Source organism: Streptomyces sp. NPDC038200 (assembly GCF_055600785.1).
In genome coordinates this window covers 112,041-223,825 of record NZ_JBVJYH010000013.1, presented here as the reverse complement: position 1 = coordinate 223,825, position 111,785 = coordinate 112,041, and the positions used below count along the sequence as shown (strand labels likewise).

Below are 111,785 nucleotides of genomic sequence, written 5' to 3'. Positions count from 1 at the left end.
TACAAGGACTACGTCAAGGAAGACGTCGCCATCCGTCGGATGATGACGTCCGGCATGGAGCGCGCCGGCATCTCGAAGGTGGAGATCGAGCGCACCCGTGACCGCGTGCGTGTGGACATCCACACCGCTCGTCCGGGCATCGTCATCGGCCGCCGTGGCGCCGAGGCCGACCGCATCCGCGGTGACCTCGAGAAGCTCACGGGCAAGCAGGTCCAGCTGAACATCCTCGAGGTCAAGAACCCCGAGACCGACGCTCAGCTGGTTGCTCAGGCCGTTGCCGAGCAGCTCTCCTCCCGCGTCTCCTTCCGCCGCGCCATGCGTAAGAGCATGCAGTCGGCGATGAAGGCCGGCGCCAAGGGCATCAAGATCCAGTGCGGTGGCCGCCTCGGCGGCGCCGAGATGTCCCGCTCGGAGTTCTACCGCGAGGGCCGTGTGCCCCTGCACACGCTCCGTGCGAACGTGGACTACGGCTTCTTCGAGGCCAAGACGACCTTCGGCCGCATCGGTGTGAAGGTCTGGATCTACAAGGGCGACGTCAAGAACATCGCCGAGGTCCGCGCCGAGAACGCTGCCGCCCGTGCGGGTAACCGCCCGGCCCGCGGTGGCGCCGACCGCCCGGCCCGTGGTGGCCGTGGTGGCGAGCGGCGCGGTCGCAAGCCGCAGCAGGCTGCTGGCGCCGAGGCCCCCAAGGCCGAGGCTCCCGCGTCCGCTCCGGCTGAGAGCACCGGAACGGAGGCCTGACCGAAATGCTGATCCCCCGTAGGGTCAAGCACCGCAAGCAGCACCACCCGAAGCGCAACGGTATGTCCAAGGGTGGGACGCAGGTTGCGTTCGGCGAGTACGGCATCCAGGCGCTGACCCCGGCCTACGTCACGAACCGCCAGATCGAGGCGGCCCGTATCGCGATGACCCGTCACATCAAGCGTGGCGGCAAGGTCTGGATCAACATCTACCCGGACCGTCCCCTCACCAAGAAGCCTGCCGAGACCCGCATGGGTTCCGGTAAGGGTTCTCCGGAGTGGTGGATCGCGAACGTCAAGCCCGGACGTGTGATGTTCGAGCTGTCGTACCCCAACGAGAAGATCGCCCGTGAGGCGCTGACTCGTGCGGCCCACAAGCTGCCGATGAAGTGCCGGATCGTCAAGCGCGAGGCAGGTGAAGCGTGATGTCGGCCGGTACCAAGGCGTCCGAGCTGCGCGAGCTGGGCAACGAGGAGCTTCTGGCGAAGCTCCGCGAGGCCAAGGAAGAGCTGTTCAACCTCCGCTTCCAGGCGGCCACGGGTCAGCTCGAAAACCACGGCCGTCTGAAGGCGGTCCGCAAGGACATCGCGCGGATCTACACCCTGATGCGCGAGCGTGAGCTGGGCATCGAAACGGTGGAGAACGCCTGATGAGCGAGAAGAACGTGACTGAGAACGCAGAGGCCCGCGGCTTCCGCAAGACCCGTGAGGGTCTCGTCGTCAGCGACAAGATGGACAAGACCGTCGTCGTCGCCGTCGAGGACCGCGTCAAGCACGCGCTGTACGGCAAGGTCATCCGCCGTACGAGCAAGCTCAAGGCGCACGACGAGCAGAACGCCGCGGGTGTCGGCGACCGCGTCCTCCTCATGGAGACCCGGCCGCTGTCCGCGACGAAGCGCTGGCGCGTCGTCGAGATCCTCGAGAAGGCCAAGTAAATCTCCTGCGGGGCACCCCTCGCAGGACAGTTCCGCCAGGCTCCGGGGGCCGCTAGCTGAGCGGCCCCCGGGGAACCGGCAGACAAACAGGAGATAGACGTGATCCAGCAGGAGTCGCGACTGCGCGTCGCCGACAACACTGGTGCGAAGGAGATCCTTTGCATCCGTGTGCTCGGTGGCTCCGGTCGCCGCTACGCGGGCATCGGTGACGTCATCGTCGCCACCGTCAAGGACGCGATCCCGGGTGGCAACGTGAAGAAGGGTGACGTCGTCAAGGCGGTCATCGTTCGCACCGTCAAGGAGCGCCGCCGTCCGGACGGCTCGTACATCCGCTTCGACGAGAACGCCGCCGTCATTCTGAAGAACGACGGCGACCCTCGCGGCACCCGCATCTTCGGCCCGGTCGGCCGTGAGCTGCGCGAGAAGAAGTTCATGAAGATCATCTCGCTCGCGCCGGAGGTGCTGTAAGCATGAAGATCAAGAAGGGCGACCTGGTCCAGGTCATCACCGGTAAGGACAAGGGCAAGCAGGGCAAGGTCATTGCCGCTTACCCGCGCGACGAGCGCGTCCTGGTCGAGGGTGTCAACCGGGTCAAGAAGCACACCAAGGCCGGTCCCACCGCTCGCGGTTCGCAGGCCGGTGGCATCGTCACGACCGAGGCGCCGATCCACGTCTCCAACGTCCAGCTGGTCGTTGAGAAGGACGGTCAGAAGGTCGTCACGCGTGTCGGCTACCGCTTCGACGACGAAGGCAACAAGATCCGCGTTGCCAAGCGGACGGGTGAGGACATCTGATGGCTACCACCACGACTCCGCGTCTCAAGCAGAAGTACCGCGAGGAGATCGCGGGCAAGCTGCGTGACGAGTTCAAGTACGAGAACGTCATGCAGATCCCCGGCCTCGTCAAGATCGTGGTCAACATGGGTGTCGGCGACGCCGCCCGTGACTCGAAGCTGATCGACGGTGCGATCCGCGACCTGACCACCATCACCGGTCAGAAGCCGGCCGTCACCAAGGCCCGCAAGTCCATCGCGCAGTTCAAGCTGCGTGAGGGCCAGCCGATCGGTGCCCACGTCACGCTCCGTGGCGACCGCATGTGGGAGTTCCTGGACCGCACCCTGTCGCTCGCGCTCCCGCGCATCCGCGACTTCCGCGGTCTGTCCCCCAAGCAGTTCGACGGCCGTGGCAACTACACCTTCGGTCTCACGGAGCAGGTCATGTTCCACGAGATCGACCAGGACAAGATCGACCGCACCCGGGGTATGGACATCACCGTGGTGACCACGGCGACCAACGACGCTGAGGGCCGTGCGCTCCTTCGTCACCTCGGCTTCCCCTTCAAGGAGGCGTGAGCGAGATGGCGAAGAAGGCTCTGATCGCTAAGGCTGCTCGCAAGCCCAAGTTCGGTGTGCGTGGCTACACCCGCTGCCAGCGCTGCGGCCGTCCGCACTCCGTGTACCGCAAGTTCGGCCTGTGCCGCGTGTGCCTTCGTGAGATGGCTCACCGTGGCGAGCTGCCGGGCGTGACCAAGAGCTCCTGGTAATCCCTGTAATAGGGGATTCCTGAAGCTCTCGGTAAGCATCTGGGTCGGCAGGGGTCCTTCTCCGCATGCCTTAGGCTTGTGGGGTTGGGCGTCTGCCGCCCGTACGACTTACTACGCCGTAGGTCCACCGCGCCGCACCCGTCCCGTCTCGGATCGGGGAGAGGGATGGCGCACCAGGAAACCCCGGCGAGAGAGGCCGAAGGCCAATTCATGACCATGACTGATCCGATCGCAGACATGCTTACGCGTCTGCGGAACGCGAACTCGGCATACCACGACTCCGTGACGATGCCGGCATCGAAGATCAAGTCGCACATCGCGGAGATCCTCCAGCAGGAGGGCTTCATCACGGGCTGGAAGGTCGAGGACGCCGAGGTCGGCAAGAACCTCGTTCTCGAGCTGAAGTTCGGCCCGAACCGTGAGCGCTCCATCGCGGGCATCAAGCGGATCTCCAAGCCCGGTCTCCGGGTGTACGCGAAGTCCACCAACCTGCCGAAGGTGCTGGGCGGCCTCGGCGTGGCGATCATCTCCACGTCGCACGGGCTCCTCACCGACAAGCAGGCCGGCAAGAAGGGCGTGGGTGGGGAAGTCCTCGCCTACGTCTGGTAGCGGAAGGGAACGGAGGAAACAGCTATGTCGCGTATTGGCAAGCTCCCCATCACGGTTCCCGCCGGCGTGGACGTCACCATCGACGGCCGTACGGTCTCGGTCAAGGGCCCCAAGGGCACGCTGACCCACACCGTCGTCGCGCCGATCGACATCGTCAAGGGTGAGGACGGCGTGCTGAACGTCACCCGTCCGAACGACGAGCGTCAGAACAAGGCCCTCCACGGCCTGTCCCGCACGCTGGTGGCGAACATGATCACCGGCGTGACCCAGGGTTACGTGAAGAAGCTCGAGATCAGCGGTGTCGGTTACCGCGTGACGGCCAAGGGCGCGAACCTCGAGTTCGCGCTCGGCTACAGCCACCCGATCGTCGTCGAGGCGCCCGAGGGAATCACCTTCAAGGTGGAGACCCCGACCCGCTTCCAGGTCGAGGGCATCGACAAGCAGAAGGTCGGCGAGGTTGCGGCCAACATCCGCAAGCTGCGCAAGCCCGACCCGTACAAGGCCAAGGGCGTCAAGTACGAGGGCGAAGTCATCCGCCGCAAGGTCGGAAAGGCGGGTAAGTAAGCCATGGCATACGGGCAGAAGATCCTCAAGGGCGACGCCTACAAGCGCGCCGCGATCAAGCGCCGTCACATCCGGATCCGCAAGCGGATCGCCGGTACGGCGGAGCGTCCCCGTCTGGTCGTGACCCGCTCCAACCGCCACATCGTGGCGCAGGTGATCGACGACCTCAAGGGCCACACCCTGGCGTCCGCGTCCACCCTGGACGCGTCCGTCCGCGGTGGCGAGGGCGACAAGTCCTCGCAGGCCAAGCAGGTCGGCGCCCTGGTCGCCGAGCGTGCCAAGGCCGCCGGTGTCGAGGCTGTCGTGTTCGACCGTGGTGGCAACCAGTACGCCGGGCGCATCGCCGCCCTGGCGGACGCCGCCCGCGAAGCCGGGCTCAAGTTCTGAGCCTGCCGTAGCTAGCGGAAACAGAGAGAGGTAATTCCAATGGCTGGACCCCAGCGCCGCGGTGGCGGTGCCGGTGGCGGCGAGCGGCGGGACCGGAAGGGCCGTGACGGCGGCGCTGCTGCCGCCGAGAAGACCGCGTACGTTGAGCGCGTTGTCGCGATCAACCGCGTCGCCAAGGTTGTGAAGGGTGGTCGTCGCTTCAGCTTCACCGCGCTGGTCGTGGTGGGCGACGGTGACGGCACCGTGGGTGTCGGTTACGGCAAGGCCAAGGAGGTGCCGGCCGCCATCGCCAAGGGTGTTGAGGAGGCCAAGAAGCACTTCTTCAAGGTCCCCCGTATCCAGGGCACCATCCCGCACCCCATCCAGGGTGAGAAGGCTGCCGGCGTCGTCCTGCTCAAGCCCGCGTCCCCCGGTACCGGTGTTATCGCCGGTGGCCCGGTGCGTGCCGTGCTCGAGTGCGCCGGTATCCACGACGTGCTGTCGAAGTCGCTCGGCTCCGACAACGCGATCAACATCGTGCACGCGACCGTGGAGGCCCTGAAGGGTCTGCAGCGTCCCGAGGAGATCGCGGCCCGCCGTGGTCTGCCGCTCGAGGACGTCGCTCCCGCGGCCCTGCTGCGTGCGCGTGCCGGGGCGGGTGCGTAATCATGGCTCAGCTCAAGATCACGCAGGTCAAGTCCTACATCGGCAGCAAGCAGAACCACCGCGACACCCTGCGGTCCCTTGGTCTCAAGGGCATCAACACGCAGGTCGTCAAGGAGGACCGCCCCGAGTTCCGCGGCATGGTGCACACCGTCCGCCACCTCGTGACGGTCGAGGAGGTCGACTGATCATGGCGGAGCAGAACCCGCTGAAGATCCACAACCTCCGTCCCGCCCCGGGCGCCAAGACCGCGAAGACCCGTGTGGGTCGCGGTGAGGCGTCGAAGGGTAAGACGGCCGGTCGTGGTACCAAGGGCACCAAGGCCCGCTACCAGGTTCCGGAGCGCTTCGAGGGTGGGCAGATGCCCCTCCACATGCGCCTCCCGAAGCTGAAGGGCTTCAAGAACCCGTTCAAGACCGAGTTCCAGGTCGTGAACCTCGACAAGCTGGCCGCGCTCTACCCCGAGGGTGGCGAGGTCACGGTCGAGGGTCTGGTGGCCAAGGGTGCCGTTCGCAAGAACAGCCTCGTCAAGGTCCTCGGCCAGGGCGAGATCTCCGTGGCGCTGCAGGTGACGGTCGACGCCGTCTCCGGCTCCGCCAAGGAGAAGATCACCGCCGCCGGCGGTACGGTCACCGAGCTCGTCTGAGCCCGGGCGGCCCCGCCGCGTACGCAACAGGGCCGGGCAGTTCCCTTCGGGGAGCTGCCCGGCCCTGCCGTATGTCTGCCGGTGTGCCGGTGCGCGGATCGTGAGGGCACGCGAAAGCCGGTGTCCGCCGGGCGCGCGGAGACCGGCTCGCGGTAATCGGTTCTGCCTGCTCATTTCGTCGAACACCGCGAAACCATTGAGGGCGTTCGAGCGTTGTCAAAGGTGTTCGACCGTTTTGGGGGAAGATCGGCCCATCCCGCGAGCGCCGCCGCCGGGATGTACGGGCAAGCAAACTTCACCAGGCTGCGCACGCACTGTTAGAGTCCTTGAGGTCCACCTGTGCCCGCGCGTGATACGTCGTACGGCGACGGGGTGGTAGAAAGCATAGTTCGGCCCGCTGGGCCATGTTGATACGACTAGTCCCTGTCGCGCGTGGCGCGGGGGTCGCAGGAGGAACCGTGCTCACCGCGTTCGCCCGGGCGTTCAGGACGCCCGACCTGCGCAAGAAGCTGCTCTTCACGCTGGGCATCATCGTGATCTACCGGGTCGGTACCCACGTCCCGATCCCAGGCGTCAACTACAAGGCCGTCCAGGAGTGCGTCAGGGAGGCCTCGGGTAATCAGGGCCTCTTCGGACTGGTCAACATGTTCAGCGGTGGCGCGCTGCTGCAGATCACGATCTTCGCCCTCGGCATCATGCCGTACATCACCGCGAGCATCATCCTTCAGCTGCTGACGGTGGTCATCCCGCGCCTGGAAGCCCTGAAGAAGGAGGGCCAGGCGGGTACCGCGAAGATCACGCAGTACACCCGCTACCTGACCGTGGCCCTCGCCATCCTTCAGGGCACCGGCCTCGTCGCCACCGCCCGCAGCGGCGCGCTCTTCAACGGCTGCCAGGTCGCCACGAGCATCGTCCCCGACCAGGCGATCTTCACCACCATCACCATGGTCATCTGCATGACCGCCGGCACGTGTGTCGTGATGTGGCTCGGCGAGCTGATCACCGACCGCGGTATCGGCAACGGCATGTCGATCCTGATGTTCATCTCGATCGCCGCGACCTTCCCGTCGGCGCTCTGGGCGATCAAGAAGCAGGGCACGCTGGCCGGCGGCTGGATCGAGTTCGGCACCGTCATCGTGGTCGGCCTGGTCATGGTCGCCCTGGTGGTCTTCGTCGAGCAGGCCCAGCGCCGCATCCCGGTGCAGTACGCGAAGCGCATGATCGGCCGTCGGTCCTACGGCGGTACGTCCACGTACATCCCGCTCAAGGTGAACCAGGCGGGTGTGATTCCCGTCATCTTCGCCTCCTCGCTTCTCTACATCCCGGCGCTCGTGGCGCAGTTCGCGGGAGGCAAGTCGGGCTGGAAGACCTGGGTCGAGCAGAACCTCACCAAGGGCGACCACCCGATTTACATCACTTCGTACTTTTTGCTCATCGTTTTCTTCGCATTCTTCTACGTCGCTATCTCCTTCAACCCCGAGGAAGTAGCCGACAACATGAAGAAGTATGGTGGCTTCATCCCGGGCATCCGGGCTGGCCGACCGACCGCTGAGTACCTGAGCTACGTGCTCAACCGGATCACCTGGCCGGGTTCGCTGTATCTGGGTCTGATCGCTCTCGTACCGACAATGGCGTTGGTGGGCTTCAACGCGAGCCAGAACTTCCCGTTCGGCGGGACCAGCATCCTCATCATCGTGGGTGTGGGTCTCGAGACGGTGAAGCAGATCGAGAGCCAGCTCCAGCAGCGCAATTACGAAGGGTTCCTCCGCTGATGCGTATCGTCCTCGTCGGTCCGCCGGGTGCCGGTAAGGGAACGCAGGCCGTCCGGCTCGCAGAGAAGCTGGCCGTTCCGCACATCTCCACGGGCGACCTGTTCCGCGCCAACATCAGCCAGCAGACCGAGCTGGGCAAGCTCGCGAAGTCCTACATGGACGCCGGCAACCTCGTCCCGGACGAGGTGACCATCGCGATGGCCAAGGACCGGATGGAGCAGCCGGACGCGGCCAACGGCTTCCTGCTGGACGGCTTCCCGCGGAACGTCTCCCAGGCCGAGGCGCTGGACGAGCTGCTGCAGACCGAGGGGATCACCCTGGACGCCGTCCTGGACCTGGAGGTCCCGGAGGACGAGGTCGTCAAGCGGATCGCCGGCCGGCGCATCTGCCGCAAGGACTCCTCGCACGTCTTCCACGTGACGTACAACCCGCCGCAGCAGGAGGGCGTCTGCGACGTCTGCGGCGGCGAGCTGTACCAGCGCGACGACGACCGTGAGGAGACCGTCCGCACGCGGCTGGAGGTCTACCACACGCAGACCGAGCCGATCATCGACTACTACAAGGCGCAGGGCCTGGTCGTGACGATCTCCTCCCTGGGGCCGGTGGCAAAGGTCACCGAGCGGGCGCTGGAGGCTCTCAAGCGCGAGAAGGCCGAGAACAAGTAGATCGCGGTCCTTCCGGCCGCGGTGCCCTGCCCGGGCGCCGCGGCCGTAGTGTTGTACAGGTAACCCAGTCGACGTGAGTGACGGAGAGCGCAGGCCACCCATGGTGCAGATCAAGACCCCCGAGCAGATCGCGAAGATGCGGGCGGCGGGCCTGGTCGTAGCCGCCATCCACGCGGCCACGCGCGAGGCGGCCGTCCCCGGTGCCAGCACCAAGGACCTGGACGAGGTCGCCCGCAAGGTGCTCGCCGAGCACGGCGCGAAGTCGAACTTCCTGGGCTACGGCGGTTTCCCCGCCACCATCTGCACCTCCGTGAACGACGTCGTCGTCCACGGCATCCCCTCCGACGACGTCGTCCTCAAGGACGGCGACCTCATCTCCATCGACTGCGGCGCGATCGTCGACGGCTGGCACGGCGACGCCGCCTACACGGCCTTCGTGGGCTCCGGGCACGCCCCGGAGCTGATCGAGCTGTCCCGGGTGACGGAAGAGTCGATGTGGGCCGGTATCGCGGCCATGAAGCAGGGCAACCGCCTGGTGGACGTCTCCCGGGCGATCGAGACGTACATCCGCCGCCAGCCCAAGCCGGGCGGCGGCAAGTACGGGATCATCGAGGACTACGGCGGCCACGGCATCGGCACCGAGATGCACATGGACCCGCACCTGCTGAACTACGTCGACCGCCGCCGCGGCAAGGGCCCCAAGCTGGTCCCGGGCTTCTGCCTCGCCATCGAGCCGATGGTCTCCCTCGGCACCCCGCGCACCGAGGTCCTCTCCGACGACTGGACGGTCATCACGACCGACGGCACGTGGTCGTCCCACTGGGAGCACTCGGTGGCCCTGACCCCGGAGGGCCCGCTGGTCCTCACCGCTCCCGACGGCGGCCGGGCGAAGCTCACCGAGTACGGCGTCACCGCGGCGCCGGACCCGCTCGCCTGACGGCTGTCACGGCCGCCGGCCGGGGAGCCGGCGTCCGGGACGGGGCTCCGTCGGCATAGGGATCACCCCCGTGGGGCAGACTTCCTCGATTCGCCTTTCCGGGTGCGCCGACGTAGACTGACTCGTCGGCTCTTGTGCACCCGCATGCCTGCATGCTCACAAACGGTGCACGACTGAGTCGATCAAGGTAGTCGATTCGAAGGGCGAAGCGTGGCCAAGAAGCAAGGTGCCATCGAGATCGAGGGCACTGTCGTCGAGTCTCTGCCGAACGCCATGTTCAAGGTCGAGCTCCAGAACGGCCACCAGGTCCTGGCACACATCAGCGGCAAGATGCGCATGCACTACATCCGCATCCTCCCTGACGACCGGGTCGTGGTGGAGTTGTCTCCTTACGACCTGACGCGTGGCCGGATCGTCTACCGGTACAAGTAGATCTTGCCCGCGCCCCGGGCCCGCCCGGTGCGATGGCACTGACCCGGAGAACCTCACCCCATGAAGGTCAAGCCGAGCGTCAAGAAGATCTGCGACAAGTGCAGGGTGATCCGCCGTCACGGCCGGGTCATGGTCATCTGCGAGAACCCGCGCCACAAGCAGCGCCAGGGCTGACGCACGACCATCACCCTCTGCACCTCTATCGCAGAGTTTCGCGCGACGCGAGCTGAATTTGTTCATACGCAGAGCCCGAGCCAACCAGCTCGACACCCCCGGTTCGGAGGCCGGGGACCCGGTTCGTACCTGGTACGGCGGCCGGGAGCCGGCTCTGTGGAAGACCTCCGAAGATTCACCAGGAGCCATTGAATGGCACGCGTTTCCGGTGTTGACATCCCGCGCGACAAGCGCGTGGAGGTCGCCCTCACCTACGTGTTCGGCATCGGCCGGACCCTCTCGCAGGAGACGCTGGCTGCGACCGGCGTCGACCCGAACACCCGCGTTCGTGACCTGACCGAAGAGCAGCTGGTCGCGATCCGCGAGTACGTCGACAACAACATCAAGACCGAGGGTGACCTCCGTCGCGAGATCCAGGCCGACATCCGCCGCAAGGTCGAGATCGGCTGCTACCAGGGTCTCCGTCACCGTCGCGGTCTGCCTGTCCGCGGTCAGCGCACCAGCACCAACGCCCGCACCCGCAAGGGTCCGCGTCGCGCCATCGCCGGCAAGAAGAAGCCGGGCAAGAAGTAGTCCGCAGCGGACATCTGTCCACGGTCTTCGCTGTAGGACCGACCACCTCCCGTAGGAGTTTGTAGATGCCCCCCAAGGGTCGTCAGGGCGCTGCCAAGAAGGTGCGCCGCAAGGAAAAGAAGAACGTCGCTCACGGCCACGCGCACATCAAGAGCACGTTCAACAACACGATCGTCTCGATCACGGACCCCTCGGGCAACGTGATCTCCTGGGCCTCCGCCGGCCACGTCGGCTTCAAGGGCTCCCGGAAGTCGACGCCGTTCGCCGCGCAGATGGCCGCCGAGTCGGCTGCCCGCCGCGCCCAGGAGCACGGCATGCGCAAGGTCGACGTGTTCGTCAAGGGCCCGGGTTCCGGTCGTGAGACCGCGATCCGCTCCCTGCAGGCCACGGGCCTCGAGGTCGGCTCCATCCAGGACGTCACCCCGACCCCGCACAACGGCTGCCGTCCGCCGAAGCGCCGCCGCGTCTGACGCACGGCTGCTTCGCCGAGCAGTGGTTCCGGGCGGTACGGCTCTTTCGGGTCGTGCCGCCCGTACCCTTGCAGTACCCGCACTTTTCACGGGTGCGGTTTCCGTCGGGCGTCAAATAGCGGGCGTCCACGAAAGAAGGATCTGATCCACACATGCTGATCGCTCAGCGTCCCTCGTTGACCGAAGAGGTCGTCGACGAGTTCCGCTCCCGGTTCGTGATCGAGCCGCTGGAGCCGGGCTTCGGTTACACCCTCGGCAACTCCCTCCGCCGTACCCTCCTCTCCTCGATCCCCGGTGCCGCTGTCACCAGCATCCGGATCGACGGCGTGCTGCACGAGTTCACCACCGTGCCGGGCGTCAAGGAGGACGTCACCGACCTGATCCTCAACATCAAGCAGCTGGTCGTCTCCTCGGAGCACGACGAGCCGGTCGTGATGTACCTGCGCAAGCAGGGCCCGGGTCTGGTCACCGCCGCCGACATCGCGCCGCCGGCCGGTGTCGAGGTGCACAACCCCGACCTGGTCCTCGCCACGCTCAACGGCAAGGGCAAGCTGGAGATGGAGCTGACCGTCGAGCGCGGTCGCGGCTACGTCTCCGCCGTGCAGAACAAGCAGGTGGGCCAGGAGATCGGCCGTATCCCGGTCGACTCCATCTACTCGCCGGTGCTGAAGGTCACGTACAAGGTCGAGGCCACGCGTGTCGAGCAGCGCACCGACTTCGACAAGCTGATCGTCGACGTCGAGACCAAGCAGGCGATGCGTCCGCGTGACGCCATGGCCTCCGCGGGCAAGACGCTGGTCGAGCTGTTCGGTCTCGCCCGCGAGCTGAACATCGACGCCGAGGGCATCGACATGGGCCCGTCCCCCACGGACGCCGCCCTGGCCGCCGACCTCGCGCTGCCGATCGAGGAGCTGGAGCTCACGGTCCGCTCCTACAACTGCCTCAAGCGTGAGGGCATCCACTCCGTGGGTGAGCTCGTCGCCCGCTCCGAGGCCGACCTCCTCGACATCCGCAACTTCGGTGCGAAGTCGATCGACGAGGTCAAGGCGAAGCTGGCCGGCATGGGCCTGGCCCTGAAGGACAGCCCGCCCGGATTCGACCCGACCGCCGCGGCCGACGCGTTCGGTGCCGACGACGACGCCGACGCCGGTTTCGTGGAGACCGAGCAGTACTGAGCGCTCCGCGAGGAGTCCGGTTCTGCGGCCGCGGGCCCACCGCGGCCGGTCGCGCAGTTCCCCGCGCCCTTCGGGGCGCGGACCCTCCGGGTGCCTGAGAAGGCGCCCGGTCTCCGACAGACAACCGTCTGCTCGGATACTGACCCCGGTACCTGACACGGCCGGGGCAGACACACAGGAGAAAGAACATGCCGAAGCCCACCAAGGGTGCCCGTCTGGGCGGCAGCGCCGCGCACGAGAAGCTGCTCCTCGCGAACCTCGCGAAGGCGCTCTTCGAGCACGGCCGTATCACCACCACCGAGGCGAAGGCCCGCCGTCTGCGGCCGTACGCCGAGCGTCTGGTGACCAAGGCGAAGAAGGGTGACCTTCACAACCGCCGTCAGGTGCTCCAGGTCATCACGGACAAGAGCGTCGTCCACACGCTCTTCACCGAGATCGGCCCGCGCTACGAGAACCGTCCGGGTGGTTACACCCGCATCACCAAGATCGGTAACCGCCGTGGCGACAACGCGCCCATGGCCGTCATCGAGCTGGTCGAGGCGCTGACGGTGCAGCAGAAGGCCGTGGGTGAGGCCGAGGCCGCCACCAAGCGCGCGGTCAAGGAGTCCGACGAGGCCAAGGCTGCCGAGACCACCGAGGCTCCGGCCGAGGAGGCCGCTGCCGAGGAGTCCAAGGACGCCTGAGGCTCTGCCTGACGCTGAGCGGGTCCGCCCTCATGGGGCGGGCCCGCTTTCGCGTACCTGAGAGGATTTCCACGTGAGTGACGAAGTACAGCCCGGGTACGTCCGGGTCCGCCTCGACATCTCCTACGACGGCGGCGACTTCCACGGCTGGGCCAAGCAGGCCGGCGGCAAGCGGACCGTGCAGGGAGAGATCGAGGACGCCCTGCGCACGGTGACGCGGTCGCGGGAGACGTACGAGCTGACCGTCGCCGGGCGGACCGACGCCGGGGTGCACGCGCGCGGCCAGGTGGCGCACGTCGACCTGCCCGAGGAGGTCTGGCGCGAGCACAACCAGAAGTTGCTGAAGCGGCTCGCCGGGCGGTTGCCCAAGGACGTGCGGGTATGGGCGCTCAGGCCCGCGCCGGACGGCTTCAACGCCCGTTTCTCCGCCGTCTGGCGCCGGTACGCCTACCGGGTCACCGACAACCCCGGTGGCGTCGACCCCATCCTCCGCAACCATGTCCTCTGGCACGACTGGCCGCTCGACGTGGACGCCATGAACGAGGCCGCCGGGGCACTGCTGGGGGAGCACGACTTCGCGGCCTACTGCAAGAAGCGCGAGGGGGCCACGACGATCCGGACCCTTCAGGAGCTGAGCCTGGTGCGGGGCGGGGACGGGATCATCACCGCCACCGTCCGCGCCGACGCGTTCTGCCACAACATGGTGCGCTCGCTCATCGGCGCGCTGCTGTTCGTGGGGGACGGGCACCGGGGGCCGGAGTGGCCCGGGAAGGTGCTGGCCGCGGGGGTGCGGGACTCCGCCGTGCATGTCGTACGGCCGCACGGGCTGACGCTGGAGGAGGTCGGCTACCCCGCCGACGAGCTGCTGGCGGCCCGGAACAAGGAGGCGCGGAACAAGCGCACGCTTCCCGGATCGCCGGGCTGCGAAACCTGTTAGTTACGTTGCATTTCGTGCCACTCGGGCCCCATGTCTGGACGTTCCGGGCGTAACCCTACTTATCGACTCTTACGCGCTTCATACGTGTCGGATACAGTTGCGCCTCCCGGCCAGGAGTTCGACAGGGGCGGCCGGGGTTGGCTGGGGGGTCGACGGGTCGGTACGGCCCGGGGTTGGACAACGCAATGACATCAGTGGGTCCCGTGCGGACCGGGGGGCGTCGCGCGGCGCGTCAGGGCGGTGGGCGGCGACGGGCCGGGCGGGGCGCAAGCTCCGCGCTGGGGCTGCTGCCGCTACCGCCGACGGACAAGGAGAAGTACTCCTACGCCCGCCGGCACCTGTGGATTCTGACGATCAGCTCGCTGGTCAGCTTCTGCTGTCTCGTGGTGAGCCAGTTCAAGCTGGCGCAGTCCACGCCGGTGCTGTGGATCTACACCCCGCTGCTGGTGTTCACGGTCGTCTACTACCTGGTGTCGTTGCGGGTGAACGGCTTCACCCGGGACTTCGACATCGCCCACCACCGGCACCTGGTGCAGAACTGGCGGCCCGAGGTCTATCCGACCGTCGATGTGTTCCTGCCGGTGTGCGGCGAGCCCATCGAGGTGCTGCACAACACCTGGCGGCATGTGCGGGCGATGGCCGACCGCTACCCCGGGGTCTGTGTGCCGTTCGTGCTCGACGACGGCGCGAGCCCCGAGCTGGCGGCGATGGCCCAGGACTTCGGGTTCCGCTACGGCACCCGGGAGAACCGGGGCTGGTTCAAGAAGGCCGGCAACCTGCACTTCGGCTTCGGCCAGTCCGACGGCGAGTTCATCCTCATCCTCGACGCCGACTTCACCCCGCGCGCCGACCTGCTGGAGGAGCTGCTGCCGTACCTGGACGACGATCCGCGGATCGGCATCGTCCAGTCCCCGCAGTACTTCCGCGTGCTCGACTCGCAGAACTGGATCGAGCGCGGGGCGGGCGCGGTGCAGGAGCTGTTCTACCGGTCCGTGCAGGTGTCGCGGCAGGGCAGTGACGGCGCGATCTGCGTGGGTTCCTGCGCGATCTACCGGCGGGCGGCCCTGGAGACCAACGGCGGTACGACGCTGATCGAGCACTCCGAGGACGTGCACACCGGGTTCGACCTGCGCGGACTCGGCTGGGACCTCAGGTACGTGCCGGTCGCGGTGTCCACCGGGGTGTGCCCGGACAGTGCGGGAGCCTTCTTCAACCAGCAGTACCGCTGGTGCTCGGGCTCCATGAGCCTGCTCGGCAGCCGGAAGTTCTGGCAGCGCAAGATCAAGCTCTCCAGCCGCCTGTGCTACATGTCCGGGTTCTTCTACTACATCCACACCGCGCTGTTCACCTTCGCGGCCCCGGTCATCCCGATCGTGCTGCTGCTGATGATGCCGGAGAAGCTCAAGGTCGAGCATCTGCTCCTGGTGGTGCCCAGCATCCTCTACACCACGATCATCTTCCCGATGTGGCACAAGGCGCCGTACCGCCTGGAGGCATGGGCGGCCCGGATGATGTACGGCTGGGCGCACGTCTTCGCGATCTGGGACATCCTGCGCAAGAACCGCATGGGCTGGCAGCCGACCGGCTCCTCCGGCGCCAAGAAGAACAAGACGCGGCGCTTCTGGATCGGCATGTGGGCGTGGAGCGGCGGAACGGCGCTGGTCTGGGTCACCGCGGCGGTGTACCGGACGTTCACCATGAACGCCCCGGACTTCGCCCTGATCCTGTCCTCCGGGCTGTTCTACGCGCTGGTCGTCGGCCGGGTCCTGGTCCAGCCGCGCTCGGGTGCGGAGGCCGTCTGATGCGCCTGAAGGAACGATTCCGCGTCGCCCGCGCGGCCCGCGCGGCCCGCACCTCCGGCTCGGCCCGCACCGCCCGCACGGCCCTGGCCGGCTGCCTGGCCGGCGTCCTCGCGCTCAGCGGCTGCTCGCTGCTCGGCGACGACGACGGCGGCTCGTCCGCGTCCGGCGGCGCCAAGGCGGCCCCGCACGCCCGGGCGAGCACCGCCACGGACATCCCCTACGACGTCACCCCCCTGCTGAAGCCCGCGAAGAAGTACTTCGGCGTGGCCGTGCCGGGCGCGCCGACCTCGATGAAGAGTGTCGACGCGTACACGGGGACGGTCGGCAAGCAGCCGAACCTGATCGAGTACTACGCCGGCTGGGGCGACGGTTTCGACGCCACCGGGGTGCGCAACGCCTGGGCCGAAGGCGCCCTGACGCTGATGTCCTGGGAGCCCTTCGACACCCCGGTCGCCGACATCGCGGCGGGCGAGTCCGACGCGTACATCAAGGAGTACGCGACCGCGGTCCGCAAGCTGAACCTGCCCGTGGTGATGGACTTCGCGGACGAGTTCAACGGCCACTGGGAGAAGTGGGGCACGAACGACGTGACCCCGGCCCAGTACGTGGCCGCCTGGCGGCACATCCACCAGACCTTCGTGGACGTCGGCGCCACCAACGTCATCTGGGCCTGGTCGCCCAACATCGTCAATCCCGTCAAGGACGTCCAGCTGAAGCCGTACTACCCGGGCGACGCCTACGTCGACTGGGTGGGCCTGATCGGCTACTTCACCACCGGTGAGGACAACGCCTTCGACAGCGTCTTCGGGCCGACCCGCGACCGGATCCGCACCTTCACCAAGAAGCCGATGCTGCTGCTGGAGACCGCGGCCATGGCCGGCGAGCGGCGGCGCGCCGACATCCGCAACCTGTTCGCGGGCGTCGAGGCGGACGACGACATGCTCGGCTTCGTCTGGTTCAACCACAAGAAGCGCGCCGACTGGCGGCTGGAGGCGAGCCCGCTGGCGCTGAAGGAGTTCAAGCGCCTGGCCGCCGACGACCGTTTCGGCTTCGACGTACGGAAGCCGTCATGACCTCCAGACCCGAGTACTACGTCCCGCAGCCGTACGACCCGTACGCCGACGACGAGCCGCAGGGCGGCTGGTTCAACTCCGACGGCTACCTCCCGCGGCAGCCGCACGACCACGACGTCCCGCAGGGCCACGACGTCCCGCAGGGCTACGCGGCCCCGCAGGGCTACGAGGTCCCGCAGGGCCATGAGGTCCCGCAGGGGTACGAGGTCCCGCAGGGGTACGACTACGACCCGCGGACCTACCCGTACCAGCAGCTGGACGACCAGCCGACGTACGCCCTGCGGACGGTGGCCGAGCCGGACGCGCCGGCCGGGCCCGCGTACCACGTGCCCGAGTCCCCCGAGGTCGGCTGGGACATGGCCGCCAGCCGGCGGCGCGCCTGGGTCAGCCGGGCCGTGCTGCTGTTCGTCCTGGCCGTCCAGGCGGTGCTCTCGCTGCGCCTGGCCAACACCGCGTTCCAGGACGAGGCCCTGTACCTGGCGGCCGGACACGCAGAGCTGCAGCACCTGCTGCACGGCACCCCGCTGCCGATCAACTACGCGTCGTACTTCTCCGGCTCGCCCCAGCTGTACCCGGTGCTCGCCGCCGTCGTGGACGAGCGCTTCGGACTCACCGGGGCACGCCTGCTGAGCCTGGCCTTCATGCTGGGCACCACCACGCTGCTGTACTCCTTCACCCGGCGGCTGTTCAACGAGCGGGCCGCGCTGGCCGGCGCGGCGCTGTTCGCCGTGGTGCAGTCGACCGTCGTCATGGGGTACTTCGCCACCTACGACGCCGCCGCGGTGTTCCTGCTGGCCCTGGCCACCTGGATCGTCGTACGCACCGACCGGGCGCCCGTGGCCGCCGTGCTGCTCGCCGCGCCCGTCGCCGTCCTCGCCGTCGGCGTGAAGTACGCGGCCGCCCTGTATCTGCCCACCATCGTCGTGCTCGCGCTGCTCACCGGCTGGCCGCACAAGGGCGGCAAGGCGTTTCTGCGGATGCTGCTGCTCGCGCTCGGCATCGGCGGCCTGCTGGCCGTCGGCATGTACTCCACCGACCTGCTGGCCGGTGTGCGGCAGACCACCACCGACCGCGACCACGGCTCCGACAGCGCCGTCTTCCTGCTCCAGCGGTCGGCCGAGTGGGGCGGGCTGATGTTCCTCACCGCCGTCGGCGGCGCGCTCTCCTATGTCCGGCGCAGCCGGATGAACGAGTCGCCGCTCGCCCAGCGGCTCGGCAGCCCCGGCTGGCGCTGGCGGGCCCTGCTCGGGCTGGTGCTGTGCGGCACCGCGCTGCTCGCGCCCGCCTACCAGGTCCACCTGGGGACCGTCGTCTCGCTGTTCAAGCACGTCGGCTTCGGTCTGCTCTTCGCCGCGCCGATGGCCGGCGTGGGGGTGACCCGGCTGATCGGCGCCCACTTCCGCTATCCCCAGCTGGGGATCATGCTGTGGACGGCGACGCTCTGCCTCGGCATCTCGCAGGCGGACTGGCGCTTCGGCGTCTGGCCCGACTCCTCGAAGATGATCCAGGTCATCGACTCCCATGTGGACCGCAAGGGCCACTACCTCGCCTCCACGCCCGAGGTCCCCGTCTACTACCTGCGCGACAGGACCAGCCACCGGCAGTGGCAGGGTGTCTTCGCCCTGGAGTACACGGACAAGAAGGGCACGTACCACTCCGGAGACGCGGCCTACCGGGCGGCGCTGCGCGACGGCGAGTTCGACCTGATCGTCCTGGACGGCCTCACCAATCCCCGGGTGGACGCCGTCGTCGCGGACGCCGTCAAGGGCAACCCGCACTACCGCCTCCTCGCGGACCTGCCGTTCCGCAACTCCAGCGGTACGGGCCACTACCGCATCTGGACCAAGACCTCCTGAAGCGACCTCCTGAAGCGACATCCTGAAGCAAGAAAGGCCGTCCCCATGCGGCTCACCGTCATCGGCACCGGCTATCTCGGTGCCACCCATGCCGCCTGCATGGCGGAGCTGGGCCACGAGGTCCTCGGGGTCGACGTCGACCCCGAGAAGGTCGCCGCGCTCGGCGCCGGCCGGGTGCCCTTCCACGAGCCGGGGCTGCCCGAGCTGATCGCGAAGCACACCGCGAGCGGCCGGCTGCGGTTCACCACCTCCTACGCGGAGGCCGGGGCCTTCGGCGAGGTGCACTTCGTGTGCGTCGGCACCCCGCAGCGCGCGGACTCCGGCGCCGCCGACCTGACCCATGTCGACGCGGCCTTCGCCGCGCTGGCCGCACACGCGGCCCCCGACGCGCTGGTCGTCGGCAAGTCGACCGTGCCGGTCGGGACGGCCGGGCGGCTGGCCCGCGCGCACGACGTGGAGATCGCCTGGAACCCCGAGTTCCTGCGCGAGGGCTTCGCGGTCGAGGACACCCTGCGCCCGGACCGGCTGGTGTTCGGCGTGGCCACGGACCGCGCCGAAGCCCTCCTCCGCGCCGTGTACGCCCCGGTCCTGGCCGCCGGCACCCCGCTCGTCACTGCGGACTTCCCGACCGCCGAGCTGGTCAAGACGGCCGCCAACGCCTTCCTCGCCACCAAGATCTCCTTCATCAACGCGATGGCCGAGGTCTGCGAGGCGGCCGGCGGCGACGTGCGCACCCTCGCCGAGGCGCTCGGCCACGACGACCGGATCGGGCCGAAGTTCCTGCGCGCCGGGATCGGCTTCGGCGGCGGCTGCCTGCCCAAGGACATCCGCGCGTTCGCGCACCGCGCCGAGGAGCTGGGCGTCTCGCTGGCCTTCCTGCGCGACGTGGACGCGATCAACATGCGGCGCCGGGACCGGGTGGTCGAGCTGGCCCGCGAGCTGTGCGGGGGAGACGTGCTCGGGGTCCGGGTCGCCGTCCTCGGCGCCGCCTTCAAGCCCGGCTCCGACGACATCCGCGACTCGCCCGCGCTGGGCGTGGCGGCCCGGCTGCGGCTGGAGGGCGCCGATGTCACCGTGTACGACCCCGAGGCCATGGACAACGCCCGCAAGGCGTTCCCGCTGCTCGGTTACGCGCTGACCGCCGAGGACGCGCTGCGCGGGGCGGACCTGGTGCTGCATCTGACCGAGTGGCCGCAGTTCCGGGAGATCGATCCGGGACGGGCCGCGACGCTGGCGGCCCGGCCGCGCGTCGTGGACGGCCGCGGGACACTCGACGCCGACCGCTGGGCCGCGGCCGGCTGGCGGTTCCGGGCGCTGGGCCGGCTGGCACCCGTGGATGAGGAGCAGTGATGACGCACGGCGAGATCCGGGTCACCGTGGTGATGCCGACGTACAACGAGGCGGCGAACCTGCCGGGTATGGCGGAGGCCGTGCTCGGACTGCCGCTGGACGGGCTCCATCTGAAGATCGTCGACGACTCCAGCCCGGACGGCACCGGGCGGATCGCCGAGGAGCTGGCCGAGAAGTACAACAGCGACGGCCGGGACCGCATGAGCGTGCTGCACCGCACCGAGAAGGACGGGCTGGGGCGGGCGTACACGGCGGGGATGTCCGCCGCGCTGGCGGAGGGCGCCGCGTACGTCGTCCAGATGGACGCCGACGGCAGCCATCCGGTGGAGGCCGTGCCCCGCATGCTGGAGGCGGCCCAGGACTCCGGAGCCGGTCTGGTGGTCGGCAGCCGGTACGTGGAGGGCGGCTCGCTGGACGAGCAGTGGGGCGCGCACCGGGTGCTGCTGTCCCGCTTCGCCAACCGGTACGCGCGCGCCGTCCTCGGCACGCACATCCAGGACATCACGGCCGGCTTCAACCTGTGGTCGGCCGAGACCCTGCGCGAGGTGGACCTGTCGACGCTGGACAGCGCCGGCTACAGCTTCCAGGTGGAGCTGAAGTACAAGGCCGTACGGGCCGGGCACCGGGCCGTGGAGATCCCGATCCGCTTCACCGAGCGGACCGAGGGTGTCTCCAAGATGACGCTGCGCACCCAGCTGGAGTCGGCCGTGGTACCGCTGCGGCTGCGGCTGAAGCGGCACTAGGCCGGCCGAGGCTGCGGCTGCTGCGGTGCCGGTTCGCTACCGGTTGGCGGCGGCAGAGGCCTGGGCCTGTCCGCGGCGGTGGATCTGGTTCACGGTGAACTGGGCCAGATCGTTGCCGACGGCGAAGACGTCGGTGCTCTTGTCCGTGACGTCCTTGCCGTTGGTGAAGCCGCCGGTGGTGAAGTAGGCGTAGCGGCCGTAGGCGTTCGTGGTGGTGCGGCAGACCGCGGCGTCGCAGAAGCCCTTGATGCCCTTGCCGGGCAGGGCCTGCACGAGGTTCTTCTTGCCGACCGCCTGGGCCTTGACCTTCGAGGCGCGGGCCGCGTCGTCGAAGACCGCGACACCGATGGTGACCGCGATGTCACCCTTGCCGTCGACGTAGCTCACCCGGATCAGGCGGGTGCAGTCGTTGGCGGTGAGGATCGAGGGCAGGGTGCCGCCGGTCACGGAGGCGCAGTTCGAGGTGTCCGCCGTGGCGCCCTTCTTGTACACCGTGTCGCCCATGGTCAGCTGCTTGCCCGGGAAGAGGGTGTCGGCGCTGAGCGGGGCGGTGTCCTTCTTGGCGCTGGAGATGAAGTCCTTGGGATCCAGCGGCGGCGGGGCACTGGTCGGTGCGAAGGACGGCGTCGCGCCGCCGGACCCCGGGATGGAGGCGCTGGCGGGCAGATTGCCGGGGCCCGCCTCCGGGTCGCCGTCGTTCGCGGACACGACGGCCATGGCCACGGCCGTGCCGATCGCGACCGTGGCCAGCGCGCCGCCGGCTATGAACAGCAGCTTGCGGCGCTTGTTGCGCGTCTCCGATTGCTCGGCGAGCGCTGCCCAGTCCGGAGAACCGTCGTCGGCTGCGCCGTTCCACGGTTGCTGGGAATTCGGTTTCCAGGGATCCCACTGAGACTGGGGTCCCCCCTGCCCGTAACTCATGGGGCGCATCTTAGACGGGGGGCCGGTGGTGCGGGGTCCGTCTGTCGGCCTGCCTCGTTTTGACCCGTCCCGGGGCGCCCAGGTAACCTGCTTCTTCGTTGTGTATTGGCTTGCTCATTCTCACGGGACGGGCCCTTACACCGGTCCACCGGGCCGATGACCAGCGATCAGCACGCGGTTTGCGTCACCGCAGTGCGGTCAAGGCTGTCGTGATCGTTTCGGTGACCTGTTCAGGACCATTCACTCGAAGCGAAGGCTACGAACCGTGCGTACGTACAGCCCCAAGCCCGGCGATGTGACGCGCCAGTGGCACGTCATCGACGCTCAGGACGTTGTCCTGGGTCGTCTCGCCACCACCGCTGCGACCCTCCTGCGGGGCAAGCACAAGCCGATCTACGCGCCGCACGTCGACGCTGGTGACTTCGTCATCGTCATCAACGCCGACAAGGTGCACCTGTCCGGCAACAAGCGGACCCAGAAGATGGCGTACCGCCACTCCGGCTACCCGGGTGGTCTGCGCTCCGTCCGTTACGACGAGCTGCTCGACAAGAACCCCGAGAAGGCCATCGAGAAGGCCGTCAAGGGCATGCTCCCCAAGAACTCCCTTGGCCGTCAGATGCTCTCGAAGCTGAAGGTCTACAAGGGTGACCAGCACCCGCACGCTGCCCAGCAGCCGGTGCCGTTCGAGATCACCCAGGTCGCGCAGTAAGTCCGGCCACCCCCTAAGACTGAAGAGAATCTGAGGAGAATCGTGGCCGAGACCACTGCCGAGCAGCCGCTCGAAGAGCTTGACATCGACAGCTACACCACCGAGTCCGAGGTCCCCGTCGAGGGCGAGTACACCTCGGAGTCCCTGGCCTCCCGCTTCGGCGAGCCCCAGCCGGCCGCCGGCCTGGGCCGCCGCAAGAACGCCATCGCCCGCGTCCGGATCGTCCCGGGCACCGGCAAGTGGAAGATCAACGGTCGCACCCTCGAGGACTACTTCCCGAACAAGGTGCACCAGCAGGAAGTCAACGAGCCCTTCAAGGTGCTCGAGCTGGAAGGCCGCTACGACGTGGTCGCCCGCATCGCCGGTGGCGGTGTCTCCGGCCAGGCCGGTGCGCTCCGTCTCGGTGTCGCCCGCGCGCTGAACGAGGCCGACGTCGACAACAACCGCGGCCCGCTGAAGAAGGCCGGCTTCCTCAAGCGCGACGACCGTGCGGTCGAGCGCAAGAAGGCCGGTCTGAAGAAGGCCCGCAAGGCTCCGCAGTACAGCAAGCGCTAAACAGCAGCTGCCTGCTCGTACTCCGAACGCCCCGGCGGCACGCCACATGTGCCGTCGGGGCGTTCGTTTATCCCGGCCAAGGGCGTATAACGACACAAGACGCTCAAAGGCTGGTGTGATCGGATGACCAGGCGTCTGTCACCATGCATGGCAGCAAGGACGCTTCCTCAGGAGGACAAGTGGGACGACTCTTCGGCACGGACGGCGTGCGCGGTGTCGCCAACGGGGATCTGACGGCCGAGTTGGCGCTCGGCCTCTCCGTCGCCGCGGCGCACGTGCTGGCCGAGGCGGGCACCTTCGAGGGCCACAAGCCGACGGCGGTGGTCGGACGGGACCCGCGCGCGTCCGGGGAGTTCCTGGAGGCCGCGGTGGTGGCCGGGCTGGCCAGCGCGGGCGTGGACGTCCTGCGCGTCGGTGTACTGCCGACGCCCGCGGTGGCGCACCTGACCGGTGCGCTCGGCGCCGACCTGGGCGTCATGCTGTCCGCCAGCCACAACGCCATGCCGGACAACGGCATCAAGTTCTTCGCCCGCGGCGGCCACAAGCTCGCCGACGAGCTGGAGGACAAGATCGAGGCGGTGTACGAGTCGCACCGGCACGGCGAGCCCTGGGAGCGTCCGACGGGCGCCGGAGTCGGCCGCGTGCGGTCGTACGACGAGGGCTTCGAGCAGTACGTCGCCCACCTGCTGGCGGTGCTGCCCAACCGGCTCGACGGTCTGAAGATCGTCCTGGACGAAGCGCACGGCGCGGCCTCGGGGGTCTCGCCGGAGGCGTTCACCCGCGCGGGGGCCCAGGTCGTGACGATCGGTGCCGAGCCGGACGGGCTCAACATCAACGACGGCTGCGGCTCGACCCACCTGGGCAAGCTGAAGGCCATGGTCGTCGAGCACGGCGCCGACTTCGGCATCGCGCACGACGGCGACGCCGACCGCTGCCTGGCCGTGGACCACACCGGCGAGGAGGTCGACGGCGACCAGATCCTCGCCGTGCTCGCGCTGGCCCTGCGCGAGCGCTCCGAGCTGCGGGCCGACACGGTCGTCGCCACGGTGATGTCCAACCTCGGCTTCAAGCTGGCGATGGAGCGCGAGGGCATCCGGCTCGTCCAGACCGCCGTCGGCGACCGGTACGTCCTGGAGGAGATGAAGGAGCACGGCTACGCCCTCGGCGGCGAGCAGTCCGGGCACGTCATCGTCCTCGATCACGCGACGACCGGTGACGGCACGCTGACCGGCCTGCTGCTGGCGGCCCGGGTCGCGCAGACCGGCCGTACGCTGCGCGAGCTGGCCTCCGTCATGGAGCGGCTGCCGCAGGTGCTGGTCAACGTGCCGGACGTGGACAGGTCGCGCGTGGGCACGTCGGCCGACCTCGCCACCGCCGTCGCCGAGGCCGAGCGGGAGCTGGGGGAGACCGGGCGGGTGCTGCTGCGTCCCTCCGGGACCGAGCCCCTGGTCCGGGTCATGGTGGAGGCCGCCGACATCGAGCAGGCCCGGTCGGTCGCCGGCCGGCTGGCCGATGCCGTGAAGTCCGCGCTGGGCTAGCTAGGACACCGCCGTCCGCTTCCTGTGCCTGGCCCAGAACCACTTCTGGGCCAGGAGCGTGAGGGTGCCGGCCAGCACGATGCCCAGCAGGTTCAGCAGGAGCTGGTAGGTCGAGCCGGCCGTCTGGTCGGTGTCGCCGTAGGCCAGGGCCACGGCCGCGTTGGCGGCGGCCGGCACCGTGGTCACCGAGATGGCCACACCGACCAGCGCGCCCGACTTCGCGGAGGTCAGGGACAGGGTGCCGGCGATGCCGGCCAGGACCGCCACGATGAACGAGAAGGCGTCGGGGGCGTACACGAAGGCCGTGTTGGGACGCCTGCCCTCCAGGTCGGAGCGGTGGAAGAGGTCGATGCCGTCCATGAACACGGTGAAGCCGACCGTCACCGCCATCGCCACGGCGAACCCGGCGAGCAGGGCGATCAGTGCGCGCAGCGCGAGGTTCGGACGCCGCCGGACCAGGGCCGTGCACAGGCCGGCCAGCGGTCCGAACTCCGGTCCCACCGCCATCGCGCCCACGATGAGGATCGCGTTGTCCAGGACGACACCGCAGGCCGCGATCATCGTGGCCAGGGTGATGAAGGCGAGGTAGGTGACCGACAGGGTCGACTCCTCGTGGGTGGCCTCGGTCAGGCCCTCCCAGAGAACGGCGTCCGCGCCTTCGCCCGGCGCCTCGGCCTCGGCCTTGTCGGCGCGCCGGGACAACGACAGGCCGATGTCGTCCACGGCGATCGAGCCGGTCTCGTCCAGTCCCAGCCGGCGCAGCTCGCCGATGAGTCCGTCGCCCGCCTCGCGTGCGACATCGCACAGGACGACGTCCCCGACGGGATTGCGGGCCGCCCCCGGCAGCACGACGAGGTGGGCGGTGCCGACCGTCTTCTCGATCAGCCGCACCACCTCGTCCGTCCTGGCGGCGGGAGTGATCAGGCGCAGATGAAGCATGACGCCTTTCTAACAGGCGTTCATGAGCACGTCACAGCTTGCGCAACCGCAGGCGCTGGACCTTGTGGTCCGGGCCCTTGCGGAGGATGAGGGTGGCCCGGCCGCGGGTGGGGGCGATGTTCTCCACCAGGTTCGGCTTGTTGATCGTCCGCCAGAGCATGCGGGCGTAGTCGAGTGCCTCCTCCTCGGAGACCTGGGTGTACTTGCGGAAGTACGAGGACGGGTTCTGGAAGGCCGTCTGGCGCAGCTTCTTGAAGCGGTTGAGGTACCAGCGCTCGATGTCGTCGGTGCCCGCGTCGACGTACACGCTGAAGTCGAAGTAGTCGGCGAGACCGACCCGGGTGCGGCCGTCCTTGCCGGGCAGGGCGGGCTGCAGGACGTTCAGGCCCTCCACGATCAGGACGTCCGGGCGGCGGACGGTGAGTGTGCGGTCCGCCACGATGTCGTAGATGAGGTGGGAGTAGACGGGGGCCGTCACCTCCTCCTTGCCGGCCTTGACGTCGGCGACGAAACGGGTGAGGGCCCGGCGGTCGAAGGACTCGGGGAACCCCTTCCGCGACATCAGGCCGCGGGCCTCCAACTCCCGGGTGGGCAGCAGGAAGCCGTCCGTCGTGACCAGCTCCACGCGCGGATGCTCGGGCCAGCGGGAGAGCAGGGCCTGCAGGAGACGGGCCACGGTGGACTTGCCCACGGCCACGGAACCGGCGACCCCTATGACGAACGGGGTGCCGGACTGGGAGCCCTTTTCGCCGAGGAAGGTGTTCAGCGCGCCGCGGAGGCCGTCCGTGGCGCCGACGTAGAGGTTGAGGAGCCGGGAGAGCGGGAGGTAGATGTCCCGCACCTCGTCCAGGTCGATGACGTCGCCGAGGCCGCGGAGCTTCTCCACCTCCTCGGCGGTGAGCGGCAGCGGAGTCTTGTCGCGCAGCGCGCTCCACTCGGCACGGGTGAGGTCGACGTAGGGAGTCGCCTCCGGCCTGTGCCGGTGGGCGCTCCGGGGCATCGAGGAGACCGGTGAGATCACAGTCCATTGTTAACGGAGTTTGAACGCGACGGTGGGTGGGGTCCGTCACGCGTGCGTTCCGGTCGTCGAGGGGCCTGCGTACGACGGTGGGAATTTCCGATTTCGGGCAGACGGAAGCTCTTTTCGATCGACTTCGGCCCGTAGGCTGCCGCTCATGTGCGGAATCGTGGGATACGTGGGGTCGCAGTCGGCGCTCGATGTGGTGATGGCCGGGCTGAAGCGGCTGGAGTACCGGGGGTACGACTCGGCGGGCGTCGCCGTGCTGGCGGACGGCGGGCTGGCCGCCGCCAAGAAGGCCGGGAAGCTGGTCAACCTGGAGAAGGAACTGGTGGAGCGGCCGCTGCCGACGGGCTCGACCGGCATCGGACACACCCGCTGGGCCACGCACGGCGCTCCCACGGACACCAACGCGCACCCGCACCTGGACAACGCGGGCCGGGTCGCGGTCGTCCACAACGGCATCATCGAGAACTTCGCGGTGCTCCGCGCGGAACTCGCCGAACGCGGGCACGCGTTGCGCTCCGAGACGGACACGGAGGTGGTCGCCCACCTGCTGGCCGAGGAGTTCTCCTCCTGCGCCGACCTCGCCGAGGCGATGCGGTTGGTGTGCCGGCGGCTGGAGGGCGCGTTCACGCTGGTCGCGGTGCACGCCGACGCGCCGGACGTGGTGGTCGGCGCCCGCCGGAACTCGCCGCTGGTGGTGGGCGTCGGCGAGGGCGAGGCGTTCCTGGCCTCCGACGTGGCCGCGTTCATCGCCCACACGCGGTCCGCGATCGAGCTGGGCCAGGACCAGGTGGTGGAGCTGCGCCGGGACGGTGTCACGGTGACGGGCTTCGACGGCCGTCCGGCCGAGGTCCGTTCGTACCACGTGGACTGGGACGCGTCCGCGGCCGAGAAGGACGGGTACGACTACTTCATGCTCAAGGAGATCGCCGAGCAGCCCAAGGCGGTCGCCGACACCCTGCTCGGCCGCATCGACCCGTCCGGCTCGCTCACCCTGGACGAGGTCCGGATCAGCGCCTCCGAGCTGCGCGAGATCGACAAGGTCGTCATCGTCGCCTGCGGCACCGCCTTCCACGCCGGCCTGATCGCCAAGTACGCCATCGAGCACTGGACCCGGATCCCCTGCGAGGTGGAGCTGGCCAGCGAGTTCCGCTACCGCGACCCGATCCTCGACGGACAGTCGCTGGTGATCGCCATCTCCCAGTCCGGCGAGACCATGGACACCCTGATGGCGCTGCGGCACGCCCGCGAGCAGGGCTCCAAGGTGCTGGCGATCTGCAACACCAACGGCTCGACGATCCCCCGTGAGTCGGACGCCGTGCTGTACACGCACGCGGGCCCCGAGGTCGCCGTCGCCTCGACCAAGGCGTTCCTCACCCAGCTGGTCGCCTGCTACCTGGTCGCCCTGTACCTGGGGCAGGTGCGGGGCACCAAGTGGGGCGACGAGATCCAGGCGGTCATCAAGGACCTGTCCCGGATCTCGGTGGAGGTCGAGCGGGTCCTGGAGACCATGGAGCCGGTGCGGGCGCTGGCGCGGACGCTGGCGTCGAAGAACACGGTGCTGTTCCTCGGCCGGCACGTGGGCTACCCGGTGGCCCTGGAAGGCGCGCTCAAGCTGAAGGAACTGGCGTACATGCACGCCGAGGGCTTCGCCGCGGGCGAGCTGAAGCACGGTCCGATCGCGCTGATCGAGGAGGACCTGCCGGTGGTCGTGGTCGTGCCGTCCCCGCGCGGCCGGTCCGTCCTGCACGACAAGATCGTCTCCAACATCCAGGAGATCCGCGCGCGCGGGGCACGCACGATCGTGATCGCGGAGGAGGGCGACGAGGCGGTCGTCCCGTACGCCGACCACCTCATCCGCATCCCGGCCACGCCCACCCTGCTCCAGCCCCTGGTGGCCACGGTCCCGCTCCAGGTCTTCGCCTGCGAGCTGGCCACCGCCCGCGGCAACGAGGTGGACCAGCCGCGGAACCTGGCGAAGTCGGTCACCGTGGAGTAGCAGCCGGAGCCGGAGCCGGAGCCGGAGCCGGAGCCGGAGCCGCAGCCGGAGCCGCAGCCGCAGCCGCAGGAGGAGCCGGAGCGGGCGCGGGCGCGGGCCCGTTCAGTGCACGGAGAAGCCGCCGTCGACGAAGATCGACTGACCGGTGACGTAGGCGGAGGCGCGGCCGGCGAGGAAGACGGCCGCGCCCGCGAAGTCCTCCGCCAGCCCGTTGCGGCCGGTCATGGTGCGCGCGGCCAGCGCCGCCACCTTCTCGGCGTCGGACGACAGCCGCGCGTTGAGCGGGGTCATCACGAAACCCGGCACCAGGGTGTTGCAGGTGACCCCGTACGGCGACCAGGCCTCGGCCTGGGAGCGGGCCAGTGACTCCAGCGCGCCCTTCGAGACGCCGTACGCGCCGCTCTGCACGAACGCCCGGTGCGCCTGCTGGGAGGTGATGTGGATGATCCGGCCGAAGCCCCGCTCGGCCATGCCGGGCCCGAACCGCCGGCCCAGCAGGAAGGGGGCCTCCAGGTTCACCGCCATGGTGGTGTCCCACACCTCCTCGTCCAGTTCGTCCATGGGGGGCCGCAGATTGATCCCGGCGGAGTTGACGAGGATGTCGGGCTCCCCGAACACCCCGGCGGCCTCCTCGGCCGCGGCGCGCACGCCCTCGCGCGTCCCCAGATCGCCGCTGACCCAGGCCGCACGGCAGCCCTCGGCCGTCAACTCCGCCACGGTGGCCTGCAGTTCCTCCGGCCGCCGGGCCACGATCACCACCTGCGCGCCGGCCCGCGCCAGCGCCCCCGCGACGGCCCGCCCGATACCGGAACTTCCCCCGGTCACCAGGGCGACACGGCCGTCGAGGGAGAAGAGGTCGCAGAGGTAGGCGCGCGAAGAGGTCATGCGCGAAGCGTAGGTGACGTGGTGTCGTCGGATCCCCCGTCACCGGGGTCGTAGGGTGCTCGGCATGAGCATCATCGGGGTGGGCATCGACGTCGCCGAGATCGACCGGTTCCGGGCGTCCCTGGAGCGGACACCGGGGCTCGCCGACCGGCTGTTCGTGGAGCGGGAACTGCTGCTGCCCAGCGGGGACCGGCGGGGCATCGCCTCGCTGGCGGCCCGGTTCGCCGCCAAGGAGGCGCTGGCGAAGGCGCTGGGGGCACCGCCAGGGCTGCAGTGGACCGATGCCGAGGTGTACGTGGAGGACACCGGGCAGCCGCGGCTGCGGGTGCAGGGGACGGTGGCCGCGCGGGCCGCCGAACTGGGCGTGCAGACCTGGCACGTGTCGCTCAGTCATGACGCGGGCGTCGCCTCGGCCGTGGTGGTCGCCGAGGGCTGACCGGAGCGGCGGCGCGGGTGTGGACCGAGGGGGTTCCGGGGCAGACTCGGTGCCATGCGTACTGCGTACAGCGTGGAGACGGTAAGAGCGGCCGAGCGGGCGCTGATGGCGCGGCTGCCGGAGGGGGCGCTGATGCAGCGGGCCGCCGCCGGGCTGGCCGCCGCCTGCGCCGAACTGCTCGGGCGGGTGTACGGCAGCCGGGTGGTGCTGCTGGTCGGCAGCGGGGACAACGGCGGGGACGCCCTGTACGCGGGGGCCCGGCTGGCCCGGCGCGGTGCCGGGGTGACGGCCCTGCTGCTGACGCCCGAACGGGCCCACGGCGGAGGACTCGCCGCCCTGCGGCGGGCGGGCGGCGCGGTCGCCGCGGCGGACTCCGCCGGCTTCGACGGCCTCGCCGAGGAACTGATCCTGCGGGCCGACCTGGTCATGGACGGGATCGTCGGGATCGGCGGCAAGGGCGGGCTGCGGCCGGACGCCGAGCGGCTCGCCGGGGTGGTGGCCCGGTCCCGGGCCGCCGTCGTCGCCGTCGACCTGCCCAGCGGCGTCGACGCGGACACCGGAGAGGTGCGGGGGGCCGCGCTCCCGGCCGACCTGACCGTCGTCTTCGGCGCCTACAAGCCCGGACTGCTGGTGGATCCCGCGAGGGAGTACGCCGGGGTCGTGCGCTTCGTGGACATCGGATTGGAGCCGCCGCCCGCCGACGCCGAGCTGGAGTCCCTGCAACACGCCGACGTGGCCCGGCTGCTGCCGGCACCGGCGGCGGAGAGCGACAAGTACCGGCGGGGGGTCGTCGGGATCGCCGCGGGCTCGGCGCGGTATCCGGGGGCCGCCGTGCTGGCCGTGTCCGGGGCGTTGCGGGGCGGCGCCGGGGCCGTGCGGTACGTCGGACCGGCCGGGCAGGCGGTCATCGCGCGCTTTCCGGAGACCCTCGTCTCCGACGCCGGGCCCGCGAAGGCCGGGCGGGTGCAGTCCTGGGTGGTGGGACCGGGGGCCGGGGACGACGCGGCGACCGTGGCCGAGGTGCTGGAGGCGGACGTCCCGGTGCTGCTGGACGCGGACGGGCTGCGGCTGGCCGAACGGGACACGGTACGGCGGCGTACGGCGCCGACGCTGATGACTCCGCACGCGGGCGAGGCCGCCGCGCTGCTCGGCGTGCGGCGGGAGGAGGTCGAGGGGGCCCGGCTGGCCGCGGCGCGGGAGCTGGCGGCGGTGTACCGGGCGACGGTGCTGCTGAAGGGCTCGACGACACTGGTCGCCGGTTCCGGCGGCGAGGCGGTGCGGGTCAACGCCACGGGGACGCCGTGGCTGGCCACGGCCGGCAGCGGGGACGTGCTGTCCGGGCTGGCGGGGTCCCTGTTGGCGGCGGGGCTGGGGGCGGTGGACGCGGGAAGCGCCGCGGCGTACCTCCACGGCCTCGCGGGCCGCTTCGCGGCCGAGGGCGCACCGACGGGCGCGCATGACATCGCCGCACACATCCCCCAGGCATGGCGAGACGTACGCGACTGACCGACACCCCCCGACCGAAGCCCGCCCGTGCGTCCCACGCCGAACCACCCCCACCCGACACGGCGCCCCGCAGGGGGCGCGGGGAACTGCGCGACAAGCCACGACGGTCCCGCAGCCGAAGACCGCTCGTGTCTCTCGCGCAGTTCCGGCTTAGCTCGACACTCACGTGAGGGTGGCGCCCGCAGGGGGCGCGGGGAACTGCGCGACAAGTCACGACGGCCGGGCGGCCGAAGACCCCTCGCGGCTCCCGTGCAGCCCCGGCTTAGCTCGACACTCACGTGAGGGTGGCGCCCCGCAGGGGGCGCGGGGAACTGCGCGACAAGCCACGACGGTCCCGCGGCCGGAGGAGGTCGGCCGCCCCCCCCGCGAGACCGATACGCCCCGTAGCCGGAGCCCGTCCGCGGCCTCTGAGAGACTGGGGGCGCCATGACTGAGACAGCAGCTGTGCCGACCGCCGCCCTGCGCGCCCGCGCCGAGATCGATCTGGGCGCCCTGCGCGCCAATGTCCGGGCCCTGCGCGCCCGGGCGCAGAGCGCCGCCGTGATGGCCGTCGTCAAGTCCGACGCATACGGCCACGGAGCGGTGCCCTGTGCCCGCGCCGCCCTGGAGGCGGGCGCGAACTGGCTCGGCACGGCCACGCCCGAGGAGGCCCTCGCGCTGCGCGCGGCCGGCCTGCCCGGGCCCGTGCTGTGCTGGCTGTGGGTGCCGGGCGGCCCCTGGCGGCAGGCGATCGAGGCCGACATCGACGTGTCGCTGAGCGGCCTGTGGGCGCTGCGCGAGGTCACCGCCGCCGCCCGCGAGGCCGGCCGGGTCGCGCGCGTGCAGCTCAAGGCCGACACCGGGCTCGGCCGCAACGGCTGCCTGCCCGGCGCGGACTGGACCGAACTGGTCGGCGAGGCCCTGCGCGCCGAGGCCGAGGGGCTGGTCCGCGTCACCGGCCTGTGGTCGCACTTCGCGTGCGCCGACGAGCCGGGACACCCCTCCGTCGACGCCCAGCTCGACCGGTTCCGGGAGATGGTGGGTCACGCCGAAGGACAGGGCGTGCGGCCCGAGGTGCGGCACATCGCCAACTCCCCGGCCACCCTCACCCTGCCCGAGACCCACTTCGACCTGGTCCGCACGGGCATCGCCATGTACGGCATCTCGCCCAGCCCGGAGGTCGGCACCCCGGCGGACTTCGGGCTGCGCCCGGTGATGACGCTCAGCGCCTCGCTGGCCCTCGTCAAGCGCGCCCCGGGCGGACACGGCGTCAGCTACGGCCATCACTACACCACCCCCGGCGAGACCACCCTCGGCCTCGTGCCGGTCGGCTACGCGGACGGCATCCCGCGGCACGCCTCGGGCACCGGCCCGGTGCTGGTCGACGGCAAGTGGCGGACGGTCGCCGGGCGGGTCGCCATGGACCAGTTCGTGGTGGACCTGTGCGGCGACGAGCCCCCGGTGGGCAGCGAGGCCGTGCTGTTCGGGCCCGGCGACCGCGGCGAACCCACCGCCGAGGACTGGGCGCAGGCCTCCGGCACGATCGCCTACGAGATCGTCACGCGCATCGGAACGCGCGTTCCCCGCGTCTATGTGAATGCGTCCCTGTGAACGGGCACCAGGTCGGGTAACCCGTCCGGGAGCGGCAACCCGGATCAGTGGTCACACCGGTCGCGCGACGGCACCGACGGCACCATCGGCACCATCCGTTTCACCCACCCAGGCGAACTGCAGTACGGCGAAGAGGAGCGGTACGTGAGCGAGAGCAGCGCGGAGGCCGTGGCGGACCTCGTCGCCTCGGCGGCCGCCGCCTCCGCCGCGGGGGCGACGGCCGGGAGCTGGCGCAAGGCGACCGGCATCGCCGGCGCCGCGATAGGCGTGCTCGCCGCGGGCGCGGCGGCGGGCGTCGCCATCGAGCGGATGACGGTGGGGCGCGGGGTGCGCCGCAAGGCCCGCCTGGCGCTGGACTCCGCGGGCCCGTACGGCACCCTGCGCGGCACCCCGGGCAAGGCGTACGCCGACGACGGCACCGAGCTGTACTACGAGGTCGACGAGGCCGAGCCCGACCTCGGGCCGAACGTCTCGCCCCGCCGGCGCCGGCTCTTCGGCCGCAAGGCTCCCGCCCCGGTCACCGTCGTCTTCTGTCACGGCTACTGCCTGAGCCAGGACTCCTGGCACTTCCAGCGGGCGGCCCTGCGCGGGGTCGTGCGGACCGTGCACTGGGACCAGCGCAGCCACGGCCGGTCCGGGCGGGGCGTGGCGCAGACCCGGGACCGGGAGCCGGTCACCATCGACCAGCTCGGCCGTGATCTGAAGGCCGTGCTCGACGCCGCCGCGCCGGACGGGCCCCTGGTGCTGGTCGGTCACTCGATGGGCGGGATGACCGTCATGGCCCTCGCCGCCCAGTACCCGGAGCTGATCCGGGACCGGGTCGTCGCCACCGCCCTCGTCGGCACCTCCTCCGGGCGGCTCGGCGAGGTCAACTTCGGGCTGCCGGTGGCCGGCGTCAACGCGGTGCGCCGGATCCTCCCCGGAGTGCTGAAGGCGCTCGGGCAGCAGGCGGAGCTGGTGGAGAAGGGGCGCCGGGCCACCGCAGAGCTGTTCGCCGGGGTCATCAAGCGGTACTCGTTCGCGGGACGGGACGTGGACCCGGCGGTGGAACGGTTCGCCGAGCGGATGATCGAGTCCACCCCGATCGACGTGGTCGCCGAGTTCTACCCGGCCTTCACCGACCACGACAAGACCGAGGCGCTCGCCTGCTTCCAGGACATGCCGGTGCTCGTGCTGGCCGGCGTCCGGGACCTGGTCACGCCCAGCGAGCACAGCGAGGCCATCGCCGACCTGCTGCCCGAGGCCGAGCTGGTGCTGGTGCCGGACGCCGGGCACCTGGTGATGCTGGAGCACCCGGAAGTGGTCACCGACCGCCTCGCCGACCTGCTCACCCGCGCGGGTGCGGTGCCCGCAGGGGCTACCGTAAGTGGCTATGGAACGACCAGCAGCACCAGCAGCACCGCACGAGGCCGCTGAGATCCGGCTGACGATCACCACGCCCGAACAGATGCGGGAGCTGGGCCGCCGGCTGGCCAAGCTGCTGCGCGCGGGCGACCTGGTGATGCTCAGCGGGGAGCTCGGCGCGGGCAAGACCACGCTGACCCGCGGGCTCGGCGAGGGCCTGGGCGTGCGTGGCGCGGTCACCTCGCCGACCTTCGTGATCGCCCGCGTGCACCCGTCCCTCGGTGGCGGCCCGCCCCTGGTGCACGTCGACGCCTACCGGCTCGGCGGCGGCCTGGACGAGATGGAGGACCTGGACCTCGACGTCTCGCTGCCCGACTCGGTGATCGTCGTGGAGTGGGGCGAGGGCAAGGTCGAGGAGCTGACCGAGGACCGGCTCCAGGTCGTCATCCACCGGACCGTCGGCACCGCGTCATCGGGGGACACCCCCGAGGCCCCGGGCGTCGACGAGGTGCGGCACGTGATCGTGACCGGCCTGGGGGAGCGGTGGTCCGACGCCGGCCTGGAGACGCTGTCCGGCTGAGGACGCGAGAACGTTCCGACAGACCGTCGGCAACATATTGCGCAGGACGTCCCGGGCGTGGTGACATGGTAGCCAGCCCGTAGTTAGGTGTGCCTTACTACGCCCGCCCCCGCACCTCAGGAGGCGTCCATGACCGCAGTGCGACCCCCGCAGCAGCCCCGGCCCGCCGTGCCCGCGGGGGTGTCCATGCGCGACCTGCTGGCGTCGTGCGCGGCGGCGGACGCGGTCTCCCGGCCGCCGCGGGACCCGGAGCCGGAGAACCTCCCCGAACCGGCCGCGGACCGGCCCGAAGCGGCCTGAGCGCGGCCCCACGAGGACCCGGGCCCGCGCGGGCTCAGCGGATGACGACCACCGGCACGCCGATCGTCGCGAAGCTCCACATCGCGTCCCCGTCGGCCCGGCTCTCCCGGATGCCGCCCGTCTTCACGCTCGGGTCGGCCATCATGCCCGAGCCGCTGTTCACCGCCGCGCTGAACCCGATCGCCACCCCCTCCACGCTGGTGAACCGCACCACGTGCTCGACGGGGAGACCGTCGGTGCCGGTGGCCGTGTTGGACCGGGACGTGACCCAGTACATGCCCGGCGCCGGGTCGACGCTGCCCGGCCGCACGGTGAAGGTGCGCTGCACCAGGTTCGCGGGGGAGACCAGCCAGATCCGGTCGTCGTCCACCGAGTACACGACCCGTTCACCCGTTCCGGAGCCGCTCGGCAGGGCGGTGGGGTGCTGCCGGTCCCGGGGGGCCTTCGTCGCGGGGGCCGCGGCGGACGCGCTGGCCGCGGGGCCGCCGACCAGGCTCACCGGCACGGTCGCCTGGGCCCGGTAGGCGAGGAAACCGACTGTTCCCAGGGCTGCGGCGGTGAGACCGGCGACGATGCCCGAGCTGGTCCCTGCCATGTCCGCTCACCTCTGCCTCGCGCCATATGTCGTATTCGTACTGACCGTAGCAGTCGGTGACGATCCGCCCCGGACGGCCGTGCGCGCGCCGCGGGCGCCGTAGGCTGTTCGCGTGCTCTTGCTCGCTCTGGATACCGCAACACCCGCCGTCACCGTCGCGCTGCACGACGGCACGGACGTCATCGCCTCGTCGAGCCAGGTGGACGCGCGCCGGCACGGAGAGCTGCTGCTGCCGGCCGTCGACCGGGTCCTCGCCGAGGCCGGGCTGAAGCTGGAGGCCGTCACCGGCATCGTCGTCGGCACCGGGCCCGGCCCCTACACCGGCCTGCGCGTCGGCCTGATGACCGCCGACACCTTCGGCCTCGCGCTCGGCGTCCCGGTGTACGGCCTGTGCACGCTGGACGGCCTGGCCTACGCCGCCGACATCGAGAAGGGCCCCTTCGTCGTGGCGACCGACGCCCGGCGCAAGGAGGTCTACTGGGCCACCTACGCCGACTCCCGGACCCGGCTGACCGACCCGGCCGTCGACCGCCCGGCCGACATCGCCGAACGGGTCGCCGGACTGCCGGCGGTCGGCGCGGGTGCGCTGCTCTACCCGGACACGTTCCCGAGCGCCCACGAGCCCGAGCACGTGTCCGCCGCCGCCCTGGCCTCGCTCGCCGCGCGGAAACTGGCCGCGGGCGAGGAACTGTCCGCGCCCCGGCCGCTCTACCTGCGCCGCCCGGACGCCCAGGTCCCCAAGAACTACAAGGTGGTCACCCCCAAGTGACTCAGCCGGCACCCCCACGACTGCGCGAGATGCGCTGGTGGGACATCGACCCCGTCCTGGAACTGGAGAAGGACCTGTTCCCCGAGGACGCCTGGTCCCGGGGCATGTTCTGGTCCGAACTGGCCCACGCCCGGGGCTCCGAGGCCACCCGGCGCTACCTCGTCGCCGAATCCGCCGACGGCCGGGTCGTCGGCTACGCGGGCCTGGCCGCCTCCGGCGACCTGGGCGACATCCAGACCATCGCCGTCGCCCGCGGCCTGCAGGGCACCGGGCTCGGCGCCCGCCTGCTCACCGAGCTGCTGCGTGCGGCGACCGCGTTCGAGTGCCACGAGGTGATGCTCGAATGCCGGGTCGACAACATCCGTGCCCAGAAGCTCTACGAGCGCTTCGGCTTCGCCCCCATCGGCTTCAGGCGCGGCTACTACCAGCCGGGCAATGTGGACGCCCTGGTGATGCGCCTGACCACGGAATCCGGCAGCGGCTTCGCCGCGGGTTCCTCATCAGCACAAGGAACCGATATCAATGACTGACGAACCCCTCGTCCTCGGCATCGAGACCTCCTGTGACGAGACCGGCGTCGGCATCGTCCGCGGCACCACCCTGCTGGCGGACGCCGTCGCCTCCAGCGTCGACGAGCACGCCCGCTTCGGCGGTGTCGTGCCGGAGGTGGCCTCCCGGGCGCACCTGGAGGCGATGGTCCCCACCATCGACCGGGCGCTGAAGGAGGCGGGCGTCTCGGCGAAGGACCTGGACGGCATCGCGGTCACCGCGGGCCCCGGCCTCGCGGGCGCCCTGCTGGTCGGCGTCTCGGCGGCCAAGGCGTACGCCTACGCCCTCGGAAAGCCCCTGTACGGCGTCAACCACCTCGCCTCCCACATCTGCGTGGACCAGCTGGAGCACGGCCCGCTGCCCGAGCCGACGATGGCCCTGCTGGTCTCGGGCGGCCACTCCTCGCTGCTGCTGTCCTCGGACATCACCTCCGACGTCCGCCCGATGGGCGCGACCATCGACGACGCGGCCGGTGAGGCGTTCGACAAGATCGCCCGCGTGCTGAACCTGGGCTTCCCCGGCGGCCCCGTCATCGACCGGTACGCCAAGGAGGGCGACCCGCGGGCGATCGCCTTCCCGCGCGGACTGACCGGCCCGCGCGACCCGGCGTACGACTTCTCCTTCTCCGGTCTGAAGACGGCCGTGGCCCGCTGGATCGAGGCCAAGCGGGCGGCGGGCGAGGAGGTCCCGGTCCGCGACGTGGCCGCCTCCTTCCAGGAGGCCGTGGTCGACGTGCTGACCCGCAAGGCCGTCCGCGCCTGCAAGGACGAGGGCGTGGACCATCTGATGATCGGCGGCGGGGTCGCGGCCAACTCCCGGCTGCGCGCCCTCGCCCAGGAGCGCTGCGAGGCGGCCGGCATCCGGCTGCGCGTGCCGCGCCCCAAGCTGTGCACGGACAACGGCGCGATGGTCGCCGCGCTCGGCGCCGAGATGGTCGCCCGCAACCGGGCCGCCTCCGGCTGGGACCTGTCGGCCGACTCCTCCCTGCCGGTGACCGACCCGCACGTCCCGGCCCACGACCACGTGCACGAGGTCGGCGAGGAGAACCTGTACTCGTGACCGTCGCCCTGATGTGGGAGGCCCGGGCGGCCGAGGGCCGGGGCGCGGACCTGCTGGCCTGGGTCCGCGAACAGCCGCTCGATCCCGGGCCGTCGCGCCGCGAGACCTTCCGCGCACCGGGGGACCGGGTCCTGGTCATCACCTGGTGGGACGCCCCGTACGACGCGCCCCTCCCCGAACTGCCCGAGCCGGAAGCCGAGTTGGTGACCCGGGCCGTGCACCGGTGGCGGTTCGAGGCGGTCGCCGAAGGGTGAGGTTGAGGGAACGGCCCGGACTGCGCTAAGATCATCACACAGCGAACGGCCGGAACAACGGCCCGGACGCAGTGCGTTGGTGGTCCAAGGAAAGACGTCCCGCTTCCTGCGGGGAGATGCAGGTGCAAGGCCTGCCCGGCGCTCAACTCGACACCCCGTCTCCGGAATCCCGGAGGCGGGGTGTTCTCGTCTGCCCGGTCCCCTGCCCCGGCTTCCGCTCCGCCCCGCGCTTGCGCGACCCGGCCGACCAGCGGTTCGGGCGCGCGGACGCGGCCCCCGCCACGGCGTCGAGAAGATCGCGGCCGCCGCCGAGCCGACCCTGCCCCGGCAGGTGGGCGAAAGTTTCGCATGACTCATCGAATGTTCCGAAGGCTCAAGGCGTGACAAGTCCTTCGCCAAGAGGCACCGCGGGGATACGATCCCGGGCATGAAGCCTTCGAAGACCGCAGAGACACAGACGGCGACCCTCGCCGAGATCGCCCGCGAGGCCGGGGTCTCCGCACCGACTGTTTCGAAGGTCCTCAACGGCCGGGCCGATGTCGCCCCCGCGACCCGCACCCGCGTCGAGGAGTTGCTGCGCGCCCACGGCTACCGGCGCCGCCGTGCCGAGGCCTCCCGCTCGCCGCTGATCGACCTGGTCTTCCACGAACTGGAGAGCGCCTGGGCGCTGGAGGTCATCCGGGGCGTGGAGAACGTGGCCCGGCAGGCCGGGCTGAGCGTGGTCCTGTCCGAGTCGGCCGGCCGGCTCACCCCCGGCCGGACCTGGGCCGACCAGGTCGCCGCCCGCCGCCCGCACGGCGTGGTGCTGGTGCTGTCCGGGCTCGACGAGTCCCAGCGGGCGCTGCTGACCAGCCGGTCCATCCCGTTCGTGGTGATGGACCCGGCCGGTGACCCCGGCCCGGACGTGCCGTCCATCGGCGCCACCAACTGGCAGGGCGGTCTCGCCGCCACCCGCCACCTGGTGGAACGGGGCCACACCCGGATCGGCGCGATCAGCGGCCCGTCCCGGATGATGTGCAGCCGGGCCCGCGTCGACGGCTACCGGGCGGCCCTGGAGACGGCCGGCCTGCCCGTCGACCCCACGCTCGTGCTGGCCGGCGACTTCCACCACGACGCCGGCTACCGCCTGGGCCTGGAGCTGCTGCGCCGCCCGGACCGGCCCACCGCCGTCTTCGCGGGCAACGACCTGCAGGCGCTCGGCCTGTACGAGGCCGCCCGGGAACTGGGGCTGCGCATTCCGGAGGACCTCAGCGTGGTCGGCTTCGACGACCTGCCGGTGGCCCGCTGGGTGGGGCCGCCGCTGACGACCGTACGGCAGCCGCTGACCGAGATGGCCGAGGCCGCGGCCCGGCTGGTGCTGGAGCTGGGGCAGGCGCGGGAGGAGCGGGCGGCGAGCCGGGTGGAGCTGGCGACCAGTCTGGTGGTGCGGTCGAGCACGGCCGCGCCGGCGGTGGCCGGAAAGTGACGTGGTGACGGTGGCGCCTGGATGAGAATTTCCCAAGAAAACCGACGTGCACGGCTTCCGCTAACAGTCCGCTAATAATTCGGACTTACGTTCCTGTCGTGACGCGACACGAGGAGCAGGACGACGCGGGCAGAGGGGCGGCCCGGCGGCCGGGAGCGCTGAGGATCGTCGGCCTCACCCTGGCGGGCGCCCTGGTGCTGGGCACGGCGGCGGCCGGCTGGGTGTACTGGCATCTGGACCACAACATCAGAAGTGTCGACATCAACAGCGCGCTCGGCGACGACCGGCCCGCCCGGGCGGTGACCACCCCGGCCACGGCCGCCTCGGCGGACGCCGACCCCCTGCCCACCGGTTCCCTGAACCTCCTGGTCCTCGGCTCGGACTCGCGCAGCGGCTCGGCCAACCGGGAGCTGGGCGGCGGCGACAGCTCCGGCGCCCGCTCCGACACCGCGATGGTCGTGCACCTCGACGCGGGCCGGACCCGGGCCACCGTGGTCAGCATCCCGCGCGACACGCTCGTCACCCGCCCGTCCTGCCCGCTCGCCTCCGGTGGTGCCACGGCGGCGGCGTACGGCGCCATGTTCAACAGCGCCTACTCGGTGGGCGGTCCGGTGTGCGCGGTGAAGACCGTCGAGTCGCTCACCGGCGTCCGCATGGACCACTACCTGGAGATCGACTTCGCGGGCTTCGCCGAGCTGGTCGACGCGCTCGGCGGGGTCGACGTCACCACCGGCCAGGACATCGACGACGACCAGAGCCACCTCCATCTGAAGGCCGGCGCCCACCATCTCGACGGCAAGCAGGCCCTGGCCCTCGCCCGCACCCGGCACGGCATAGGCGACGGCAGCGATCTGGGCCGCATAGGGCTCCAGCAGACGCTGGTCAAGGCGCTGCTGGAGCAGATGGCGGCCACCAGCCTGCTCACCGACCCGGCCAAGCTGTACCGGGTCGCCGACGCCGTCACCGCGAGCCTGACCACCGACACCGGGCTGGACTCCCTGAGCGAGCTGACGAGCCTCGGCCGGAGCCTGAAGGGCCTGACCGCCGACCGGGTGAAGACGGTCACCATGCCCGTCGTCACGGCCCCCTCCGACCCCAACCGGGTGATCGCCGAGGAGCCCGAGGCGAGCCGGCTGTGGACGTCCCTGCGCTGATCCGTACAACCCTCCGGACGGTCCGCGGGTCTCCTGCGACGACCGAACAGCTGTACACCAGGGGGTTTTCCGTTGTCCCGCTCTCGTTCCCACGCTCGTTGGGCACTGCCGCTGACGCTGGGTCTGACCGCTCTCGGCCTCGCCGTCCCGGCCGCGTCGGCCGCCCCGCCGAAGCACGCACCCGTCCGTGACGACTTCAACGGCGACGGGTACGCGGACCTGGCGGTAGGAGCCCCCAACGGCACGGTCGGCGGCCAGGCCAGAGCCGGCTACGTCACCGTGATGTACGGCGGCCCGCACGGCCTGTCCACCGGCCACCGCACGACCCTCAGCCGGGCCACCGCCGGCGTCCCCGGCGCCCCCGCCAAGGGACAGGGCTTCGGACTGCAGATCTCCAAGGGCGACCTGGACGGTGACGGCTACGCGGACCTCGTCGTCGGCGGCACGTCGTCGCGGGACGGCGCGGTCGTGGTGTGGGGTGGCCCGCACGGACTGTCCGGCGGCACGCCGGTCCCGGCCACCGACACCCAGACCGCCGACTTCGACGGCGACGGGCGACTCGACCTCGCCCTGTTCCAGGCGGGCTTCGGCGGGGGCGACGACCCGGCCGGCACCACCGCCACGATCTGGAAGGGCCCCCTCGAGCGCACCGGCACCCCGGCCGCCCGGACCCCGCTCGACCCCGACCACCTCCAATACATCGACATCCGCGACGGGGACACCGGTGACATCAACCGCGACGGCCGCGCCGACCTGGTGCTGACCGGCTACTGCGGCGAGGGCAACAACTGCAGCCGCCTCTACCTGAGCGGCCCCGCCGGCCTGACCCCCGTCACCGACTACCACCCGGGCGGCGACGGCGCGGCGGCCATCGGCGACCTCGACGGCGACGGTTACGACGACCTCGTCACCGGGTTCCAGGACGACAACGCGATCTGGGTGATGTACGGCAACGCGGCCGGGCTGGGCGGCCAGAGCGGCTGGAAGCAGTTCACGCAGGACACGCCCGGCGTCCCCGGCAGCCGGGAGTCGACCGACAAGTTCGGCCAGTCGATCGCGGTCGGGGACATCACCGGCGACGGCATCGACGACGTGGCGGTCGGCGCGCCCGACGAGAACGGCGAGGGCGTGGTCGACGTGCTGCGCGGCAGCCGCTCCGGGCTGACCGGCGCCGGCGCCCAGGCGTTCGGCCAGAACACCAAGGGTGTCCCCGGCACCGCCGAGCAGTACGACTCCTTCGGGTACGTCGTCCGGCTGCTCGACGTCAACGGCAACGGCCACGCCGACCTGGCCGCCGCCGCCCCCGGCGAGGACGGCGGCAACGGAGCGGTGTGGGTGCTGCGCGGACGCCCGGCGGGCCTCACCACGGACGCCGCCCTCGTCTTCGGCGGCAGGGCGGTCGGGGCGCCGTACACGAAGGCGTCGTTCGGGTTCGAGCTGAAGTAGCGGCCGGCCCCGGAAAAAAATCCCGGAAATTTTTTCGCGAGCGTGTCGATCCGGCCGCCTCCCGTTCGACGCATGGGTGAGTGGCGGGGAACGGCCCCGCCGCCCCCGCCGAAGGAGTCACCATGCCCCGTTATCTGTCGCTCGTGCGCATCGACGAGTCCGCCGCCCCCGCCGAGGGCCCCAGCGAGGAGCTGATGCAGCGGATGGGCGAGCTGATCGAGGAGGTCACCAAGGCCGGTGTCATGCTCGACACCGCCGGCCTGCTGCCGTCCGCCCAGGGCACCCGGGTGCACTGGGAGGGCGGGAAGATCTCCGTCACCGACGGTCCGTTCACCGAGACCAAGGAGGTCATCGGCGGCTACGCCCTCATGCAGTGCAAGGACAAGGCCGAGGCCCTGGAGTGGACCAAGCGGTTCCTCCAGGTCCACGAGGAGTTCTGGACCGTCACCTGTGAGGTCCGGGAGATCGCGGAGGGCTGATTCCTGGCCTCGGGCGCCCCGGGGGTGTTGCATGGTGGGCTGTGACACCACAGCCCACCGCGGCACACGCGATCGAGACCGTCTTCCGCCTTCAGTCGCCCCGCGTGATCGCCGGCGTCGCCCGGATCGTCCGGGACGTCGGCATCGCCGAGGAACTGGCGCAGGACGCCCTGGTCGCCGCCCTGGAGCGGTGGCCCCGGGAGGGAGTGCCCGACAACCCGGGTGCCTGGCTCATGGCCACCGCCCGGCACCGGGCCGTCGACCTGGTCCGGCGCCGCGAGACCTACGCCCGCAAGCTCGCCGAGATCGGCCGGGACCTGGAGACGGCGGCCCCGCCGCAGGAGCCCGCCGACCCGGACGACATCGACGACGACCTGCTCCGGCTGGTCTTCACCACCTGCCACCCCGTGCTGTCCCCGCAGGCCCGCACCGCGCTCACCCTGCGTCTGCTCGGCGGCCTGACCACGGCCGAGATCGCCCGCGCCCACCTGGTCCCGGAGCCCACGATCGCCCAGCGCATCGTCCGCGCCAAACGCACCCTGGCGACGCGGAACGTCGCCTTCGAGGTGCCGTACGGGCCCGACCGCGAGGCCCGCCTCGGTTCCGTGCTGGACGTCATCTACCTGATCTTCAACGAGGGGTACGCGGCCACCGCCGGCGACGACTGGCTGCGTCCCGGCCTGTGCGAGGACGCGCTGCGGCTGGCCCGTGTGCTGTCCGCGCTGATGCCCGAGGAGCCCGAGGTGCACGGCCTGACCGCGCTGCTGGAGTTCCAGACGTCGCGCGCCGCCGCCCGCACCGGCCCCGACGGCACGCCGGTGCTCCTGAAGGACCAGAACCGGCGCCGCTGGAACCGCATGCTCATCGCGCGCGGGGTCCGCGCCCTGGAACGCGCCGAGGCGACCGCGGCCGGCCCTCCGGGCCCGTACGCCCTCCAGGCGGCCATCGCCGCCTGCCACGCGCACGCGTACACGTACGAGGAGACCGACTGGCGTGCCATCGCCACCCTCTACGGGCTGCTGGCCGTCCGCGCGCCGTCCCCGGTGGTGGAGCTGAACCGCGCGGTCGCCGTGTCGATGGCCGAGGGCCCGGCGGCGGGCCTGGAACTGGCCGACGCCGTGGCCGACACCCCCGCGCTGCGCGACTACCACCTGCTGCCCAGCGTCCGCGGCGATCTGCTGGCCCGCCTCGGCCGCACCGCCGAGGCCCGCGCGGAGTTCGTCCGGGCGGCGGGTCTGGCCCGCAACGACAAGGAGCGGGAACTGCTGCTCAGGCGGGCGCGGACGGTCCCGTCGGTGCCGGGGCCGGACCTCCGATCAGCATCGTCGGCGCCCCCGCCACCCGGGTGAGGAAGACGGTGGCCGCGTTCGGCCCCTGCGGCTTGACCTTCCGGCGCAGCTCCTCCGGCTCGACCGCCGAGCCGCGCTTCTTCACCGTCAGCATGCCGACCTCGCGCTCGCGCAGCAGGGCCTTCAGCTTCTTGACGTTGAACGGCATGCGGTCGGTGATCTCGTAGGCGGTGGCGTACGGGGTGGGCCGCAGCTCGTCGGCGGTGACGTACGCGATGGTCGGGTCCACCAGCCCGCCGCCGGTCTCCTCGGCGACCTCCGCGACCAGGTGCGCGCGGATGACGGCGCCGTCCGGCTCGTACAGGTACCGCCCCACCGGCCGTACGCCGGGATCGGGCAGCCCCCGGCCGAGCAGCGTGCGCGGGCCCGGCAGCAGTGTGGCCCGCACGGCGCCCGGCGCCCCGGTCCCGAACCACAGCACCGCCTCCTTCACATCGCCGCCGTCGGAGATCCACTCGGCCTCGGCCTCGGCCGGGACCGTCTCGTGCGGGATGCCCGGGGCGATCTTCAGCGCGGCGCGGGGCGCCCGCAGCGCGGCCTCGACCGCCCAGGACAGCGGCGGCGAGTAGGCCTCCGGGTCGAAGACCCTGCCGCGTCCGCCCCGCCGCGCCGGGTCCACGAACACCGCGTCGTACCCGGCCGTGTCCACCTCCGTGACGTCGGCCTCCCGCACCTCGATCAGCCCGGCCAGTCCCAGCGCCTCCGCGTTCGCCCGCGCCGTCGCCGCCGTCGCGGGGTCCCGGTCCACGGCCAGCACCCGGATCCCTTCGCGCGCCAGCGCGAGCGCGTCCCCGCCGATGCCGCAGCACAGGTCGGCCACCGAGGTGACGCCCAGCTCCTTCAGCCGCCGGGCCCGGTACGTCGCCACGCTGGTCCGTGTCGACTGCTCGACCCCGTTCGGGGTGAAGAACATCCGCCCGGCGTCCGCGGCCCCGAACTTCGCCACCGCCCGCTGCCGCAGCCGGGCCTGGCCGAGCGCGGCCGAGACCAGCTCGGCCGGGTGGTCGCGGCGCAGCCGGGTGGCCACGGCCAGCTCCTGCGCGGGCTCGGTGTCGCGCACCTCGTCGAGGAGGGCGCGGCCTTCGGGGGTGAGGAGCAGAGCGAGGTCGTTCACCGGGTCATTGTGGGCCAGTCGGTGGATGGTGCGCCTCCGGCGGCGGTGTCGGCCCGGGTGGGGGGCCGGGGGCTGGGAGGATCCGGCACCATGCGAGCAGTAGTACAAAATGACAAAAACCGGGCGCGGGTGGCGAAGCCGGCGGCGGGCGCCGCGGCCCTCGCGCTGACCGCCGCCCTCCTCGCCGGCTGCGGCGGCGAAGAGGGCGCCGGCCCGGCCGCCGGCCACGGCGGACCCGCCCGCCCCCTGGACCCGCGGGCCCGTCAGGCCGCGGAGCACGCACGGCTGGTCGCCGCCGCCCGGCGCTGGGGCCTGGACCAGGTCCCGCTCACGCCCCCGGCCCCGCCGACCGACAAGCCCGTGATCACGCCCCGCGACGGCTTCGAGGTGGACGGCCAGGAGGAGGAAGACCTCCCACCGGTCTTCACCACCGTCCCCACCAGGCGGAAGGTCGTCTTCCTCACCATCGACGACGGCGCCGAGAAGGACCCGGCCTTCCTGCGCATGATGAGCGAGCTGAAGATCCCCTACACGGCCTTCCTCAGCAACTACCTCGTCAAGGACGACTACGGCTACTTCCGCCGGATGCAGGCCCAGGGCGTGACCCTCGACAACCACACCCTCACCCACCCCTACCTGCCCGGCCTGTCGTACGAGGAGCAGAAGGACGAGATCTGCGGCATGCAGACCGTCATGAAGCAGCAGTTCGGCAAGGCGCCCACCGTGTTCCGGCCGCCGTACGGCAACTACAACGGCGACACCCTGCGCGCCGCGAAGAGCTGCGGCATCAAGTACGCGCCCATCTGGGACGAGGAGGTCTTCGTCGACCACTGGGAGTACCGCGACTGGGACCGCAGCCTGCACCCCGGCGACATCGTCCTCACCCACTTCCGCGGCCGGGACGACTGGGACGGCACGATGGTGGACGACATGCGCCGCTTCCTGAACAAGGTCACGCGCGAGGGCTACGCCGTGGCCCGCCTGGAGGACTACCTGTGAGGCGCGGCCGGGGCCCGGCCGCGGTCCTCGCCTCGGCCCTGCTCCTCACGGGCTGCGCCCAGTCCGTGGACCCCATCGAACGCCTCGGCAAGAAGGCCGCCGCGGGCGTGCGCCCGTCCCGCCCCGCCGCCGACCGCGGCTACCGGCACTGGGGCCTGACCCGCCCGCTCGTCCGCTTCCCGGCGCACCCCGCCCGGCCGCTCGCCGAGCACCCGGGGGCCCACGACCTGCCCCCGGTGGTCGACCACGTCGCCACCCGCGACCCCGTGGTCTTCCTCACCTACGACGACGGCGCCGAACGCGACCCCCGCTTCGTCGACATGGTCCGCGAACTCCGCCTGCCGGTCGCCCTGTTCCTCACCGACAGCGTCGCCGCCCCCGGCTACCGCCACTTCGCCCGCCTGCGCGCGCTCGGCGCCGGCATCGGGAACCACACCGTCGACCACCGGGCCCCGGCCGGGCTGCCCTACGCCGGGCAACGCGCCGAGATCTGCGGCCAGCAGGACCGCCTCCGCGCCCGGCTGGGCGTCCGCCCCCGCCTCTTCCGCCCGCCCTACGGCTCCTACGACGCCACCACCCTGCGCGCGGCGGCCGACTGCGGCATCTCCGCGATCGTCCTGTGGCGCGCCGCCCTGACCCCCACCGGCCTCGCCTACACCCACGGCCCCCACCGCCTCCGCCCCGGCGACATCGTCGTGGTGGGCCCGGAGGAATCGGCCGGGCCGCCCCTGCGGGAACGCATGGCGCGGGTGCTGCGGGAGGCGCAGGGCGGGGGGCTGACGGCCGGGCGTCTGGAGGACTACCTGTAGGGAGCTTTCGGGGGGCAGTTCGGCGCGACGCGCCGTCGGCATTGGCACTCCGCTTGACCGAGTGCTAATCGCGGTCATAGTCTCGGCTCTGGCACTCCCCACTGGAGAGTGCCAACACAGCGACGGGCAGGTCCGGCACCCGCGACGACGGATCGACCTGGTCGCCACCTCAGACAGTTAACCCCGTGAGATCTCCGAAGGGGGAGGTCGGATCGTGACGACCGCCAGCTCCAAGGTTGCCATCAAGCCGCTCGAGGACCGCATCGTGGTCCAGCCGCTGGACGCCGAGCAGACCACGGCCTCTGGCCTGGTCATCCCGGACACCGCGAAGGAGAAGCCCCAGGAGGGCGCCGTCCTCGCCGTGGGCCCGGGCCGGTTCGAGAACGGCGAGCGTCTGCCGCTCGACGTCAAGGTCGGCGACGTCGTCCTGTACAGCAAGTACGGCGGCACCGAGGTGAAGTACAACGGCGACGAGTACCTCGTCCTCTCGGCTCGCGACGTGCTCGCGATCATCGAGAAGTAATCACCTCAAGCAACTCTCTGCTTTGAGCTGCGCCCCTGGCCCCCCGCAACCGACAAGTAGCCGGGCGCCCGGGGCGCAGTGTCTTTTTACCCACAAGTTTCCGAGAGGGCTCCCGCTGTCATGGCGAAGATCCTGAAGTTCGACGAGGACGCCCGTCGCGCCCTTGAGCGCGGCGTCAACAAGCTTGCCGACACGGTGAAGGTGACGATCGGCCCCAGGGGCCGCAACGTCGTCATCGACAAGAAGTTCGGCGCCCCCACCATCACCAACGACGGTGTCACGATCGCCCGCGAGGTCGAGATCGAGGACCCGTATGAGAACCTCGGCGCCCAGCTGGTGAAGGAGGTGGCGACCAAGACCAACGACATCGCTGGTGACGGCACCACCACCGCCACGGTCCTGGCCCAGGCGCTCGTCCGCGAGGGTCTGCGGAACGTCGCCGCCGGCGCCTCCCCGGCCGCCCTGAAGAAGGGCATCGACGCCGCGGTCAAGGCCGTCTCCGACGACCTGCTCGCCTCGGCCCGCCCGATCGACGAGAAGTCCGACATCGCCGCCGTGGCCGCGCTGTCCGCCCAGGACCAGCAGGTCGGCGAGCTGATCGCCGAGGCGATGGACAAGGTCGGCAAGGACGGTGTCATCACCGTCGAGGAGTCCAACACCTTCGGTCTGGAGCTGGACTTCACCGAGGGCATGGCCTTCGACAAGGGCTACCTGTCGCCGTACTTCGTGACGGACCAGGAGCGCATGGAGGCCGTCCTGGAGGACCCGTACATCCTCATCAACCAGGGCAAGGTCTCCTCCATCCAGGACCTGCTGCCGCTGCTGGAGAAGGTCATCCAGGCGGGTGCCTCCAAGCCGCTGCTGATCATCGCCGAGGACGTCGAGGGCGAGGCCCTGTCGACCCTGGTGGTCAACAAGATCCGCGGCACCTTCAACGCCGTCGCGGTGAAGGCCCCGGGCTTCGGCGACCGCCGCAAGGCGATGCTCCAGGACATGGCCGTCCTCACCGGCGCCACCGTCATCTCCGAGGAGGTCGGCCTCAAGCTCGACCAGGCCGGTCTGGACGTGCTGGGCTCCGCCCGCCGCGTGACCGTCACCAAGGACGACACGACCATCGTCGACGGCGCCGGCCAGTCCGAGGACGTCGTGGGCCGCGTCAACCAGATCAAGGCCGAGATCGAGAACACCGACTCCGACTGGGACCGCGAGAAGCTCCAGGAGCGCCTCGCGAAGCTGGCCGGCGGCGTGTGCGTGATCAAGGTCGGCGCCGCCACCGAGGTGGAGCTGAAGGAGAAGAAGCACCGTCTGGAGGACGCCATCTCCGCGACCCGCGCCGCGGTCGAGGAGGGCATCGTCTCCGGTGGTGGCTCCGCCCTGGTCCACGCCTCCAAGGTGCTCGAGGGCAACCTCGACAAGACCGGCGACGAGGCCACCGGTGTCTCCGTGGTCCGCAACGCCGTGGTCGAGCCGCTGCGCTGGATCGGCGAGAACGCCGGCCAGGAGGGCTACGTCATCGTGTCCAAGGTCAAGGACCTGGACAAGGGACAGGGCTACAACGCCGCCACCGGCGAGTACGGCGACCTGATCAAGGCCGGCGTCATCGACCCGGTGAAGGTCACCCGCTCGGCCCTGGAGAACGCCGCCTCCATCGCCTCCCTGCTGCTCACGACCGAGACCCTGGTCGTCGAGAAGAAGGAAGAGGAGCCGGAGGCCGCGGGCCACGGCCACAGCCACGGCCACGCCCACTGAGCGCTGAGCTGAGCTGAGGTGCCCAGTGCCCCTTCGGGGGTGCTGGGCATCTTGCGTTGCGGCGGCCGGGCGGGTGGATGGGCGCCTCCTCCGCGGGACGCATCCCCGCAGGACCTACAGGGCTCCGAGGAACCGTACGGGCTCCGTGAGCGCTGCTCGGGCTCCCTCCTCGTCCGCCAGGCGGGCCGCGAGCGTGGCCTCCGCGAGCCGCTGGGGCAGAGCCTCCGCGAACTTCAGTCCCCGGACCGCGCGGCTGTCCACCTCGGGAAGAGTCAGGGCCGGCCCGGCGTCCGCGACGGCCGTCCGCCAGGACTCGCGCGTCACGTCGTCGCGCAGGCGGACGAAGCGGTCGTCGACGAAGCGGTGGCGCAGGACGACGGAGGGCAGCGATGCGGCGAAACCGCCTGGTACGACCAGTACGCGCCTGCCGGAATGAGTGACCGCTTCCGCGGTTCTCCGGAGGAGCTCCGGGACGTGGCGGGTACCTGGCGCCGCGGCGCGAAGCTGATGCCCCGCGTCCACCGGCAGGCGATGACGCAGCACGAGCGGATCCGTGGCCTGGAGATCGTCACCAACGACAATGACGCTGCCACGTACTGGCAGACGCTCATGGCGGCACAGGGGGTCAAGGGCACCTCCCTATACGTGCCCTGAACCCCGACGAAGAAGGAGGCTTCCTGTTGTGGACCTCGACGAATACCGGACGACCCTCCTGCTCTACGCGCCCGCCAAGAACCCCGCCGGCTGGAACCTGGACCTGACTGCCTTCGGCGCTGCCCTCGAAGCCGCGTTTCCCGAAGTCCGGTACGAGACCCGGCAGGGCAGGCAACTGCGCCTTTCCTTCTGGGCGATGACGGACGAAGGGATCGAGTTCATCGGCTTCGCCAGCAACGAAGGCAGGGACACGGTGGTCCTCGTGGACAGCACCGCGGAAGAGGCGGCCGCGTTCATCACCTGGCTCCGGGACTTCTACGTCGCCTCCCCGGATCTGATCCGCTTCAGTTCCGAGCCGGCCGTGGAGGCGGGCATCGAGACGGACCGGCGCCTGCCCTCGACCGGCGACACCGCGCGCATCGCCGAGGAGCTGAAGCATCACATCCAGGTTGTCGAACGCTGAGCCGCAGATCGGTGTCGCCCGTGGCAGACGCGCTCTGAGCCATTCGGGCGAACCAGGCTCTACGATCCGGACCGTGCCGGTGAAACCACAAGAGCACCACTTCGCACACGCGGCCCTGCGGCACTTCAAGGACGCCGTCTTCCTCCTCGACAACGCGCGGCTGCCCAACGCGGACCATCACTTCGGCTTCGCGTTCGAAAGCGCCCTCAAGAGCCTGCTGCTCCGCTTCACGGTGGCCACGATGGACCTCAAATGACATGGACTCCGATCCGGTACGAGGGCCGAACAGCTGCGTGACACGGAGTAGCCGGTCATGGCGGCCTTCGACGTCAGGGCTGTCGGCGTGCTCTTCCTACCGCTCCCACTCGTCCAGCGCCCCGAGCTGCTGCATCAGCCCCAGCTGGTCGTGCTGCCACCACAGTTCGGCGAACTTTCCGGCGGCGTCGAACCGGAACAGCGTCATCCCGGTCATGGTGACCCGTCTGCCGGTGGGCGCGATCCCCAGGAAGTCGCCCTTGTGCGTGGCGTTCCACGTCCAGCGCGCGCAGGCCCGGTCGCCCTGGGCGAACACGTCCTCGACCGTGAAGGCGAAGTCGAAGGCGGCACGCCACATCCGGAACTCGGCGCGGACATGGTCCAGCCCGATGGCGTCCTGCGGGTTCATCGGATCACGGCTGTGGACGTCCTCGTCCAGCAGGTCGTTGAGCGGAGGCAGTTCGCCCGCGGTGCACAGCGCCTCGAAGAACCTGCGCACGCTGCCCGCGGACCGGCGCTCGTCCCCTGCGCCGTCGTCTCCGGACAGGCGCTCGTCCCGTACGACGTCCAGGTCGGTGAACCGCGGCGTCTCGTCGCACAGCGCGACCAGCCCGCGGAAGATTCGGTCGGTCTCCGGCAGCCTCGAGTTCCGCACCGCCTCCTCGTACGAGGGGAACTCCACCACTTCGACGACATGTGAGGCGTCCGAGTGGTCCCTGCCGACCAGCGCGTGCGTCGCCGTCCGCTTCCCTCTGGTCTGCTGGACCCAGTCGTCCATGAGCCGGTTCATCTCGTCCAGCCGGCTCGTCCTGCACTCGATGAGCTGTACGAAGGTCATGACGCCGCCTCCGGCCCCCCTGGTCCGGTACCGTCCCGCCCATTTTCCCACCGGGACGGCGGCGTCACCCGTCCGCTACTGCGGCCCGTACTTGCGCCCGGTGCGGGAGCTGATCCCGCCGAGCAGCGCGCGCGGCGTCACCTTCACCAGCCCCATCAGTGCCTTGTACCGGGGGTCCGGGACGGAGAGCGTCTTGCCGCGCGCCAGGTCGGCCAGGGCCGCCGCGACCAGCTTGTCGGCGTCCAGCCACATCCAGCCCGGGATGTTGTCCGTGCCCATCCCGGCCCGCTGGTGGAACTCGGTGCGCACGAATCCCGGGCACAGCGCCATCAGCCGGACCCCGCTGCCGGCCAGGTCCTTGGCCGCGCCCTGGGTGAACTGCACGACCCACGCCTTGGACGCGCCGTACGTGCCGCGCGGCACGAAGGCGGCCACCGACGCGACGTTCACCACGCCGCCCCGGCCGCGCTCGCGCATCGCCTCGGCCGCCGCCGAGGTCAGCCGGAGCACCGCCTCGCAGTGCACCTTGAGCATCCGCAGCTCGTCCGCCATCGACACGTCCAGATAGCGGCCCTTGTTGCCGAATCCGGCGTTGTTCACCAGCAGGTCGACCGGGTTCTTCCGGTCGCCGAGCCGGTCGGCCACCGACTCGATGCCCTTGTCCTGCGCCAGGTCGGCGGTCAGCACCTCCACCTCGATGCCGTGCCGGTCGTGTAGTTCGGTCGCCTGCTCGCGCAGCCGCCCGGTGTCCCTCGCCACCAGGACGAGGTCATGCCCGTCCGCCGCGAGCCGCCGCGCGAACGCGGCACCGATCCCCGCGGTCGATCCTGTAATCAGAGCCGTTGTCATGGCCCAAGGGTAGTGACCCGGACCGCCGGCCTCCGCTGCCCGTGCACCCGGCGGCCGCGGCGCTCCTGAGGGCCGTTCAGCTCCCGTGCTCCGCGACGTACTTGCGCGCCTTCGCGAGCGCGTCCGCGTGCAGGGCCTCCCCCGCCGCGAGCAGCCGGGGCAGCAGTTCCCGCTCGGTGGTGACCGCGCGGAACTGTATCGCCGCGGTCACCCCGTGGTCCGGCCGGTGCACGATCTCGACCGGATCGCCCGCCCGGATCTCGCCCGGTTCGATCACCCGGAGGTAGGCACCCGTTGCGCCCTTCCGTGTGAACCTCCTGACCCAGCCGCGCTCGCCCAGATGGCCCTGGAACGTGTTGCACGGAATGCGGCCCGAGGTCACCTCCAGCAGCACCCCGGAACCGATCCGCCAGCGCTCGCCGACGAGCGCCCCGGAGACGTCCAGCCCCTCCGTCGTCAGGTTCTCGCCGAAGCAACCATTGGCCAACGATTTACCGAGTTCGCGCTCCCAGTCGTCGAGGTCCTCGCGGGCGAAGGCGTACACCGCCTGGTCGTCCCCGCCGTGGTAGCGGGTGTCGCACACCGCGTCCCCGGCCAGCCCGCTCGCGCCGACCCCTCGGGGGCCGGGTGCCGCCACCCGCACCGGACCCTCGGCCGGGCGCTTGTCGATGCCGGTCAAGCCGTCCGGCTGGTTCGTGTAGGGCACGTGCCGGGGGCTGCCCAGATTGACCGAGAGAAGCTTCATTCCGTCACGCTAAGCGATCGGACCCCAAAGTGTCGACGCATTATCGGGTGCCCCACCCAAGGCTGCCTTATGCTCGACGGGTGATCGAGGCTCGTCATCTCCGCGTCCTGCGCGCCGTCGCCACCACCGGCTCCTTCTCGGCGGCGGGGCGCCTGCTGGGCTGCACCCAGCCCGCCGTCAGCCAGCAGATGAAGGCCCTGGAAGCCTCGGTCGGCACCCCGCTGCTCGTCCGTACCGGCCGCGAGATGCGCCTCACCCAGGCCGGCGAGGCCCTGGTCCGGCACGCCTCCGGCATCCTCTCCGGCCTCACCGCGGCCGAGGAGGAGGTCGCCGCCATCGCCGGCCTGCGCGCCGGCCGGGTCCGGCTGGTCTCCTTCCCCAGTGGCAGCTCCACCCTGGTCCCCACGGCCCTGGCCGCCCTCCGTGCCGCCCACCCCGGCACCCGTGTCTTCCTGGAGGAGGCCGAGCCCCCGCGATCGGTCGAGCTGCTCCGCGAGGGCGACTGCGACCTGGCCCTGGCCTTCCGCTACGAGGGGGCGGCCGTCGCCGAGGACTGGGACGACCTCGTCGTACGCCCCCTGCTGACGGACCGGCTGGTCGCCCTGGTGCCCGAGCGGCACCGGCTCGCGCGCGCGGAGACCGTCGCCATCGGGGAGCTGGCCGCCGAGCCCTGGATCGCGGGCTGCCCGCGCTGCCGCGGCCAGCTGATCGAGGTGTGCGAGGGGGCCGGCTTCACCCCGCGCATCGACTTCGCCACCGACGACTATCCGGCGGTGGTCGGCCTGGTCGGCGCCGGGCTCGGGGTCGCCGTCCTGCCCCAGCTGGCCGTGGAGTCGGTACGGCCGCGGGGTGCCCGCACGGTACGGCTGGAACCGGCGGTACGGCGGGAGATCGTCGCCCTCACCCTGCCCGACCTGGCACAGGTCCCGGCCGTGTCGGCGACGCTGGAGCAACTGGCGCGGGCGGCCGGGCGCCCTTAGGGGCACGTCGGCGGGGTCGGCAGAGTCATGGGCACGCGCGCGCGTGCCCAGATGGGGAGGGAAGAGCGCACCCGGTGGGCCGTGGGTGCAGAAACGTTCCTTCAGTGGTTCGGAGCGGCGTCCCCGCTGGTGGTCGAGGCGGCCACCAGGCGGTTGCGCGCGCGCCCCATCAACTCCTCACGCTCGTCCTCGGTCAGGCCGCCCCAGACGCCGTACGGCTCGCGCACCGCGAGTGCGTGCGCCGCGCACTCCGCACGGACCGGGCACCTCATGCAGACCTCCTTGGCCGAGTTCTCGCGAGCGCTCCGAGCCGCCCCGCGCTCGCCCTCCGGGTGGAAGAAGAGCGAGCTGTCCACCCCGCGGCAGGCAGCCAGCAGTTGCCAGTCCCACAGGTCCGCGTTCGGTCCGGGAAGGCGGGAGAAATCTGCCATTACGTGACCCCTTGTCGCCGTTCTGGGCGGATACGGTGCCAACGACCGTACATCTCCGGTCTAAGGAGATGAAAATATGACTCATTGCGAATCTAGCCCCGGACACTGCGAAACGGGAAGAAAAGGGGCCGAATGGGGCATAGGTTGTGATGAAAAGTTGAGGGTCCGTTGGGCATGTCTGCACCGTGTCGGTGCCCTCACGTAGAGTGCCGAAGACGGCACGCGGCCCCGTAACTCTTTCGAGTGACCGTCGTTGAGAGTGCGGAGGCGGTTGAAAACACAAGTGCTCGGGCAGGCGTCCGAGACGGTCGACCGCACAGGTGACGATTCCGTACCAGCCTGGAGGCTCAAGGTGACGCGCATCAGCTGCGGAGGGCGGTCATGACATCCGTCCTCGTCTGCGACGACTCCCCGCTTGCCCGAGAAGCGCTCCGCCGCGCGGTCGCGACCGTGCCCGGTGTCGAGCGCGTGACGACGGCGGCCAACGGCGAGGAAGTCCTCCGCCGCTGGGGCGCCGACCGCTCCGACCTCATTCTGATGGACGTGCGCATGCCCGGTCTGGGCGGCGTCGAGACCGTGCGCCGGCTGCTCTCGGCGGACCCCGGCGCACGCATCATCATGCTCACCGTCGCCGAGGACCTCGACGGGGTGGCTCTCGCCGTCGCCGCCGGCGCCCGCGGCTACCTGCACAAGGACGCCTCGCGCGCGGAGCTGCGCGCCACGGTGACGCAGGCGCTCGCCGACCCGACCTGGCGGCTCGCCCCGCGCCGGCTGCGCTCGGCGGAGATGGGCGCGGCGCCCACGCTCACCGCGCGCGAGATCCAGGTGCTGGAGGGCATGAGCCACGGCCGCTCGAACGCCGAGATCGGCCGTGAGCTGTTCCTCTCCGAGGACACGGTCAAGACGCACGCGCGGCGCCTGTTCAAGAAGCTCGGTGCCTCGGACCGGGCCCACGCGGTGGCCCTCGGCTTCCGCTGGGGACTGGTCCGCTAGCGGGTGCCGGACCCTGCGCCGCGCCCTGCACCGGGCGCCGGCCGGTGCCGTTCCCGTCATCGGCGCCCGCTCGGGCGCCCGGCCGGCGCGAGGGCGCCGGGCGTGCCCGGGGCGGTCCCGGTGCGGCGGTCGGCGCGTGGACGCGGGGTGGCCGTGCGGACTCCCCGGACAGGGGACGCCGTGCGCACTCCGGTCGCGTGAGCGGGCACGGCAGGGCACCGCACGGCACGGACGCCGGGGGTGCCTCCGAAGGGCACGGCCACGGGGTGTCGCGTCGGTTGCGGTGCGCCGCGTCACGTTGCGGCGCGGTCGTCGGGACCGTCCCGGTCCGTGCCGACCGGTGCCGTACCGGCGTAGGACGTCGCCACTCGGCGTAGGACGTCGCCGTGCCCGGCGCAGCGTGTCGCCGTACCCGGTCGCCGCACCCGTCGGGGTGACCGCCTCCGGCGCGCGAGGGGCGTACCCGCCAGGTGACGCGTCCGGCGTACGACATCGCTCCGGCGCACGACAACGCCCGATGGGGCGCGTAATCGCTCCGGCGTACCACCTGTCGAACCCCGCTGAGGGGTACGCGCAAGGCGGCCCGCCGGACGCGCGCTGCTCGTTTCGGCGCGGATGCCGCATCCTTGAGATGTGGAGTCTCTCGGGGACGAGTCGGTCGAGCGGAAGGGGAGGGCGCAGGGAATGAGTGCCGGCGCACCTGCTCATAACGCTTCGGTGCACAACCACGAACACGATGCGACGGACCGGACGGCCGCAGTGCACCATGGACCGATGCGCGACGACGAGGCGGGCACGGCCCACGGGGCGATCGGTGCGCTCGTACATCGCGCCGTCGACGGGGACGAGCAGGCCACGCACGATCTGCTCGCCCATGTCCACCCGCTGGCGCTGCGCTACTGCCGCACCCGGCTGTCCAGGCTGCCCGGCGACGCGCGCCACTTCGTCGAGGACCTCGCGCAGGAGGTCTGCGTCGCGGTCCTCCTCGCGCTGCCCCGTTACCGCGACACCGGCCGGCCCTTCGAGGCGTTCGTCTTCGCCATCGCCTCCCACAAGGTCGCCGACCTCCAGCGCGCCGCGATGCGCCACCCGGGGTCGACCGCGGTGCCCTCCGACGAGATGCCCGAGCGGCCCGACGACTCCCTCGGCCCCGAGGAGCGCGCCCTGCTCAGCAGCGATGCCGAGTGGGCCAAGAAGCTGCTGGCCAACCTCCCGGAGAACCAGCGCGAGCTGCTTCTGCTGCGCATCGCCGTGGGCTTGACCGCGGAGGAGACGGGGCAGATGTTGGGAATGTCACCCGGCGCGGTCCGTGTGGCCCAGCACCGGGCCCTGAGCCGCCTCCGGGCGCTCGCCGAGCAGTAACCCTCCGGCGCGGAGCCTCCGTAGCTCCCTCGCTGAACAGGCGCGCCATCGGTTCCGTACGAACATACGAAGCCTGAAGCGACCCCGTACCGTGGAATTTGCTAGCGACGCTTCCCGTTAGCATGGACATCCGCACCGATCAAGGCCATTTGGGGAAGGTGTCATGACTGCCAACGTCGACGGAGTGCCCGGTAAATTCGCGACACTCGGGCTGACCTACGACGACGTGCTGCTGCTGCCGGGCTCGTCGGACATGGCGCCCGACGAGATCGACACCGCCTCGTACGTCTCCAAGAACGTGCGGGTCAACATCCCGCTGCTGTCCGCCGCCATGGACAAGGTGACCGAGTCCCGCATGGCGATCGCGATGGCCCGCCAGGGCGGCGTCGGCGTCCTGCACCGCAACCTCTCCATCGAGGACCAGGCCAATCAGGTCGACCTGGTGAAGCGGTCCGAGTCCGGCATGGTGACCGACCCGATCACCATCCACCCGGAGGCCACGCTCGCCGAGGCCGACGCGCTGTGCGCCAAGTTCCGCATCAGCGGTGTCCCGGTCACCGACGGCGACAAGAAGCTCCTCGGCATCGTCACCAACCGTGACATGGCCTTCGAGAGCGACCGCAGCCGCCGCGTGCACGAGGTCATGACCCCGATGCCGCTGGTCACCGGCAAGGTCGGCATCTCCGGCCCGGAGGCCATGGAGCTGCTGCGCAAGCACAAGATCGAGAAGCTGCCGCTGGTCGACGACGAGGGTGTCCTCAAGGGCCTGATCACGGTCAAGGACTTCGTCAAGGCGGAGCAGTACCCGAACGCCGCCAAGGACGCCGAGGGCCGGCTGCTGGTCGGCGCCGCGGTCGGGGTGGCCGGTGACTCCTTCGAGCGAGCCCAGGCCCTGATCGAGGTCGGCGTCGACTTCATCGTCGTGGACACCGCGCACGGTCACTCCCGTCTCGTCGGCGACATGATCGCCAAGATCAAGTCGAACTCCTCCGGCGTCGACGTCATCGGCGGCAACGTCGCCACCCGTGACGGTGCCCAGGCCCTGGTCGACGCGGGTGCCGACGGCATCAAGGTCGGTGTCGGACCCGGCTCCATCTGTACGACCCGCGTGGTCGCCGGCGTCGGCGTCCCGCAGGTCACCGCGATCTACGAGGCCGCGCTCGCCGCCAAGAACGCCGGTGTGCCGGTGATCGGCGACGGCGGTCTGCAGTACTCCGGCGACATCGCCAAGGCCCTGGTCGCGGGCGCCGACACGGTGATGCTCGGCTCGCTCCTCGCCGGCTGCGAGGAGTCCCCGGGCGAGCTGCTGTTCATCAACGGCAAGCAGTTCAAGTCGTACCGCGGCATGGGTTCGCTCGGCGCCATGCAGTCCCGTGGCGACCGCAAGTCGTTCTCGAAGGACCGCTACTTCCAGGAGGGCGTCGCCTCCGACGAGCAGCTGATCCCCGAGGGCATCGAGGGCCAGGTGCCCTACCGCGGCCCGCTGTCCTCCGTCGTCCACCAGCTGGTCGGCGGTCTGCGCCAGTCGATGTTCTACGTCGGCGGCAAGACCGTGCCCGAGCTGCAGACCAACGGCCGCTTCGTGCGGATCACCTCGGCGGGCCTGAAGGAGAGCCACCCGCACGACATCCAGATGACGGTCGAGGCGCCGAACTACAGCAGCAAGAGGTAGCTCTCAGGCGGCACGTGTACGCGTCCACGCGCGCGTGCGGTCGTGACAAGGGCGGCCCCGGAGCATCCGGGGCCGCCCTTGTCGTACCTGCGGAGAGCTCGCGCCCCGCCCGTCGGCGATACTGGAAGGCGCTGCAACGCATAGGGAAAGGCCACCAACGTGACTGAGATCGAGATCGGGCGCGGCAAGCGCGGCCGCCGGGCGTACGCCTTCGACGACATCGCCGTCGTCCCCAGCCGCCGTACGCGGGACCCGAAGGAGGTCTCGATCGCCTGGCAGATCGACGCCTACCGCTTCGAGCTGCCGTTCCTGGCCGCCCCCATGGACTCCGTGGTCTCCCCGGCCACCGCGATCCGCATCGGCGAGCTGGGCGGCCTCGGCGTGCTCAACCTCGAAGGTCTGTGGACGCGGCACGAGGACCCGCAGCCGCTGCTGGACGAGATCGCCGAGCTGCCCGCCGAGCAGGCGACCCGCCGCCTCCAGGAGATCTACGCGGCTCCGATCAAGGAGGAGCTGATCGGCGCTCGCATCAAGGAGGTGCGCGACGCCGGCGTGGTCACGGCGGCCGCGCTCTCCCCGCAGCGCACCGCCCAGTTCTCCAAGGCGGTCGTGGACGCGGGCGTGGACATCTTCGTCATCCGCGGTACGACGGTCTCCGCGGAGCACGTCTCGTCCTCGCACGAGCCGCTGAACCTGAAGCAGTTCATCTACGAGCTGGACGTCCCGGTGATCGTCGGCGGCTGCGCCACCTACACCGCGGCCCTGCACCTGATGCGCACCGGCGCGGCCGGTGTGCTGGTCGGCTTCGGCGGAGGCGCCGCGCACACCACGCGCAACGTCCTCGGCATCCAGGTCCCGATGGCCACCGCGGTCGCCGACGTGGCCGCCGCCCGCCGTGACTACATGGACGAGTCCGGCGGCCGGTACGTGCACGTCATCGCCGACGGCGGTGTCGGCTGGTCCGGCGACCTCCCGAAGGCGATCGCCTGTGGCGCCGACTCGGTGATGATGGGCTCCCCGCTCGCCCGGGGCACGGACGCGCCGGGCAAGGGCCACCACTGGGGCATGGAGGCGGTCAACGAGGAGCTGCCCCGCGGCCAGAAGGTCGACCTGGGCACGGTCGGCACCATCGAGGAGATCCTCACCGGCCCGTCCCACACCCCGGACGGCTCGATGAACTTCTTCGGTGCCCTGCGCCGTGCCATGGCGACCACCGGCTACAGCGAGCTGAAGGAGTTCCAGCGCGTCGAGGTGACGGTGGCGGACAGCCAGCACCGCCGTTAGCCGCGAGCGCGGCCACCGCGGCGCCTGAGGGGCCGGTCGTCCGGAGCGGATGACCGGCCCTTTCGCGATTCCGGTGGTCCGTCCACCGGGCTACCGGGCGGTGTCGTGGAAGGAGGCGCCGAGGGGGCGTCACCGTCAGCCCACCCCGGGAGCCCGGTCCGCCCGCGCGCCCCCGTTCACAACCGGTGCGCCGCCCCCGTGGGCGTGGCCCCCCGCGTGTCCAGCAGCAGCTGCGCCTTCACCGAGAGTCCCTGGAGGTCGTACGTCCGGTGCTGCTGGAGCAGGATCGTCAGGTCGGCGTCGGCGGCGGCCTCGTACAGGGTGTCCGCGCGCGGCACCGGGCGGTCCAGGACGTTCCACGACGGCACGTACGGGTCGTGGTAGCTCACGGAGGCGCCGAACTCCATCAGCCGGACGGCGACCTCCTGGGCGGGCGTGCCCTGGAGGTCGGCGAGGTCGGGCTTGTAGGTGATGCCGAGGAGCAGGACGCGGGCGCCGCGCGCGGACTTGCCGTGCTCGTTCAGGAGCGTGGCGGCGCGCTGGACGACGTACCGGGGCATCCGGCTGTTGACCTGCTGGGCCAGCTCGACCATGCGGAGGGTGCGGGTCGCGTGCCCGGTCAGGTCGTGCGGGACCCCGTGCCCGCCGACGCCCGGACCCGGCCGGAACGCCTGGAAGCCGAACGGCTTGGTCTCCGCGCAGCGGATGACGTCCCACAGGTCCACGCCCAGCTCGTGACAGAGCACGGCCATCTCGTTGACGAGCGCGATGTTCACGTGCCGGTAGTTGGTCTCCAGCAGCTGCACGGTCTCGGCCTCGCGCAGCCCACGCGCGCGTACCACCTTGTCGGTGAGCCGGCCGTAGAACGCGGCGGCCGACTCGGTGCAGGCGGAGGTGAGGCCACCGATGACCTTGGGCGTGCTGGCGGGGGTGTGGTCACGGCGGCCGGGGTCGACCCGGCTGGGGGAGTAGGCGAGGTGGAAGTCGCGCCCCGCGGTGAGGCCCGAGCCCTCCTCCAGCAGCGGGCGCAGGAACTCCTCCGTCGTCCCTGGCAGCACGGGTGACTCCAGGATGACCGTGGTGTGCGGGCGGAGCCGTGCGGCCAGGGCGCGGGCCGCCGCCTCGACCTGGCCGAGGTCGAGTCCGCCGTCGGCGCCGCGCGGGGTGGGCGCGCAGATCACCGCGGTGCGCACCCGGCCGAGCAGGGCCGGGTCGGTGGCGGGCCGGAAACCGGCGGCGTGCATACGGCGCAGCTCGGCGGGGCTGAGCGAGCCCGCCTCGGGGCCGGTGGCATAGCCGACGGTGGGGATGCCGGCGGCGACGGCGGCCTGGGCGAGCGGCAAGCCGTAGGGGCCGAGTCCGATGACGGCGAGGTCTGCGGGCATGGCGTGGGCCGTCCTTCCCAGTAACCGAAGTGGGGCAGATGCGCAACCGCTGTGAACAGCAAGAGCCAGCGCACTGTCACACTAGGAGTAAATATGACCGTTATGTGGGATTGTGTTCGTGTGTCTTCCGGGGGTTGCGTTCCCGTTGTCCACAGGTTGGGAGCCTGTGGTGGCTGAAGTCGGGCATGCCGGTCAGAATTTGGGCATGAGGAGGGGATGAGCCGGGCTTCGCCCTCCGGGTGCGGCCGACGCGAGCGAGTTCTTCGACAGCGGGAGGCAGCGGTGAGGACAGCGACTCTGGGTCCGGTGCAGCGTGCCGAGGCACTGGCGGCGATGGCGGACCGCGAGCTGGACGTGCTGGTGGTCGGTGGCGGAGTGGTCGGTGCGGGTACCGCGCTGGACGCCGTCACCCGTGGCCTGTCCACCGGTCTGGTCGAGGCCCGCGACTGGGCGTCCGGCACCTCCAGCCGGTCCAGCAAACTGGTCCACGGCGGGCTGCGCTATCTGGAGATGCTCGACTTCGCGCTGGTCCGCGAGGCCCTCAAGGAGCGCGGCCTGCTGCTGGAGCGCCTCGCCCCGCACCTGGTCAAGCCGGTCCCGTTCCTCTACCCGCTCCAGCACAAGGGCTGGGAGCGGCTGTACGCGGGCTCGGGCGTCGCGCTGTACGACGCGATGTCCATGGCCCGTGGCCACGGCCGGGGCCTGCCCGTGCACCGCCACCTGACCCGCCGTCACGCCCTGCGCGTCGCCCCCTGCCTCAAGAGGGACGCCCTGGTCGGCGCCCTGCAGTACTACGACGCCCAGATGGACGACGCCCGCTTCGTGGCCACCCTGGTGCGCACGGCGGCGTCGTACGGCGCGAAGGTGGCCAACCGCGCGCGTGTGACCGGGTTCCTGCGCGAGGGCGAGCGGGTCGTCGGGGCCCGGGTGCAGGACGTGGAGGGCGGCGGGGAGTACGAGATCCGGGCCAAGCAGATCGTCAACGCCACCGGCGTGTGGACCGACGACACACAGGCCATGGTCGGCGAGCGCGGGCAGTTCCACGTCCGCGCCTCCAAGGGCATCCACCTGGTCGTTCCCAAGGACCGCATCCACTCCACCACCGGCCTCATCCTGCGCACCGAGAAGTCCGTCCTGTTCGTCATCCCCTGGGGCCGGCACTGGATCGTCGGCACCACCGACACCGACTGGGACCTCGACAAGGCCCACCCGGCCGCGTCCAGCGCCGACATCGACTACCTGCTGGAACGCGTCAACTCGGTGCTCGCCGTACCGCTCGGCCGGGACGACGTCCAGGGTGTGTACGCCGGACTGCGCCCGCTGCTGGCCGGCGAGTCCGACGCCACCAGCAAGCTGTCCCGCGAGCACACGGTCGCCCACCCCGCGCCGGGGCTGGTGGTGGTGGCCGGCGGCAAGTACACGACCTACCGGGTGATGGCCAAGGACGCCGTCGACGAGGCCGTGCACGGGCTCGACATGCGCGTCGCCGACTGCGTGACGGAGGAGACCCCGCTGCTGGGCGCCGAGGGCTACCAGGCGCTGTGGAACGCGCGAGCGCGGATCGCCGCCCGCACCGGACTGCACGTGGTCCGCGTGGAGCACCTGCTGAACCGGTACGGCTCGCTGGCCGAGGAGGTCCTGGACCTCATCGCCGCCGACCCCGCGCTCGGCGAGCCCCTGCGCGCCGCCGACGACTATCTGCGCGCCGAGGTGGTGTACGCCGCCTCGCACGAGGGCGCCCGCCACCTGGACGACGTCCTCACCCGCCGCACCCGCATCTCCATCGAGACCTTCGACCGGGGCACCCGCAGCGCCCGCGAGGCGGCCGAGCTGATGGCGCCGGTCCTCGGCTGGGACAAGGACCAGATCGAGCGCGAGGTCGAGCACTACGAGAAGCGGGTGGAGGCCGAGCGCGAGTCCCAGCTCCAGCCGGACGACCAGACGGCGGACGCGGCACGCCTCGGTGCGCCGGACATCGTCCCGCTGTGACGCCCGCCTCCACCGCTCCCGGCCCGTATCACCCGAAAGTGTGACCCCGGTCGGGATCTCCGCCCGGGGCCCGGTCGTTCTACGGGGTGCGAGGGCAGAACTCGGCCGCGAGGAGGGCCGGTTCGAGGCGGGGATCCGCGATCTCGTCCGTGTTCACCCGGAAGGTGAGGACACGGCGGCCGTCGGCGGTGGCCGCGCTGCGCACGTAGCTCCCCGCTATCCGGCCGTTGTGCCCCCACACCGTGGTGCCGCACGGCAGCTTCACCGGAAACAGACCCATGCCGTACGAGCCGTGTGCGGCGCGGGTGTCGAGCATCTCGCGCAGCCGGTGCGAGGGCAGCAGCCGGCCGCCGAGCAGGGCGGCGTAGAAGCGGTCCAGATCGGCCAGCGTGGTCACCAGCTCACCCGCCGCCCCGGCCACGCGCGGGTCGAGCCGCGTGACGTCGGAACCATCGGCGGTGTAGGCCCGGCCGTGCGGCGCGGGCAGAGACCTGCGGGACCCGGGGAAGGAGGTGCCCGTCAGACCCAGCGGAGCGATGATGCGGCGCTCGGCCTCGACGGCGGGGGAACGGCCGGTGACCTGGCGGACGACCAGGCCGAGCAGGACGTAGTTGGTGTTGGAGTAGGAGTAGCGGCCCGGGTGGGCCGGAGGGAGGGCGAGAGCGACGTGCACGGCCTGAAGCGCGGTCAGGGGGACGGCACCGCGTGTGGTTTCGGTGAAGTCGGCCAGCCCGCTGGTGTGGGTGAGAAGGGCGCGCAGGGTGATGCGCCGGCCGTCGGTGCCGGGCCCGCGGAGCAGTCCCGGCAGGTGCCGCTCCACGGTGTCGGACAGGGCGAGCCGGTGCTCCGCGGCCAGCTGGAGCACGATCGTCGCGACGAAGGTCTTGGTGATGCTGCCGGCGCGGAAGTGGTCGGCGCGGCGGATGCCCTGGCCGGCGGTCGCGTAGCGGAGGCGGGCTCCGCCGCCCTCGGTGTCCCGGGCCAGCAGGGCCGCGGCGGGTGCCCCGCCGTCGGTGACGAACCGCAGCAGGACGGTGTCCGTGGCCGCGACCGGGGAGGCGTCCCGGGAGGTGGCCGGGGAGGCGTCCCGGGAGGCGGCGGGGGCGAGCAGCAGCGCCACGGACACCGGTATGGGCAGGACTGTCCGAAGCGTCGGCATACCGGTTCCTCCCTTCTTACGTCCCATCATCCCGGTAAGCGGAACGCCTGATTCAAGGGGGGTTCGAGGGCGGGAAGCGCGGGTCCCGGCCACGGGCACCCTGGGCGTCGGGCACTTGTCGGGTGAGAGACAATGGAGGCTCTGTCAGGGCGGGTTGTATGAGGGGACGCATGTCGGAGGCGGAGCGGGCGGGAGCATCTCGTCAGGAGACTCGTCAGGACAAGAGCGAGCGGCGTCTCCTCGCCGGGCGGTACCGGCTGGGAGACGTGCTGGGGCGCGGCGGTATGGGCACGGTCTGGCGCGCCGAGGACGAAACCCTGGGCCGGACGGTCGCCGTCAAGGAACTGCGGTTCCCGACGAACATCGACGAGGAGGAGAAGCGGCGCCTGATCACGCGCACCCTGCGCGAGGCCAAGGCGATCGCCCGGATCCGCAACAACAGCGCGGTGACGGTCTTCGACGTGGTCGACGAGGACGACCGGCCCTGGATCGTCATGGAGCTGGTGGAGGGCAAGTCCCTGGCCGAGGTCATCCGCGAGGACGGCCTGCTGAAGCCGAAGCGCGCCGCCGAGGTGGGCCTCGCCGTCCTCGACGTGCTGCGCTCCGCGCACCGGGAGGGCATCCTGCACCGCGACGTGAAGCCGTCCAACGTGCTCATCGCCGAGGACGGCCGGGTCGTGCTCACCGACTTCGGTATCGCCCAGGTCGAGGGCGACCCGTCCATCACCTCGACCGGCATGCTCGTCGGCGCCCCCTCCTACATCTCCCCGGAACGGGCCCGCGGCCACAAGCCGGGACCGGCGGCCGACCTCTGGTCGCTCGGCGGCCTGCTGTACGCGGCGGTCGAAGGCACCCCGCCCTACGACAAGGGCTCCGCGATCGCCACGCTCACCGCGGTGATGACCGAGCCCCTGGACGAGCCGAAGCACGCGGGGCCGCTGCGGGACGTCATCTACGGCCTGCTGACCAAGGACCCGGCCAAGCGGCTCGACGACGCCGGGGCCCGGACCATGCTCAACGCGGTGATCCACGCGCCCGAGCCGGAGCCGATGGACGCCACGCGGGTGGTCCCGCTGCCGGTGCAGCCCGGCGGCCCGGAGGGCCGGCGGGGCGAGGAGGCCGGGGAGAAGCTGCGCGGCGCGCTGCGTTCGGTGCGCAAGGCGGCCGGGGCGGCCTCGGCCGCGGCGACGGCACGGACGAAGAACGCGAGCGAGCCGGCCGCGCCGGGTACCGCCGGCGCGGCGGACGCCCGCGGCGCGGGCGGCGGCGTCGGAGACGGTGCCGGGGGCACGGTGTCCGGCGGGAGGCGGCCCGGTGCGGTCGGCGGGCCGGTCGCCGGATCCGCCGCGCGGCCCGGAGGCCCGGCCTCGGGTGCCACCGGCGCGCCGAACTCCGGTCCGAGCAGGCAGAGTTCCGGCTGGCCCGTGGTGCCGCCGCCGGATCTGGACCTGCCGCCGCGGCCGGTGCCCAGGGCACCGCTCACCGATGTGGTGCCCAAGCGCACCCTGGTGGTCATCGCCGTGGTGGTCGTGCTCGCGGTGCTCGGTACCGTGCTGGCCTTCGCCCTGAACGGCGACGGCGACGACGGCAAGAGCAGTGGGGCCAAGGGCGCCGCGAGCGCCCACGCTTCCACCGGGCAGGACAAGGACACGGGCGGTGACACCGGCACCGGGACCCGGAAGGACGACGCGAGTCCGGCGTCCACCGGCACCGACGCGGCGTCCGAGGCCCCGACGGACGCCGCGAGCGGGTCCGCCGACGGGTCCGCCGACGGCTCCGACGACTCCGACAAGTCCGGCTCCGACGACTCCTCCGGTTCCAAGGACGGCGGCGCCGCACCGGTGGTGACCACCCGCAAGGGCGGCCAGGGCTACTCGATCGGGCTGCCCGAGGGGTGGAAGTACCAGCGCAACGCAAGCGCCGGCGACCGCTACACCGGCCCGGAGGGGCAGAAGCTGCTCGTCGCCTGGACCAGCACGCCCAAGGGTGACCCGGTGGCGGACTGGCAGAACCAGGAGGGCTACATGGTGCGCTCCCAGTACCACAGGGTCCGCATCGAGAAGGTGGGCTACCGCGGCTGGAACACCGCCGACTGGGAGTTCACCTACGTCGAGGACGGCACGAAGTTCCGCACGATCGACCGGGGTTTCGTGGTGAACGGCCACCTCGGTTACGCGCTGATGTACACCGCGAAGGACGCCGGCTGGCACGGCGATCTGCGCGAGGACACCTGGAAGACGTTGACGAAGTCCTTCGAACCCAAGTCATAGCGGCCGTAAGCCGGTTTGCCGCATGAGAATCCGTCATCCTCTCAATGCGGGTTGCCTCCGGCACGTATCGTGAAGGGTCGCGGACCGTACGCAGCCGCATGTGTGTGCGAAGCGGGTCGTGAGGCGAACGGATGTGACCAACCGGGCGGCCGGGGGAGGCAAAGTGGACGACTACGCGGGTCGGGTGCTCGCCGACCGCTACCGCCTGCCCCTCCCGCCGTCCGACGAGTACGAACTCACCGAGACCCGCGCCTTCGACACCTACAGCGGGCAGGAGGTCCTCGTCCGGCAGGTGCCGTTGCCGGAGGTCGTCGAGGCCGAGGTGCTCGACGCGGAGGGGCTGCCCGAGGGTTTCACCGCCCGGGAACGTGTGTCCCGCCGGGCGCCGGAGGCCAGGACCGCCACCCGGCGGCCCGCCGATCCGGCGGTGCGGCGCGCCGTGGAGGCCGCGCAGGCGGCGGCCCGCATCCCCGACCATCCACGCCTGGACCAGGTTTTCGACGTGTTCGCCGAGGGCGGGTCGCTGTGGATCGTCAGCGAGTGGGTGGCCGCGCGCCCGCTGGCCGCCCTGCTCACCGAGAAGCCCCTGACGCCGTACCGGGCGGCCGAGGTCGCCTCCGATGTGCTGATGGCGCTCCGGGTGCTGCACGCGCACGGCTGGGTGCACCGCAACATCACGGTCCGCACGGTCCTGGTCTGCGAGGACGGCCGCGTGATGCTGACCGGCCTCGCGGCCGGCGCGGCGGAGGAGGCGTTGTGCGGGTACGACCCGGTGCCGACTCCCGAGGGTTTCGCGGACGACCCGGGCGGGCCGCCCGGCGCCGCGCCGGGCTCTGCCGGCGAGCGGCAGGGGCCGGCCCCCGGCACGGGCGGCGGCGGACCCCTGAGCCGGGATGCCGGCATCGGAGCCACGGAGGTGTCCGCCGGCACCGCGCCCGGCGGACCGGGCGTCGCTGACGTCGACCCCGAGGCCGCGCGGCGCGCCGCGATCCGGGCGCGGGCGGCCGGTGGACTGCCGCCGGGGGCGAACGGGGTGTCCGGTGCGGCCGGACCGGCGGCACAGCCGGCCCTGGAGACCGGCGCGGACATCCGGGCCGCCCGGGCCGGGGCCATCGCCGCGTATCGGGCCGGGTCCCGTGCCGCCGCCCGGGTCCACGAGGCCCAGCAGGGCGGACGCCCCGCCCTGCCCGGTGCCCGCCCGCCCGCCGAGGACGACACCGGCGCCGCCCGGACCGACGGCCCGGCACCCGCGCCGTACCCCGCGGAGGCGGGCACCGCGTCGCCGCCCGGCCGGATAGCCGACCCCTACGGAGTGCGCGGCGCCCCGTGGCACGGTGCCGCGCCACGCAGCGGCTCCGGCAGCACGCCCCCGGCCCTGGACGGCGGTCCGCAGCGGCCCGGCCTCCCCCCGGGGGATTCCCGTACCGGGCCCGCGTCCGTGCCGGGCCAGGGCTACGGCCCCGAGGGCCCGGGACAGGACCCGGAGCAGCAGTCGGGCCGACAGGTGCCGCCGGCGCCCGTGCCCGGCCGCCCGGGTGCCGTTCCGGGGCACTCCGCACCGGCCGCCGTCCCCGCCGTCCCCGCCGTCCCCGCACAGTCGGGCGGCGGGTGGGACGAGCCCGGTGCCGTGCGCCGCGGGCCCGGGACCGCGCTCGCGGCCGAGCGGGCGCGGCAGGTGCGGATGACCGTGGTGGGGCCGGTGACCGAGCGGTGGGCGCCGGAACAGGCCGGACCCGTGCACGAGAACTGGCAGCTGGCGGCGCCGATCGGCCCGGCCACCGACCTGTGGGCGCTGGGCGCGCTGCTGTTCCGGGCGGTGCAGGGGCACGCGCCGTACCCGGAGGAGTCGACGGCCGAGCTGGTGCAGCTGGTGTGCGCCGAGCCGCCCGCCTTCGCCGAGGAGTGCGGACCGCTGCGGCCGGTCGTGGAGTCGTTGCTGCGCCAGGACCCCACCGAGCGGCCGGAGGTCGAGGAGCTGAGCGGCTGGCTGCGCTCGCTGGTGCGGTCCGCTCCCGAGCCGGAGGCCGGCACCCATGTCGTCCCCGTGCCGCCCCCGGACCCGAGGCGGCTGCCGATCGTCCGGCGCCGCGGTGAGCTGGTGCGGCGGCGGCGCGCCCGGCTGCCCGCGACCCACCCGCACGGCCGGCACAAGCGGGGCCGGGAGGACGCCCGTTCGCCGCGCAGCCTCGGCCGGACCCTGCTCGTGCTCATCCTGCTCCTGCTGGCCGGCGGCATCGCCTACGCGATGCTCTTCATGCCGAAGGAGAAGGGCGACGGCGCGGCGGGCGGGGACCGCACCGGCAGCGCCGGGCGGACGAGCCCCGCGCCCACCCACACCCGGCAGCCCTCCGCCGGGCAGAGCGCGCCGGACGGCGACGCGGACGGCACCGCGTCCGCGCCCGCGACCGAGACCCAGACCGGCGGTGACCCCGCCGTCGCCGACGGGTTCACCCTGCGCAAGGACTCGGACGGCTTCCAGGTCGCCGTCGCCAAGGGCTGGGACCGCACCCCGAAGAACGGCAGCGGCCAGGTGGTCTACGCGCACGGGAACTTCGAGCTGATCGTCGTACCGGGGCGGGACGGCACGTCCGCCTACGGCAGCGATCCGATGGTGTACCAGCGGGACAAGGAGCGCGAACTCCAGCCGTACCGCGACTCCAGCTGGGCCACGGCCACCGGTCTGCGGACCACGCAGGTGGGCGGACGGACCATGGCCGAGGGGCAGTTCACCTGGACCGACGAGCAGGGGCGGGACCTGTTCGTGCGGAACATGGCGCTGCTGCTGAACGGCCGCTACCACATCGTCCAGGTGCGCGGCCCGGACGCCGAACGGGACGAGGTGACCCGGCTGTACGAGCAGGCTACCGCGACGTATCGCTACACCGGTTGAGCAGCGCGTGCACGGGGTGGGGCACCACCGGTCCGGTTCCCTTTCTCGCGTGGAAATGACCATCGTCACAGTGCGGTTTCCTTGGTACCCCGCTGGTTCCCTGTATGCGGACCGGTCCTTAGTCTGACCCTGTCAAGAGCATTGCGGGGCAACGTGAATCAGATGCAGGGCCTGCTCATAGCGGGCCGCTACCGGCTCGCCGATTCCATCGGCAGCGGCGGCATGGGCCGGGTGTGGCGCGCCCACGACGAGGTGCTGCACCGGAAGGTCGCCATCAAGGAGTTGACCGCCGCGCTCTACGTCTCGGACAGCGACCAGGCCGTCCTGCTCGCCCGCACCCGGGCCGAGGCACGGGCCGCCGCGCGCATCAACCACTCCGCCGTCGTCACCGTGCACGACGTCCTGGAGCACGACGGCCGCCCGTGGATCGTGATGGAGCTGGTCGAGGGCGAGTCGCTGGCCGACGCGGTCAAGGAACGCGGCCGCGTGGAGCCGACGGAGGCCGCACGGATCGGGCTGTGGGTGCTGCGGGCGCTGCGCGCCGCCCACTCCGCCGGTGTGCTGCACCGGGACGTCAAGCCCGGGAACGTACTGCTCGGCGCGGACCGCCGGGTGCTGCTCACCGACTTCGGCATCGCCCAGATCGAGGGCGACTCCACCATCACCCGCACCGGGGAGGTCGTCGGCTCGGTCGACTACCTGGCCCCCGAACGGGTGCGCGGCCACGATCCCGGCCCGGCCTCCGACCTGTGGGCGCTCGGCGCCACGCTGTACACGGCGGTCGAGGGACGCTCGCCGTTCCGGCGCACCTCGCCGCTGAGCACCATGCAGGCGATCGTCGAGGAGGGCGCGGACGAGCCGCACCAGGCCGGTCCGCTCGGTCCGGTCATCGCCGCGCTGCTGCACAAGGATCCGGCCCGGCGGCCGGGCGCCGAGCAGGCGGAGCAGATGCTCGCCGAGGCGGCGGAGGGCCGCCGTCCGCGCGCGGCACAGGCGTTCGTGCCGACCCAGAGCTCGGGGGTGCACACGGACGGCACCCCTGTCCCGCCCGGCCGCACCGGCGGGACTTCGGACACGGGCTACGGCACGCCGCCGTCGGGCGGGGCCCACGGGTCCGGCTCCCCGGCGGCCGGGTACGGGTCCGGGCCGGTCCCCGCCGGCCACGGCGGTGCGGGCCGTTCCGCGACCGGGCCGACGGCGGTGGGCCCCACGGCCGGTGCGCTCGCGACCGGACGGGCGGCGGCCGGCCGGCCCCGGCGCCGGCTGCGCACCCTCGCGCTGGTCGTCGCCCTCGCGGCCCTGCTGGGCGGCGGCGCGGCGGTGGCGATCCAGCAGTGGAGCGGTTGGCAGGAGAACTCCGGGTCCAGCGGCGGTACGAGCCCGGCTCCCGCGTCCGTCGGGAGCGCCACCCCCGGCACCGACGGTACGATCCCCGCCGGCTGGGAGACCCACGACGACCCGCTGGGCTTCCGTCTCTCCCTGCCCAAGGGCTGGAAGCGGAAGGTGTTCAGCATCGAAGGCGATCTCAAGCAGATCGACTACACGCCCGACGACGACAGGCACTTCGTCCGCATCTCCATCGACAGTTCGCCGGACTACGCCGCCCCGCTCTCCCACCAGGAGGACCTGGAGCAGCAGCTCCACCGGCTGGCCGACTATCAGCGCGTCACCATGAAGGAGAACATCTACCGCGACCGCAAGGGCGCGCTGTGGGAGTACACCTGGACCGCGCTGCAGAAGGACTCGCCGAACGGCGCCGGGCCCCGCCGGGCGACCGAGGAGACGTACTTCTCGCGCGAGGGCACCGAGTACGCGATCTACATGTCCTCGCCCGCCGAGGACTGGCCGACGGCCGCCAAGCAGTTCCAGTGGGTGCTGCGGAGCTGGCAGGAGCCGGACGCGGGCTGACCCGGTCGGTCAACCGGTCCGGACGCGGGCGGAGTCGGTCGGCAACTCGTCCGGAAGCGGGGCGGAGTCGGCCGGTCAACCGGTCCGGACGGGGGCCGAGTCGATCGGCCAACCGGTGCCGAGGACGGCCGAGTCGGCCGAAAATGGCTGGCTGCGCGGGGTGTCTTGGCCGAGCGGCGCCCCGGAGGGCGGGGGCCCCGTGCGGCATGATGGGGCGCATGGGGACCGAGGGAGCCGGCTTCCGGCTGATCGCGGGCCGTTACCGCCTGGAGGAACGCATCGGGCGCGGCGGCATGGGCGTCGTGTGGCGGGCGAGCGACCAGGTGCTGGGCCGTCAGGTGGCGGTCAAGGAACTCCTGCCGGACGACTCGCTCCCGGACGAGGACACCCGGCGCCGCCGTGACCGGACGTTCCGTGAGGCCCGCGCGGTCTGCCAGCTGCGGCACCCGCACATCATCGTCGTGCACGACGTGGTGGAGCAGGACGAACGGCCGTACCTCGTGATGGAGTTGATCGACGGCGGTTCGCTCGCCGACCGGGTCGCCCGGCACGGTCCGGTCGACGCCGCCGAGGCCGCGCGGGTCGGCATCGCCCTGCTGAGCGCGCTGCGCACCGCGCACGAGGCGGGGGTCCTGCACCGGGACATCAAACCGGCGAACGTGCTGATCGAGTCCGGCACCGACCGGGTCGTCCTCACCGACTTCGGTATCGCGCAGGTCGCCGGCGCCACCACGCTCACCGAGACCGGTTCCTTCGTCGGCTCGCCCGAGTACACCGCGCCGGAGCGGATGTCCGGGGTGCGCACCGGGCCGGAGTCCGACCTGTGGTCGCTGGGGGCGCTGCTGTGCACGGTCCTCAGCGGCGAGTCGCCGTTCCGGCGCGACTCGCTCGGCGGCATCCTGCACGCCGTCGTCGCCGACGAGATCCGCCCGCCGGCCGAGGCCGATCCCCTGTTGCCCGTCGTCCGGGGCCTGCTGGAGCGCGACCCCGACCGGCGGCTGGGCGCGGCGGACGCCGAGCGGATGCTCCGTGCCTACCTGGAGACCGGCCGCACCCCGGACGCGCCGGGCGGCCCGAGCACCGCGGGAGGGCACGGCGGCGGGCTCATCCACCGCATCGGCGGGAGCCGCGCGGCGAAGCCCCCGGCGCCCTACACACCGACCCAGCGGGACCTGCCCCACGGCGGACCGGCGGTGTCCGCTCCGGCCGGGACGCCGGCCGATCCGTCCCCGGCCCGGTCGTCGCCGCGCGGGGTGCTGGTGGCGGCGCTGCTCGTCGCCGCGCTGGCCGGGGCCGGTGTGTCGGCCGCGGCGCTGCTGTGGCACCACGACGGTGACGGGGGCGGCGGCACTCCCGGCGGCACGGCGACGACCCCGGCGTCGACCCCGGCGACCCGAACCGGCACGGGCTCCACGGGTACGACGACGGGCACGGGCCTCACGACGGGTACGACACCGTCCCCGACCGCGAGCGGAACCGGGCCGACGGTCACGCCCGGCGCGTCCCGTCCGGGGGGCGCCGGCTCGCACACCGCGCCCTCCGGATATCGCACGGCCCGGGACCCGGCCGGCTTCTCCCTCGCCGTGCCGGAGGACTTCGTCCGCGACCCCCAGGGCGAGCGGGTCTTCTACCTCTCGCCCGGCCGGACCTACCGCCTGGGCGTCAAGGTCGGCGCACCGCAACCGGGCGGCCCCCGGGGCATGCTGGACCGGTCGGCCGCCGACGGCCCCTCCACCAATCCCGGCTACCACGACGGCCGGGTCACCACGGCCACGCACCACGGGCACCCCGCCGCGCTCTGGGAGTTCACCTGGAACGGCTTCAGCGCCGCGGAGGGCCCCCGCCACACCTACGACCTGTGCTGGGAGGAGGGCGGGCTGCTGTACGACGTCTGGGTGTCGGCGCCGGTGGGGAAGGTGCGGGAGGCCCGGGAGTACTTCGACGTGGCCGTCGACACGTTCTCGGTCACGGGTGTGTGACCGGTTCGCCTTCCCTGTGGCTGCGGACGCCGGGGGCGCGATAGAGATGACGCATGAGCAGTGACGGGGGAGTCGGCCACGGGGTCGACGACACGACGAGTTTTGTTCTGCAACCGCCGAGACCACGACCGGGCCCGGGCGGCGTGGCCCCCGCGGTGCCGGGCCCGGCCGCCCCGGCCGCGGAGCACGCCCCGGCCGCGGACTCGGCACCTTCCGCCGCAGAGCACGCCCCGGCCGCGGACCCGGCGCCTTCCGCCGCGGAGCACGCCCCGGCCGCTCCGACCGCGGACCCGGTGCCGTCCGCAGGGGAGCCGGGGACCGGGCGGCTCGTCGCGGGCCGCTATCGGCTGCTCGGGAAGCTGGGTCACGGCGGCATGGGCACGGTGTGGCGGGCCAAGGACGAGACGGTGGACCGTGAGGTAGCCGTGAAGGAACCCCGGGTACCGGACCACCTTCCCGAGCGCGAACAGGCCAACGCCTTCGAACGGATGCGCCGCGAGGCCCGTGCGGCGGCCCGGCTGGACCACCCCGCGGTGGTGAACGTGCACGACGTCGCGGTCGTCGACGGCCGGCCGTGGATCGTGATGGAGCTGGTGCACGGCCGCACCCTCGGCAGCGCGCTGCAGGACGGCACCCTGGACGCGCGGGAGGCGGCCCGGATCGGTCTCCAGGTCCTCGGCGCGCTGGAGGCGGCGCACGCGGCGGGCGTGCTGCACCGGGACGTCAAGCCCGACAACATCCTGCTGGGCCGGCACGACCGGGTCGTCCTCACGGACTTCGGCATCGCCTCGATCGAGGGCGACACGCGGCTCACGGACACCGGCGGCTTCGTCGGCTCGCCCGAGTTCATCGCGCCGGAGCGGGTGCTGGGGCAGCGGCCCGGCCCGGCGAGCGACCTGTGGTCGCTGGGCGTGGTGCTGTACTCGGCCACGGAGGGCGTGTCGCCCTTCCGCCGCAGCAACACGCCAGCCACCCTCCAGTCCGTCCTCCACGCCACCCCGGCCCCGCCCGCGTCCGCCTCCGGCCCGCTGGCCGAGGCCATCGACGGGCTGCTGCACAAGGACCCCGCGCACCGCCCCACGGCGGACCGGGTCCGCGCCCTGCTCCGGGAAGCGGCGAGCCCCCCGGCGCCCCCGGCCCCCGCCTCCCCGGCCCCGGCGAGCACGCCCCTCACGGGCCCCTCGCCGTCCGGGACCGCCCCGGCCGCCCCGACCGTCTCCCGCTCGCGCCGCCGGGGCCGTATCGCCTGGCTCGCGGCCGGCGCGGCGGCGGTCGCGACGGCCGTCACCGCGTACCTCGTGCTCGCGGACTCCTCCGCGGGCCCTCTGCCCGACGGCTGGGCGAAGCGGCCGGAGAGCGGACTGGGCGTCACCCTGGCCGTCCCCGCGAGTTACCAGGTCACCCGGCCGGAGAAGGACGACAGCGACAGGAACTGGGTGACGTACACGGACTGGAGCGGCGGCGTCTGGATCCGGCTGCACCTGGACCGCCGGGCGGAGGACTCCCTGGACCGGATCAAGTCCAGTGCGCGGGCCCAGATGTACGACGCCAACGAGCAGTTCAAGAGCCAGGGCGACTACGACCTGGACATGGGCAAGGCCACGAGGACCGTCCCGGACACGGACGCCACGTACCACGGCCGGCAGGCCGCCGGGAACACGGTCACGTATCCCTCCGACGACTCGGACGGCCGCCCGCGCGAACTCCGGATCTTCTACTACCGCACCAAGTCCGGGGACATGTACGAACTGGCCGTCGGCTATCCGGGCAAGGGCGACTTCACCGCCCGCGGCCGGGAGGTGGCGAAGACGGCGATCGCCGGCCTGGACATCACGAAGCCCTGAGCCGTGCGGTCCCGGACCCACGCGGCCCCGGACCTCGCGAGGCCCCGAGCCGTGTGGTCCCGGACCCACGCGGCCCCGGACGTCATGACACCCCGCGGTCGCGGTACCTGCCCGGTGTGGTGCCGAACTCCCGGCTGAAGGCGTGCGAGAGGGCGTACGGGCTGCCGTACCCCGTCTCCCGCGCCACCGTCGCGAGCGACGCGTCCGTCTCGCGCAGCCGTGTCGCCGCCAGGGTCAGCCGCCACCAGGTGAGGTACGCCATCGGCGGCCGGCCGACCAGCGTGGTGAAGCGGCGGGCCAGGGTGGCCCGGGAGACGCCCGCCTCGGCGGCCAGCCGGCCGGCCGTCCAGGGGGCCGCCGGATCGGAGTGCAGGGCACGCAGCGCGGCCGTCGTCACCGGGTCGTTCAGCACCGCCGGCCAGGCCCCCGTCTCCGCCTCGGCCATCCAGGCCCGGATCAGGTAGACGAAGAGCAGGTCCAGCAGGCTCGGCAGGGCGAGGCAGCCGCCGGGGCGGCGCTCCTCCAGCTCACGCGCCAGCAGGTCGACGCCCGCCCGCAGCTCCGGGTGGCCGCCGATCCGGTGGGGCAGATGCACCACCTGCGGCAGCTCCGCCATCAGCGGATGCGTACGGCTGCGGTCCAGCCGGTACTTGCCGCACAGCAACTCCACCTCGGGCCCGGGCCCCGGACGCCGTACGTCCGTGTCCCGCACCTCGTCGAAGGGGACCGCCCGCCGCACCTCCGCCGCCCCCGCCGCCGCGTGCGCCAGCACGTGCCCGGCGCCGTGCGGAAGCAGCACCACGTCCCCCGGCCCCAGGGGCACGGGCTGGCCGTCCCCGTCCGGCAGGAGCAGGCAGGTGCCGCTCAGGACGACATGGAAGCCCGCGCCCTCGTAGGGCGCCAGGCGGACGCACCAGGTTCCGCCCACCCGCAGCCGGCTGGAGGAGGGGCTCCCCGCCCGGACGGCGGCGATCGCATCGCTGACCACATCCATGAGACGACAGCGTATCCGTTTGCGCCAATCAGGCATTGGGACGCTCACGCCGGAAACCTAGAGTCCTTCATATGACAGACGGCATGACAGGCATGACAGGTATGACAGGCATGACAGGTATGACAGAGGACCGCGTACAGCGTTTCCTGATCGGTGACGTCGAGGTGCTGCGCATCATCGAGTGGCGGGGGCCGCACGTGCCCGTCGCCGACCTGGTGCCCGAGTGCGGGCCGGAGGTGTGGGCCGCGCACGAGGCGCAGCTCGTCCCCGACCACCGGGAAGCCGGCGGGGACCGGGCCGTGGTGGCGCTCCAGACCTGGGTGCTGCGCAGCGGCGGACGGACCGTGCTGGTCGACACCGGCGTCGGCAACGGCCGGGAGCGGCCCGGCAGCCCCTTCTTCCACCGGCGGCAGGGGGACTTCCCGGACCGGCTGGAGCGGGCGGGTGTCCGGCCCGAGGACGTCGACGTCGTGGTCAACACCCATCTGCACGCCGACCACGTCGGCTGGAACACCCGGGACGCAGACGGCGAGTGGGTGCCCTCCTTCCCACGGGCCCGCTACCTCCTCCCGGCCGCCGACGACCACCACTTCGGCCCGGCCGGCGGCTACGCGGGCGGCGCACGGCCCATGGACCGGCTGGTCTACGAGGACAGCGTCGCCCCCGTGCACCGCGCCGGACAGGCGCGGTTGTGGCAGGACACGCACCGGATCGACGAGCACCTCGTGCTGGAGGCCGCCCCCGGGCACACCCCGGGCTCCTCCGTCCTGCGCGTCGAGTCCCGGGGGGAACGCGCGGTGTTCGTCGGCGACCTGCTGCACAGCCCGGTGCAGATCCTGCGGCCCGAGTGCAGCAGCTGCTTCTGCCTCGACCCGCGGCAGGCCGCCCGGACGCGGCAGCGCGTCCTGGAACGGGCGGCCGAGGAGCGGGCGTTGGTGGTGCCGGCGCACTTCGGCGGGGCCGGTGCGGTGGAGGTGCGCGAGGCCGGGTCCGGGTTCAGCCTGCACCGGTGGGCCGCCTGACCGCCCGCTTCGACAACGGCGTGGTGCGCACGGTACTCATGTGACATGACTGAAGACGGCGAACACCCGCCCGACGCACGTCTGATCGGCGGCCGTTACCGGCTGGCCGGACGCCTCGGGGCCGGGCCGGCCGGGACCGTGTGGCGTGCCCGGGACGAGCAGGCGAAGGCACTGGTCGCCGTCAAGGAGCCGCTGCTGCCCGGCGATCCGGCCGCCGACGAGGAGAGCCGGCGGATCGCGCACCGGCTGCACCACGAGGCCCGGGCCGCCACCCGGGTGCGGCACCCCTCGGCCGTGACGGTGTACGACGTCGTCACCGAGGACGGGATCCCCTGGATCGTCATGGAGCTGGTGGCGGGCGAGTCGCTGCGCGAGGTGCTGCGGCGCGGGCCGCTGCCGGCCGCCGAGGCCGCGCGCATCGGGCTCGCCGTCCTCGGCGCGCTGCGCGCCGCCCACGCCGTCGGCATCGTGCACCGGGACGTCAAACCGGCCAACGTCCTGCTGGAGTCCGGCACCGGACGGGTCGTCCTCACCGACTTCGGCATCGGCGACGGACACCCGGACGACGCGCCCGCCGGTTTCGTCGCGCCCGAGCGGGCGGCGGGACCCGGCGCCGGTCCGGCCTCCGACCTGTGGTCCCTGGGCGCGCTGCTGCGCGCCGCCCTGGGGGACACGGACCCGGGCCCGCTGGCCCCGCTGCTGGACCGGCTGCAGGCCGACGAGCCGGCGGCCCGGCCGCACGCGGAGGAGGTCGACGCCGTGCTCCGCGACCACCTGGGCCTCGCTCCCGTGCCCGAGCCGCCGCCCGAGCCGGCGCCGGAACCCCGCCCGCTGCCCGCCGGCCGCACCCCGGTCCCGCCCCCCGCACCCCGCCGCACCCCCCTGACCGCCTTGGGTCTGCTGCTCACGAGAAAACCCGAGGCCGACTGATCGTCACCCCGTCAACGCCCTGATCAGCGCATTTGCTGCCAGTGATCACTGGCAGTGTGTGAGCGTGCCGTGAAACCGCGTTACCGACGGGTACACAAAGCCTGCGCTCCGGCATACCCTGCGCGTCATGACGGACACGCAGGCCCCGGACATCGCCGGTACCAACCCGCTCGCGCCCGCCCCCCAAGGCGCCCGCACCGCCGCCGACGTGGTCACCCCGGAGTTGGTGGCCCAGCTCACCAAGGGCGTCGTCGGCTCCGGTCGCACCGCCAACCACACCCCGTTCACCGGCGAGAAGCTGGCCGACCTGCCCGAGTCCACCCCGGAGGACGTCGACCGGGCCTTCGAAGCGGCCCGCACCGCCCAGGCCGTGTGGGCGAAGACCCCGGTACGGCAGCGGGCCGCCGTCCTGCTCCGCTTCCACGACCTGCTGCTGGAGCGGCAGGGCGAGGTCCTCGACCTGATCCAGCTGGAGACCGGCAAGGCCCGCCTGCACGCGCACGAGGAGGTGCAGGCCGTCGCCGTCGCCGCCCGCCACTACGGCCGCCGGGCCGCGGCGTACCTGAAGCCCAAGCGGCACATGGGCGCCATGCCGACCCTGACGAAGGTCACCGAACTCCGCCACCCGCGCGGGGTGGTGGGCCAGATCGCCCCCTGGAACTACCCGCTGGAGCTGTCCGTCGGCGACGCCCTGCCCGCCTTCGTCGCGGGCAACGCCGTGGTGATGAAGCCGGACACGGAGACCTGCCTCACCGCGCTGTGGGCACGTGACCTGCTCGTCGAGGCCGGGCTGCCCGAGGGCGTCTTCCAGGTCGTTCTCGGCGAGGGCCCGGTCGTCGGCCCGGAACTGGTCAAGCGCGCCGACTACGTCTCCTTCACGGGCTCCACCCGCACCGGCCGCGAGGTCGCCGCCGGCGCCGCCTCCCGCCTGGTCGGCGTCTCCCTGGAACTCGGCGGCAAGAACGCCATGCTGGTGCTGGAGGACGCCGACATCGAGAAGGCCGCCGCCGGTGCCGTCCGCGCCTGCTTCTCCTCGGCGGGCCAGCTGTGCATCTCCATCGAGCGGCTGTTCGTCCACGAGTCCGTCGCCGACGCCTTCCTGGAGCGGTTCGCCGCCCGCACCCGGGCCATGCGGCTCGGCAACTCCCTCGCCTACGGCGCCGACATGGGCTCGCTGGTCGGCGAACGCCAGCTGGAGACCGTCGAGCGGCATGTCCGGGAAGCCGTCGCCAAGGGCGCGAAGGTGATCACGGGCGGCGTGGCCCGCCCCGACATCGGCCCCTACTTCTTCGAGCCCACCGTCCTGGACGGCGTCGACACCTCCATGGCCGTCTGCGAGGAGGAGACCTTCGGCCCGGTCGTCTCCGTCTACCGCTTCACGAGCGACGACGAGGCCGTCGAGCGCGCCAACGCCACCCCGTACGGCCTGAACGCCTCCGTGTGGACGACGGACGCCCGCCGCGGCCGGGACGTCGCCGCCCGTCTGCGCACCGGCACGGTCAACGTCAACGAGGGCTACGCACCCGCCTACGGCAGCGTCCAGTCGCCGATGGGCGGCATGAAGGACTCCGGCCTCGGCCGCCGCCACGGCTCCGAGGGCATCCTCAAGTACACCGAGGCCCAGACGGTGGCCCAGCAGCGCCTGCTGCCGATGGCGCCGTCGCTGGGGATGGACGACGAGAAGTACGCCCGGTTCATGAGCACGAGTCTCCGGGTCATGAAGGCATTCCGGTTCCGTTAGGGACACCCGTTCGCAAACACCCGTTCTCGACGAGGAGAGCACGTGTCGCAGGAGAAGTCTGTCCAGACCCGGGACGAGGACGGGTACGACTACGACGTCATCGTGGTCGGATCGGGGTTCGGCGGCTCGGTCACGGCCCTGCGCCTGACCGAGAAGGGGTACAGGGTGGGCGTCCTGGAAGCGGGCCGCCGCTTCACCCGCGCCACCCTCCCGAAGAATTCCTGGGACCTGAAGAACTACCTCTGGGCCCCGAAGCTCGGCATGTACGGCATCCAGCGGATCCACCTGCTGGGCAACGTCATGGTGCTGGCCGGAGCGGGTGTCGGCGGTGGCTCGCTGAACTACGCCAACACCCTCTACGTACCGCCGAAGGCGTTCTTCGACGACCCCCAGTGGCGGCACATCACCGACTGGCAGGAGGAGCTGAAGCCGTACTACGACCAGGCCCAGCGCATGCTCGGCGTCCGGCTCAACCCCACCATGACCCCCTCCGACGTCCACCTGAAGGCGGCGGCCCAGCGGATGGGGGTCGGGGACACCTTCCACCTCGCGCCGGTCGGCGTGTACTTCGGCGACGGCAAGGACGCGGACGGCAAGGCGAAGGCCCGGCCCGGAGAGCGGGTGAACGACCCGTACTTCGGCGGGGCCGGGCCCGACCGGAGGGCCTGCACCGAGTGCGGCGAGTGCATGACCGGCTGCCGGCACGGCGCGAAGAACACCCTCAACGAAAACTACCTGTACCTCGCCGAGAAGGCGGGCGCCGTCGTCCACCCCATGACGACGGTCGTGTCCGTCACGGACGACTCGCGGGGCGGTCATGCGGTGGCGACCCTGCCGACGGACCGCAGGAAGAAGGGCGCGGGCCGGATCTTCACCGCCCGCAAGGTGGTCCTCGCGGCCGGCACCTACGGCACCCAGACCCTGCTGCACCGCATGAAGGCGGGTGGCCAGCTGCCGTACCTGTCGCCGCGGCTCGGCGAACTGACCCGCACCAACTCCGAGGCACTGGTCGGCGCGCAGACCGACGACCGCCGCTACCGCAGGGCCACCGGCACACCGCGGGCCGACTTCACGCGGGGCGTCGCCATCACGTCCTCGATCCACCCCGACGAGAACACCCACGTCGAGCCGGTCCGCTACGGCAAGGGCTCCAACTCGATGGGCGGCCTGTCGATCCTCCAGGTGCCGTACACGGAGGGCTCCTCGCGGGTGCTCGCCTGGCTGACGAACGCGGCCCGGCACCCGCTGCTGGTCGCCCGGTCCCTGTCCAACCGGCGCTGGTCGGAGCGGACCATCATCGGCCTGGTCATGCAGTCCCTGGACAACTCGCTGACCACCTCCCTGAAGAGCGGCGGCGTCGGCAAGGGGCTGCTCACCGCCCGGCAGGGGCACGGGGCGCCCAACCCCAAGCAGATCAGGGCCGCGACCGAGGCCGCCTCCGCGCTCGCCGCCGAGATCAACGGCTTCGCCGGCAGCAACGTCGGCGAGCTGATGGGCACCCCGCTCACCGCGCACTTCCTCGGCGGCTGCCCCATCGGGGACTCCGCGGAGACGGGCGTGATCGACCCGTACCACCGGCTCCACGGCCACCCCGGCATCTCGGTCGTGGACGGCGCGGCGGTCTCGGCGAACCTGGGGGTGAACCCCTCGCTGACGATCACCGCGCAGGCCGAACGGGCGATGTCGTTCTGGCCGAACAAGGGCGAGGAGGACCCGCGGCCGGCGCCGGGAGCGGCGTACGAACGGCTGAAGCCGGTGGAGCCGCAGGCCCCGGTGGTCCCGGCGGACGCGTTCGGCGCGCTGCGGCTGCCGTTCCTGGGGATGCCGGCGGTGCCGCCGAAGAAGTGACCGTGAGCGGTGGGGAGGAAGTGGAGGGACCTGCATCCCCCTCCGAAGGCAGGTCCCTCACACCGTTTCTTGATCCGGCAGGTTTGATCAGCGAAAAGTGTGAAGGGTTGCTCCGGATCCGCGGGGTTTTCCTGTGACCTGAGTCACATGGCTCCGCTCCGGGTACGGGCATGACGAAGGGCCCCGCGGGGCGGAGAGGCCGCGGGGCCCTTCGTACGGTCAGCACCGGCTCAGGGCGGCGCCGGTGCCTGGGAGCGGCGCCGGGGGGGAGTGCGCCGCTGTTCATGTGCCCTGTGACCTGCATGCAGTTTTCCGCCGGCCGGCCCCGGGCGTCCCCGGAGCCGGCCGTTCTCATGGGTGACCGGGCTGCTGTCCCCTGCCGTCCGGTCACTTTCCGGAGCGAGGTCCCACGGCGTACGGCACGACCCGTACGCCTCATCGCTCCGGCGAGCCACGCGTGGTTCTGTCGGGCCCGCCCCTGGCTGACACGGACACCCCCTCAACGAAGCGGTGCGCGGGCCGGTCACGCGCCGTACGGGTGAGACCGGGACCGAACTCAGATGCGACCCCGGCACAGCTCCAGCAGGGTCATCGCGAGGGCGGTGCCGGGCTTGCCGAGGGCGTCCCGGTAGCGGCCGAGGATCTCCATCTCGCGGGAGAGGTGCACCCGCCGCCCGCCGGAGGCGATCCGGGTCTGCTGGACGACGGCGGAGACGGCCATCCGCTCCTGGATGAGGCCGATGATCCGGTCGTCGAGCGCGTCGATGCGCTCCCGGGCGCCGGCGATGGTCGCCTCGGGGTCGGAGACCGGCGCGGGAGTGGTGGCCGGCGCGGGCGTGGCGACCACCTGCGGGGCGGCGGTCGTCTCCGGGGTGGTGGTGGTCATGTCGGGCTCCTCGGTCGGTGCGGCGGAGGCCCCTGGAACGCAGAACCCGGAACAACGACAGGCGCCCCGGGCCTTGTCGGCCCGGGGCGCCTGGGAAGTCGCTTGGCGTCAGCTCAAGCAGCACGACCATGGCAGCCGGCGGGCCGGATGCCATAGGTAAAGACGAAGGTCGAGTGCTTGCGCATACCGCCAGTATGCCACGGCGCCCTACGGGGGAGGGCCTTCCCGCCCACCCCCGTTAGACTCGGTAGCACAGACCCCCGCCCGACCACCAGAAGGCACCCCGTGTCATCAGCGACTCCCACTGCCGCCACCACCGACACCGTCCTGGTCGTCGACTTCGGCGCGCAGTACGCCCAGCTCATCGCCCGTCGCGTCCGCGAGGCGCGGGTCTACAGCGAGATCGTGCCGAGCACCATGCCGGTCCAGGAGATGCTCGCCAAGAACCCCGCGGCGATCATCCTCTCCGGAGGCCCCTCGTCGGTGTACGAGGAGGGTGCCCCCCGCCTCGACCGCGAGCTCTTCGAGTCCGGCGTCCCCGTCTTCGGCATGTGCTACGGCTTCCAGCTGATGGCGCAGGTCCTCGGCGGCACCGTCGACAACACCGGCGCGCGCGAGTACGGCCGTACCGACCTCCACGTCTCCAGGAACTCCTCCACCCTGTTCGAGGGCACCCCGGGCGAGCAGCAGGTGTGGATGTCGCACGGCGACGCCTGCTCCGCCGCCCCCGAGGGCTTCACGGTCACCGCGTCCACGGACGTCGTCCCGGTCGCCGCGTTCGAGAACGACGAGAAGAAGCTCTACGGCGTCCAGTACCACCCCGAGGTCATGCACTCCACGCACGGCCAGCAGGTGCTGGAGCACTTCCTGTACCGCGGTGCCGGCCTCGAGCCGAACTGGACCACCGGCAACGTGATCGAGGAGCAGGTCGAGGCCATCCGCGAGCTGGTCGGCGACAAGCGCGCGATCTGCGGCCTGTCCGGCGGCGTGGACTCCGCCGTCGCCGCCGCCCTCGTCCAGAAGGCCATCGGCTCCCAGCTGACCTGCGTGTACGTCGACCACGGCCTGATGCGCAAGGGCGAGACCGAGCAGGTCGAGAAGGACTTCGTCGCGGCCACCGGCGTGCAGCTGAAGGTCGTCGACGCCGAGGAGCGCTTCCTCGACGCCCTCAAGGGCGTCTCGGACCCCGAGGAGAAGCGCAAGATCATCGGCCGGGAGTTCATCCGCGTCTTCGAGCAGGCGCAGGCCGAGATCATCGCCGACGAGGGCCCGGCCGTGGAGTTCCTGGTCCAGGGCACCCTGTACCCGGACGTGGTCGAGTCCGGCGGCGGCACCGGCACCGCGAACATCAAGTCGCACCACAACGTCGGCGGCCTGCCCGAGGACCTCGAGTTCAAGCTGATCGAGCCGCTGCGCAAGCTGTTCAAGGACGAGGTCCGCATGGTCGGCCAGGAGCTGGGCCTGCCGGAGGAGATCGTCCAGCGCCAGCCGTTCCCCGGCCCGGGCCTCGGCATCCGGATCGTCGGCGAGGTGACCAAGGAGCGGCTCGACCTGCTGCGCGACGCCGACGCCATCGCCCGCGAGGAGCTGACCGCGGCCGGCCTGGACCGCGACATCTGGCAGTGCCCGGTGGTCCTGCTCGCCGACGTCCGCAGCGTGGGCGTCCAGGGCGACGGCCGCACCTACGGCCACCCGATCGTCCTGCGCCCGGTCTCCTCCGAGGACGCCATGACCGCGGACTGGTCCCGGCTGCCGTACGACGTCCTCGCCCGCATCTCGACCCGGATCACCAACGAGGTCCGGGACGTCAACCGGGTCGTCCTCGACGTGACCTCGAAGCCGCCGGGCACCATCGAGTGGGAGTAGTCCTCCCGCGGCTGAAGGTCACGTCCGCCTGAGAGTGCGCACCGGCTCTCCGGACTTCCAGACCTGGGCGACCAGATACGTGTCGTCCTCGACGTAGGTCCGTACGACCTCCGTCAGCTCGGTGCGGAAGAGGTGGAACGGCTGCGGCGGTTCCACCTCTTTCACGTACGCGGCCTTGGCCGCGCCCTCCTCGACCTCGAACGCCCGCCCGCCGACCCGCACGTCCCCGACGCCGCTCGTCTCCGTCCCGTCGCCGGGGTTGGCCTGGAGGGTGAAACGCGGGTCCCGGCGCAGGTCGAGGGCCTTGAGCGAGCCCGGCATCATGCCGAGCCACAGCTCCCCGCCCAGGATCCGGACCTCCAGGCCCGAGGTGCGGGGCGAACCGTCCCCGCGGAGGGTCGCGAGGACGTGATGCCGGTACGCGCCGAAGCGCTCTTCGGCGATCCTCGCCAGTTCGGGTGCGGCGGTGCTGAAGGATGCCCAGTTCATGCGCGCCAGTCTCACCGGGAATCCCGACATCCTCTGTCGGGTATCCGCTGCGTACGGCATCTTTACAAACCGGCTCTGCCCTTTTGCGCCCCCCGGCGGTACCTTCCGGCCCGTACGCCATGCAAGTACGGGAGGATCTATGCACGGGCCCACCCCGCCCCTGCCGCTGCCCACGGGCCAGCTGCGGTTCGCCATGCCGCCGATGCACGACTCGGCCGAGGACGAACGCCGGCACCGCAAGGAACGGCTCGCGGGCGCCCTGCGGATCTTCGGGCGCGCCGGCTTCGAGGACGGGGTGTCCGGGCACATCACGGCCCGGGACCCGGAGTTCACCGACTGCTTCTGGGTCAACCCCTTCGGGATGCCCTTCAAGCACGTCACCGTCGGCGATCTGGTCCTCGTCAACCAGGACGGTCAGGTCGTCGAGGGCCGCTACCACGTCAACCAGGCCGCCTTCACCGTGCACGCCCAGGTGCACGCGGCCCGCCCCGACGTCGTCGCCGTCGCCCACTGCCACTCGGTGCACGGCCGCGCCCTCGCCGCCCTCGGCGACCTCATCGACCCCATCACCCAGGAGAGCTGCGCCTTCTACGAGGACCTCGCCCTCTACGACACCTACACCGGTGTCACCGTGGACGCCGAGGAGGGCCGCCGGATCGCCGCCGCCCTGGGCTCCCGCAAGGCACTCGTGCTGCGCAACCACGGACTGCTCACCGTCGGCGACTCGGTGGACGCGGCGGCCTGGTGGTTCCTCTCCCTGGACCGGTCCTGCCAGGTGCAGCTGCTGGCCAAGGCCGCGGGCCGGCCCGTGCTCATCGACCACAAGGCGGCCGTCGCCACCCGCGAACAGCTCGGCGGCGACCTGGTGGGCTGGATCAACTACCAGCCGCTGTGGCAGGACATCAGCCGCAGCGAACCGGACCTGCTCAGCTGAGACCACCGCCGCACCCGCCCCCGCCCCCGCATCCTTAGCCGTCCGCGCCGGCGCTCCGGCTCGTGGCCGACACCCGAGACCGCCTCCAGCGGTACGGCGATCTCCCCGTACGTCTGCCGGAACAACGGCACGCAGCGATGCAGCCCGGGAGTGATCCGGATCGTGCTGCCGTCGAAGGCCCGGGTCCCGTACCGCTGGATGATCTCGGCCCTACGGAGACCCTCGCGGCCGGGTCAACACGGCGGCCCCGGCTTCACCCGCGGTGACCCGGCCCAGCCGCCCCGGACGGCCCGCGGTAGGGCACAATTCGCTGTCAACACCGGGGAGTTGTCCGGACGTCGTGCCCACCACGGGCGCCGGCGGCCGACTCGGCAGGTCGTGGGGAAGGCGGGCGTCGGACGTGGCGGTGCAGGAGGCGAGAGGGGACACGGGTGCCGAAGGCGTCCACGAGGGCGGCTGCACCTGCGGGGACTGTCCGCACGGCGCCCGGCAGGGGCACCGGCGGGCCGTCGCCGCGTTCCTGCGTCGGCGCGACGAGTTCGCCGCCGGCCGGGGACTGCCGACGGCCGTGGCGCACTCGGCCTCGGCGTCCCGCCAGTGGGTCTCCGAGGAACTGACCCAGCGGGCCGAGGCCGTCGCCGAACAGGGCCGCGCCGAGGGCACGGTCCGGCTCGCCCGGCTGTGGCTGCGGACGGTGTGCGCGGTGTGGGGCGCGGTGATCGCACTGCTGCTCGCCGAGTCGCTCACCGCGATCGGCGCGGGCTGGACCGGCGCCCGCACCGCTGCCCTGCTCGCCGCGCTCGCCGTCGCCGGTGCGCTGACCGCCGCCTGCTTCTTCCACCGGGCGCGCGGCGGTGCGCTCGCGCCGGTGATCGGCGAGGACAACCGCATCTCCACCTCCCGTACCGTCGCCGCCTGCTGGGTGCTGTTCGTCGGTTACGCCGTCCTGCTGCTGGCCGCCCGCCTGGCCGCCGCCTCCGGCCACGCCGAACGCGACGCGTTGATCTCCGGTCTCGATCTGGCGCGCGGCGCGGGCGTGGTGACCGTCCTCGCCGTGGTGTGCGGCATCGCCGTCCTGGTCCGCCGGGTGGTGGGCGTGCGCATCCTCGGCCAGCGGCTGCAGAAGGTGCCGGCCCACCGCCCGCGCGCCGCCGACCTGCTCACCGACGACTCCGGCCGGGGCGCCTTCGCCGACATCCAGTACGTCGCCGTCAGCGCCGTGGCCCTGCTGTTCGCCGCCGTACGGCTGGCCCGCCGTCCCGATCAGCTGCCCGACCTGCCCTGGGGTCTCGGCGTGATCGTGCTGATCTCGGCCGCGACCTACCTGGCCGGCAAGTACGCCGAGGGCGGCCGACCGGTGATCCTCTCCGTGGTCCGCGCCCGCGAGCCCGGCGACCTGGACGGCCCGGTCCGCACCGGTGACGACATCGAGATCCGCGGCTCCGGCTTCGTCCCGCCCGGTGCCCAGAGCGCCGACCGGCTCTCCCGGATGGTGGTCCGCATCGGCGCGGTCGACGTCCACGTCCCCCTGGTCCCCGTCGCGGGCGGCTTCCGCAACCCCACGGACACCGCCCTGACCGTGCCCGTCCCCGCGGACGTGGAGCCCGGCGCGGTGGACGTCCAGGTGGTGACCGCGGCCGGCGTCGCGACCAACCGCTACCCCCTCCAGGTGACGGAATGAGCGCCGGGAGGGGCCGCTCGGACGCCCGATATCCGGAAAATCGTCCGGGACAGGATTGAACTGCCTCCCTTCGTCATACGTATCGTCACGTGAGGACGGCGGGCGAGAGGCGGCTGGCAGCGATGACCCACGGCATGCGGACGGACATCTCCGCCCGGCTGGAAGGGCCCCGCGGCTGGCGGGACACAGCCGCCCACTACGCCCTGCTGCCACTGCGCGTCTTCCTGGGCGTCACCTTCATCTACGCGGGCCTGAACAAGCTCACCGACGGCACGTTCCTGAAGTCCGGCGGCGCCGGCTCGATCGGCGACACCATGCGCGCGGCCCGGGACTCCGCCGCCGTCCCCGCCCTGATCGACCTCGCCCTGAAGAACCCGGTCGGCTTCGGCTGCGCCATCTCCCTCGGGGAACTGGCCGTCGGCATCGGCACCCTGCTCGGTCTGTTCGGCCGGCTGGCCGCACTCGGCGGCGCGCTGATCTCGCTCAGCCTCTGGCTGACGGTGAGCTGGGCGACCACCCCCTACTACTACGGCAACGACCTGGCCTATCTGATGGCCTGGCTCCCCCTGATCCTCGCCGGTGCGCCCTACCTCTCGCTGGACGCGGCCTGGCGGGCCCGGCGCCGCTCCCGCGGCCTGCGCTAACCGCCCTCGCCGCCGCCCCGTCCGCGTATCCCCCGGGCGAGGGTGGCCGTGACGCCGGCCAGGCACAGGCCGCCCACGACCAGCGGCACGACCGCGAACCACGGGGTGTCCCACAGACCGCCCGCGTCCCCCGCGTAGACCGCGCCCGTGGCGGTGAGGAAGAGCCCGGCGACCAGCTTCCCGGGCTGGAACTCATGACGCAGCACGGCTGACCTCCACCTGTCCCACTCCCACGCCGAGCGTGAGGTCCAGCGTGCCCGACTTCGCGGCACCCTCGGCCGGTGTCAGCGTCACGTCCTTGTGCCTGCCGGGCTGCACGTCCACGTCCTTTCGGCTGTCCCCGGGCAACCGGATGTCGCCCACTCCCACATCGATGCTCATCTTCACCGTCGCGCGCGCCGGCACGATCACTTTCAGCTTTCCGGCGCCCACCCGGGCGTCCGTGGCGACCGTCCGGCCCGCGCCGGGGTGCACCCGCGTCAGGTCGAGGGTGCCCCGCCCGGTGCCGAGGTCGTATGCCGATCGCAGCTGGGCCGCCGCGGCAGGCTTCCACGACGTCTCCCGCCACTGGGTGGTGATGTCCTTGGGCAGAGCCGCCGCCCCGGCGAGCAGAGCCGCCGTGACCAGTGCCAGGAACACCGTCCCGGCCCCGGTCCGGCCCAGGAACGCGCTGAGCGCGAGGCCCAGCCCGAACACCGCGAGGGCGCACGCCAGGCCGGTCTGCAGGCTGGTGCCCAGTGGGTGCGTGTCCCAGCTGAGGCCGGTGCCCAGGCCGCCCGCCAGCAGGGCCAGCAGGAACACCCAGCCGCCGATCCAGCGGGGGCCGCGCGGTCTCGGGGGCGCGGTGCGCGGCGGATGTATCGCCCCGGGATGCGTCCAGGGGTCGGGGATGCCGACGTCCAGGACCGAGGTGAGGTCCCGCCGGCGGGCGTCGCCGGGCCCCCACAGATAGCCGGTGCCGCCGACATGGGTGCCGTCCTTGACGATCGGGTCCCGCCACCAGGAGGGGTAGGTGGTGACGACCGGCGGCGCCTGGGCCTCCGGCGGGGCGTCGGCGGCGGCCTGCGCGGCCAGGGGATCGGGGTCGGGGGCGCCCCGGCGTCGCGACCAGTACCCCGCGCCCGCGAGCAGCAGCGAGAGCACCGTGGCGAACGCCAGCACCCCGCCGTTTCTCAGCATGGTCAGGAAAATCCCGCAGCCCACCAGCGCGAACAGCACGGCTGCCAGTGCCTGGCCGTCGACCCGGCCCGTGAAGAGCTTGCGGAGCTCGTTCTCGTCCTCGTCCTCGTACGGCACCAGGAGCCAGACGAAGCCGTAGAAGATGAGGCCCAGGCCGCCGGTCGCGGCCAGCACGGCCAGCGTGATCCGGAAGATCACCGGGTCCATGTCGGTCTGCCGCCCCAGTCCCGCGCACACGCCCGCGATCATCTTGTGCCGGCGGTCGCGCCGGAACCGGCCGGGGACCTCGGCGTCCTCCTGCTGGTCCGGCTCGTCCGCGGGGGACCGGGCGCCGCCGCGTGAGCGGGAGCCGGCGTGGGGGGCGGTGCCTCCGGCGTTCCCGCCCTCGCCGGCACCGGTGTCGGGGCCGGTGCCGCCGTCGGCGCGGAGACCGGCCCCGGCCGCTCCCGTCTCTCCCGTCGCGGCGGGCGCGGCATCCGTCGGCCCGGTGCCCGGGACCGGGCGCGGGCCGGGGCCGGGTCCCGGACCCGTCGCGGCGTGCTCGTGATCGGTCATGCGTCCATGGTGACGGCCCGGCCGGCGCGGCGGCAGTCGGGACGACCCTGGGCCAACCCTGAAATCGGCCCTGAGACGGGGCGGGGAGGCGTTCGACCGGCGCGGAACGCCGGACACCCCGCCCACCCGGACACGCCCCGGAGGAGATCAGGGGCGTCTCCGGGACCGACCCTGATGCCCTGTCCCTCCGCTCGTGTGACCATCGTTGGCATGCCGGAAGCCGCAAGCCTGCCCCTCGACGATCCGCGGCCCCCGCGCAAGCTCTACCGCAGCAGCGACGGACGCTGGCTCGGCGGAGTGGCGCGGGGCCTCGCCGGGCACCTCGGGCTGCCCGTCGTCTGGGTCCGGCTCGTCTTCGTCGGCCTGTTCCTGGCCGACGGCCTCGGCGCGCTGCTGTACGCGGCGTTCTGGTTCTTCGTCCCGCTCGGCATCGGCGGCGTCGGCGACCAGAAGCCGTCGCTGGTGGCCACGGAGACCTCGCCGGACGGCCGCCGCAAGCTGGTGGCCCGCAAGCCGGACCGGGGACAGATCGTCGCGCTGCTCCTCATGGTCATCGTGTCGATGGTCTTCGTGGGCAGTGTCAACCTGGGCAGCGCGGCCAAGGCGTATCTGGTGCCCGCCGTGCTCGTCGCGGCCGGTGTCGCCCTCGTCTGGCGTCAGGCGGACAACGCCCGGCGGGCCCGCTGGGTCGAGGCCGGCCGACGCCGCCGCACCCTCACCCTGCTGCGCGCGGCCGGCGGCGTCCTGCTCGTCACGGCCGGTGTCTCCGCGATCTTCGTGATGCAGGGCTCCGCCGCCCACCTCGGCGCGGTCCTGCAGGCCGCGCTCGCCGTCCTCGTCGGCATCACCCTGCTCGCCGGCCCCTACCTGGTCCGCATGACCCAGGACCTGTCGGAGGAGCGGCTGATGCGCATCCGCGCCCAGGAGCGCGCCGAGGTCGCCGCCCACGTCCACGACTCCGTGCTGCACACCCTCACCCTGATCCAGCGCAACGCCGACAACGCGGGCGAGGTGCGCCGCCTCGCCCGCGCCCAGGAACGCGACCTGCGCACGTGGCTGTACAAGCCGGAGGGCACCGGCAAGGACGAGGCCGACGAGCCGGACACGGTCGCGGAGGCGGTCCGCCGCAACGCGGCCGAGGTGGAGGACAAGCACGGTGTGCCGATCGAAGTCGTGATCGTGGGCGACTGCCCGCTCGACGAGAGGACCGCCGCGCAGATGCAGGCCGCGCGCGAGGCGATGGTGAACGCCGCCAAGTACGGTGGCGACGGCGGTGCCGTGCAGGTCTACGCCGAAGTCGAGGGCAGGACGGTCTTCGTGTCCGTGCGGGACCGCGGTCCCGGCTTCGACCTCGACGCGATACCCGCCGACCGCATGGGCGTTAGAGAATCGATCATCGGCCGCATGGAACGCAACGGCGGTACGGCCCGGCTGCGGTCGGTGCCGGACGGCGGCACCGAGGTCGAGCTGGAGATGGAGAGGGCGGAGAAGACGTCATGAGCGACGCGACCGAGGCGAACGGCACGGCGGGAGCGGCCGGGGCGGCCGGGTCCGGGGCGGCCGACGGCGGCGCGGACGGACGGCACGTACGGGTGGTGCTCGTGGACGACCACCGGATGTTCCGCACCGGCGTCCAGGCCGAGATCGGCCAGACCGCCGAGACCGGGGTCGAGGTGGTCGGCGAGGCCGCGGACGTCGACCAGGCGGTCTCGGTCATCACCGCCACCCGGCCCGAGGTGGTCCTCCTCGACGTCCACCTGCCGGGCGGCGGCGGTGTCGAAGTGCTCCGCCGGTGCGCCGCGTTGACGGCGGACGCCGAGCAGCCCGTCCGCTTCCTCGCGCTGTCCGTGTCCGACGCGGCGGAGGACGTGATCGGGGTGATCCGCGGCGGTGCCCGTGGCTATGTCACCAAGACCATCACGGGCGCCGACCTGGTCGACTCGATCTTCCGGGTCCAGGAGGGCGACGCGGTCTTCTCGCCCCGGCTGGCCGGGTTCGTCCTGGACGCCTTCGCCTCCACCGATGCCCCGCCGGTGGACGAGGACCTGGACCGCCTCACCCAGCGGGAGCGCGAGGTGCTGCGCCTGATCGCCCGTGGCTACGCCTACAAGGAGATCGCCAAGCAGTTGTTCATCTCGGTGAAGACGGTCGAGTCCCATGTCTCGGCGGTGCTGCGCAAGCTCCAGTTGTCCAACCGGCACGAGCTGACCCGCTGGGCCACCGCGCGCCGGCTCGTCTGACCCCGCCGCGGGGCCGGCCGTCCGCGCCTCCCGCTCCTCGGCCCCTCACGCCACCCGGGTCGCCCCGGCGAACGGCATCTCGTCGATCGGGGCCAGGCGGACCGGTGCCGAGGGGTTCGGGGCGTGGATCATCTGGCCGTTGCCCACGTAGATGCCGACGTGACTGATCCCGGAGTAGAAGAACACCAGATCGCCCGGCTGGAGTTCGGATCGGGAGACCCGTCGGCCCGCGTTGATCTGGGCGTAGGTGGTGCGGGGCAGGGAGATGCCGGCGGAGCGGTAGGCGGCCTGGGCCAGGCCCGAGCAGTCGAAGGCGTTCGGGCCGGTGGCACCCCACACATACGGGCTGCCGAGCTTGCCGTAGGCGTAGGAGACGGCCGCCGCGGCGCGCGCGGTGGGAGCGGGGGCCGTGGCGGCGGAGGCCAGAGGCTCGCGCGGGTCCGCGGCCGACCGGGAGGCGCGTCCGCCCGTGCCGTCGGCACCGGTGACCTCGGTGCGCTGCCGGGGGGTCAGCGACGACAACAGCCTCCTGGCCTCGTCGAGCTTGCCGGTGACGGTCTTCTTCTGCCGTTTCAGCTCGGTCTGCCGTGACCGCAGCGATGTCAGCTCGATCCGGGCGGCACCGCGCAGCCGCTCGATCTCGCGCAGTTGCCGGCGAACTCCCGACACCGCGGCGGCCTGCCGGTCACCGGCCCGCTCCGCCAGGGCGGCGCCGGCCAGGTACCGGTCGGGATCGCTGGAGAGGGCCAGTTGCCAGGCCGGGTCGATGCCGCCGTCCCGGTACTGCGCCGCCGCGATCGTCCCCAGGGCGTCCCGGGCCGAGTTGAGCTTCTCCTGCCTGCGGGCGGTCTCGTCCTGGAGTGTGCTCAGCCGCCGCCCGGCGGCGTCCGCCTCTTCCTTCGCCCCGTCGTACTTCTCGGTGGCGGCCTCGGCCTCTCGGTACAACGCGTCCACCTTGGCCTTCACCTGCGCCGGAGTCAGCTGTGGCTCGGCGTGCCCCGTCCCGTCGAAGCCGGCCGCGGTGGCCGCGCCCGCCAGGGCGAGGGTGGCGGCCGTCCGGGCCGTATGGCCGCTGAGCGGGCGTTGTGGGGGCTTGCGGTGGGCTGCCACCTGGACCGTCACGTCCCTTCCGTACGACTCGTACGACCGAGCGGTCAGTACGCCCGGCGGCGGCCCGCACAGGGGGACGGGCCGCCGCCGGGCCTTTCTCGGCGCTGGTGGCCGACGGCCGCCCCTGGTCGGGGCGGCGGTGGGGAGCCGGTCACCTGGGGGAGGACGCTAGGCCGGATGATGACGAGCGGGTAACGCGGTGTACGGAACTGGTCCCGACGGATCGAGATGTGACCGTATGTGATCGCATCGCCAGGCCGGAGTCGTCGCCTTCACGCAGCGTGGTGACCGAAGCGCGGGAAGCGGGACCGGCGTGAGTCGTGGGGTGCTATGGGACGCATATATGCGAGATCCGCCAGGCGGTGAACGGCGGCCGTTGCTCGGCGTCACGGACGCTCGGCTCCACTGACCGCGGTGCCGCGGTGCCGCGGTGCCGCGGTGCGGCACTGCGCACTGGGGCTTGCGGCAGTGTCACAGTGCCGCCGCACCACCGCGTGGTCGCGCCTCCGGGTCGTCGGCTCGTCGGGTCGTAGGCGGCGTGGTGTCGGCGGGGCGGGGCCGAGGGTGGGGCCGGTGGCGGGAGGGCAGGAGGGTGCTGGTTAGGCTCCGGCCCCATGGACGTACTCATCCATCTCTTCGTCGGCCTGCACATCGTCGGTATCGCCGCGCTGCTCGGCGGTTTCCTCACCCAGATGAAGGCGATGGGCCGGGGCACGGCCCGGTTCGTGCCGGGCATGCTGCACGGCGCGGTGACCATGCTGGTCACCGGTGTGGCCCTGGTCGGTCTGAACCAGGCCGACGATCACCACGTCAACACCGTCAAGATCGGCGTGAAGCTGGCGCTGCTGATCGTGATCCTCGGCCTGGTCTACGTGAAGCGCGACGAGGAGCGGATCGACAAGGGCGTGTTCGGCCTGGTCGGCCTGCTGACCACGGCCAACGTCTTCATCGCCGTCCTCTGGACCTGACCCCCGCCGAGGCCGGGGGTCAGCCCGGCCGTACGACGCTGTGGACGGCCGCCTCATCGACGCCGGAGACCGGCTCCTCGCGGACGTACGCACCCGGCCTGGGGGCGTGGATCACCATGCCGTTGCCCGTCCAGAGCCCGACATGGCTGACGTCGTCGTGGAAGAACACGAGGTCGCCGGGGCGGGCCTCGTCCGGCGGGACCGGTGTGCCGGCGTCGGCCTGTTCCCGTGCGGTGCGCGGAAGCGTGACGCCCGCGGACTTCCAGGCGGCCTGGACCAGGCCCGAGCAGTCGTAGGAGCCGGGACCGGCGGTGCCCGACAGGCACGGCTTGCCGAGCTGGGCACGGGCGAAGGAGATCGCCTTCCTGGCCTTGCTCGCGTACGTGCCGGACGGTGTGCCGGCGCCCTGGGCGGTCCGCTGCGCCAGCAGCACACGCGCGTGGGCGATCTTCCGCTGGATTCTGGCCTTGGCCGCCTTCGGGTCGCTCGCGGTGGCCTCCTGCGAGCCGTCCGCCGGCGCCGCGGCGGCGGTACCGGGCCCGGCCGGTGCGTCGCCCCCGTCCCGAACCCGCGGAGCGACCCCGGTGTCCCGAAGGGGAGTGACCCCGGTGTCCTGGAGGGGAGCGGCCCCGGTGTCCCGAAGGTGCGGGGCGATGTGCGCGTCCCGGACGGGCTGAGCGGTGCCCCGGTCCGTCACCGGCCGGGTGATCGCCGTGTCCCGTACCGGCTGAACGAACGCCGTGTCCCGTACCGGCTGAACGAACGCCGTGTCCCGTACGGGCTGAGCGATCCCCGCGTCCGGTACGTATGAAGGGATGCCTCGGTCCTGCACGGGCGAGGTGAGAGCCGTGTCCCGCGTGCGAGCCGTATCCCGCGCGGACGGCACGGACGACGTGGGCGGCACGGACGGCGTGGTGCCCGTGCCCCGTACGGGAACGCCGGGGGCGGTGTCCGGGGCCGCAGCGGTGCCGAGCCCGGCCTTGCCGGTGCCGCGCTGTGCCGGGATCGTCCCCTGCCGGGCGGACAGGGCGCCCCGCTGGGCGGGGAGGGCGCCGCGCTGGGTGGGCAGGCCGCGGTCCTGGGCGCGCCGGGCGACCTCGTCGCGGAGCCGCTGGAGGCTGTCCGCACGGCGCCGCGCGGACTCGGCCCGTTCGGCCTGCTGCGCCCGCTCGGCCCGCTCGGCCTGCCGCGCCCGCTCGGCCTCCTGGACCCATTCGGCCCGCTCGGTCCTCTCGCCCCGCTCCCTGCCCGTGCCGGACGTGACGGATGTCTCGGCCGCCGACTCCGCCCGGCGGTACAGGTCGTCGATCTTCCGCTCGACCTCCTCCAGACTCGGCCTGCCGTGACCGGCCGCGGACGTGGCCTCGGCGGTCTGGGAGAACACGGCCACAGAGGTGAGAGCGGCGGTGGCGAGGGCGGGGGTGCGGATGCCCGCCCCCTGGGTCCCGCCGGGGCGCGGCTTGCGGTGCGACGCCAAGAGTGGCGACTCCTTCCGTGCTGCCGCCTACCGGGTTAGCTGTCGGGTTCGGGCGGGTGGAAGGGTTGCCCTACGGCCTCGTCCCTGGCGGGAGTCGGCCGATTCACCCCAGGAACGGTGGGTCCCCGGCTCCGGGCACCGTGCGGGGTGCGCCGGACTCGGCGGAGGCCGCATGGCCCGGCGACGTTCGCCGGAGAGGGGTCGTGCGGCCTGACGGCAAACTAGCCAACTCGTGTGTCTTCTGTGAAGGTTGGTGCGCGGTTTGTCCGATACATTTCCGTGACCTGGGCAAGGTTTCACGTGCGCGTGACCAGGCGCTTCCGTTGGGTGAGCGGCTGACGGGCGTTGTTGACACGAAGATCAACTGGCCGGGAAGCGGGCCATGTTCCGGGGACGGCGACCGGTTGTCGGTGGGGCGCCCTAGACTCGTAGAGCGATGAGCAGCCTCTTTGACGACAGCTTCCTGGCGGACCTCCAGCCCTCGCGCGGGCGCGAGGAGGAGCCCCCGCCGCCGCCCGAGGACGATCACGCTCCGGAGCCGATTCCGGACGATCTGTTCGGCGGGAAGTTCGACGTGCCGCCGGACCGGGACGCGTACTACCGCAACGGCGCCCCGCGTCCCGCGCTCGACTCGGCGGCCCTCCTGGACGGGCTGAACGAGAACCAGCGCGCCGCGGTCGTGCACGCCGGCTCCCCGCTGCTCATCGTCGCCGGCGCCGGCTCCGGGAAGACCCGCGTGCTGACCCATCGCATCGCCCACCTGCTCGGCGAGCGGGACGTCCACCCGGGCCAGATCCTCGCGATCACCTTCACCAACAAGGCCGCGGGCGAGATGAAGGAACGCGTGGAGCAGCTCGTCGGCCCGCGCGCGAACGCGATGTGGGTGATGACCTTCCACAGCGCCTGCGTGCGGATCCTGCGCCGCGAGTCCAAGAGGCTCGGCTTCACGTCGTCGTTCTCGATCTACGACGCCGCCGACAGCAAGCGCCTGATGGCCCTGGTCTGCCGTGACCTGGACCTCGATCCCAAGCGCTTCCCGCCCAAGTCCTTCAGCGCCAAGATCAGCAATCTGAAGAACGAGCTGATCGACGAGGAGGACTTCGCCGCCCAGGCCGCCGACGGCTTCGAGAAGACCCTGGCGCAGGCGTACGCCCTGTACCAGTCGCGGCTGCGCGAGGCGAACGCGCTGGACTTCGACGACCTGATCATGACGACGGTCAACCTGCTGCGCGCCTTCCCGGACGTCGCCGAGCACTACCGCCGCCGTTTCCGGCACGTCCTGGTGGACGAGTACCAGGACACCAACCACGCCCAGTACGCCCTGGTGCGCGAGCTGGTGGGCACCACCGAGCACGACGAGGACGTCCCGCCGAGCGAGCACGACATCCCGCCCGCCGAGCTGTGCGTGGTGGGTGACGCGGACCAGTCGATCTACGCCTTCCGGGGCGCGACGATCCGCAACATCCTCCAGTTCGAGGAGGACTACCCGAACGCGACGACGATCCTGCTGGAGCAGAACTACCGCTCCACGCAGACCATCCTGTCCGCCGCCAACGCGGTCATCGAGCGCAACGAGTCCCGCCGTCCGAAGAACCTGTGGACCAACGCCGGCCAGGGCGCCGGAATCGTCGGGTACGTCGCCGACACCGAGCACGACGAGGCCCAGTTCGTCGCCGACGAGATAGACCGCCTGGTCGACGCGGGCGACGCGCGCGCGGGAGACGTCGCCGTCTTCTACCGCACCAACGCCCAGTCGCGTGTCTTCGAAGAGGTCTTCATCCGCGTCGGCCTGCCCTACAAGGTCGTCGGCGGCGTCCGCTTCTACGAGCGCAAGGAGGTCCGGGACGTCCTCGCCTACCTGCGCGTCCTCGCCAACCCCGAGGACTCGGTGCCGCTGCGCCGCATCCTCAACGTGCCCAAGCGGGGCATCGGCGAGCGCGCGGAGGCGATGATCGACGCCCTGTCCCAGCGCGAGAAGATCAGCTTCCCGCAGGCCCTGAAGCGCGTGGACGAGGCGTACGGCATGGCCGCCCGCTCCACCAACGCGGTCAAGCGGTTCAACACGCTGATGGAGGACCTGCGCACGATCGTGGAGTCCGGCGCCGGACCGGCCACGGTCCTCGAAGCGGTCCTCGAACGCACCGGCTACCTGGCCGAGTTGCAGGCCTCCACCGACCCGCAGGACGAGACCCGGATCGAGAACCTCCAGGAACTCGCGGCCGTGGCCCTGGAGTTCGAGCAGGAGCGCGCGGAGGACGAGCCGAGCACGCTCGCCGAATTCCTGGAGAAGGTCGCCCTGGTCGCGGACTCCGACCAGATCCCGGACGACGAGGACGGCGACGGCGTCATCACGCTGATGACGCTGCACACCGCGAAGGGCCTGGAGTTCCCGGTCGTGTTCCTGACCGGCATGGAGGACGGCGTCTTCCCGCACATGCGCGCCCTCGGCCAGACCAAGGAGCTGGAGGAGGAGCGGCGCCTGGCGTACGTCGGCATCACGCGCGCGCGGGAGCGGCTGTACCTGACGCGGTCGGCGATGCGCAGCGCCTGGGGCCAGCCCTCGTACAACCCGCCCTCCCGTTTCCTGGAGGAGATCCCGCCCACCCATGTGGCGTGGAAGCGGACGGGAGCCGCGGCGCCGGTGTCCTCGGGGCCGGCGTCGGGGATCGCGGCCTCGCTGTCCTCGACCCGCTCGCGCTCCTCGGCCTCGGGCGCGTCCGGGTTCGCCACGCGGCGCACGGCGGAGAAGCCGGTGGTCGCGCTGACCGTCGGGGACCGGGTCACCCACGACCAGTTCGGGCTCGGCACGGTCGTCGCGGTGAAGGGCACGGGGGCGAACGCGGAGGCGACGATCGACTTCGGCGAAGCCAAGCCGAAGCGGCTGCTGCTGCGGTACGCGCCGGTGGAGAAGCTGTAGCGGCCCGAAAGGGCCGAAAGGGCCCCGCTGAAGAGCGGGGCCCAGGGGTCTAGGTGGGGTCCAGTCCGTGGCTGCGCAGCCACGGCAGTGGGTCTATGGCCGCTCCGCCCGCCGGCCGTACCTCGAAGTGCAGGTGCGGGCCGGTGGAGTTGCCGGAGTTGCCGGAATAGGCGACCGGCTCGCCGGCCTTGACGGTCGAACCGGAGGCGACGCGGTAGCTGGAGAGGTGGCAGTACCAGGTCTCCGTGCCGTCCTTCGCCGTCACGATCAGCATGTTGCCGTAGGCGCTGTTCCACTTGGTGGTGACGGTGCCGTCGGTGGCGGCCATCACCGTGGTGCCGTAGGAGACCGGGAAGTCGATACCGGTGTGCACCGACATCCAGTTGATGCCGGCCTGGCCGAAGTAGGCGCTGAGCCCGTGCTGTCCGACCGGCAGCGCGAACTTGGGGCGCAGCCGCTCCTTGAGCGCGGCCTCCGCGGCAGCCTTCTTCTTCTCCAGCTCCTGCTGCGCCTTGAGGTCGATCCGCTCCTGGGTGCGGCTCGCGCGGTCGGCGAAGTCGTCGGCGCCGGCGGAGAGCGTCTTGAGCTGGCTGTCCAGCTTGCTGTTGGCGACCGACGGCTGGACCGAATGGGCGTCCGAGGCGGTGGCGGTGGTGTCGTCCTTCGAGCCGTCGGTGAGTGCGCCGACCGAGGCGGCGGCGATCCCGGCGACTCCCATCACACAGGCCGAGGGCACGGCGACGGTGAACAGCGCGGAGCGCTTGGCGGGCGTACGGCGTCGGGAGCGGCCCGCGCTGCGCGAACCCGTGCGGGTCGCGGGCGCCGGGGTGATCTCCTCCTGGTCGTCCAGCAGGCCGGTCACGGCGGGCAGTTCACCGGTGGAGTCCGGCTCGCCCTCGCCGGACGGCTGCTCGTCGAAGGCGGTGTCCTCGTACGGCCCCTGCTCGAAGGCCGCGGCCGCCTGCGGGTCGCCCGGCTGATCGAAGTGGGGCTGCGGGTCGCCGACGGCCTCGAACGTCGCGGTGGCCTGCTGGTCGAACGGTTCGCCGGCCAGCTCGGCCTCTCCCGGTACGGGCTGCCCGGCGGAGTTCCACTGGGTGGCGTCGTACGCACCGGTGTCGAAGGTCTGGGTGCCCCACTCCCACTGCTGGGTGGGGTCGGCGCCGCCGGCGTGGTCGGGCTGCAGCCAGGCGCCCGCGTCCCACTGGCCGCTGACGTCGTTCCCGGTGGCCTGCGCGGGGATGGACCAGGCGGTGCTGTCGTGGACACCGGAGTCGTACGCCGCATGGTGCTGGGCCGCGTACGGGTCGTAGGCCGGGGTCTGGCCGGTGCTGCCGGTCTGCCACTGCGTGGCGTCGTACGTGCCGGTGGTCTGCGCGTCGCCCGGGAGGCTGCCGAAGAGCGGGTCCGCGTGGAACGCCGCGGTGCTCGCGGAACCACCGGTAAAACCGGTGGCCTCGTAACCGCCGTACGTGGTGAGGTCGTCGTAGGGAGATTCCTGTGCTCCGTACGACGCGTAGTGCTCGGTGGAGGCGTCGGAAGCCGCGGCCGGGGTGGTCATGGTCCCCGACGGGTGACGGTCGTTCACCAACTTCTCTTTCGCCTCGACAACAGGGGCTGCCAGAGCAGTGCGGCGACTGTACCCGGCAGTACCTGGGCGCGACAATCTTCGGCCTGTTTCGCGTGGGCCGGAAACGGGCATTCGGCTGTGTTTCGGGGGACCCCGGACGCGACCTTGGTCTTGTGTTCGAGGAATGTTCGATGTTGAAGGGTGACGTGTGCGCTGTGCGCGGACTGTGCGCCCGCACCGACTCGTCCTCCCGGCCGTCCTCCCGGGCCGGTCTCAGGCCACGGTCAGTCCGCCGGCGGCCGGGTCCGCGGGGAGCGGGGCGTCGAGCGCCTCGCGTATCCCGGCCGCCACGGCGGGATGCACCGGCAGGGCGAGGTGGCCGATGCCGGTCACCCGGACGTTCTGCGTGTGGAGGTCGGGATGCTCCAGGCAGGCCGTCTCCAGCGGGTCCATCAGGGAGTCCAGGTCGCTCCAGAAACTCACGAATCGGGTCCGGCAGCCGGGCGCGGGCCGGGCCAGCTCCTCGATCACCGGCGAGCCCGGCCGCATCTGCCGGACGATCGGGTGCGCGTCCGCCAGCGGCGCCACCCGGGTGCCGGAGTGCGGGGTGCCGAGCGTGACCAGCGTGCGCACGCGCAGATCACCGCCGAGACACTGGGTGTAGTAGCGCGCGATCAGGCCGCCGAGGCTGTGCCCCACGATGTCGACCTGTGCGCTGCCGGTGCGCTCGCAGATCTCCTCGATGTGCCGGCCCAGCAGCTCGGCAGCGATGCGTATGTCACAGGTCAACGGAGAGTAGTTGAGCGACTCGACGCGCTGTCCGCCGTGCTGGGCGAGCGTGCGGCGCAGCAGGACGAACACCGAGCGGTTGTCGATGAAGCCGTGCAGCAGCACGACCGGCGGGCCGGGGCGGACCGGCAGCCGGGAGGTGCCGCCGGCGGCGGGCAGGGCGCTGGAGCGGCGTTCCTGGACCAGGCCCGTCGGATAGAGCAGGAGGTGGCACGCCAGGATCGCGGCTTCCAGGGCGGTCGCCTTCAGCAGCGTCACGGACAGTCCGGCCAGTCTGTCCGGCCAGAGGCGGCGGCAGAGCGGGAGGAAGAGCGGAAATACCCCGGTGACCTTCATGGCCGACCTCCTGTCGGCACACCGGAGGACGGCTCGGTCCCCCGTGTGCCCTCATGTCCCACCATGTGATTTCCCCCTCGCCGCGCACCGTGAAACCGCCGGTTGCGGGATGCTGGAGATAACGTTCGTTCACTTCGCGACAGTGGCGGAACGCGCCAAAAGTGCGGTACTTGTCGATACGAACGGAAGCGATCGCTTCCGTGGTCGCTTGATGGAGGCAGTGATGGGTGTGGCAGCCGGTCCGATCCGCGTGGTGGTCGCCAAACCGGGGCTCGACGGCCACGACCGTGGGGCCAAGGTCATCGCGCGCGCTCTGCGCGACGCCGGTATGGAGGTCATCTACACCGGCCTCCACCAGACGCCGGAGCAGGTGGTCGACACCGCCATCCAGGAGGACGCCGACGCGATCGGCCTGTCCATCCTCTCCGGCGCCCACAACACGCTGTTCGCCGCGGTCATCGACCTGCTCAAGGAGCGGGAGGCCGAGGACATCCTCGTCTTCGGCGGCGGCATCATCCCGGAAGAGGACATCGCGCCGCTGAAGGAGAAGGGCGTCGCGGAGATCTTCACCCCGGGCGCGACGACCACGTCGATCGTGGAGTGGGTCCGGGAGAACGTCCGTCAGCCGGCCGCGTCCGGGGGCTGAGCGGCCGTCTCCGGCGGCCCGGCGGGCGGCGCGGGCGGGGTCAGTTCCCGCGTCATCGCCGCCCGCAGCCGCAGTGTGGTGACCAGCCGCTGGAACGCCTCCGCCCAGTACCCGCCGGCGCCGGGCGCGGCGTCCTCCCGCTCGTCGGGTATCGCCAGCAGCGCCTCCAGCCGGACGGCCTCGGCCGGATCCAGGCAGCGCTCCGCCAGCCCCATCACCCCGCTGAAGCTCCACGGGTAACTGCCGGCGTCCCGGGCGATGTTGAGAGCGTCCACGACGGCCCGGCCCAGCGGGGGAGCCCACGGCACCGCGCACACCCCGAGCAGCTGGAACGCCTCCGAGAGGCCGTGCGTGGCGATGAACCCGGCCACCCACACGGCCCGTTCGGCCGGTTCCAGCGCGGCCAGCAGCTTCGCCCGCTCCGCCAGGGACACCGCGCCCGGGCCGCCCGCCTCCGGTGCCGACGGCGCACCGAGCAGCGCCCGCGACCAGGCGGCGTCCCGCTGCCGTACCGCCGCCCGGCACCAGGCCGCGTGCAGTTCGCCCTGCCAGCCGTCCGCCACCGGCAGCGCCACGATCTCCTCGGCGGTGCGCCCGCCGAGCCGCTCCGGCCAGACACCGAGCGGGGCGGACTCCACCAACTGCCCCAGCCACCAGGACCGTTCTCCCCGGCCCGCGGGCGGTGCGGCCGCCACGCCGTCGCGCTCCATGCCGGCGTCGCACTCGTGCGGTGCCTCCACCACGATGGCCGGCGGGTCCCCCGCCCGGTCCAGGGCCACACACACCGTGGCGCGTACGGCCATCCGCGCGGCGAGCGCCGAGCCCGGCAGCGCCGACAGCAGCTCCGCCGCCGTCGCCCGGACGTTGCGGCTGCGGTCGCCCAACGCCTGTTCCAGGAACGCCTCGTCCGCGTCCGACAGGCCCGTGCGCAGCGAGTCCAGCAACATCAGCCGGTCCTCGGCCCGCTCCGTCGCCCATGTCGACGCCAGCAGCTCACGCCCCTGCGCGGGCGTCCGCGCACGCAGCGCCCCCAGCAGCGCCGCCCGCTCGGCGAACAGCCCCTCCTGCCACAGCCGGCGCACCGCCTCGGCGTCCTCCGGATCGGGCAGCGCCGCGCCGCCGCCGGGAGCCGCGCGCAGGGCGAACCGCCAGTCCGGGTTCAGCCGGGCCAGCCACAACGCGCGTGGACCGGCGAACGCCAGCGCCGCCGGGCGCAGGTCCGTACGGCCCCGGGCCGCGTCCAGCAGGGCGGGCAGCGTCTGCGGGGGCGCCGCGTACCCGTGCGCGTTGGCCGCCGCGAGCCACTGCGGGAGCAGCTCCATGAGGTCGGGCGAGCTGCCGCGCCGGCCACCGGACACGCCGCCCGCCCGGTCCGACAGCAGGGCGGTGAGCCGGCGAGCCGCCGCCGCGGGCAGGGGCGGGCGCGGATCGGCGGGCGCCCGCTCGGGTCGCCGGGCGGCCCGCGCGGGGCGTAGCCCGGCCCGTCTGCGCACGGTCGCCACGGCGGCGGCGTCGAGCAGCGCGGCCGGGGCCGTGCGTCCGGGCGCGGAGTGCGCCGGGGTGCGCCGGTCCGTGCCGAGGAGCGCGGTGGTGACCAGCTCCTCCCAGGAGATATCCGGCGTCGTGGTGCCCTCGCCGGCCGATGCCCCGTCCCTCACGTGCCCTCCCTTTCACTCGTCCGCGCTGGGGTGTCCGTACGGCAGGTCAGCACAGCGGCACCGCCTCGCCCGCCCCCTCCGGCCAGGCCGTGAGCGGGGTGAAGCCGCGGTGGCCGCATTCGCCGAACACCGTGACGGGGGCGCCGCCGGACAGGGCGGCCAGCCGCCACAGGCCGGGCCGGGAGCGGGCGGCCCGGGTCAGTGGCAGGGCCGTGTCCGCGTCGGCGTCGGCCAGCTGCCACCGGTCGCCGTCCGGGACCGGTACCACCCGGTCCAGGGTCACCGGGACCGCGTCCAGCCAGGGGTCCTCGCGCAGCGCCTCGCCGTACCGGGCCGCCGCCTCGGCGGTGTTGGTGCCCGGCGGCCGGAACGCGGCCGGGGCCGGCGCGGCGAACCGCTCGCCCAGGGCGGCCCGGAAGCCACCGGCGCCCGGATACACCGTCAGCTCCGCCTCCAGGGCCAGGCCCACCGGCAGGGACAGCTCCGGCGCCCGGCCCGCCGCGCCGTAGGACAGCAGCAGCCGGGTCCGGTCGGACGCGGCGCCGTGCAGCCATATCCGGCGCGTCGTCAGTTTCGGGTCCGCCGCGTCGTACTGGGCGAGGACCAGCCAGTGGTCGCGCACCGGCGGGCCGTCCGGCGCGGCGGGCAGGCCGAGCCGGGAGCGGACCGTGGCCGCGAGCGCGTCCGGCAGCCGGTCACGGCGCAGCCAGCCCTGGTCGAGCAGGTGCAGCAGCGCGCACTCCTCCAGCAGCCGTGCCGGCCAGCCCGCGCCGGACGCCGGGATCGCCCCCAGCTCCCGCACCCGCGCCGCCAGCCCGGGTGCCTGTGCGTCGACCATGCGGGCCGCCGTCTCCTCCCACAGGCCGTACCCCGCCTGTTCGGCCGCGGCCAGCCCGCCGCGCAGCAGGTCCGCCAGGCGCTGCTCCAGCTCGGTCGCGCCCGCCGTGACCCGCTCGGCCCGGCGCTCGGCCCGCCGCCGGGCCGCCTCCGGATCGGCGGGTCCGGTGCCCGCACCCGTCTCCGACCGCGTCCTTCTGGCCTCGGCCCGTCCGCGCCGGCCCGCGAGCCACTGCCCGGCCCAGTCCGGCGGCTGCGCCGCGGCCGGCACCAGGGCGTCGTCGCCCGCCCGGAGCAGCAGCAGCCCGAGCGCGTGCTTGCACGGGAACTTGCGGCTCGGGCAACTGCACTTGTACGCCGGTCCGGCCGCGTCGGCCAGGTCCACCACCGTCTGGTACGGCCTGCTGCCACTGCCCTTGCACAGTCCCCACACCGCCCCCTCTCCGCTTCCCGTCCCGGACCACGGTCCGGCCGCGCCGAGTCTGCTCCCCGCCTTGCGTGACGCGGCGTCAGGCGCCAGTGCCAGCACCTGCTCCGCGGTCCAGCGCACCCCCTGCTCAGTCATGCCACCGACGGTAGGTCCCCCCACTGACAATCCTCCCGGGTGAGTGCGTTGGTGCAGGTCAGGGCGATTGTCAGTGGCGTGGTGCACGGTGGATGCCAGATCCGAACCGGCCGAGCTGGAGGGGGCCTCAGCCATGACTGTGTCCGTGCGACCGACGACCGCCGAAACCGACCGCGACGACAACGCTCAGGCGTTGCGACCGCATGCCGAGCACGCCTTCGCGGCCGAACTCGCCGCACTCGCCGCGCAGGACGACCGCCCACGCCCGGCCCGCTGGAGGCTGTCGCCGTGGGCGGTGGCCACCTACCTGCTCGGCGGCACCCTGCCGGACGGCACGGTGATCACACCCAAGTACGTGGGCCCGCGCCGCATCGTCGAGGTCGCCGTCACCACGCTCGCCACCGACCGCGCGCTGCTCCTGCTCGGCGTGCCCGGCACCGCCAAGACCTGGGTGTCGGAGCACCTGGCCGCCGCCGTCAGCGGCGACTCGACGCTGCTGGTGCAGGGCACGGCCGGCACGCCGGAGGAGGCGATCCGCTACGGCTGGAACTACGCGCGGCTCCTCGCCCACGGCCCCAGCCGCGACGCTCTCGTGCCCAGTCCCGTCATGCGCGCCATGGCCGAGGGCATGACGGCCCGGGTGGAGGAGCTGACCCGTATCCCGGCCGATGTGCAGGACACGCTGATCACGATCCTGTCCGAGAAGACCCTGCCCGTCCCCGAGCTGGGCGAGGAGGTCCAGGCGGTGCGCGGGTTCAACCTCATCGCCACCGCCAACGACCGCGACCGCGGGGTCAACGACCTCTCCAGCGCCCTGCGCCGCCGCTTCAACACGGTGGTGCTGCCGCTGCCGGAGAGCGCGGACGCCGAGGTCGACATCGTCACCCGCCGGGTGGAGCAGCTCGGCCGCTCCCTCGACCTGCCGGCCGCGCCCGACGGCATCGAGGAGATCCGCCGGGTCGTCACCGTCTTCCGTGAGCTGCGCGACGGCATCACCGCCGACGGCCGCACGAAGCTGAAGTCACCCAGCGGCACGCTGTCCACGGCGGAGGCGATCTCCGTCGTCACCAGCGGACTCGCCCTCGCCACCCACTTCGGTGACGGCGTGCTGCGCCCCGGCGACATCGCCGCCGGCATCCTCGGCGCCGTCGTCCGGGACCCGGCGGCCGACCGGGTCGTCTGGCAGGAGTACCTGGAGACGGTCGTCCGCGAGCGCGAGGGCTGGACCGACTTCTACCGGGCCTGCCGGGAGGAGAGCGCATGACCGGCACCGCCGGCACGGGCGGGGGCAAGGCGTACGACTCGGGGCCGCTGCTGCTCGGAGTACGGCACCACGGGCCCGGTTCCGCGCGCGCGGTGCGGGCCGCGCTGGACGCCGCCCGCCCCGCCGCCCTGCTGATCGAGGGGCCGCCCGAGGCCGACGCGCTGATCCCGCTGGCCGCCGATCCGGACCTGCGGCCCCCGGTCGCCCTGCTCGCCCACGCCGTGGACGAGCCCGGCCGTTCGGCGTTCTGGCCGTTCGCCGAGTTCAGCCCGGAGTGGGTGGCCATCCGCTGGGCCCTGGAGCACGACGTCCCGGCCCGCTTCATCGACCTGCCGGCCGCGCACACGCTCGCGTGGGGAGAGGAACCGCGCGAGTCCGGCCCCGGCACCGAGGAGGACGCCCGCGGGGAGCGGTCCGGTAGTGGCGAGGAGGCTCGCGGGGAGCGGTCCGGTGCCGGGGGTGACGCCGGTGCGGACGGTTCCGCTCCTGCCGGCGACGAGGTCCGCGTCGACCCCCTCGCCGTCCTCGCCGAGGCCGCCGGGTACGACGATCCCGAGCGCTGGTGGGAGGACGTCGTCGAACACCGGGGGCCGGGCACCCGCGATCCCTTCGCGCCGTTCGCGGCGGTGGCGGAGGCCATGGGCGCGCTGCGCGAGCGGTACGGCGCCGGCGGGCGCCCCCGGGACCTGGTCCGCGAGGCGCACATGCGGCTCCGGCTGCGGGACGCGCGCAAGGAGTTCGGGCACGCCGTGGCCGTGGTCTGCGGAGCCTGGCACGTGCCCGCGCTGCGCGAGAAGACCACCGTCACCGCCGACCGGGCCCTGCTCAAGGGCCTGCCCAAGACCAAGATCGACCTGACCTGGGTGCCGTGGACCCACCGCAGGCTGGCCCGGACCGGGGGCTACGGCGCGGGCATCGACTCGCCGGGCTGGTACGCGCATCTGTTCCACGCCCCCGACCGGCCGGTCGAGCGGTGGCTGACCAAGGTGGCCGGACTGCTGCGCGCGGAGGACCGGATCGTGTCCTCCGCGCATGTCATCGAGGCCGTACGGCTCGCGCAGACCCTGGCGGCGCTGCGTGGCCGTCCGCTGCCCGGCCTGGGCGAGACCACCGACGCGGTGCGCGCGGTGCTGTGCGACGGCTCGGACGTACCGCTGGCGCTGGTGCACGACCGGCTGGTGGTCGGGGACGTCCTGGGCGAGGTCCCGGAGTCGGCGCCCGCGGTGCCGCTCCAGCGCGACCTGACCCGGCGGCAGCGCTCGCTGCGGCTCAAGCCCGAGGCGCTGGAGCGCGAGCTGGAGCTGGACCTGCGGGGGGACACCGACGCCGGCCGCAGCAGGCTGCTGCACCGGCTGCGGCTGCTCGGCGTCGGCTGGGGCGAGCCGGTCCGGTCCCGGGGGAGCACGGGCACCTTCCGGGAGACCTGGCGGCTGCGCTGGGAACCCGAGCTGTCGGTGCGGGTCGCCGAGGCGGGCGTGTGGGGGACGACCGTACGGGCGGCGGCGCAGGCCAAGGCCGAGGCGGACGCGGCAGCGGCGACCGCGCTCGCCGACGTCACCGCGCTCGCCGAGCAGTGTCTGCTGGCCGGGTTGCCGGAGGCGCTGTCGGTGGTCATGCGGGCGCTCGCCGACCGGGCGGCCCTGGACACCGACGTCGGTCACCTCGCCCAGGCGCTGCCCGCCCTGGTCCGTTCGCTGCGCTACGGCGATGTGCGCGGCACCGACACCGGCGCGCTCGCCGGCGTCGCGGCGGGCCTCGCCGAGCGCGTCTTCGTCGGCCTGCCCCCGGCCTGCGCCGGGCTCGACGCCGACGCGGCGGACGAGATGCGCGCCCATGTGGACGCCGTGCACACGGCGGTGGGACTGCTGGCGGAGAGCCTGGCCGGACAGCGTGACCACCCGGGACACCATGACCGGGGGAGCCGTGGCGGTGGGCTGCGGGAGCGCTGGCGGGCCGTGCTGCGGGCGTTGTCGCTGCGCGAGACCGCGCCCGGCGTCATCCGGGGCCGGGCCGCGCGGCTCCTGCTGGACGACGGTGCGCTGCGGCCGGAGGAGGCGGCCCGGCTGATGGGGCTCGCGCTGTCGCCGGGCACGCCGCCCGCCGCTGCCGCCGCCTGGATCGAGGGCTTCGCCGGCGGCGGGGGCGGGATGCTCCTCGTGCACGACGAGCGCCTGCTCGGACTGCTCGACAGCTGGCTGACCGAGGTGCCGGCGGACGCCTTCACGGACGTGCTGCCGCTGTTGCGGCGCACCTTCTCGGCGTACGAGCCGGGGGTGCGCAGAACCCTCGGCGAGCTGGTCCGGCGCGGTCCCGGTGACCGGTCCGGCGCGGCCGCAGCGCGGGGTGCCGCGATTCCGGGCTTCGCCGTCGAACCGGACACCGCGCGCGCCGACGCCGTGCTGCCGGTGCTGCGACTGCTGCTCGGCCCGGACCCGGACGGCACGGTGCCCCTCATTCCGTCCGGCTCGGCCCACGGCACGTCGTACGAGGGGGCGGAGCGCGGTCCGGCGGATCACGGCACGGCGGAGCGCCACGGGACACAGCACGGCCCGGCAGGGGAGCGCCCCGGGACCGATCACGGCACGACAGGGCACGACAGCCTCGCGGGGGTGGGCACATGACGCACACGACGGCCGAGCCGGTGACGGAGGCGGGCGACCCGGCGCGGGAGCGGCTGCGGCGCTGGCGGCTGGTGCTCGGCGGAGAGCAGGCCGACGGCACCGGATGCGCGCTGTCGGGCCGGGACGCGGCGATGGACGGCACCCTGGCCGCGCTCTACGGCAGGGGGGACAAACCGCAGGCGGGCCGGGACCGGTCGGCGGGCCTCGGTGCCTCGGCGCCGTCCGTGGCGCGCTGGCTCGGGGACATCCGCCGCTACTTCCCGTCCTCCGTCGTCCAGGTCATGCAGCGCGACGCCATCGACCGGCTCGGCCTGGCCTCCCTGCTGCTGGAGCCGGAGATGCTGGAGGCGGTGGAGGCCGACGTGCACCTGGTCGGCACGCTGCTGTCCCTGCACAAGGCGATGCCGGAGACGACGAAGGAGACGGCGCGGGCGGTCGTGCGGAAGGTGGTCGAGGACCTGGAGCAGCGGCTCGCCACCCGCACCCGGGCCACCCTCGCCGGTGCCCTGGACCGCAGCGCGCGGATCCACCGCCCGCGCCACCACGACATCGACTGGAACCGCACCATCGCGGCCAACCTCAAGCACTACCTGCCCGAGTACCGCACGGTCGTACCGGAACGGCTCGTCGGCTACGGGCGGGCCGCGCGGTCGGTGAGGAAGGAGGTCGTGCTCTGCATCGACCAGTCCGGGTCGATGGCGGCGTCCGTGGTCTACGCGTCGGTGTTCGGTGCCGTCCTGGCCTCCATGCGGTCGATCAGCACCCGGCTGGTCGTCTTCGACACGGCCGTCGTCGACCTCACCGACCAGCTGGACGATCCCGTCGACGTGCTCTTCGGCACCCAGCTCGGCGGCGGCACGGACATCAACCGGGCGCTCGCCTACTGCCAGGCGCAGATCACCCGGCCCGCCGAGACCGTCGTCGTGCTGATCAGCGATCTCTACGAGGGCGGCATCCGTGACGAGATGCTCAAGCGGGTCGCGGCGATGAAGGCGTCCGGGGTGCAGTTCGTGGCGCTGCTCGCGCTGTCGGACGAGGGGGCGCCCGCGTACGACCGCGACCACGCGGCGGCGCTCGCCGCGCTCGGCGCACCGGCCTTCGCCTGCACCCCCGATCTGTTCCCGGAGGTGATGGCCGCGGCGCTGGAGAAGCGGCCCCTGCCGATACCGGACCCGGCGTGACCGGGAGCCGCACGAGATCGTGAGCCGGACGTGACCCGTGAGGCGGCGTGACATCGTGCCGGCGGGGGCACCCGATAGCGGAGTGAAGCGGCGCGGACAGCTCCGTGAGGTGGCCGTACCCGAGCGGCCGAACGCCGTCGGCCCGTTCGGGCGGAACCCTCGCGGACGGGGTGGGTGGTCCCCATTGGGGTGGGGATCAAGCGCCCCGGCCCCGGTCGGACCGGGGCCGTCCAAGAGGTCTCACCGGGTCCACCCCAGCCCGGTGAGGCCTCGCAGATCGCCCGTGGGTACGCAAGGGCACCCATGACACGGCACGCTGTGCCAGGGAACGCGGCATCATGTGACAGGTATCACCGCTCAGGTGTGACCCGCGATTTAGAGGCCCCCCGCAAGCAGCGATAACCTGCGAGACGGACATGCCGCGCGCTCGGACACCGTGTGCGCCCCCCTAGTGACAAAGCGGACGTCACGTTGCCCTTCGCGGCACGCCCACGCATCCAACGAACCGCGAGATCACTGATAGGGACGGAAGCGCGTGGACCTGTTCGAGTACCAGGCGAGGGACCTCTTCGCCAAGCACGATGTACCGGTGCTGGCCGGTGAAGTCATCGACACGCCTGAGGCGGCGCGCGAGATCACCGAGCGGCTGGGCGGCAAGTCCGTCGTCAAGGCGCAGGTGAAGGTCGGTGGTCGCGGCAAGGCCGGTGGCGTCAAGCTGGCCGCCTCCGCGGACGAGGCCGTCGCCCGCGCGACGGACATCCTCGGCATGGACATCAAGGGCCACACGGTCCACAAGGTCATGATCGCCGAGACCGCTCCGGAGATCGTCGAGGAGTACTACGTCTCCTTCCTCCTCGACCGTGCCAACCGCACCTTCCTCTCCATCGCCTCCGTCGAGGGCGGCATGGAGATCGAGGAGGTGGCGGCCACCCGTCCGGAGGCCGTCGCCAAGACGCCGATCGACCCGATCGACGGTGTGGACGAGGCCAAGGCCCGCGAGATCGTCGCGGCCGCCAAGTTCCCGGCCGAGGTCGCCGACAAGGTCGCGAACGTCCTGGTCAAGCTGTGGGACACCTTCATCAAGTCGGACGCCCTCCTCGTCGAGGTCAACCCGCTCGCGAAGGTCGCCTCCGGTGACGTCATCGCCCTCGACGGCAAGGTGTCGCTCGATGAGAACGCCGAGTTCCGCCACCCCGAGTACGAGGAGCTGCACGACAAGGACGCGGCCAACCCGCTCGAGGCCGCTGCCAAGGCGAAGGGCCTCAACTACGTCAAGCTCGACGGCGAGGTCGGCATCATCGGCAACGGCGCGGGTCTCGTCATGAGCACCCTGGACGTCGTCGCGTACGCCGGTGAGAACCACGGCAACGTCAAGCCCGCCAACTTCCTGGACATCGGCGGTGGCGCCTCCGCCCAGGTGATGGCGAACGGCCTGGAGATCATCCTGGGCGACCCGGACGTGAAGTCCGTGTTCGTCAACGTCTTCGGTGGCATCACCGCCTGCGACGAGGTCGCCAACGGCATCGTGCAGGCCCTGAAGCT

General features: G+C 72.1%; 107 protein-coding genes, 1 pseudogene and 1 riboswitch (2 of these 109 cut by a window edge). Of the genes and pseudogenes, 83 read left to right on the top strand and 25 right to left on the bottom strand.

The genetic code is table 11. The features are described from left to right. The 29 genes from rpsC to ACZ7KF_RS25815 all read left to right on the top strand — a co-directional run. Window positions 1-741 carry the 3' portion of a 30S ribosomal protein S3 gene (gene rpsC, locus ACZ7KF_RS25955; RefSeq protein ID WP_003998826.1) on the top strand. Its footprint begins 81 nt before the window's first position, so only the last 741 of its 822 coding nucleotides appear in the window; its start codon lies beyond the left edge, outside the window; it ends in the stop codon at window positions 739-741. Between the two features lie 5 nt (window positions 742-746). Continuing rightward, complete coding sequence (rplP, locus tag ACZ7KF_RS25950) at window positions 747-1,166, top strand: 50S ribosomal protein L16 (protein WP_009190136.1); 420 nt, start codon at window positions 747-749, stop codon at window positions 1,164-1,166. Beyond that, window positions 1,166-1,390: a 50S ribosomal protein L29 gene (rpmC, locus tag ACZ7KF_RS25945; protein WP_007494763.1), complete on the top strand. Its 225-nt coding sequence runs from the start codon at window positions 1,166-1,168 to the stop codon at window positions 1,388-1,390. Before rplP ends, rpmC begins: the two co-directional genes overlap by 1 nt. Further along, on the top strand, window positions 1,390-1,674 hold the full coding sequence (gene rpsQ, locus ACZ7KF_RS25940; RefSeq protein WP_471079538.1) for a 30S ribosomal protein S17: 285 nt from the start codon (window positions 1,390-1,392) through the stop codon (window positions 1,672-1,674). Before rpmC ends, rpsQ begins: the two co-directional genes overlap by 1 nt. A gap of 99 nt (window positions 1,675-1,773) precedes the next feature. Then, entirely contained in the window at window positions 1,774-2,142 is a 369-nt protein-coding gene (gene rplN / locus ACZ7KF_RS25935) for a 50S ribosomal protein L14 (protein WP_003998823.1), read from the top strand. Window positions 2,143-2,144: 2 nt separating this feature from the next. Next, the gene (gene rplX, locus ACZ7KF_RS25930; protein ID WP_225825003.1) at window positions 2,145-2,468 is read left to right on the top strand and encodes a 50S ribosomal protein L24; all 324 of its coding nucleotides are present in this window, start codon (window positions 2,145-2,147) and stop codon (window positions 2,466-2,468) included. Further along, window positions 2,468-3,025: a 50S ribosomal protein L5 gene (gene rplE, locus ACZ7KF_RS25925; protein WP_225825004.1), complete on the top strand. Its 558-nt coding sequence runs from the start codon at window positions 2,468-2,470 to the stop codon at window positions 3,023-3,025. The genes rplX and rplE overlap by 1 nt, the downstream gene beginning before the upstream one ends. Before the next feature lie 5 nt (window positions 3,026-3,030). Beyond that, a complete protein-coding gene (locus ACZ7KF_RS25920; RefSeq protein WP_003948630.1) occupies window positions 3,031-3,216 on the top strand; it encodes a type Z 30S ribosomal protein S14 in 186 nt (61 codons plus the stop codon). Window positions 3,217-3,426: 210 nt separating this feature from the next. Beyond that, a complete protein-coding gene (rpsH, locus tag ACZ7KF_RS25915) occupies window positions 3,427-3,825 on the top strand; it encodes a 30S ribosomal protein S8 (RefSeq protein ID WP_007384075.1) in 399 nt (132 codons plus the stop codon). 24 nt (window positions 3,826-3,849) lie between these two features. Continuing rightward, complete coding sequence (rplF, locus tag ACZ7KF_RS25910) at window positions 3,850-4,389, top strand: 50S ribosomal protein L6 (RefSeq protein ID WP_471079535.1); 540 nt, start codon at window positions 3,850-3,852, stop codon at window positions 4,387-4,389. Between the two features lie 3 nt (window positions 4,390-4,392). Next, entirely contained in the window at window positions 4,393-4,776 is a 384-nt protein-coding gene (rplR, locus tag ACZ7KF_RS25905) for a 50S ribosomal protein L18 (protein ID WP_067299854.1), read from the top strand. A 39-nt stretch (window positions 4,777-4,815) separates the two neighbouring features. Further along, window positions 4,816-5,421 (top strand): 30S ribosomal protein S5, encoded by a 606-nt coding sequence (gene rpsE, locus ACZ7KF_RS25900; RefSeq protein ID WP_009190144.1) that lies wholly within the window; start codon window positions 4,816-4,818, stop codon window positions 5,419-5,421. Window positions 5,422-5,423: 2 nt separating this feature from the next. Further along, a complete protein-coding gene (gene rpmD / locus ACZ7KF_RS25895; protein WP_003974250.1) occupies window positions 5,424-5,606 on the top strand; it encodes a 50S ribosomal protein L30 in 183 nt (60 codons plus the stop codon). Window positions 5,607-5,608: 2 nt separating this feature from the next. Further along, window positions 5,609-6,064: a 50S ribosomal protein L15 gene (gene rplO, locus ACZ7KF_RS25890; RefSeq protein ID WP_023547373.1), complete on the top strand. Its 456-nt coding sequence runs from the start codon at window positions 5,609-5,611 to the stop codon at window positions 6,062-6,064. Between the two features lie 458 nt (window positions 6,065-6,522). Then, window positions 6,523-7,836: a preprotein translocase subunit SecY gene (secY, locus tag ACZ7KF_RS25885; protein WP_471079531.1), complete on the top strand. Its 1,314-nt coding sequence runs from the start codon at window positions 6,523-6,525 to the stop codon at window positions 7,834-7,836. Next, the gene (locus ACZ7KF_RS25880) at window positions 7,836-8,501 is read left to right on the top strand and encodes an adenylate kinase (protein ID WP_471079528.1); all 666 of its coding nucleotides are present in this window, start codon (window positions 7,836-7,838) and stop codon (window positions 8,499-8,501) included. Before secY ends, ACZ7KF_RS25880 begins: the two co-directional genes overlap by 1 nt. Before the next feature lie 100 nt (window positions 8,502-8,601). Beyond that, the gene (gene map / locus ACZ7KF_RS25875; protein WP_471079657.1) at window positions 8,602-9,438 is read left to right on the top strand and encodes a type I methionyl aminopeptidase; all 837 of its coding nucleotides are present in this window, start codon (window positions 8,602-8,604) and stop codon (window positions 9,436-9,438) included. A gap of 210 nt (window positions 9,439-9,648) precedes the next feature. Beyond that, a complete protein-coding gene (infA, locus tag ACZ7KF_RS25870) occupies window positions 9,649-9,870 on the top strand; it encodes a translation initiation factor IF-1 (protein ID WP_003948620.1) in 222 nt (73 codons plus the stop codon). A 60-nt stretch (window positions 9,871-9,930) separates the two neighbouring features. Next, entirely contained in the window at window positions 9,931-10,044 is a 114-nt protein-coding gene (gene rpmJ / locus ACZ7KF_RS25865; protein ID WP_003998809.1) for a 50S ribosomal protein L36, read from the top strand. 192 nt (window positions 10,045-10,236) lie between these two features. Beyond that, window positions 10,237-10,617, top strand: coding sequence for a 30S ribosomal protein S13 (rpsM, locus tag ACZ7KF_RS25860; RefSeq protein ID WP_055632357.1), 381 nt, complete (start codon window positions 10,237-10,239; stop codon window positions 10,615-10,617). 65 nt (window positions 10,618-10,682) lie between these two features. Continuing rightward, entirely contained in the window at window positions 10,683-11,087 is a 405-nt protein-coding gene (rpsK, locus tag ACZ7KF_RS25855) for a 30S ribosomal protein S11 (RefSeq protein WP_003956432.1), read from the top strand. A gap of 152 nt (window positions 11,088-11,239) precedes the next feature. Next, the gene (locus tag ACZ7KF_RS25850) at window positions 11,240-12,262 is read left to right on the top strand and encodes a DNA-directed RNA polymerase subunit alpha (protein ID WP_003966937.1); all 1,023 of its coding nucleotides are present in this window, start codon (window positions 11,240-11,242) and stop codon (window positions 12,260-12,262) included. 188 nt (window positions 12,263-12,450) lie between these two features. Further along, the gene (rplQ, locus tag ACZ7KF_RS25845; RefSeq protein WP_471079525.1) at window positions 12,451-12,945 is read left to right on the top strand and encodes a 50S ribosomal protein L17; all 495 of its coding nucleotides are present in this window, start codon (window positions 12,451-12,453) and stop codon (window positions 12,943-12,945) included. Between the two features lie 73 nt (window positions 12,946-13,018). Then, window positions 13,019-13,882 carry a tRNA pseudouridine(38-40) synthase TruA gene (truA, locus tag ACZ7KF_RS25840; RefSeq protein ID WP_471079522.1) on the top strand — a complete coding sequence of 288 codons (864 nt, stop codon included), beginning with the start codon at window positions 13,019-13,021 and terminating at the stop codon, window positions 13,880-13,882. Window positions 13,883-14,265: 383 nt separating this feature from the next. Then, window positions 14,266-15,684 carry a glycosyltransferase family 2 protein gene (locus tag ACZ7KF_RS25835; RefSeq protein ID WP_471079654.1) on the top strand — a complete coding sequence of 473 codons (1,419 nt, stop codon included), beginning with the start codon at window positions 14,266-14,268 and terminating at the stop codon, window positions 15,682-15,684. Further along, window positions 15,684-16,757 carry a glycoside hydrolase family 26 protein gene (locus ACZ7KF_RS25830; protein ID WP_471079519.1) on the top strand — a complete coding sequence of 358 codons (1,074 nt, stop codon included), beginning with the start codon at window positions 15,684-15,686 and terminating at the stop codon, window positions 16,755-16,757. The genes ACZ7KF_RS25835 and ACZ7KF_RS25830 overlap by 1 nt, the downstream gene beginning before the upstream one ends. Beyond that, window positions 16,754-18,613, top strand: coding sequence for a glycosyltransferase family 39 protein (locus ACZ7KF_RS25825; RefSeq protein WP_471079516.1), 1,860 nt, complete (start codon window positions 16,754-16,756; stop codon window positions 18,611-18,613). Before ACZ7KF_RS25830 ends, ACZ7KF_RS25825 begins: the two co-directional genes overlap by 4 nt. 45 nt (window positions 18,614-18,658) lie before the next feature. Further along, window positions 18,659-19,963, top strand: a complete 1,305-nt coding sequence (locus ACZ7KF_RS25820; protein WP_471079513.1) for a UDP-glucose dehydrogenase family protein — start codon at window positions 18,659-18,661, stop codon at window positions 19,961-19,963. Continuing rightward, window positions 19,963-20,706: a polyprenol monophosphomannose synthase gene (locus tag ACZ7KF_RS25815; RefSeq protein ID WP_471079511.1), complete on the top strand. Its 744-nt coding sequence runs from the start codon at window positions 19,963-19,965 to the stop codon at window positions 20,704-20,706. Before ACZ7KF_RS25820 ends, ACZ7KF_RS25815 begins: the two co-directional genes overlap by 1 nt. A 36-nt stretch (window positions 20,707-20,742) precedes the next feature. On the opposite strand, the gene ACZ7KF_RS25810 is transcribed toward ACZ7KF_RS25815, so the two are convergent. Beyond that, complete coding sequence (locus tag ACZ7KF_RS25810; RefSeq protein ID WP_471079508.1) at window positions 20,743-21,627, bottom strand: hypothetical protein; 885 nt, start codon at window positions 21,625-21,627, stop codon at window positions 20,743-20,745. 265 nt (window positions 21,628-21,892) lie between these two features. On the opposite strand from ACZ7KF_RS25810, the gene rplM reads away from it, so the two are divergent. The 3 genes from rplM to glmM all read left to right on the top strand — a co-directional run bounded on the left by rplM (window position 21,893) and on the right by glmM (window position 24,429). Continuing rightward, window positions 21,893-22,336: a 50S ribosomal protein L13 gene (gene rplM / locus ACZ7KF_RS25805; RefSeq protein WP_143627871.1), complete on the top strand. Its 444-nt coding sequence runs from the start codon at window positions 21,893-21,895 to the stop codon at window positions 22,334-22,336. Between the two features lie 42 nt (window positions 22,337-22,378). Beyond that, window positions 22,379-22,891, top strand: coding sequence for a 30S ribosomal protein S9 (gene rpsI / locus ACZ7KF_RS25800; protein WP_019754544.1), 513 nt, complete (start codon window positions 22,379-22,381; stop codon window positions 22,889-22,891). A gap of 179 nt (window positions 22,892-23,070) precedes the next feature. Then, window positions 23,071-24,429 carry a phosphoglucosamine mutase gene (gene glmM / locus ACZ7KF_RS25795; RefSeq protein WP_471079503.1) on the top strand — a complete coding sequence of 453 codons (1,359 nt, stop codon included), beginning with the start codon at window positions 23,071-23,073 and terminating at the stop codon, window positions 24,427-24,429. Here glmM and ACZ7KF_RS25790 read toward each other — a convergent pair whose 3' ends face one another. After that, window positions 24,430-25,368: a DUF389 domain-containing protein gene (locus ACZ7KF_RS25790; RefSeq protein WP_471079500.1), complete on the bottom strand. Its 939-nt coding sequence runs from the start codon at window positions 25,366-25,368 to the stop codon at window positions 24,430-24,432. It abuts the gene before it with no gap. Between the two features lie 31 nt (window positions 25,369-25,399). Beyond that, complete coding sequence (gene coaA, locus ACZ7KF_RS25785; protein ID WP_471079651.1) at window positions 25,400-26,368, bottom strand: type I pantothenate kinase; 969 nt, start codon at window positions 26,366-26,368, stop codon at window positions 25,400-25,402. Between the two features lie 175 nt (window positions 26,369-26,543). On the opposite strand from coaA, the gene glmS reads away from it, so the two are divergent. Further along, window positions 26,544-28,391 (top strand): glutamine--fructose-6-phosphate transaminase (isomerizing), encoded by a 1,848-nt coding sequence (glmS, locus tag ACZ7KF_RS25780; protein ID WP_471079497.1) that lies wholly within the window; start codon window positions 26,544-26,546, stop codon window positions 28,389-28,391. A gap of 102 nt (window positions 28,392-28,493) precedes the next feature. Here the strand turns inward: glmS and ACZ7KF_RS25775 are convergent, their stop codons facing one another. Next, window positions 28,494-29,276 carry an SDR family NAD(P)-dependent oxidoreductase gene (locus ACZ7KF_RS25775; protein WP_471079494.1) on the bottom strand — a complete coding sequence of 261 codons (783 nt, stop codon included), beginning with the start codon at window positions 29,274-29,276 and terminating at the stop codon, window positions 28,494-28,496. Window positions 29,277-29,340: 64 nt separating this feature from the next. Here ACZ7KF_RS25775 and ACZ7KF_RS25770 point away from each other — a divergent pair, with 64 nt between their 5' ends. The 6 genes from ACZ7KF_RS25770 to ACZ7KF_RS25745 all read left to right on the top strand — a co-directional run bounded on the left by ACZ7KF_RS25770 (window position 29,341) and on the right by ACZ7KF_RS25745 (window position 35,032). Further along, window positions 29,341-29,712, top strand: coding sequence for a holo-ACP synthase (locus ACZ7KF_RS25770; RefSeq protein ID WP_471079490.1), 372 nt, complete (start codon window positions 29,341-29,343; stop codon window positions 29,710-29,712). Window positions 29,713-29,766: 54 nt separating this feature from the next. Then, entirely contained in the window at window positions 29,767-31,218 is a 1,452-nt protein-coding gene (locus ACZ7KF_RS25765) for an NAD(P)H-hydrate dehydratase (RefSeq protein ID WP_471079487.1), read from the top strand. 426 nt (window positions 31,219-31,644) lie between these two features. Beyond that, window positions 31,645-32,808, top strand: coding sequence for an alanine racemase (gene alr / locus ACZ7KF_RS25760; RefSeq protein ID WP_471079484.1), 1,164 nt, complete (start codon window positions 31,645-31,647; stop codon window positions 32,806-32,808). Window positions 32,809-32,952: 144 nt separating this feature from the next. Further along, a complete protein-coding gene (locus ACZ7KF_RS25755) occupies window positions 32,953-34,224 on the top strand; it encodes an alpha/beta fold hydrolase (protein ID WP_471079481.1) in 1,272 nt (423 codons plus the stop codon). Next, complete coding sequence (gene tsaE, locus ACZ7KF_RS25750) at window positions 34,181-34,732, top strand: tRNA (adenosine(37)-N6)-threonylcarbamoyltransferase complex ATPase subunit type 1 TsaE (RefSeq protein WP_471079477.1); 552 nt, start codon at window positions 34,181-34,183, stop codon at window positions 34,730-34,732. Before ACZ7KF_RS25755 ends, tsaE begins: the two co-directional genes overlap by 44 nt. A 129-nt stretch (window positions 34,733-34,861) precedes the next feature. Continuing rightward, on the top strand, window positions 34,862-35,032 hold the full coding sequence (locus tag ACZ7KF_RS25745; protein WP_471079474.1) for a hypothetical protein: 171 nt from the start codon (window positions 34,862-34,864) through the stop codon (window positions 35,030-35,032). Window positions 35,033-35,066: 34 nt separating this feature from the next. On the opposite strand, the gene ACZ7KF_RS25740 is transcribed toward ACZ7KF_RS25745, so the two are convergent. Further along, window positions 35,067-35,627, bottom strand: a complete 561-nt coding sequence (locus ACZ7KF_RS25740) for a hypothetical protein (RefSeq protein ID WP_471079471.1) — start codon at window positions 35,625-35,627, stop codon at window positions 35,067-35,069. A 112-nt stretch (window positions 35,628-35,739) separates the two neighbouring features. On the opposite strand from ACZ7KF_RS25740, the gene tsaB reads away from it, so the two are divergent. The 9 genes from tsaB to ACZ7KF_RS25695 all read left to right on the top strand — a co-directional run bounded on the left by tsaB (window position 35,740) and on the right by ACZ7KF_RS25695 (window position 44,151). Further along, entirely contained in the window at window positions 35,740-36,396 is a 657-nt protein-coding gene (gene tsaB, locus ACZ7KF_RS25735; protein WP_471079469.1) for a tRNA (adenosine(37)-N6)-threonylcarbamoyltransferase complex dimerization subunit type 1 TsaB, read from the top strand. A gap of 29 nt (window positions 36,397-36,425) precedes the next feature. Next, complete coding sequence (rimI, locus tag ACZ7KF_RS25730) at window positions 36,426-36,926, top strand: ribosomal protein S18-alanine N-acetyltransferase (RefSeq protein WP_471079648.1); 501 nt, start codon at window positions 36,426-36,428, stop codon at window positions 36,924-36,926. Further along, window positions 36,919-38,004: a tRNA (adenosine(37)-N6)-threonylcarbamoyltransferase complex transferase subunit TsaD gene (tsaD, locus tag ACZ7KF_RS25725; protein ID WP_471079466.1), complete on the top strand. Its 1,086-nt coding sequence runs from the start codon at window positions 36,919-36,921 to the stop codon at window positions 38,002-38,004. Before rimI ends, tsaD begins: the two co-directional genes overlap by 8 nt. After that, on the top strand, window positions 38,001-38,258 hold the full coding sequence (locus tag ACZ7KF_RS25720) for a hypothetical protein (RefSeq protein WP_471079463.1): 258 nt from the start codon (window positions 38,001-38,003) through the stop codon (window positions 38,256-38,258). Before tsaD ends, ACZ7KF_RS25720 begins: the two co-directional genes overlap by 4 nt. A gap of 427 nt (window positions 38,259-38,685) precedes the next feature. After that, complete coding sequence (locus tag ACZ7KF_RS25715; RefSeq protein WP_471079460.1) at window positions 38,686-39,723, top strand: LacI family DNA-binding transcriptional regulator; 1,038 nt, start codon at window positions 38,686-38,688, stop codon at window positions 39,721-39,723. Window positions 39,724-39,821: 98 nt separating this feature from the next. Next, window positions 39,822-40,877, top strand: a complete 1,056-nt coding sequence (locus ACZ7KF_RS25710) for an LCP family protein (RefSeq protein WP_471079457.1) — start codon at window positions 39,822-39,824, stop codon at window positions 40,875-40,877. A gap of 72 nt (window positions 40,878-40,949) precedes the next feature. Continuing rightward, window positions 40,950-42,323 (top strand): FG-GAP-like repeat-containing protein, encoded by a 1,374-nt coding sequence (locus ACZ7KF_RS25705; protein ID WP_471079455.1) that lies wholly within the window; start codon window positions 40,950-40,952, stop codon window positions 42,321-42,323. Between the two features lie 122 nt (window positions 42,324-42,445). Further along, window positions 42,446-42,802, top strand: a complete 357-nt coding sequence (locus ACZ7KF_RS25700; protein WP_471079452.1) for a YciI family protein — start codon at window positions 42,446-42,448, stop codon at window positions 42,800-42,802. Between the two features lie 41 nt (window positions 42,803-42,843). Next, a complete protein-coding gene (locus ACZ7KF_RS25695; RefSeq protein WP_471079449.1) occupies window positions 42,844-44,151 on the top strand; it encodes an RNA polymerase sigma factor in 1,308 nt (435 codons plus the stop codon). Here ACZ7KF_RS25695 and ACZ7KF_RS25690 read toward each other — a convergent pair. Further along, window positions 44,072-45,265, bottom strand: a complete 1,194-nt coding sequence (locus ACZ7KF_RS25690; RefSeq protein WP_471079447.1) for a class I SAM-dependent methyltransferase — start codon at window positions 45,263-45,265, stop codon at window positions 44,072-44,074. The two genes, ACZ7KF_RS25695 and ACZ7KF_RS25690, sit on opposite strands and share 80 nt — an antisense overlap. A 90-nt stretch (window positions 45,266-45,355) precedes the next feature. Here ACZ7KF_RS25690 and ACZ7KF_RS25685 point away from each other — a divergent pair, with 90 nt between their 5' ends. From ACZ7KF_RS25685 to groL, 4 genes are all read left to right on the top strand, one after another. Then, window positions 45,356-46,264, top strand: coding sequence for a polysaccharide deacetylase family protein (locus ACZ7KF_RS25685; RefSeq protein WP_471079444.1), 909 nt, complete (start codon window positions 45,356-45,358; stop codon window positions 46,262-46,264). Then, window positions 46,261-47,073 carry a polysaccharide deacetylase family protein gene (locus tag ACZ7KF_RS25680; RefSeq protein WP_471079442.1) on the top strand — a complete coding sequence of 271 codons (813 nt, stop codon included), beginning with the start codon at window positions 46,261-46,263 and terminating at the stop codon, window positions 47,071-47,073. Before ACZ7KF_RS25685 ends, ACZ7KF_RS25680 begins: the two co-directional genes overlap by 4 nt. A 214-nt stretch (window positions 47,074-47,287) precedes the next feature. After that, window positions 47,288-47,596, top strand: coding sequence for a co-chaperone GroES (gene groES, locus ACZ7KF_RS25675; protein ID WP_004955293.1), 309 nt, complete (start codon window positions 47,288-47,290; stop codon window positions 47,594-47,596). A 120-nt stretch (window positions 47,597-47,716) separates the two neighbouring features. Next, a complete protein-coding gene (groL, locus tag ACZ7KF_RS25670) occupies window positions 47,717-49,345 on the top strand; it encodes a chaperonin GroEL (protein ID WP_471079439.1) in 1,629 nt (542 codons plus the stop codon). Window positions 49,346-49,459: 114 nt separating this feature from the next. On the opposite strand, the gene ACZ7KF_RS25665 is transcribed toward groL, so the two are convergent. Further along, window positions 49,460-49,669, bottom strand: coding sequence for a hypothetical protein (locus ACZ7KF_RS25665; protein WP_471079436.1), 210 nt, complete (start codon window positions 49,667-49,669; stop codon window positions 49,460-49,462). A 39-nt stretch (window positions 49,670-49,708) separates the two neighbouring features. Here ACZ7KF_RS25665 and ACZ7KF_RS25660 point away from each other — a divergent pair, with 39 nt between their 5' ends. From ACZ7KF_RS25660 to ACZ7KF_RS25650, 3 genes are all read left to right on the top strand, one after another. Further along, window positions 49,709-49,999, top strand: a complete 291-nt coding sequence (locus ACZ7KF_RS25660) for a restriction endonuclease fold toxin-2 domain-containing protein (protein ID WP_471079433.1) — start codon at window positions 49,709-49,711, stop codon at window positions 49,997-49,999. Window positions 50,000-50,027: 28 nt separating this feature from the next. After that, the gene (locus ACZ7KF_RS25655) at window positions 50,028-50,462 is read left to right on the top strand and encodes a hypothetical protein (RefSeq protein ID WP_471079430.1); all 435 of its coding nucleotides are present in this window, start codon (window positions 50,028-50,030) and stop codon (window positions 50,460-50,462) included. A 73-nt stretch (window positions 50,463-50,535) separates the two neighbouring features. Then, on the top strand, window positions 50,536-50,718 hold the full coding sequence (locus ACZ7KF_RS25650; protein WP_471079427.1) for a hypothetical protein: 183 nt from the start codon (window positions 50,536-50,538) through the stop codon (window positions 50,716-50,718). A gap of 96 nt (window positions 50,719-50,814) precedes the next feature. Here ACZ7KF_RS25650 and ACZ7KF_RS25645 read toward each other — a convergent pair whose 3' ends face one another. From ACZ7KF_RS25645 to ACZ7KF_RS25635, 3 genes are all read right to left on the bottom strand, one after another. Further along, window positions 50,815-51,555 carry an ester cyclase gene (locus ACZ7KF_RS25645; RefSeq protein WP_471079424.1) on the bottom strand — a complete coding sequence of 247 codons (741 nt, stop codon included), beginning with the start codon at window positions 51,553-51,555 and terminating at the stop codon, window positions 50,815-50,817. A 75-nt stretch (window positions 51,556-51,630) separates the two neighbouring features. Continuing rightward, on the bottom strand, window positions 51,631-52,404 hold the full coding sequence (locus ACZ7KF_RS25640) for an SDR family NAD(P)-dependent oxidoreductase (RefSeq protein WP_471079420.1): 774 nt from the start codon (window positions 52,402-52,404) through the stop codon (window positions 51,631-51,633). 76 nt (window positions 52,405-52,480) lie between these two features. Beyond that, the gene (locus tag ACZ7KF_RS25635) at window positions 52,481-53,149 is read right to left on the bottom strand and encodes an MOSC domain-containing protein (RefSeq protein ID WP_471079417.1); all 669 of its coding nucleotides are present in this window, start codon (window positions 53,147-53,149) and stop codon (window positions 52,481-52,483) included. A gap of 80 nt (window positions 53,150-53,229) precedes the next feature. Here ACZ7KF_RS25635 and ACZ7KF_RS25630 point away from each other — a divergent pair, with 80 nt between their 5' ends. Next, window positions 53,230-54,129 carry a LysR family transcriptional regulator gene (locus ACZ7KF_RS25630; protein WP_471079415.1) on the top strand — a complete coding sequence of 300 codons (900 nt, stop codon included), beginning with the start codon at window positions 53,230-53,232 and terminating at the stop codon, window positions 54,127-54,129. Window positions 54,130-54,230: 101 nt separating this feature from the next. On the opposite strand, the gene ACZ7KF_RS25625 is transcribed toward ACZ7KF_RS25630, so the two are convergent. Next, window positions 54,231-54,560 (bottom strand): WhiB family transcriptional regulator, encoded by a 330-nt coding sequence (locus ACZ7KF_RS25625; RefSeq protein WP_471079412.1) that lies wholly within the window; start codon window positions 54,558-54,560, stop codon window positions 54,231-54,233. A gap of 381 nt (window positions 54,561-54,941) precedes the next feature. On the opposite strand from ACZ7KF_RS25625, the gene ACZ7KF_RS25620 reads away from it, so the two are divergent. From ACZ7KF_RS25620 to ACZ7KF_RS25605, 4 genes are all read left to right on the top strand, one after another. Then, window positions 54,942-55,553, top strand: coding sequence for a response regulator transcription factor (locus ACZ7KF_RS25620; RefSeq protein ID WP_003948568.1), 612 nt, complete (start codon window positions 54,942-54,944; stop codon window positions 55,551-55,553). Window positions 55,554-56,327: 774 nt separating this feature from the next. Then, complete coding sequence (locus tag ACZ7KF_RS25615; RefSeq protein WP_030641278.1) at window positions 56,328-56,915, top strand: sigma-70 family RNA polymerase sigma factor; 588 nt, start codon at window positions 56,328-56,330, stop codon at window positions 56,913-56,915. A gap of 163 nt (window positions 56,916-57,078) precedes the next feature. Beyond that, entirely contained in the window at window positions 57,079-58,587 is a 1,509-nt protein-coding gene (gene guaB, locus ACZ7KF_RS25610) for an IMP dehydrogenase (RefSeq protein ID WP_471079409.1), read from the top strand. Window positions 58,588-58,746: 159 nt separating this feature from the next. Beyond that, window positions 58,747-59,871 carry a GuaB3 family IMP dehydrogenase-related protein gene (locus ACZ7KF_RS25605; protein WP_471079406.1) on the top strand — a complete coding sequence of 375 codons (1,125 nt, stop codon included), beginning with the start codon at window positions 58,747-58,749 and terminating at the stop codon, window positions 59,869-59,871. Between the two features lie 176 nt (window positions 59,872-60,047). On the opposite strand, the gene ACZ7KF_RS25600 is transcribed toward ACZ7KF_RS25605, so the two are convergent. Further along, entirely contained in the window at window positions 60,048-61,256 is a 1,209-nt protein-coding gene (locus ACZ7KF_RS25600; RefSeq protein WP_471079403.1) for a nucleotide sugar dehydrogenase, read from the bottom strand. Between the two features lie 282 nt (window positions 61,257-61,538). On the opposite strand from ACZ7KF_RS25600, the gene ACZ7KF_RS25595 reads away from it, so the two are divergent. Then, on the top strand, window positions 61,539-63,245 hold the full coding sequence (locus ACZ7KF_RS25595; protein WP_471079400.1) for a glycerol-3-phosphate dehydrogenase/oxidase: 1,707 nt from the start codon (window positions 61,539-61,541) through the stop codon (window positions 63,243-63,245). 79 nt (window positions 63,246-63,324) lie between these two features. On the opposite strand, the gene ACZ7KF_RS25590 is transcribed toward ACZ7KF_RS25595, so the two are convergent. After that, complete coding sequence (locus ACZ7KF_RS25590) at window positions 63,325-64,404, bottom strand: serine hydrolase domain-containing protein (protein ID WP_471079397.1); 1,080 nt, start codon at window positions 64,402-64,404, stop codon at window positions 63,325-63,327. A gap of 170 nt (window positions 64,405-64,574) precedes the next feature. On the opposite strand from ACZ7KF_RS25590, the gene ACZ7KF_RS25585 reads away from it, so the two are divergent. The 5 genes from ACZ7KF_RS25585 to ACZ7KF_RS25565 all read left to right on the top strand — a co-directional run bounded on the left by ACZ7KF_RS25585 (window position 64,575) and on the right by ACZ7KF_RS25565 (window position 75,295). Then, entirely contained in the window at window positions 64,575-66,674 is a 2,100-nt protein-coding gene (locus ACZ7KF_RS25585) for a serine/threonine-protein kinase (protein WP_471079394.1), read from the top strand. A gap of 163 nt (window positions 66,675-66,837) precedes the next feature. After that, the gene (locus ACZ7KF_RS25580; protein ID WP_471079391.1) at window positions 66,838-69,564 is read left to right on the top strand and encodes a protein kinase; all 2,727 of its coding nucleotides are present in this window, start codon (window positions 66,838-66,840) and stop codon (window positions 69,562-69,564) included. A gap of 162 nt (window positions 69,565-69,726) precedes the next feature. Continuing rightward, window positions 69,727-71,472: a serine/threonine-protein kinase gene (locus ACZ7KF_RS25575; RefSeq protein WP_471079645.1), complete on the top strand. Its 1,746-nt coding sequence runs from the start codon at window positions 69,727-69,729 to the stop codon at window positions 71,470-71,472. 218 nt (window positions 71,473-71,690) lie between these two features. Beyond that, the gene (locus ACZ7KF_RS25570) at window positions 71,691-73,451 is read left to right on the top strand and encodes a serine/threonine-protein kinase (RefSeq protein WP_471079388.1); all 1,761 of its coding nucleotides are present in this window, start codon (window positions 71,691-71,693) and stop codon (window positions 73,449-73,451) included. 53 nt (window positions 73,452-73,504) lie between these two features. Next, a complete protein-coding gene (locus ACZ7KF_RS25565) occupies window positions 73,505-75,295 on the top strand; it encodes a serine/threonine-protein kinase (protein WP_471079385.1) in 1,791 nt (596 codons plus the stop codon). Between the two features lie 82 nt (window positions 75,296-75,377). Here ACZ7KF_RS25565 and ACZ7KF_RS25560 read toward each other — a convergent pair whose 3' ends face one another. Then, window positions 75,378-76,289: an AraC family transcriptional regulator gene (locus tag ACZ7KF_RS25560; protein ID WP_471079382.1), complete on the bottom strand. Its 912-nt coding sequence runs from the start codon at window positions 76,287-76,289 to the stop codon at window positions 75,378-75,380. Window positions 76,290-76,408: 119 nt separating this feature from the next. On the opposite strand from ACZ7KF_RS25560, the gene ACZ7KF_RS25555 reads away from it, so the two are divergent. The 4 genes from ACZ7KF_RS25555 to ACZ7KF_RS25540 all read left to right on the top strand — a co-directional run bounded on the left by ACZ7KF_RS25555 (window position 76,409) and on the right by ACZ7KF_RS25540 (window position 81,830). Further along, window positions 76,409-77,311, top strand: coding sequence for an MBL fold metallo-hydrolase (locus tag ACZ7KF_RS25555; protein WP_471079642.1), 903 nt, complete (start codon window positions 76,409-76,411; stop codon window positions 77,309-77,311). 45 nt (window positions 77,312-77,356) lie between these two features. Next, complete coding sequence (locus ACZ7KF_RS25550; protein ID WP_471079379.1) at window positions 77,357-78,241, top strand: serine/threonine-protein kinase; 885 nt, start codon at window positions 77,357-77,359, stop codon at window positions 78,239-78,241. A gap of 127 nt (window positions 78,242-78,368) precedes the next feature. Continuing rightward, window positions 78,369-79,982, top strand: coding sequence for a succinic semialdehyde dehydrogenase (locus ACZ7KF_RS25545; protein ID WP_471079376.1), 1,614 nt, complete (start codon window positions 78,369-78,371; stop codon window positions 79,980-79,982). A gap of 42 nt (window positions 79,983-80,024) precedes the next feature. Next, window positions 80,025-81,830, top strand: a complete 1,806-nt coding sequence (locus tag ACZ7KF_RS25540) for a GMC family oxidoreductase N-terminal domain-containing protein (RefSeq protein WP_471079373.1) — start codon at window positions 80,025-80,027, stop codon at window positions 81,828-81,830. Window positions 81,831-82,386: 556 nt separating this feature from the next. Here ACZ7KF_RS25540 and ACZ7KF_RS25535 read toward each other — a convergent pair. Next, complete coding sequence (locus ACZ7KF_RS25535; RefSeq protein WP_471079371.1) at window positions 82,387-82,716, bottom strand: chorismate mutase; 330 nt, start codon at window positions 82,714-82,716, stop codon at window positions 82,387-82,389. A gap of 285 nt (window positions 82,717-83,001) precedes the next feature. Here ACZ7KF_RS25535 and guaA point away from each other — a divergent pair, with 285 nt between their 5' ends. Further along, window positions 83,002-84,582 (top strand): glutamine-hydrolyzing GMP synthase, encoded by a 1,581-nt coding sequence (guaA, locus tag ACZ7KF_RS25530; protein WP_471079368.1) that lies wholly within the window; start codon window positions 83,002-83,004, stop codon window positions 84,580-84,582. Between the two features lie 18 nt (window positions 84,583-84,600). Here the strand turns inward: guaA and ACZ7KF_RS25525 are convergent, their stop codons facing one another. Continuing rightward, entirely contained in the window at window positions 84,601-85,071 is a 471-nt protein-coding gene (locus ACZ7KF_RS25525; protein WP_471079366.1) for a pyridoxamine 5'-phosphate oxidase family protein, read from the bottom strand. 139 nt (window positions 85,072-85,210) lie between these two features. On the opposite strand from ACZ7KF_RS25525, the gene ACZ7KF_RS25520 reads away from it, so the two are divergent. Continuing rightward, on the top strand, window positions 85,211-86,005 hold the full coding sequence (locus ACZ7KF_RS25520) for a class II aldolase/adducin family protein (RefSeq protein WP_471079363.1): 795 nt from the start codon (window positions 85,211-85,213) through the stop codon (window positions 86,003-86,005). A gap of 20 nt (window positions 86,006-86,025) precedes the next feature. Here ACZ7KF_RS25520 and ACZ7KF_RS25515 read toward each other — a convergent pair. Next, a pseudogene (locus tag ACZ7KF_RS25515) lies at window positions 86,026-86,208 on the bottom strand (DUF4429 domain-containing protein); the annotation flags it as partial. Window positions 86,209-86,405: 197 nt separating this feature from the next. Here ACZ7KF_RS25515 and ACZ7KF_RS25510 point away from each other — a divergent pair. After that, complete coding sequence (locus ACZ7KF_RS25510) at window positions 86,406-87,686, top strand: hypothetical protein (RefSeq protein ID WP_471079360.1); 1,281 nt, start codon at window positions 86,406-86,408, stop codon at window positions 87,684-87,686. A 122-nt stretch (window positions 87,687-87,808) separates the two neighbouring features. Continuing rightward, window positions 87,809-88,330, top strand: coding sequence for a DoxX family protein (locus ACZ7KF_RS25505; RefSeq protein ID WP_471079357.1), 522 nt, complete (start codon window positions 87,809-87,811; stop codon window positions 88,328-88,330). Here ACZ7KF_RS25505 and ACZ7KF_RS25500 read toward each other — a convergent pair. Both ACZ7KF_RS25500 and ACZ7KF_RS25495 read right to left on the bottom strand, forming a co-directional pair. After that, window positions 88,327-88,536, bottom strand: a complete 210-nt coding sequence (locus tag ACZ7KF_RS25500; protein ID WP_471079354.1) for a hypothetical protein — start codon at window positions 88,534-88,536, stop codon at window positions 88,327-88,329. The two genes, ACZ7KF_RS25505 and ACZ7KF_RS25500, sit on opposite strands and share 4 nt — an antisense overlap. Beyond that, complete coding sequence (locus ACZ7KF_RS25495) at window positions 88,523-90,064, bottom strand: PspC domain-containing protein (RefSeq protein WP_471079351.1); 1,542 nt, start codon at window positions 90,062-90,064, stop codon at window positions 88,523-88,525. Before ACZ7KF_RS25495 ends, ACZ7KF_RS25500 begins: the two co-directional genes overlap by 14 nt. A 210-nt stretch (window positions 90,065-90,274) precedes the next feature. On the opposite strand from ACZ7KF_RS25495, the gene ACZ7KF_RS25490 reads away from it, so the two are divergent. Both ACZ7KF_RS25490 and ACZ7KF_RS25485 read left to right on the top strand, forming a co-directional pair. Further along, the gene (locus ACZ7KF_RS25490) at window positions 90,275-91,564 is read left to right on the top strand and encodes an ATP-binding protein (RefSeq protein WP_471079348.1); all 1,290 of its coding nucleotides are present in this window, start codon (window positions 90,275-90,277) and stop codon (window positions 91,562-91,564) included. Continuing rightward, window positions 91,561-92,304 carry a LuxR C-terminal-related transcriptional regulator gene (locus ACZ7KF_RS25485; RefSeq protein WP_471079345.1) on the top strand — a complete coding sequence of 248 codons (744 nt, stop codon included), beginning with the start codon at window positions 91,561-91,563 and terminating at the stop codon, window positions 92,302-92,304. The genes ACZ7KF_RS25490 and ACZ7KF_RS25485 overlap by 4 nt, the downstream gene beginning before the upstream one ends. A 45-nt stretch (window positions 92,305-92,349) precedes the next feature. Here the strand turns inward: ACZ7KF_RS25485 and ACZ7KF_RS25480 are convergent, their stop codons facing one another. After that, window positions 92,350-93,414 (bottom strand): C40 family peptidase, encoded by a 1,065-nt coding sequence (locus tag ACZ7KF_RS25480; RefSeq protein WP_471079639.1) that lies wholly within the window; start codon window positions 93,412-93,414, stop codon window positions 92,350-92,352. A gap of 614 nt (window positions 93,415-94,028) precedes the next feature. On the opposite strand from ACZ7KF_RS25480, the gene ACZ7KF_RS25475 reads away from it, so the two are divergent. Then, entirely contained in the window at window positions 94,029-94,382 is a 354-nt protein-coding gene (locus ACZ7KF_RS25475) for a hypothetical protein (protein ID WP_225825070.1), read from the top strand. A 19-nt stretch (window positions 94,383-94,401) separates the two neighbouring features. On the opposite strand, the gene ACZ7KF_RS25470 is transcribed toward ACZ7KF_RS25475, so the two are convergent. Then, window positions 94,402-95,859: an NlpC/P60 family protein gene (locus ACZ7KF_RS25470; RefSeq protein WP_471079343.1), complete on the bottom strand. Its 1,458-nt coding sequence runs from the start codon at window positions 95,857-95,859 to the stop codon at window positions 94,402-94,404. Between the two features lie 8 nt (window positions 95,860-95,867). Further along, window positions 95,868-96,033: riboswitch (cyclic di-AMP (ydaO/yuaA leader) on the bottom strand. Between the two features lie 262 nt (window positions 96,034-96,295). Between ACZ7KF_RS25470 and pcrA the strand changes: the two genes are divergently transcribed. Next, entirely contained in the window at window positions 96,296-98,776 is a 2,481-nt protein-coding gene (pcrA, locus tag ACZ7KF_RS25465) for a DNA helicase PcrA (protein WP_471079340.1), read from the top strand. Window positions 98,777-98,825: 49 nt separating this feature from the next. Here pcrA and ACZ7KF_RS25460 read toward each other — a convergent pair whose 3' ends face one another. Next, on the bottom strand, window positions 98,826-100,364 hold the full coding sequence (locus ACZ7KF_RS25460) for a M23 family metallopeptidase (protein ID WP_471079337.1): 1,539 nt from the start codon (window positions 100,362-100,364) through the stop codon (window positions 98,826-98,828). Window positions 100,365-100,619: 255 nt separating this feature from the next. After that, window positions 100,620-101,471, bottom strand: a complete 852-nt coding sequence (locus ACZ7KF_RS25455) for an esterase/lipase family protein (protein WP_471079335.1) — start codon at window positions 101,469-101,471, stop codon at window positions 100,620-100,622. Between the two features lie 223 nt (window positions 101,472-101,694). On the opposite strand from ACZ7KF_RS25455, the gene ACZ7KF_RS25450 reads away from it, so the two are divergent. Further along, the gene (locus tag ACZ7KF_RS25450) at window positions 101,695-102,117 is read left to right on the top strand and encodes a cobalamin B12-binding domain-containing protein (RefSeq protein ID WP_225825075.1); all 423 of its coding nucleotides are present in this window, start codon (window positions 101,695-101,697) and stop codon (window positions 102,115-102,117) included. Here the strand turns inward: ACZ7KF_RS25450 and ACZ7KF_RS25445 are convergent. Both ACZ7KF_RS25445 and ACZ7KF_RS25440 read right to left on the bottom strand, forming a co-directional pair. Continuing rightward, window positions 102,093-103,775, bottom strand: a complete 1,683-nt coding sequence (locus ACZ7KF_RS25445) for a DUF5691 domain-containing protein (protein ID WP_471079332.1) — start codon at window positions 103,773-103,775, stop codon at window positions 102,093-102,095. The two genes, ACZ7KF_RS25450 and ACZ7KF_RS25445, sit on opposite strands and share 25 nt — an antisense overlap. Before the next feature lie 46 nt (window positions 103,776-103,821). Beyond that, a complete protein-coding gene (locus ACZ7KF_RS25440) occupies window positions 103,822-105,177 on the bottom strand; it encodes an SWIM zinc finger family protein (protein ID WP_471079329.1) in 1,356 nt (451 codons plus the stop codon). 133 nt (window positions 105,178-105,310) lie between these two features. Here ACZ7KF_RS25440 and ACZ7KF_RS25435 point away from each other — a divergent pair, with 133 nt between their 5' ends. The 4 genes from ACZ7KF_RS25435 to sucC form a co-directional block, all read left to right on the top strand. Next, window positions 105,311-106,441: an ATP-binding protein gene (locus ACZ7KF_RS25435; protein ID WP_471079326.1), complete on the top strand. Its 1,131-nt coding sequence runs from the start codon at window positions 105,311-105,313 to the stop codon at window positions 106,439-106,441. Beyond that, complete coding sequence (locus tag ACZ7KF_RS25430) at window positions 106,438-109,062, top strand: DUF5682 family protein (RefSeq protein ID WP_471079323.1); 2,625 nt, start codon at window positions 106,438-106,440, stop codon at window positions 109,060-109,062. Before ACZ7KF_RS25435 ends, ACZ7KF_RS25430 begins: the two co-directional genes overlap by 4 nt. Further along, window positions 109,059-110,243 carry a VWA domain-containing protein gene (locus tag ACZ7KF_RS25425; protein ID WP_471079320.1) on the top strand — a complete coding sequence of 395 codons (1,185 nt, stop codon included), beginning with the start codon at window positions 109,059-109,061 and terminating at the stop codon, window positions 110,241-110,243. The genes ACZ7KF_RS25430 and ACZ7KF_RS25425 overlap by 4 nt, the downstream gene beginning before the upstream one ends. A gap of 535 nt (window positions 110,244-110,778) precedes the next feature. Beyond that, on the top strand, window positions 110,779-111,785 hold the 5' portion of the coding sequence (gene sucC, locus ACZ7KF_RS25420; RefSeq protein WP_225825081.1) for an ADP-forming succinate--CoA ligase subunit beta. 175 nt of this gene lie beyond the right edge of the window; 1,007 of the gene's 1,182 nt are visible here — the first part of the coding sequence; it begins with the start codon at window positions 110,779-110,781; the stop codon falls past the right edge of the window.

Excerpts from the sequence above, each read along its gene's own strand:
- rplP (WP_009190136.1), top strand. The coding sequence starts at position 747 with ATGCTGATCCCCCGTAGGGTCAAGCACCGCAAGCAGCACCACCCGAAG.
- rpmC (WP_007494763.1), top strand. The coding sequence starts at position 1,166 with ATGTCGGCCGGTACCAAGGCGTCCGAGCTGCGCGAGCTGGGCAACGAG.
- rpsQ (WP_471079538.1), top strand. The coding sequence starts at position 1,390 with ATGAGCGAGAAGAACGTGACTGAGAACGCAGAGGCCCGCGGCTTCCGC.
- rplX (WP_225825003.1), top strand. The coding sequence starts at position 2,145 with ATGAAGATCAAGAAGGGCGACCTGGTCCAGGTCATCACCGGTAAGGAC.
- rplE (WP_225825004.1), top strand. The coding sequence starts at position 2,468 with ATGGCTACCACCACGACTCCGCGTCTCAAGCAGAAGTACCGCGAGGAG.
- ACZ7KF_RS25920 (WP_003948630.1), top strand. The coding sequence starts at position 3,031 with ATGGCGAAGAAGGCTCTGATCGCTAAGGCTGCTCGCAAGCCCAAGTTC.
- rpsH (WP_007384075.1), top strand. The coding sequence starts at position 3,427 with ATGACCATGACTGATCCGATCGCAGACATGCTTACGCGTCTGCGGAAC.
- rplF (WP_471079535.1), top strand. The coding sequence starts at position 3,850 with ATGTCGCGTATTGGCAAGCTCCCCATCACGGTTCCCGCCGGCGTGGAC.
- rplR (WP_067299854.1), top strand. The coding sequence starts at position 4,393 with ATGGCATACGGGCAGAAGATCCTCAAGGGCGACGCCTACAAGCGCGCC.
- rpsE (WP_009190144.1), top strand. The coding sequence starts at position 4,816 with ATGGCTGGACCCCAGCGCCGCGGTGGCGGTGCCGGTGGCGGCGAGCGG.
- rpmD (WP_003974250.1), top strand. The coding sequence starts at position 5,424 with ATGGCTCAGCTCAAGATCACGCAGGTCAAGTCCTACATCGGCAGCAAG.
- rplO (WP_023547373.1), top strand. The coding sequence starts at position 5,609 with ATGGCGGAGCAGAACCCGCTGAAGATCCACAACCTCCGTCCCGCCCCG.
- ACZ7KF_RS25880 (WP_471079528.1), top strand. The coding sequence starts at position 7,836 with ATGCGTATCGTCCTCGTCGGTCCGCCGGGTGCCGGTAAGGGAACGCAG.
- map (WP_471079657.1), top strand. The coding sequence starts at position 8,602 with ATGGTGCAGATCAAGACCCCCGAGCAGATCGCGAAGATGCGGGCGGCG.
- rpmJ (WP_003998809.1), top strand. The coding sequence starts at position 9,931 with ATGAAGGTCAAGCCGAGCGTCAAGAAGATCTGCGACAAGTGCAGGGTG.
- rpsM (WP_055632357.1), top strand. The coding sequence starts at position 10,237 with ATGGCACGCGTTTCCGGTGTTGACATCCCGCGCGACAAGCGCGTGGAG.
- rpsK (WP_003956432.1), top strand. The coding sequence starts at position 10,683 with ATGCCCCCCAAGGGTCGTCAGGGCGCTGCCAAGAAGGTGCGCCGCAAG.
- ACZ7KF_RS25850 (WP_003966937.1), top strand. The coding sequence starts at position 11,240 with ATGCTGATCGCTCAGCGTCCCTCGTTGACCGAAGAGGTCGTCGACGAG.
- rplQ (WP_471079525.1), top strand. The coding sequence starts at position 12,451 with ATGCCGAAGCCCACCAAGGGTGCCCGTCTGGGCGGCAGCGCCGCGCAC.
- ACZ7KF_RS25830 (WP_471079519.1), top strand. The coding sequence starts at position 15,684 with ATGCGCCTGAAGGAACGATTCCGCGTCGCCCGCGCGGCCCGCGCGGCC.
- ACZ7KF_RS25825 (WP_471079516.1), top strand. The coding sequence starts at position 16,754 with ATGACCTCCAGACCCGAGTACTACGTCCCGCAGCCGTACGACCCGTAC.
- ACZ7KF_RS25820 (WP_471079513.1), top strand. The coding sequence starts at position 18,659 with ATGCGGCTCACCGTCATCGGCACCGGCTATCTCGGTGCCACCCATGCC.
- ACZ7KF_RS25815 (WP_471079511.1), top strand. The coding sequence starts at position 19,963 with ATGACGCACGGCGAGATCCGGGTCACCGTGGTGATGCCGACGTACAAC.
- ACZ7KF_RS25810 (WP_471079508.1), bottom strand. The coding sequence starts at position 21,627 with ATGAGTTACGGGCAGGGGGGACCCCAGTCTCAGTGGGATCCCTGGAAA.
- ACZ7KF_RS25790 (WP_471079500.1), bottom strand. The coding sequence starts at position 25,368 with ATGCTTCATCTGCGCCTGATCACTCCCGCCGCCAGGACGGACGAGGTG.
- coaA (WP_471079651.1), bottom strand. The coding sequence starts at position 26,368 with ATGCCCCGGAGCGCCCACCGGCACAGGCCGGAGGCGACTCCCTACGTC.
- glmS (WP_471079497.1), top strand. The coding sequence starts at position 26,544 with ATGTGCGGAATCGTGGGATACGTGGGGTCGCAGTCGGCGCTCGATGTG.
- ACZ7KF_RS25775 (WP_471079494.1), bottom strand. The coding sequence starts at position 29,276 with ATGACCTCTTCGCGCGCCTACCTCTGCGACCTCTTCTCCCTCGACGGC.
- ACZ7KF_RS25770 (WP_471079490.1), top strand. The coding sequence starts at position 29,341 with ATGAGCATCATCGGGGTGGGCATCGACGTCGCCGAGATCGACCGGTTC.
- ACZ7KF_RS25765 (WP_471079487.1), top strand. The coding sequence starts at position 29,767 with ATGCGTACTGCGTACAGCGTGGAGACGGTAAGAGCGGCCGAGCGGGCG.
- alr (WP_471079484.1), top strand. The coding sequence starts at position 31,645 with ATGACTGAGACAGCAGCTGTGCCGACCGCCGCCCTGCGCGCCCGCGCC.
- tsaE (WP_471079477.1), top strand. The coding sequence starts at position 34,181 with ATGGAACGACCAGCAGCACCAGCAGCACCGCACGAGGCCGCTGAGATC.
- ACZ7KF_RS25745 (WP_471079474.1), top strand. The coding sequence starts at position 34,862 with ATGACCGCAGTGCGACCCCCGCAGCAGCCCCGGCCCGCCGTGCCCGCG.
- ACZ7KF_RS25740 (WP_471079471.1), bottom strand. The coding sequence starts at position 35,627 with ATGGCAGGGACCAGCTCGGGCATCGTCGCCGGTCTCACCGCCGCAGCC.
- rimI (WP_471079648.1), top strand. The coding sequence starts at position 36,426 with ATGCGCTGGTGGGACATCGACCCCGTCCTGGAACTGGAGAAGGACCTG.
- tsaD (WP_471079466.1), top strand. The coding sequence starts at position 36,919 with ATGACTGACGAACCCCTCGTCCTCGGCATCGAGACCTCCTGTGACGAG.
- ACZ7KF_RS25715 (WP_471079460.1), top strand. The coding sequence starts at position 38,686 with ATGAAGCCTTCGAAGACCGCAGAGACACAGACGGCGACCCTCGCCGAG.
- ACZ7KF_RS25700 (WP_471079452.1), top strand. The coding sequence starts at position 42,446 with ATGCCCCGTTATCTGTCGCTCGTGCGCATCGACGAGTCCGCCGCCCCC.
- ACZ7KF_RS25685 (WP_471079444.1), top strand. The coding sequence starts at position 45,356 with ATGCGAGCAGTAGTACAAAATGACAAAAACCGGGCGCGGGTGGCGAAG.
- groL (WP_471079439.1), top strand. The coding sequence starts at position 47,717 with ATGGCGAAGATCCTGAAGTTCGACGAGGACGCCCGTCGCGCCCTTGAG.
- ACZ7KF_RS25645 (WP_471079424.1), bottom strand. The coding sequence starts at position 51,555 with ATGACCTTCGTACAGCTCATCGAGTGCAGGACGAGCCGGCTGGACGAG.
- ACZ7KF_RS25640 (WP_471079420.1), bottom strand. The coding sequence starts at position 52,404 with ATGACAACGGCTCTGATTACAGGATCGACCGCGGGGATCGGTGCCGCG.
- ACZ7KF_RS25635 (WP_471079417.1), bottom strand. The coding sequence starts at position 53,149 with ATGAAGCTTCTCTCGGTCAATCTGGGCAGCCCCCGGCACGTGCCCTAC.
- ACZ7KF_RS25625 (WP_471079412.1), bottom strand. The coding sequence starts at position 54,560 with ATGGCAGATTTCTCCCGCCTTCCCGGACCGAACGCGGACCTGTGGGAC.
- ACZ7KF_RS25620 (WP_003948568.1), top strand. The coding sequence starts at position 54,942 with ATGACATCCGTCCTCGTCTGCGACGACTCCCCGCTTGCCCGAGAAGCG.
- ACZ7KF_RS25615 (WP_030641278.1), top strand. The coding sequence starts at position 56,328 with ATGCGCGACGACGAGGCGGGCACGGCCCACGGGGCGATCGGTGCGCTC.
- guaB (WP_471079409.1), top strand. The coding sequence starts at position 57,079 with ATGACTGCCAACGTCGACGGAGTGCCCGGTAAATTCGCGACACTCGGG.
- ACZ7KF_RS25600 (WP_471079403.1), bottom strand. The coding sequence starts at position 61,256 with ATGCCCGCAGACCTCGCCGTCATCGGACTCGGCCCCTACGGCTTGCCG.
- ACZ7KF_RS25590 (WP_471079397.1), bottom strand. The coding sequence starts at position 64,404 with ATGCCGACGCTTCGGACAGTCCTGCCCATACCGGTGTCCGTGGCGCTG.
- ACZ7KF_RS25585 (WP_471079394.1), top strand. The coding sequence starts at position 64,575 with ATGTCGGAGGCGGAGCGGGCGGGAGCATCTCGTCAGGAGACTCGTCAG.
- ACZ7KF_RS25575 (WP_471079645.1), top strand. The coding sequence starts at position 69,727 with ATGCAGGGCCTGCTCATAGCGGGCCGCTACCGGCTCGCCGATTCCATC.
- ACZ7KF_RS25570 (WP_471079388.1), top strand. The coding sequence starts at position 71,691 with ATGGGGACCGAGGGAGCCGGCTTCCGGCTGATCGCGGGCCGTTACCGC.
- ACZ7KF_RS25565 (WP_471079385.1), top strand. The coding sequence starts at position 73,505 with ATGAGCAGTGACGGGGGAGTCGGCCACGGGGTCGACGACACGACGAGT.
- ACZ7KF_RS25560 (WP_471079382.1), bottom strand. The coding sequence starts at position 76,289 with ATGGATGTGGTCAGCGATGCGATCGCCGCCGTCCGGGCGGGGAGCCCC.
- ACZ7KF_RS25555 (WP_471079642.1), top strand. The coding sequence starts at position 76,409 with ATGACAGAGGACCGCGTACAGCGTTTCCTGATCGGTGACGTCGAGGTG.
- ACZ7KF_RS25550 (WP_471079379.1), top strand. The coding sequence starts at position 77,357 with ATGACTGAAGACGGCGAACACCCGCCCGACGCACGTCTGATCGGCGGC.
- ACZ7KF_RS25545 (WP_471079376.1), top strand. The coding sequence starts at position 78,369 with ATGACGGACACGCAGGCCCCGGACATCGCCGGTACCAACCCGCTCGCG.
- ACZ7KF_RS25535 (WP_471079371.1), bottom strand. The coding sequence starts at position 82,716 with ATGACCACCACCACCCCGGAGACGACCGCCGCCCCGCAGGTGGTCGCC.
- ACZ7KF_RS25525 (WP_471079366.1), bottom strand. The coding sequence starts at position 85,071 with ATGAACTGGGCATCCTTCAGCACCGCCGCACCCGAACTGGCGAGGATC.
- ACZ7KF_RS25520 (WP_471079363.1), top strand. The coding sequence starts at position 85,211 with ATGCACGGGCCCACCCCGCCCCTGCCGCTGCCCACGGGCCAGCTGCGG.
- ACZ7KF_RS25505 (WP_471079357.1), top strand. The coding sequence starts at position 87,809 with ATGACCCACGGCATGCGGACGGACATCTCCGCCCGGCTGGAAGGGCCC.
- ACZ7KF_RS25495 (WP_471079351.1), bottom strand. The coding sequence starts at position 90,064 with ATGACCGATCACGAGCACGCCGCGACGGGTCCGGGACCCGGCCCCGGC.
- ACZ7KF_RS25490 (WP_471079348.1), top strand. The coding sequence starts at position 90,275 with ATGCCGGAAGCCGCAAGCCTGCCCCTCGACGATCCGCGGCCCCCGCGC.
- ACZ7KF_RS25485 (WP_471079345.1), top strand. The coding sequence starts at position 91,561 with ATGAGCGACGCGACCGAGGCGAACGGCACGGCGGGAGCGGCCGGGGCG.
- ACZ7KF_RS25475 (WP_225825070.1), top strand. The coding sequence starts at position 94,029 with ATGGACGTACTCATCCATCTCTTCGTCGGCCTGCACATCGTCGGTATC.
- pcrA (WP_471079340.1), top strand. The coding sequence starts at position 96,296 with ATGAGCAGCCTCTTTGACGACAGCTTCCTGGCGGACCTCCAGCCCTCG.
- ACZ7KF_RS25455 (WP_471079335.1), bottom strand. The coding sequence starts at position 101,471 with ATGAAGGTCACCGGGGTATTTCCGCTCTTCCTCCCGCTCTGCCGCCGC.
- ACZ7KF_RS25450 (WP_225825075.1), top strand. The coding sequence starts at position 101,695 with ATGGGTGTGGCAGCCGGTCCGATCCGCGTGGTGGTCGCCAAACCGGGG.
- ACZ7KF_RS25440 (WP_471079329.1), bottom strand. The coding sequence starts at position 105,177 with ATGACTGAGCAGGGGGTGCGCTGGACCGCGGAGCAGGTGCTGGCACTG.
- ACZ7KF_RS25435 (WP_471079326.1), top strand. The coding sequence starts at position 105,311 with ATGACTGTGTCCGTGCGACCGACGACCGCCGAAACCGACCGCGACGAC.
- ACZ7KF_RS25430 (WP_471079323.1), top strand. The coding sequence starts at position 106,438 with ATGACCGGCACCGCCGGCACGGGCGGGGGCAAGGCGTACGACTCGGGG.
- ACZ7KF_RS25425 (WP_471079320.1), top strand. The coding sequence starts at position 109,059 with ATGACGCACACGACGGCCGAGCCGGTGACGGAGGCGGGCGACCCGGCG.